This is a genomic window from Streptomyces sp. NPDC043685 (assembly GCF_056436585.1).
Window position 1 is genome coordinate 521,153 of record NZ_JBWKCH010000004.1, and the last position, 114,607, is coordinate 635,759.

The 114,607-nt window shown below is 71.1% G+C and carries 98 protein-coding genes and 4 tRNA genes (2 of these 102 cut by a window edge); 53 read left to right on the plus strand and 49 right to left on the minus strand.

Annotated elements, in window-relative coordinates:
- Both AC0665_RS15885 and AC0665_RS15890 read left to right on the plus strand, forming a co-directional pair.
- On the plus strand, window positions 1-628 hold the end of the coding sequence (locus AC0665_RS15885; protein ID WP_478705190.1) for a transglycosylase domain-containing protein. The gene continues 2,030 nt to the left of window position 1, outside the view; the window shows 628 of its 2,658 coding nt (coding positions 2,031-2,658); its start codon lies off the left edge, out of view; the stop codon is at window positions 626-628.
- Window positions 629-753: 125 nt separating this feature from the next.
- Entirely contained in the window at window positions 754-2,265 is a 1,512-nt protein-coding gene (locus AC0665_RS15890) for a glycosyltransferase family 87 protein (RefSeq protein ID WP_478705255.1), read from the plus strand.
- A gap of 99 nt (window positions 2,266-2,364) precedes the next feature.
- Here AC0665_RS15890 and AC0665_RS15895 read toward each other — a convergent pair whose 3' ends face one another.
- The 3 genes from AC0665_RS15895 to AC0665_RS15905 form a co-directional block, all read right to left on the minus strand.
- On the minus strand, window positions 2,365-3,396 hold the full coding sequence (locus tag AC0665_RS15895; RefSeq protein WP_468408007.1) for an alanine racemase: 1,032 nt from the start codon (window positions 3,394-3,396) through the stop codon (window positions 2,365-2,367).
- 82 nt (window positions 3,397-3,478) lie between these two features.
- On the minus strand, window positions 3,479-4,600 hold the full coding sequence (gene femX, locus AC0665_RS15900) for a peptidoglycan bridge formation glycyltransferase FemX (protein ID WP_031137685.1): 1,122 nt from the start codon (window positions 4,598-4,600) through the stop codon (window positions 3,479-3,481).
- A gap of 167 nt (window positions 4,601-4,767) precedes the next feature.
- The gene (locus AC0665_RS15905) at window positions 4,768-5,073 is read right to left on the minus strand and encodes a hypothetical protein (RefSeq protein WP_361871411.1); all 306 of its coding nucleotides are present in this window, start codon (window positions 5,071-5,073) and stop codon (window positions 4,768-4,770) included.
- Between the two features lie 263 nt (window positions 5,074-5,336).
- Here AC0665_RS15905 and rpsF point away from each other — a divergent pair, with 263 nt between their 5' ends.
- The 4 genes from rpsF to rplI all read left to right on the plus strand — a co-directional run bounded on the left by rpsF (window position 5,337) and on the right by rplI (window position 7,034).
- A complete protein-coding gene (rpsF, locus tag AC0665_RS15910; RefSeq protein ID WP_104779105.1) occupies window positions 5,337-5,627 on the plus strand; it encodes a 30S ribosomal protein S6 in 291 nt (96 codons plus the stop codon).
- 69 nt (window positions 5,628-5,696) lie between these two features.
- Window positions 5,697-6,287 (plus strand): single-stranded DNA-binding protein, encoded by a 591-nt coding sequence (locus AC0665_RS15915; protein ID WP_363121461.1) that lies wholly within the window; start codon window positions 5,697-5,699, stop codon window positions 6,285-6,287.
- A gap of 45 nt (window positions 6,288-6,332) precedes the next feature.
- Window positions 6,333-6,569, plus strand: coding sequence for a 30S ribosomal protein S18 (gene rpsR / locus AC0665_RS15920; protein ID WP_003949403.1), 237 nt, complete (start codon window positions 6,333-6,335; stop codon window positions 6,567-6,569).
- 18 nt (window positions 6,570-6,587) lie between these two features.
- Complete coding sequence (rplI, locus tag AC0665_RS15925; protein ID WP_389963205.1) at window positions 6,588-7,034, plus strand: 50S ribosomal protein L9; 447 nt, start codon at window positions 6,588-6,590, stop codon at window positions 7,032-7,034.
- 201 nt (window positions 7,035-7,235) lie between these two features.
- Here the strand turns inward: rplI and AC0665_RS15930 are convergent, their stop codons facing one another.
- On the minus strand, window positions 7,236-8,573 hold the full coding sequence (locus AC0665_RS15930) for an MATE family efflux transporter (RefSeq protein ID WP_478705191.1): 1,338 nt from the start codon (window positions 8,571-8,573) through the stop codon (window positions 7,236-7,238).
- Between the two features lie 460 nt (window positions 8,574-9,033).
- Here AC0665_RS15930 and dnaB point away from each other — a divergent pair, with 460 nt between their 5' ends.
- Entirely contained in the window at window positions 9,034-10,515 is a 1,482-nt protein-coding gene (gene dnaB / locus AC0665_RS15935; protein WP_478603027.1) for a replicative DNA helicase, read from the plus strand.
- A 106-nt stretch (window positions 10,516-10,621) separates the two neighbouring features.
- Here dnaB and AC0665_RS15940 read toward each other — a convergent pair whose 3' ends face one another.
- Window positions 10,622-11,185 (minus strand): dihydrofolate reductase family protein, encoded by a 564-nt coding sequence (locus tag AC0665_RS15940; RefSeq protein ID WP_478603025.1) that lies wholly within the window; start codon window positions 11,183-11,185, stop codon window positions 10,622-10,624.
- A gap of 205 nt (window positions 11,186-11,390) precedes the next feature.
- Here AC0665_RS15940 and AC0665_RS15945 point away from each other — a divergent pair, with 205 nt between their 5' ends.
- Window positions 11,391-12,776, plus strand: coding sequence for a serine hydrolase domain-containing protein (locus tag AC0665_RS15945; protein ID WP_478603023.1), 1,386 nt, complete (start codon window positions 11,391-11,393; stop codon window positions 12,774-12,776).
- A 57-nt stretch (window positions 12,777-12,833) separates the two neighbouring features.
- On the opposite strand, the gene AC0665_RS15950 is transcribed toward AC0665_RS15945, so the two are convergent.
- Entirely contained in the window at window positions 12,834-13,286 is a 453-nt protein-coding gene (locus AC0665_RS15950) for a GNAT family N-acetyltransferase (RefSeq protein WP_468407995.1), read from the minus strand.
- A gap of 36 nt (window positions 13,287-13,322) precedes the next feature.
- A complete protein-coding gene (locus tag AC0665_RS15955; RefSeq protein ID WP_468634510.1) occupies window positions 13,323-13,787 on the minus strand; it encodes a MarR family winged helix-turn-helix transcriptional regulator in 465 nt (154 codons plus the stop codon).
- A gap of 142 nt (window positions 13,788-13,929) precedes the next feature.
- Between AC0665_RS15955 and AC0665_RS15960 the strand changes: the two genes are divergently transcribed.
- Together AC0665_RS15960 and AC0665_RS15965 are read left to right on the plus strand one after the other, a co-directional pair.
- Window positions 13,930-15,138, plus strand: coding sequence for an MFS transporter (locus AC0665_RS15960; RefSeq protein ID WP_478705192.1), 1,209 nt, complete (start codon window positions 13,930-13,932; stop codon window positions 15,136-15,138).
- Between the two features lie 118 nt (window positions 15,139-15,256).
- Window positions 15,257-15,679: a GlcG/HbpS family heme-binding protein gene (locus AC0665_RS15965; protein ID WP_478603018.1), complete on the plus strand. Its 423-nt coding sequence runs from the start codon at window positions 15,257-15,259 to the stop codon at window positions 15,677-15,679.
- Between the two features lie 71 nt (window positions 15,680-15,750).
- On the opposite strand, the gene AC0665_RS15970 is transcribed toward AC0665_RS15965, so the two are convergent.
- Window positions 15,751-16,614, minus strand: a complete 864-nt coding sequence (locus AC0665_RS15970; protein ID WP_478705193.1) for a GNAT family N-acetyltransferase — start codon at window positions 16,612-16,614, stop codon at window positions 15,751-15,753.
- 418 nt (window positions 16,615-17,032) lie between these two features.
- On the opposite strand from AC0665_RS15970, the gene AC0665_RS15975 reads away from it, so the two are divergent.
- Entirely contained in the window at window positions 17,033-18,559 is a 1,527-nt protein-coding gene (locus AC0665_RS15975) for a globin domain-containing protein (RefSeq protein ID WP_478705194.1), read from the plus strand.
- Window positions 18,560-18,568: 9 nt separating this feature from the next.
- On the opposite strand, the gene AC0665_RS15980 is transcribed toward AC0665_RS15975, so the two are convergent.
- The 5 genes from AC0665_RS15980 to AC0665_RS16000 form a co-directional block, all read right to left on the minus strand.
- A complete protein-coding gene (locus AC0665_RS15980) occupies window positions 18,569-19,051 on the minus strand; it encodes an NUDIX domain-containing protein (RefSeq protein WP_478603012.1) in 483 nt (160 codons plus the stop codon).
- A 177-nt stretch (window positions 19,052-19,228) separates the two neighbouring features.
- A complete protein-coding gene (locus AC0665_RS15985) occupies window positions 19,229-20,134 on the minus strand; it encodes a LysR family transcriptional regulator (RefSeq protein WP_478705195.1) in 906 nt (301 codons plus the stop codon).
- A gap of 196 nt (window positions 20,135-20,330) precedes the next feature.
- Window positions 20,331-21,737 carry a cystathionine gamma-lyase gene (locus AC0665_RS15990; RefSeq protein ID WP_478705196.1) on the minus strand — a complete coding sequence of 469 codons (1,407 nt, stop codon included), beginning with the start codon at window positions 21,735-21,737 and terminating at the stop codon, window positions 20,331-20,333.
- On the minus strand, window positions 21,734-22,225 hold the full coding sequence (locus AC0665_RS15995) for a low molecular weight protein-tyrosine-phosphatase (RefSeq protein ID WP_478705197.1): 492 nt from the start codon (window positions 22,223-22,225) through the stop codon (window positions 21,734-21,736). The genes AC0665_RS15990 and AC0665_RS15995 overlap by 4 nt, the downstream gene beginning before the upstream one ends.
- A gap of 6 nt (window positions 22,226-22,231) precedes the next feature.
- A complete protein-coding gene (locus AC0665_RS16000; RefSeq protein WP_468407975.1) occupies window positions 22,232-22,609 on the minus strand; it encodes a phage holin family protein in 378 nt (125 codons plus the stop codon).
- A 60-nt stretch (window positions 22,610-22,669) separates the two neighbouring features.
- Here AC0665_RS16000 and AC0665_RS16005 point away from each other — a divergent pair, with 60 nt between their 5' ends.
- The 4 genes from AC0665_RS16005 to AC0665_RS16020 all read left to right on the plus strand — a co-directional run bounded on the left by AC0665_RS16005 (window position 22,670) and on the right by AC0665_RS16020 (window position 24,953).
- Entirely contained in the window at window positions 22,670-22,987 is a 318-nt protein-coding gene (locus AC0665_RS16005; RefSeq protein WP_363121477.1) for a cupin domain-containing protein, read from the plus strand.
- 171 nt (window positions 22,988-23,158) lie between these two features.
- Window positions 23,159-23,371: a DUF5326 family protein gene (locus tag AC0665_RS16010; RefSeq protein WP_010032826.1), complete on the plus strand. Its 213-nt coding sequence runs from the start codon at window positions 23,159-23,161 to the stop codon at window positions 23,369-23,371.
- Between the two features lie 323 nt (window positions 23,372-23,694).
- The gene (locus AC0665_RS16015; protein ID WP_468634493.1) at window positions 23,695-24,420 is read left to right on the plus strand and encodes an IclR family transcriptional regulator; all 726 of its coding nucleotides are present in this window, start codon (window positions 23,695-23,697) and stop codon (window positions 24,418-24,420) included.
- Between the two features lie 98 nt (window positions 24,421-24,518).
- Window positions 24,519-24,953, plus strand: coding sequence for an SsgA family sporulation/cell division regulator (locus AC0665_RS16020; RefSeq protein ID WP_033309865.1), 435 nt, complete (start codon window positions 24,519-24,521; stop codon window positions 24,951-24,953).
- 370 nt (window positions 24,954-25,323) lie between these two features.
- Here AC0665_RS16020 and AC0665_RS16025 read toward each other — a convergent pair whose 3' ends face one another.
- A complete protein-coding gene (locus AC0665_RS16025; protein ID WP_478603005.1) occupies window positions 25,324-26,529 on the minus strand; it encodes a YibE/F family protein in 1,206 nt (401 codons plus the stop codon).
- A gap of 986 nt (window positions 26,530-27,515) precedes the next feature.
- On the opposite strand from AC0665_RS16025, the gene thiC reads away from it, so the two are divergent.
- On the plus strand, window positions 27,516-29,300 hold the full coding sequence (thiC, locus tag AC0665_RS16030) for a phosphomethylpyrimidine synthase ThiC (RefSeq protein WP_478603003.1): 1,785 nt from the start codon (window positions 27,516-27,518) through the stop codon (window positions 29,298-29,300).
- 89 nt (window positions 29,301-29,389) lie between these two features.
- Here the strand turns inward: thiC and AC0665_RS16035 are convergent, their stop codons facing one another.
- The 3 genes from AC0665_RS16035 to AC0665_RS16045 form a co-directional block, all read right to left on the minus strand.
- Window positions 29,390-30,250 carry a hypothetical protein gene (locus tag AC0665_RS16035; RefSeq protein WP_478603001.1) on the minus strand — a complete coding sequence of 287 codons (861 nt, stop codon included), beginning with the start codon at window positions 30,248-30,250 and terminating at the stop codon, window positions 29,390-29,392.
- 183 nt (window positions 30,251-30,433) lie between these two features.
- The gene (locus AC0665_RS16040; RefSeq protein WP_468407966.1) at window positions 30,434-31,525 is read right to left on the minus strand and encodes a metallophosphoesterase; all 1,092 of its coding nucleotides are present in this window, start codon (window positions 31,523-31,525) and stop codon (window positions 30,434-30,436) included.
- Between the two features lie 332 nt (window positions 31,526-31,857).
- Complete coding sequence (locus tag AC0665_RS16045) at window positions 31,858-32,970, minus strand: LacI family DNA-binding transcriptional regulator (protein WP_363121483.1); 1,113 nt, start codon at window positions 32,968-32,970, stop codon at window positions 31,858-31,860.
- 431 nt (window positions 32,971-33,401) lie between these two features.
- On the opposite strand from AC0665_RS16045, the gene hisC reads away from it, so the two are divergent.
- Window positions 33,402-34,481, plus strand: a complete 1,080-nt coding sequence (hisC, locus tag AC0665_RS16050; RefSeq protein WP_478508453.1) for a histidinol-phosphate transaminase — start codon at window positions 33,402-33,404, stop codon at window positions 34,479-34,481.
- 16 nt (window positions 34,482-34,497) lie between these two features.
- Here the strand turns inward: hisC and AC0665_RS16055 are convergent, their stop codons facing one another.
- Window positions 34,498-34,908 (minus strand): cyclophilin-like fold protein, encoded by a 411-nt coding sequence (locus tag AC0665_RS16055; protein WP_478602999.1) that lies wholly within the window; start codon window positions 34,906-34,908, stop codon window positions 34,498-34,500.
- A 149-nt stretch (window positions 34,909-35,057) separates the two neighbouring features.
- On the opposite strand from AC0665_RS16055, the gene AC0665_RS16060 reads away from it, so the two are divergent.
- The 4 genes from AC0665_RS16060 (at window position 35,058) to AC0665_RS16075 (ending at window position 42,287) form a co-directional block, all read left to right on the plus strand.
- Window positions 35,058-36,566, plus strand: a complete 1,509-nt coding sequence (locus AC0665_RS16060) for a cytochrome ubiquinol oxidase subunit I (RefSeq protein WP_478602997.1) — start codon at window positions 35,058-35,060, stop codon at window positions 36,564-36,566.
- Window positions 36,567-36,586: 20 nt separating this feature from the next.
- A complete protein-coding gene (gene cydB / locus AC0665_RS16065) occupies window positions 36,587-37,591 on the plus strand; it encodes a cytochrome d ubiquinol oxidase subunit II (RefSeq protein WP_468407960.1) in 1,005 nt (334 codons plus the stop codon).
- A gap of 41 nt (window positions 37,592-37,632) precedes the next feature.
- On the plus strand, window positions 37,633-41,118 hold the full coding sequence (cydD, locus tag AC0665_RS16070) for a thiol reductant ABC exporter subunit CydD (protein WP_478602995.1): 3,486 nt from the start codon (window positions 37,633-37,635) through the stop codon (window positions 41,116-41,118).
- A 101-nt stretch (window positions 41,119-41,219) separates the two neighbouring features.
- Window positions 41,220-42,287 (plus strand): M23 family metallopeptidase, encoded by a 1,068-nt coding sequence (locus AC0665_RS16075; RefSeq protein ID WP_478705198.1) that lies wholly within the window; start codon window positions 41,220-41,222, stop codon window positions 42,285-42,287.
- A gap of 28 nt (window positions 42,288-42,315) precedes the next feature.
- On the opposite strand, the gene AC0665_RS16080 is transcribed toward AC0665_RS16075, so the two are convergent.
- From AC0665_RS16080 to AC0665_RS16095, 4 genes are all read right to left on the minus strand, one after another.
- Window positions 42,316-43,185 carry a Cof-type HAD-IIB family hydrolase gene (locus AC0665_RS16080; RefSeq protein ID WP_363121490.1) on the minus strand — a complete coding sequence of 290 codons (870 nt, stop codon included), beginning with the start codon at window positions 43,183-43,185 and terminating at the stop codon, window positions 42,316-42,318.
- Between the two features lie 85 nt (window positions 43,186-43,270).
- On the minus strand, window positions 43,271-44,173 hold the full coding sequence (locus AC0665_RS16085; protein WP_478705199.1) for an LLM class flavin-dependent oxidoreductase: 903 nt from the start codon (window positions 44,171-44,173) through the stop codon (window positions 43,271-43,273).
- 107 nt (window positions 44,174-44,280) lie between these two features.
- Window positions 44,281-44,829: an RNA 2'-phosphotransferase gene (locus AC0665_RS16090; protein ID WP_468407952.1), complete on the minus strand. Its 549-nt coding sequence runs from the start codon at window positions 44,827-44,829 to the stop codon at window positions 44,281-44,283.
- A 144-nt stretch (window positions 44,830-44,973) separates the two neighbouring features.
- Complete coding sequence (locus AC0665_RS16095; RefSeq protein ID WP_478705200.1) at window positions 44,974-46,734, minus strand: SDR family oxidoreductase; 1,761 nt, start codon at window positions 46,732-46,734, stop codon at window positions 44,974-44,976.
- A gap of 168 nt (window positions 46,735-46,902) precedes the next feature.
- Between AC0665_RS16095 and AC0665_RS16100 the strand changes: the two genes are divergently transcribed.
- The 6 genes from AC0665_RS16100 (at window position 46,903) to AC0665_RS16125 (ending at window position 51,169) form a co-directional block, all read left to right on the plus strand.
- Window positions 46,903-47,871, plus strand: a complete 969-nt coding sequence (locus AC0665_RS16100; RefSeq protein ID WP_468408749.1) for an ABC transporter ATP-binding protein — start codon at window positions 46,903-46,905, stop codon at window positions 47,869-47,871.
- Window positions 47,861-48,778: an ABC transporter permease gene (locus AC0665_RS16105; protein ID WP_468407948.1), complete on the plus strand. Its 918-nt coding sequence runs from the start codon at window positions 47,861-47,863 to the stop codon at window positions 48,776-48,778. Before AC0665_RS16100 ends, AC0665_RS16105 begins: the two co-directional genes overlap by 11 nt.
- Window positions 48,775-49,686 carry an ABC transporter ATP-binding protein gene (locus AC0665_RS16110; protein ID WP_468634471.1) on the plus strand — a complete coding sequence of 304 codons (912 nt, stop codon included), beginning with the start codon at window positions 48,775-48,777 and terminating at the stop codon, window positions 49,684-49,686. Before AC0665_RS16105 ends, AC0665_RS16110 begins: the two co-directional genes overlap by 4 nt.
- Window positions 49,687-49,695: 9 nt before the next feature.
- Window positions 49,696-50,415 carry an ABC transporter permease gene (locus tag AC0665_RS16115; RefSeq protein ID WP_468407946.1) on the plus strand — a complete coding sequence of 240 codons (720 nt, stop codon included), beginning with the start codon at window positions 49,696-49,698 and terminating at the stop codon, window positions 50,413-50,415.
- Window positions 50,416-50,516: 101 nt separating this feature from the next.
- Window positions 50,517-50,798, plus strand: a complete 282-nt coding sequence (locus AC0665_RS16120) for an SGM_3592 family protein (RefSeq protein WP_478602988.1) — start codon at window positions 50,517-50,519, stop codon at window positions 50,796-50,798.
- 284 nt (window positions 50,799-51,082) lie between these two features.
- Window positions 51,083-51,169, plus strand: a tRNA-Ser gene (locus AC0665_RS16125).
- 37 nt (window positions 51,170-51,206) lie between these two features.
- Here AC0665_RS16125 and AC0665_RS16130 read toward each other — a convergent pair.
- From AC0665_RS16130 to AC0665_RS16170, 9 genes are all read right to left on the minus strand, one after another.
- A complete protein-coding gene (locus AC0665_RS16130; RefSeq protein ID WP_478705201.1) occupies window positions 51,207-52,025 on the minus strand; it encodes an HAD family hydrolase in 819 nt (272 codons plus the stop codon).
- Window positions 52,022-53,299, minus strand: a complete 1,278-nt coding sequence (gene serS / locus AC0665_RS16135) for a serine--tRNA ligase (RefSeq protein WP_468407940.1) — start codon at window positions 53,297-53,299, stop codon at window positions 52,022-52,024. The genes AC0665_RS16130 and serS overlap by 4 nt, the downstream gene beginning before the upstream one ends.
- 517 nt (window positions 53,300-53,816) lie before the next feature.
- Window positions 53,817-54,749 (minus strand): prephenate dehydratase, encoded by a 933-nt coding sequence (gene pheA, locus AC0665_RS16140; protein WP_363121348.1) that lies wholly within the window; start codon window positions 54,747-54,749, stop codon window positions 53,817-53,819.
- Window positions 54,750-54,811: 62 nt separating this feature from the next.
- Entirely contained in the window at window positions 54,812-56,104 is a 1,293-nt protein-coding gene (efeB, locus tag AC0665_RS16145; RefSeq protein ID WP_478705202.1) for an iron uptake transporter deferrochelatase/peroxidase subunit, read from the minus strand.
- Window positions 56,105-56,110: 6 nt separating this feature from the next.
- Window positions 56,111-58,144: a copper resistance CopC/CopD family protein gene (locus tag AC0665_RS16150; protein ID WP_478705203.1), complete on the minus strand. Its 2,034-nt coding sequence runs from the start codon at window positions 58,142-58,144 to the stop codon at window positions 56,111-56,113.
- Between the two features lie 13 nt (window positions 58,145-58,157).
- A complete protein-coding gene (locus tag AC0665_RS16155) occupies window positions 58,158-58,637 on the minus strand; it encodes a copper chaperone PCu(A)C (protein ID WP_478705204.1) in 480 nt (159 codons plus the stop codon).
- Window positions 58,634-59,287: an SCO family protein gene (locus AC0665_RS16160; RefSeq protein ID WP_468407931.1), complete on the minus strand. Its 654-nt coding sequence runs from the start codon at window positions 59,285-59,287 to the stop codon at window positions 58,634-58,636. Before AC0665_RS16160 ends, AC0665_RS16155 begins: the two co-directional genes overlap by 4 nt.
- Window positions 59,288-59,378: 91 nt before the next feature.
- Window positions 59,379-60,122 carry a YcnI family copper-binding membrane protein gene (locus AC0665_RS16165; protein WP_478602979.1) on the minus strand — a complete coding sequence of 248 codons (744 nt, stop codon included), beginning with the start codon at window positions 60,120-60,122 and terminating at the stop codon, window positions 59,379-59,381.
- Window positions 60,123-60,241: 119 nt separating this feature from the next.
- A complete protein-coding gene (locus AC0665_RS16170) occupies window positions 60,242-61,063 on the minus strand; it encodes a hypothetical protein (RefSeq protein ID WP_478705205.1) in 822 nt (273 codons plus the stop codon).
- A 244-nt stretch (window positions 61,064-61,307) separates the two neighbouring features.
- On the opposite strand from AC0665_RS16170, the gene AC0665_RS16175 reads away from it, so the two are divergent.
- Window positions 61,308-61,772: an ATP-binding protein gene (locus AC0665_RS16175; protein ID WP_478705206.1), complete on the plus strand. Its 465-nt coding sequence runs from the start codon at window positions 61,308-61,310 to the stop codon at window positions 61,770-61,772.
- Window positions 61,773-61,828: 56 nt separating this feature from the next.
- On the opposite strand, the gene AC0665_RS16180 is transcribed toward AC0665_RS16175, so the two are convergent.
- From AC0665_RS16180 to AC0665_RS16190, 3 genes are all read right to left on the minus strand, one after another.
- Complete coding sequence (locus AC0665_RS16180) at window positions 61,829-64,822, minus strand: glycine--tRNA ligase (protein WP_478705207.1); 2,994 nt, start codon at window positions 64,820-64,822, stop codon at window positions 61,829-61,831.
- A gap of 276 nt (window positions 64,823-65,098) precedes the next feature.
- Window positions 65,099-66,562 (minus strand): aminopeptidase P family protein, encoded by a 1,464-nt coding sequence (locus AC0665_RS16185; protein ID WP_468407922.1) that lies wholly within the window; start codon window positions 66,560-66,562, stop codon window positions 65,099-65,101.
- Between the two features lie 76 nt (window positions 66,563-66,638).
- Window positions 66,639-68,153 (minus strand): PP2C family protein-serine/threonine phosphatase, encoded by a 1,515-nt coding sequence (locus AC0665_RS16190; protein ID WP_468634453.1) that lies wholly within the window; start codon window positions 68,151-68,153, stop codon window positions 66,639-66,641.
- 502 nt (window positions 68,154-68,655) lie between these two features.
- On the opposite strand from AC0665_RS16190, the gene AC0665_RS16195 reads away from it, so the two are divergent.
- Window positions 68,656-69,321, plus strand: a complete 666-nt coding sequence (locus tag AC0665_RS16195) for a bifunctional DNA primase/polymerase (RefSeq protein WP_468634439.1) — start codon at window positions 68,656-68,658, stop codon at window positions 69,319-69,321.
- 211 nt (window positions 69,322-69,532) lie between these two features.
- Window positions 69,533-70,027 carry a hypothetical protein gene (locus AC0665_RS16200; protein WP_478705208.1) on the plus strand — a complete coding sequence of 165 codons (495 nt, stop codon included), beginning with the start codon at window positions 69,533-69,535 and terminating at the stop codon, window positions 70,025-70,027.
- Window positions 70,028-70,259: 232 nt separating this feature from the next.
- Here the strand turns inward: AC0665_RS16200 and AC0665_RS16205 are convergent, their stop codons facing one another.
- From AC0665_RS16205 to AC0665_RS16215, 3 genes are all read right to left on the minus strand, one after another.
- The gene (locus tag AC0665_RS16205) at window positions 70,260-71,249 is read right to left on the minus strand and encodes a DUF5926 family protein (RefSeq protein WP_468407914.1); all 990 of its coding nucleotides are present in this window, start codon (window positions 71,247-71,249) and stop codon (window positions 70,260-70,262) included.
- Between the two features lie 110 nt (window positions 71,250-71,359).
- Window positions 71,360-71,998: an ATP-binding protein gene (locus AC0665_RS16210; protein ID WP_468634435.1), complete on the minus strand. Its 639-nt coding sequence runs from the start codon at window positions 71,996-71,998 to the stop codon at window positions 71,360-71,362.
- A 167-nt stretch (window positions 71,999-72,165) separates the two neighbouring features.
- Window positions 72,166-72,993: a glycerophosphodiester phosphodiesterase gene (locus tag AC0665_RS16215; protein ID WP_478602967.1), complete on the minus strand. Its 828-nt coding sequence runs from the start codon at window positions 72,991-72,993 to the stop codon at window positions 72,166-72,168.
- A 288-nt stretch (window positions 72,994-73,281) separates the two neighbouring features.
- Here AC0665_RS16215 and AC0665_RS16220 point away from each other — a divergent pair, with 288 nt between their 5' ends.
- Both AC0665_RS16220 and AC0665_RS16225 read left to right on the plus strand, forming a co-directional pair.
- The gene (locus tag AC0665_RS16220; protein ID WP_478705209.1) at window positions 73,282-74,712 is read left to right on the plus strand and encodes a S1C family serine protease; all 1,431 of its coding nucleotides are present in this window, start codon (window positions 73,282-73,284) and stop codon (window positions 74,710-74,712) included.
- A 63-nt stretch (window positions 74,713-74,775) separates the two neighbouring features.
- Window positions 74,776-74,862 (plus strand) — tRNA-Ser (locus AC0665_RS16225).
- A 169-nt stretch (window positions 74,863-75,031) separates the two neighbouring features.
- On the opposite strand, the gene AC0665_RS16230 is transcribed toward AC0665_RS16225, so the two are convergent.
- The 3 genes from AC0665_RS16230 to AC0665_RS16240 all read right to left on the minus strand — a co-directional run bounded on the left by AC0665_RS16230 (window position 75,032) and on the right by AC0665_RS16240 (window position 78,300).
- Window positions 75,032-77,188, minus strand: a complete 2,157-nt coding sequence (locus AC0665_RS16230; protein ID WP_478602965.1) for a permease — start codon at window positions 77,186-77,188, stop codon at window positions 75,032-75,034.
- Entirely contained in the window at window positions 77,188-77,871 is a 684-nt protein-coding gene (locus AC0665_RS16235) for an ABC transporter ATP-binding protein (protein WP_478508472.1), read from the minus strand. Before AC0665_RS16235 ends, AC0665_RS16230 begins: the two co-directional genes overlap by 1 nt.
- Before the next feature lie 84 nt (window positions 77,872-77,955).
- A complete protein-coding gene (locus AC0665_RS16240) occupies window positions 77,956-78,300 on the minus strand; it encodes a hypothetical protein (RefSeq protein ID WP_478602963.1) in 345 nt (114 codons plus the stop codon).
- Window positions 78,301-79,175: 875 nt separating this feature from the next.
- Between AC0665_RS16240 and AC0665_RS16245 the strand changes: the two genes are divergently transcribed.
- Together AC0665_RS16245 and AC0665_RS16250 are read left to right on the plus strand one after the other, a co-directional pair.
- On the plus strand, window positions 79,176-79,559 hold the full coding sequence (locus tag AC0665_RS16245) for a hypothetical protein (protein ID WP_478705210.1): 384 nt from the start codon (window positions 79,176-79,178) through the stop codon (window positions 79,557-79,559).
- 40 nt (window positions 79,560-79,599) lie between these two features.
- Complete coding sequence (locus AC0665_RS16250) at window positions 79,600-80,370, plus strand: glycosyltransferase family 2 protein (RefSeq protein WP_468407898.1); 771 nt, start codon at window positions 79,600-79,602, stop codon at window positions 80,368-80,370.
- Window positions 80,371-80,575: 205 nt separating this feature from the next.
- Here AC0665_RS16250 and AC0665_RS16255 read toward each other — a convergent pair whose 3' ends face one another.
- Together AC0665_RS16255 and AC0665_RS16260 are read right to left on the minus strand one after the other, a co-directional pair.
- The gene (locus AC0665_RS16255) at window positions 80,576-80,788 is read right to left on the minus strand and encodes a ferredoxin (RefSeq protein WP_366049327.1); all 213 of its coding nucleotides are present in this window, start codon (window positions 80,786-80,788) and stop codon (window positions 80,576-80,578) included.
- 88 nt (window positions 80,789-80,876) lie between these two features.
- On the minus strand, window positions 80,877-81,344 hold the full coding sequence (locus AC0665_RS16260) for a hypothetical protein (RefSeq protein WP_478705211.1): 468 nt from the start codon (window positions 81,342-81,344) through the stop codon (window positions 80,877-80,879).
- Between the two features lie 366 nt (window positions 81,345-81,710).
- Between AC0665_RS16260 and AC0665_RS16265 the strand changes: the two genes are divergently transcribed.
- Window positions 81,711-85,952, plus strand: coding sequence for an nSTAND1 domain-containing NTPase (locus tag AC0665_RS16265; RefSeq protein WP_478705212.1), 4,242 nt, complete (start codon window positions 81,711-81,713; stop codon window positions 85,950-85,952).
- Window positions 85,953-86,119: 167 nt separating this feature from the next.
- Here the strand turns inward: AC0665_RS16265 and AC0665_RS16270 are convergent, their stop codons facing one another.
- From AC0665_RS16270 to AC0665_RS16280, 3 genes are all read right to left on the minus strand, one after another.
- A complete protein-coding gene (locus AC0665_RS16270) occupies window positions 86,120-86,692 on the minus strand; it encodes a GNAT family N-acetyltransferase (protein ID WP_468634424.1) in 573 nt (190 codons plus the stop codon).
- A 155-nt stretch (window positions 86,693-86,847) separates the two neighbouring features.
- Window positions 86,848-87,351 (minus strand): hypothetical protein, encoded by a 504-nt coding sequence (locus AC0665_RS16275; protein ID WP_478602955.1) that lies wholly within the window; start codon window positions 87,349-87,351, stop codon window positions 86,848-86,850.
- Between the two features lie 43 nt (window positions 87,352-87,394).
- A complete protein-coding gene (locus AC0665_RS16280; RefSeq protein WP_478705213.1) occupies window positions 87,395-88,264 on the minus strand; it encodes a bifunctional DNA primase/polymerase in 870 nt (289 codons plus the stop codon).
- A gap of 370 nt (window positions 88,265-88,634) precedes the next feature.
- On the opposite strand from AC0665_RS16280, the gene AC0665_RS16285 reads away from it, so the two are divergent.
- The 6 genes from AC0665_RS16285 to AC0665_RS16310 all read left to right on the plus strand — a co-directional run bounded on the left by AC0665_RS16285 (window position 88,635) and on the right by AC0665_RS16310 (window position 94,081).
- A complete protein-coding gene (locus AC0665_RS16285) occupies window positions 88,635-88,961 on the plus strand; it encodes a hypothetical protein (protein ID WP_478602951.1) in 327 nt (108 codons plus the stop codon).
- 159 nt (window positions 88,962-89,120) lie between these two features.
- Window positions 89,121-90,035 (plus strand): bifunctional MaoC family dehydratase N-terminal/OB-fold nucleic acid binding domain-containing protein, encoded by a 915-nt coding sequence (locus AC0665_RS16290; protein WP_478705214.1) that lies wholly within the window; start codon window positions 89,121-89,123, stop codon window positions 90,033-90,035.
- Window positions 90,032-90,415 (plus strand): MaoC family dehydratase, encoded by a 384-nt coding sequence (locus tag AC0665_RS16295; protein WP_478602947.1) that lies wholly within the window; start codon window positions 90,032-90,034, stop codon window positions 90,413-90,415. The genes AC0665_RS16290 and AC0665_RS16295 overlap by 4 nt, the downstream gene beginning before the upstream one ends.
- Complete coding sequence (locus tag AC0665_RS16300; RefSeq protein ID WP_478602945.1) at window positions 90,412-91,584, plus strand: lipid-transfer protein; 1,173 nt, start codon at window positions 90,412-90,414, stop codon at window positions 91,582-91,584. The genes AC0665_RS16295 and AC0665_RS16300 overlap by 4 nt, the downstream gene beginning before the upstream one ends.
- 133 nt (window positions 91,585-91,717) lie before the next feature.
- Complete coding sequence (locus tag AC0665_RS16305; RefSeq protein WP_363121305.1) at window positions 91,718-92,278, plus strand: SigE family RNA polymerase sigma factor; 561 nt, start codon at window positions 91,718-91,720, stop codon at window positions 92,276-92,278.
- Between the two features lie 126 nt (window positions 92,279-92,404).
- Complete coding sequence (locus AC0665_RS16310; protein WP_468407880.1) at window positions 92,405-94,081, plus strand: long-chain fatty acid--CoA ligase; 1,677 nt, start codon at window positions 92,405-92,407, stop codon at window positions 94,079-94,081.
- A gap of 30 nt (window positions 94,082-94,111) precedes the next feature.
- Here AC0665_RS16310 and AC0665_RS16315 read toward each other — a convergent pair whose 3' ends face one another.
- Complete coding sequence (locus AC0665_RS16315; RefSeq protein WP_478602941.1) at window positions 94,112-95,320, minus strand: MFS transporter; 1,209 nt, start codon at window positions 95,318-95,320, stop codon at window positions 94,112-94,114.
- A gap of 130 nt (window positions 95,321-95,450) precedes the next feature.
- Here AC0665_RS16315 and AC0665_RS16320 point away from each other — a divergent pair, with 130 nt between their 5' ends.
- Entirely contained in the window at window positions 95,451-96,029 is a 579-nt protein-coding gene (locus tag AC0665_RS16320) for a TetR/AcrR family transcriptional regulator (protein ID WP_478508486.1), read from the plus strand.
- Window positions 96,030-96,032: 3 nt separating this feature from the next.
- On the opposite strand, the gene AC0665_RS16325 is transcribed toward AC0665_RS16320, so the two are convergent.
- Both AC0665_RS16325 and AC0665_RS16330 read right to left on the minus strand, forming a co-directional pair.
- Entirely contained in the window at window positions 96,033-100,874 is a 4,842-nt protein-coding gene (locus tag AC0665_RS16325; protein WP_478705215.1) for a PAS domain-containing protein, read from the minus strand.
- Window positions 100,875-101,209: 335 nt separating this feature from the next.
- Window positions 101,210-101,728, minus strand: a complete 519-nt coding sequence (locus AC0665_RS16330) for an SSI family serine proteinase inhibitor (protein ID WP_478705216.1) — start codon at window positions 101,726-101,728, stop codon at window positions 101,210-101,212.
- Window positions 101,729-101,913: 185 nt separating this feature from the next.
- Here AC0665_RS16330 and AC0665_RS16335 point away from each other — a divergent pair.
- From AC0665_RS16335 to AC0665_RS16355, 5 genes are all read left to right on the plus strand, one after another.
- Window positions 101,914-102,004 (plus strand) — tRNA-Ser (locus tag AC0665_RS16335).
- A 305-nt stretch (window positions 102,005-102,309) separates the two neighbouring features.
- A tRNA-Arg gene (locus tag AC0665_RS16340) sits at window positions 102,310-102,382 on the plus strand.
- A gap of 679 nt (window positions 102,383-103,061) precedes the next feature.
- Complete coding sequence (locus AC0665_RS16345; RefSeq protein ID WP_478602937.1) at window positions 103,062-104,378, plus strand: ice-binding family protein; 1,317 nt, start codon at window positions 103,062-103,064, stop codon at window positions 104,376-104,378.
- 111 nt (window positions 104,379-104,489) lie between these two features.
- Window positions 104,490-105,206: a DUF5819 family protein gene (locus tag AC0665_RS16350; RefSeq protein ID WP_478602935.1), complete on the plus strand. Its 717-nt coding sequence runs from the start codon at window positions 104,490-104,492 to the stop codon at window positions 105,204-105,206.
- Window positions 105,196-106,410 carry an HTTM domain-containing protein gene (locus AC0665_RS16355; protein ID WP_478602933.1) on the plus strand — a complete coding sequence of 405 codons (1,215 nt, stop codon included), beginning with the start codon at window positions 105,196-105,198 and terminating at the stop codon, window positions 106,408-106,410. Before AC0665_RS16350 ends, AC0665_RS16355 begins: the two co-directional genes overlap by 11 nt.
- A 300-nt stretch (window positions 106,411-106,710) precedes the next feature.
- Here AC0665_RS16355 and AC0665_RS16360 read toward each other — a convergent pair whose 3' ends face one another.
- Window positions 106,711-107,187 carry a MarR family winged helix-turn-helix transcriptional regulator gene (locus AC0665_RS16360; RefSeq protein ID WP_468407867.1) on the minus strand — a complete coding sequence of 159 codons (477 nt, stop codon included), beginning with the start codon at window positions 107,185-107,187 and terminating at the stop codon, window positions 106,711-106,713.
- A gap of 97 nt (window positions 107,188-107,284) precedes the next feature.
- On the opposite strand from AC0665_RS16360, the gene AC0665_RS16365 reads away from it, so the two are divergent.
- The 6 genes from AC0665_RS16365 to AC0665_RS16390 form a co-directional block, all read left to right on the plus strand.
- Window positions 107,285-107,686 carry an HGxxPAAW family protein gene (locus tag AC0665_RS16365; protein ID WP_478602931.1) on the plus strand — a complete coding sequence of 134 codons (402 nt, stop codon included), beginning with the start codon at window positions 107,285-107,287 and terminating at the stop codon, window positions 107,684-107,686.
- A gap of 57 nt (window positions 107,687-107,743) precedes the next feature.
- Window positions 107,744-108,616, plus strand: a complete 873-nt coding sequence (locus AC0665_RS16370) for a DUF2797 domain-containing protein (RefSeq protein ID WP_478602929.1) — start codon at window positions 107,744-107,746, stop codon at window positions 108,614-108,616.
- Between the two features lie 106 nt (window positions 108,617-108,722).
- On the plus strand, window positions 108,723-109,463 hold the full coding sequence (locus AC0665_RS16375; protein ID WP_478602927.1) for a response regulator transcription factor: 741 nt from the start codon (window positions 108,723-108,725) through the stop codon (window positions 109,461-109,463).
- Window positions 109,460-111,076 carry a sensor histidine kinase gene (locus AC0665_RS16380; protein ID WP_478705217.1) on the plus strand — a complete coding sequence of 539 codons (1,617 nt, stop codon included), beginning with the start codon at window positions 109,460-109,462 and terminating at the stop codon, window positions 111,074-111,076. Before AC0665_RS16375 ends, AC0665_RS16380 begins: the two co-directional genes overlap by 4 nt.
- Before the next feature lie 14 nt (window positions 111,077-111,090).
- Window positions 111,091-112,548, plus strand: coding sequence for a bifunctional glycosyltransferase family 2/GtrA family protein (locus AC0665_RS16385; RefSeq protein ID WP_478705218.1), 1,458 nt, complete (start codon window positions 111,091-111,093; stop codon window positions 112,546-112,548).
- Window positions 112,545-114,607 carry the 5' portion of a mannosyltransferase YkcB-related protein gene (locus AC0665_RS16390; RefSeq protein WP_478705219.1) on the plus strand. The gene runs 103 nt beyond the window's last position, so the window shows 2,063 of its 2,166 coding nt (coding positions 1-2,063); the start codon lies at window positions 112,545-112,547; the stop codon falls past the right edge of the window. The genes AC0665_RS16385 and AC0665_RS16390 overlap by 4 nt, the downstream gene beginning before the upstream one ends.

The window sequence follows — 114,607 nt, forward strand, 5'->3', positions numbered from 1 at the left end:
CGTCACGAACGTTCTGGAGAACGTCATCCAGAACGGTACGGGTACGAAAGCGCTCGCCCTCGGCCGTACGGCGGCCGGCAAGACCGGTACCACCGACGAGAACAAGTCGGCCTGGTTCGTCGGCTACACCCAGCAGCTGTCGACCTCGGTCGCGATGTTCCGTGAGGACCCCAAGAGCGCCAAGCTGCTCTCCATGAACGGCACGGCGGGTGAGAAGTCCATCCACGGTGGTGACGTTCCGACCCTGGTGTGGACCGAGTACATGAAGGCCGCGCTCAAGGGTCTGACCGACCTCGGCTTCCCGCAGGCCGAGAAGATCGGCCAGATCCAGGACGAGCTGGGTGCGCCGACGCCCACCCCCACGCCCACCGTGGAGCCCAGTGAGACGGTGACCGAGTCGCCGAGCGCCACGCCCAGCGAGACCCCGACCAGTCCGTCGCCCACTCCGAGCGAAACCTGTGGGTTCTTCGGGTGCCAGAACGACGGCGGCCAGGAGAACGGCGGCCAGGAGAACGGTGGGACGGACGGTGGAGTGAGCTCCCCGCCCGCACCGACCGACACAAGCGAGACCGGCGGCAATACCAGGGGCAATGGCAACGGAGGCATCTTCGGAGGACCAGAGGAATAGCCGCTGACAGATCGCCCGGCTTGGGTGTTTCACGTGAAACGCGAAGGTGTTTCACGTGAAACGAGGGCCGCCGTCCCCTCATGGGGACGGCGGCCCTCGGCGTTTTGCCAGACACGTACGGCAGGATGTGCGGCATGCCCAGTGCAGAATCGACGCAAGCGAGCGTCCACGAGCCGGACCCGGTGCGGCCGACCAAGGAGGACGAGGTCGCCGCAGCCGGCAGCGAGCTGATCGGCGGCCCGCTCGGGCGGCGTGCCCTGCTCGGGGCGTCCTGGTGGACTCCCGTGCGGGTGATCGCGCTGGTGGCGATCGGCATGTTCGCCCTCGGCCTGGTCCAGAAGGCGCCCTGCTACAACGGCGCGTGGTTCTTCGGCGCGAGTTCCCAGTACACGCACGCGTGCTACTCGGACATCCCGCACCTCTATCAGGGGCGCGGTTTCGCCGATGGGCTCGTGCCGTACTTCGACCGGCTGCCCGGCGACATGCAGTACCTGGAGTATCCGGTGCTCACCGGCGTCTTCATGGAGGTCGCCTCCTGGCTGACGCCCGGCAGCGGCACCATCCAGGACCAGGAGCAGTGGTACTGGATGGTCAATGCCGGGATGCTCATGGTGTGCGCGTCGGTCATCGCCGTCTGTGTGACCCGCACCCACGCACGGCGCCCCTGGGACGGCCTGCTGGTCGCCCTGGCGCCCGCCGCCGCGCTGACGGCGACCATCAACTGGGACCTGCTCGCGGTCGCTCTCACGGCCGCCGCGATGCTGATGTGGTCGCGCGGCCGATCGCTTGCCTTCGGTGTCCTGCTGGGGCTCGCCACAGCCGCCAAGCTCTACCCGTTCCTGCTGCTCGGGCCCCTGATGGTGCTGTGCTGGCGGGCGGGCAGGTGGCGTGCGTTCGGAACGGCTCTGGGCGGCGCGATCGTCGCCTGGATCGTCGTGAACGCGCCGGTGATGCTGTTCGCGTTCGACGGATGGTCGAAGTTCTACACGTTCAGCCAGGAACGGGGCGTCGACTTCGGCTCGTTCTGGCTGATCATGGCGCAGAACTCGGACGACCCGCTCAGCACCGACACCGTCAACACCCTGGCGACGCTGCTGATGCTGGTGTGCTGTGCGGCTGTCGCGGCGCTCGGACTGACCGCCCCGCGCCGCCCGCGGTTCGCCCAGCTCGCCTTTCTGATCGTGGCGGCGTTCATCCTCACCAACAAGGTCTACTCGCCGCAGTACGTCCTGTGGCTGGTACCGCTGGCCGTCCTGGCCCGGCCGAAGTGGCGGGACTTCCTGATCTGGCAGGCCTGCGAGGTGGCGTACTTCCTCGGGATCTGGCTCTACCTCGCGTACACGACCAGCGGAGACGCCCACAAGGGTCTGCCCACCGACGGCTACCACTGGGCCATCGCCCTGCACCTGCTGGGGACGCTCTACCTGTGCGTGATGGTCGTGCGTGACATCTTCCTGCCCGAGCGGGACCCGGTGCGGCGATCCGGTGACGACGACCCCTCGGGCGGAGTGCTCGACGGCGCCGAGGACGCTTTCGTGCTCGGCCCCGCTGCTCGCGGCGGACGGCAGAAGACCGCCCGGTTCGACGGGCCGTCGGTCGAGTGGGGCCGGCCCGACGCCACGGACGGTTCACTCTGAGCGAACGGCGCGAGACGGCGTAGCCGGGAACGACGAAGGCCGTACACGGGAACGTGTACGGCCTTCCTGCCGCGCGGGCAGAGATGCTGCGTCGCGTCGTCAGCGGTCCATGAGCCGGTCGAACTGCGTGGTGGTGTGGCGCAGATGGGCCACCAACTCGTCGCCGACCTTCGGTTCCGGTGCGTCCGCCGGCACGAACAGGATCGAGACCTGCATGTGCGGCGGCTCCGCGAACCAGCGCTGCTTGCCACCCCAGACGAACGGGGAGAGGTTCCGGTTCACGGTCGCGAGACCGGCCCGGGCGACGCCCTTGGCACGCGGCATGACGCCGTGGAGCGCCTTGGGAGCCTCCAGACCCACTCCGTGGGACGTTCCACCCGCCACGACCACCAGGAAGCCGTCTGAGGCCGCCTTCTGCTGCCGGTAGCCGAAGCGGTCGCCCTTGGCGACGCGCGTGACGTCCAGGACCGCACCGCGGTACTCGGTGGCGTCGTGGTCCCCCAGCCACAGCCGCGTGCCGATGCGGGCCCGGAACCGGGTCTGCGGGAACTGCTGCTGGAGCCGGGCGAGTTCGTCGGCCTTGAGGTGGCTGACGAACATGGTGTGCAGGGGCAGGCGGGCGGCGCGCAGCCGGTCCATCCAGCCGATGACCTCCTCGACGGCGTCCGAGCCGTCGGTGCGGTCCAGCGGCAGGTGGATGGCGAAGCCCTCCAGGCGGACGTTCTCGATGGCGGCGTGCAACTGGGCCAGGTCCTGCTCGCTGATGCCGTGCCGCTTCATCGAGGACATCACCTCGATGACCACGCGGGCACCGACCAGGCCGTACACCCCGTCTATCGACGAGACGGAGCGGATGACCCGGTCCGGGAGCGGCACCGGCTCCTCGCCGCGCCGGTAGGGCGTCAGCACCAGCAGGTCCCCGCTGAACCAGTCCTTGATCCGGGCGGCCTCGTACGTCGTGCCGACGGCGAGGATGTCCGAGCCGAGCCGCGTGGCCTCCTCCGCCAGGCGCTCGTGTCCAAAGCCGTAGCCGTTGCCCTTGCAGACCGGCACGAGGCCCGGGAACTGCTCCTGCACGTGCTTGTGGTGCGCACGCCAGCGCGCGGTGTCGACGTAGAGCGTGAGCGCCATGGCCGGACCTGGAACCTTTCTCGTGGTCGCCGTGAATCAGCGGTTGCCGTGTGTCAGGGGTATAGAAGCACTGAAATGGACATCAACGGCGCGACATGTAGATGTCGAGCGCCTTGTGCAGCAGCTTGTTCAGCGGGAAGTCCCACTCGCCGAGGTACTCGGCCGCCTGGCCGCCGGTACCCACCTTGAACTGGATCAGGCCGAAGAGGTGGTCGGTCTCGTCCAGCGAGTCGGAGATGCCGCGCAGGTCGTAGACCGTGGCGCCGAGGGCGTAGGCGTCACGCAGCATCCGCCACTGCATCGCGTTCGAGGGCCGGACCTCGCGGCCGATGTTGTCGGAGGCGCCGTAGGAGTACCAGACGTGCCCGCCCACGATCAGCATCGTCGCCGCCGACAGGTTCACGCCGTTGTGCCGGGCGAAGTACAGCCGCATGCGGTTGGGGTCCTCGGTGTTGAGGGCCGTCCACATGCGCTGGAAGTACGACAGCGGGCGCGGCCGGAAGTGGTCGCGCACGGCCGTGATCTCGTACAGCCGCTGCCATTCCTCGAGGTCCTGGTAACCGCCCTGGACGACCTCGACGCCGGCCTTCTCGGCCTTCTTGATGTTGCGGCGCCACAGCTGGTTGAAGTTCTTGTGGACCTCTTCCAGGGAGCGGTTCGCCAGCGGCACCTGGTACACGTAACGGGGCTGGACGTCGCCGAAGCCGGCGCCGCCGTCCTCGCCCTGCTGCCAGCCCATGCGGCGCAGCTTGTCGGCGACCTCGAAGGCACGCGGCTCGATGTGGTCGGCCTCGATGTCCCGCAGGCGCTTGACGTCCGGGTTCTGGATGCCCTGCTTGATGGAGGGCGCCTCCCAGCGCCGGATGATCACGGGCGGGCCCATCTTCACGGAGAAGGCGCCCTGCTGCTTCAGGTGCGCCAGCATCGGTTCCAGCCACTCCTGGAGATTCGGCGCGAACCAGTTGATGACCGGACCCTCGGGCAGGTAGGCGAGGTAGCGCTTGATCTTGGGAAGCTGCCGGTAGAGGACCAGCCCGGCACCGACCATCTCGCCGGTGCGGTCGTCGAACCATCCGAGGTTCTCGGAGCGCCACTCCGCCTTGACATCAGCCCAGGCCGGGACCTGCATGTGGCTCGCCGACGGCAGACTCTGGATGTAGGCCAGATGCTGCTCGCGACTGATGGTCCTCAGGGTCAGGCTCATTCGGGGCGCTCCTCGGGCTGGTGTGTCCCCATGGGTTCAGGGGCTCCGGCTCTCGCGCGAAGCCTACTGCGCCGTGGGAGCGCGCCGGTTGGGCGTACGGGCCCTACGCCCCGGCGCGAGGCCGGCCGGGGCGTGACCCGGTGTTCGGAAGAGGAGGTGTCCTGGCGTCAGCCGATGAGGCCGCCGTGTGCCATGCCCAGGAAGAACCCGACGCCGGACGCGCCCAGACCGAGGATCAGTCCGAAGCGCTCGCGGGTCGTCTCCGAGATCCACTGGCCGTACGCGCCCGTGAGGATGCCCACCAGACCGGCCCAGGAGCTGAGCAGGTGCAGATCCTCGTCGATGATCGCGGTGAGGAACGCGGTGAGGCCCAGCACCAGGGTCACCGCGAGCAGGGTGTCCTGGAGGGGATGGGGCTTGCCGTCCGTGGCGAAGAGGCCGCCGGCGGTGTTGGGTCGCAATGCCTGTGCCATAGGGCACCTCCTGCGAAAGTCGGCGCATCGTAGCGCCATACACACCCGATGTGTACAGATTGGCTGCCCTGGCGGCCGGATTTCAACCGCAAGCCGCTGTGCGGGTACTCTGTACCGTCCGCACCGGTGTCTGCCCATGTCATGGCAGGGGCTCCTCATCAGAACCCCCGACTGTCAGTGGTGGCCGATACCGTTGCTACGCATCACAACCCTCCTGCCACGGAACGACCGTGGCCGCTGAGTCCAAAGGAGGTGGGTTCCACATGCGTCACTACGAGGTGATGGTCATCCTCGACCCCGAGGTCGAGGAGCGCGCTGTCTCTCCGCTGATCGAGAACTTCCTTTCTGTCGTCCGTGACGGCGGCGGAAAGGTCGAGAAGGTCGACACCTGGGGCCGTCGTCGTCTCGCGTACGAGATCAAGAAGAAGCCCGAGGGCATCTACTCGGTCATCGACCTGCAGGCCGAGCCTGCGGTCGTCAAGGAGCTCGACCGCCAGATGAACCTGAACGAGTCGGTCCTCCGGACCAAGGTCCTCCGTCCCGAGATGCACTGAGCTTCGGCTCAGCTGATCCCGGGATTCGAGTAGCAAGCAGCCAGAGCAAACCCGCCGAGAGGTTCCCCCATGGCAGGCGAGACCGTCATCACGGTTGTCGGCAATCTTGTCGACGACCCCGAGCTGCGCTTCACCCCCTCCGGTGCGGCGGTCGCGAAGTTCCGTGTCGCGTCCACCCCCCGCACCTTCGACCGTCAGACGAACGAGTGGAAGGACGGCGAGAGCCTGTTCCTGACCTGCTCGGTCTGGCGTCAGGCGGCGGAGAACGTCGCGGAGTCGCTCCAGCGAGGCATGCGCGTCATCGTGCAGGGCCGGCTGAAGCAGCGGTCCTACGAGGACCGTGAGGGCGTCAAGCGCACGGTCTACGAGCTGGACGTCGAGGAAGTCGGCGCCAGCCTGCGCAACGCCACGGCCAAGGTCACCAAGACCAGCGGCCGGGGTGGCCAGGGCGGCCAGGGTGGCTTCAGCGGCGGTGGCGGCGGCCAGGGTGGCGGCGGCTGGGGCGGCGGCCCCGGCGGTGGCCAGCAGGGCGGCGGCGCTCCCGCTGACGACCCGTGGGCGACCGGCGCTCCCGCCGGTGGCAACCAGGGCGGTGGCGGCGGCTGGGGTGGAAACTCCGGCGGCAGCGGCGGCGGCTACTCGGACGAGCCTCCCTTCTAAGGGCGAGCTCGTACTCACACTTCTTGATCACACAGGAGAAACACCATGGCTAAGCCGCCTGTGCGCAAGCCGAAGAAGAAGGTCTGCGCATTCTGCAAGGACAAGGTCACGTACGTGGACTACAAGGACACGAACATGCTGCGGAAGTTCATTTCCGACCGCGGCAAGATCCGTGCCCGCCGCGTGACCGGCAACTGCACCCAGCACCAGCGTGACGTCGCCACGGCCGTGAAGAACAGCCGTGAGATGGCGCTGCTGCCCTACACCTCCACCGCGCGATAAGGGAAGGGTGACCGACTCATGAAGATCATCCTCACCCACGAGGTCTCCGGCCTCGGTGCCGCGGGCGACGTCGTCGACGTCAAGGACGGTTACGCTCGCAACTACCTGATCCCGCGGAAGTTCGCTATCCGCTGGACCAAGGGTGGCGAGAAGGACGTCGAGCAGATCCGTCGTGCTCGCAAGATCCACGAGATCCAGACCATCGAGCAGGCCAACGCTGTGAAGGCCCAGCTCGAGGGTGTCAAGGTCCGTCTGGCCGTCCGCTCCGGCGACGCCGGTCGTCTCTTCGGTTCCGTCACTCCGGCCGACATCGCTTCCGCGATCAAGGCTTCCGGTGGCCCCGAGGTCGACAAGCGCCGCATCGAGCTCGGCTCGCCGATCAAGACGCTGGGCGCTCACGAGACGTCCGTGCGTCTGCACCCCGAGGTTGCCGCCAAGGTCAACATCGAGGTCGTCTCGGCCTGAGTGCCGCGTCTGCTGAAGCAGTAAGCGTTGGGGCCGCACCCTGTGGGGTGCGGCCCCAATCGTGTCTGCGGTCAGCCGACCTGTGGGCGACGTCCCTGATCACGACGTCCCTGTGTCATGACGTCCCGTTTCACGTGAAACAGCGTGCTCTGGGAGTTCGTCGTGTTTCACGTGAAACAGGCAAGGTTTCACGTGAAACGGTCAGCGGGTCGCACCCGTCACCATCCAGCGGCCTGAGCGGGCGCGGAGCCATAGCGTCAGCATCCGCACGCTCATCATCAGCGTCATCGTGGCCCAGAGAGCGGTGAGCCCACCGCCCAGCACCGGGACCAGCAGGGCGACCGGTGTGAAGACCGCCAAGGTGAGCAACATGGCCCAGGCGAGGTACGGGCCGTCGCCGGCGCCCATCAGGACCCCATCCAGCACGAAGACAATGCCGGAGATCGGCTGGGAGAGGGCGACGATGACCAAGGCGGGCAGTGCCACGTCCTTGACCGCCGTATCGCTGGTGAACAGCGGCAGGAACGCCGGCCGGAGGATGATCACCAAGACGCCGAGTACAACACCGACGGCGATGCCCCACTCCACCATGCGGCGGAACGCCTCCCGGGCGCCCTGGGCGTCACCGGCCCCCAGATAGCGTCCGATGATGGCCTGCCCAGCGATGGCGATGGCGTCGAGGGCGAAGGCCAGCAGACTCCACAGGGAGAGAATGATCTGGTGGGCGGCGATGTCGGCGTCCCCGAGTCGGGCGGCGACGGCGGTGGCGATCATCAGGATCGCCCGGAGGGAGAGGGTGCGGACCAGCAGCGGTACGCCGGCTTGTGCGGAGGCCCTGATCCCGGCGGCATCCGGGCGCAGCGATGCACCGTGCTTGCGGGCTCCTCGCAGTACCACCACGAGGTAGGCCGCGGCCATGCCGCACTGGGCGATGACGGTGCCCCACGCGGAACCGGCGATCCCCAGATCGGCGCCGTAGACGAGCCCTGCGTTGAGGGCGCCGTTGACGACGAAGCCGGCGATGGCGACATAGAGCGGGGTCCGGGTGTCCTGCAGACCGCGCAGCACACCGGTCGCGGCCAGGACGACGAGCATGGCCGGTATGCCGAGGACGGAGATGCGCAAGTACGTGGTCGCGTAGGGAGTTGCCGCGTCCGAGGCGCCGAAGACGTCTACGAGTTGGGGTGCCGTCGGCAGGGCGACGGCGATGACGGCGGCGCCGAGCAGCAGTGCCAGCCAGATGCCGTCCATGCCTTGCCGGATGGCGGCCGGGAGATCGCCCGCTCCGACGCGGCGGGCAACCGCTGCTGTCGTGGCGTAGGCGAGGAAGACGAAGACGCTCACGGCGGTCATCAGCAGGGCCGAGGCGACGCCGAGTCCGGCGAGTTGGGCTGTGCCCAGATGGCCCACGATGGCGGTGTCGGCCATGAGGAAAAGGGGCTCGGCGACGAGGGCACCGAAGGCCGGCACGGCCAGGGCGACGATCTCGCGGTCGTGCTGTCTCCGGCCGGTTCGGCGGCGCGCGGGAGCCTGTGTCATGTGCACCAATCTAATCGTCCACAGGTAAGAGATGCAAAGCTTTTGCGACCCTTACTTTCCGTCTCCGGGTGCGCACTCCTGTGCACTGTTCGAGGCGATCTTGCGCCGCTTGGGAAAGTTTTTCTTCTGCACAGCCGGTGGACGGCAACGCCGCAGGTCAGAGAGGTCGCCCGGAGAGATCTGACTGCTTGTTCACAGGCCTGTCCACCGGCTCGTGCACAGGTTTCGGCGAGTTCTCCACAGCATCTGGGCCGTCGTCCACATGGCCTGTGGATAACCAGATTGGCTGACGGTGCCCGGGGGCCTACGGTGGTCCGGCGCCCGCTCCGTCCGCCGGTTTTCAAAACACCACAAAACCGGCGCGTGCCAACCGGAGTTGGGCCTCTTATTTGTCAGTGCCGTGCCGTACAAAAGAGGGGCACGGCTAGGTCCGCCTCGGCGGACGGGAGGAGGTGGCTCGGTGAGCATTTCCGAGCCCTTGGACGATCCGTGGGCCGACAGTGGTCCCAGTGATCGTCTGCCCGCCTCCCGTCGACGGGGTGACGGCGGCCGGGGCCGCGACGAACAGCATGAGCGCGGCAGGGACGGCGGGGGCTGGGACAGCGGATCGGCCCCGTCGTTCGAGCGGGTACCACCGCAGGACATCGATGCCGAGCAGTCCGTCCTCGGCGGCATGCTCCTGTCGAAGGACGCCATCGCAGACGTCGTCGAGATCCTCAAGGGCCACGACTTCTACAAACCGGCCCACGAGACGATCTACCAGGCCGTCCTCGACGTCTATGCCAAGGGCGAGCCGGCCGACCCCATCACGATCGCGGCCGAGCTCACCAAGCGCGGCGAGATCAACAAGGTCGGCGGGGCGTCCTATCTCCACACCCTCGTCCAGACGGTGCCCACGGCGGCCAACGCGGCCTATTACGCGGAGATCGTCCACGAGCGGGCTGTTCTGCGCCGCCTGGTCGAGGCCGGCACCCGTATCACGCAGATGGGATACGCGGCCGACGACGACGTCGACGAGATCGTCAACCGCGCCCAGGCAGAGGTCTACGCGGTCACCGAGCAGCGCACCAGTGAGGACTACCTCCCGCTCGGCGACATCATGGAGGGCGCGCTCGACGAGATCGAGGCGATCGGCTCGCGCAGCGGTGAGATGACCGGTGTGCCCACGGGGTTCACGGACTTCGACTCGCTCACCAACGGCCTGCACCCGGGCCAGATGATCGTCATCGCCGCGCGTCCGGCCATGGGTAAGTCCACGCTCGCGCTGGACTTCGCGCGGGCGTGCTCCATCAAGAACAACCTGCCGAGCGTGATCTTCTCGCTCGAAATGGGGCGCAACGAGATCGCGATGCGTCTGCTGTCCGCCGAGGCCCGGGTCGCCCTGCACCACATGCGGTCCGGCACGATGACGGACGAGGACTGGACGCGCCTCGCCCGGCGCATGCCGGACGTCTCTGCGGCGCCGCTCTATATCGACGACTCGCCGAACCTGTCGATGATGGAGATCCGTGCCAAGTGCCGTCGCCTCAAGCAGCGCAACGATCTCAGGCTGGTCGTCATCGACTACCTTCAGCTGATGCAGTCGGGTGGCTCCAAGCGGGCGGAGAGCCGTCAGCAGGAGGTCTCGGACATGTCCCGAAACCTCAAGCTGCTGGCCAAGGAGCTGGAGATCCCGGTCATCGCGCTCTCGCAGCTGAACCGTGGCCCCGAGCAGCGTACGGACAAGAAGCCGATGGTGTCCGACCTGCGTGAGTCCGGCTCCATCGAGCAGGACGCCGACATGGTCATCCTGCTGCACCGCGAGGACGCCTACGAGAAGGAGTCGCCGCGTGCGGGTGAGGCCGACCTGATCGTGGCCAAGCACCGAAACGGTCCGACGGCGACGATCACGGTCGCCTTCCAGGGGCACTACTCGCGGTTCGTGGACATGGCGCAGACCTGATCCCGACCGGTGTGGACTCGCGGTCCACAAGGTCGCGTGCACGGGACAACCGAGCCGGCTTCTCCGGGTGTCCCCCGCGGATGGCCCGTGCGTTCCGGACGGGCGCTCAGCGCCTCGTCTCGTACCTGGTCAGGATCACGCCGCAGGGGAACGCCCGCGTCTCCACCAGGTTCAGGTTCACCCAGCTGTCCAGCGCGGCGAAGAACGGTGTGCCGCTGCCCACCAGGACCGGCGCGGTGGCCAGCACATACTCGTCGATCAGCCCGGCCCGCATGGCCGCCCCGGCGAGCGTCGCGCCGCCGATGTCCATCGGGCCGCCGTCCTCGGCCTTGAGCCGGGTGATCTCGGCGACCGCGTCACCGGTGACCAGGCGGGTGTTCCAGTCGACCTCGTCGATCGTCGAGGAGAAGACCACCTTCGACATGTCCCGCCAGCGGCGCGCGAACTCGATCTCCGCCGGGGTGGCGTCGGGCTGCTGGTCGCCGGTCGGCCAGTAGGAGCTCATCGTCTGCCACAGCTTGCGCCCGTACAGCGACAGGCCGGTCGCCTGCAACTGGTCGGACCAGAACTGGAACAGCTCGTCGCTCGGCACGCTCCAGCCGATGTCGTCGCCGGGCGCGGCGATGTAGCCGTCCAGGGACAGGTTCATGCCGTAGATCAGTTTCCGCATGGCGTCAGCCTTCCGTGAGTCGGTCTCCCGCGTACAGACCGACGCGGCGGGGGGAACTCATCGGTGCACGATCTGAGCTCACGGATCGATGGGCTCGGTGGCGCAGCCGGCATGTCAGCGGCGGTGAAGCCCTGCACGACCAGGTCTCGGGGTCACTGATCCAAATGTGCTCGACGCAGGGCTGCCCGCGGGATGAACTGGGCCCATGACGACATCTCAGGAAGAGCTGCTTCCCGGCACCCGCCGCGCTCTGCTGCACCGGATCGCTGTCGCGCAGGCCGAAGGGCGGGTTCCGTCGCTCGTCGCGGCCGTCGTGCGAGACGGGGCCACGGTGTGGACGGGCGCACGGACGTCGGTGGAAGGCCATGCGCCGGACGAGAACGTGCAGTACCGGATCGGTTCGATCACCAAGACGTTCACCGCGGTTCTCGTGCTGCGGCTGCGGGACGAGGGTGGCCTGGATCTGGAGGATCCGCTGGAGAAGCATCTGCCGGGCACCGGTGTGGGGGAGGCGACCATCGCCGAACTCCTCGCGCACACGGGTGGGCTGGCGGCCGAGACGCCGGGGCCCTGGTGGGAGCGGAGTCCGGGGTCCCTGCGGCCCGAACTCGCCGATGTCCTCGGTGAGCGGCCTCTGCTGGCCCCGCCCGGCCGCCGCTTCCACTACTCGAACCCGGGTTACGCGCTGCTCGGCGCACTCATCGAGAAGCTCCGCGGGGCTCCATGGGAGGACGTCCTTCGGCGTGAAGTGCTCGAACCTCTGGGGCTGCACCGCACGAGCGTGCGGCCACAGGCGCCCCACGCGGGTGGCTGGGCCGTGCACCCCTGGGCGGACGTGTTGCTCCCCGAACCCACCGAGGATCTGGGGCGCATGGCACCGGCCGGGCAACTCTGGTCGACGACAGCCGACTTGGCGCGGTTCGCGGTCTTCCTGGTCAACGGCGACGATCGGGTGCTGAGCGCCGAGTCGCTGAGGGAGATGAGGACACCGGCCGCGCCGCATGAGGCCGCGGACGTGGCGAGCGGTTACGCCTACTGCCTGGGGATGGAGATCCGGCGACGGAACGGACGGTCCCTCGTCGGCCACACCGGTTCCCTGCCCGGCTTTCTCGCCTGTCTCATGATCAGCGTCGAGGACGACGTGGCGGCGATCGTCCTGGCCAATGCCACGTCCGGGCCGCTGCTGTTCACCGTCGCCGCCGACTTGGTCCGTATCGTCGCAGAAGCAGAGCCGCGCATCCCTGCCCCCTGGAAGCCGCTGAGCGAGGTCGACCCGTCACTGCTGGACCTGACGGGGCAGTGGTACTGGGGGACGCACGCCTTCGTTCTGCGGCTGACGGCAGACGGGCTCGTCTCCCTGGGGCCGTTGACCGGTGGCGGCCGTCGGTCCAGGTTTCGCCCGAACAGCGACGGCACATGGACAGGGCTGGACGGCTACTACGCCGGCGAGCTTCTGAAGGCCGTACGGCGGCCGGACGGGACCGTGAGCCACCTGGACCTCGGCTCGTTCCTGTTCACGCGCCAGCCGTACGACCAGACAGCTCCCGTGCCGGGTGGCGTCGATCCCGAGGGATGGCGCGGTATCGGCTAGGCGAAGGGGGCCCTGTTTCACGTGAAACAGGGCCCCCGCACGCGGGCACCGCCACTGTCACAGTTGCAGCTTGAACCCTGTGTGGGAGGCGGTGAAGCCGATCCGCTCATAGAAGCGGTGTGCGTCATGGCGGGTCTTGTCGGACGTCAGCTGGACCAAATGGCAGCCCTGGTCCCGGGACTCGTCGATCGCCCACTCGATGAGCTGGGTTCCGAGGCCGCTGCCGCGCTCGTCGGCATGGATACGTACCCCTTCGATGACCGATCGGGTCGCACCACGCCGCGACAGTCCGGGAATGATCGTGAGCTGGAGAGTGCCGACCACCCGGTCGTCCCGGACCGCCACGACCAGGTGCTGATTCGGGTCGGCACTGAGCCGCTCCAGGGCGATCAGGTACGGGCTGAGGTCGTCCGGTGATTCGCGCTGTGCGCCCAGCGGGTCGTCCGCGAGCATCGCGACGATCGCCGGGACGTCGTCCGCGACGGCGGCACGTATAGCAAGGTCTCCCATGGGCGCACCCTACGCGGGACGTCCAGGGGAGGTGTCCTAGGCGGGCACCGGGGCCTTCAGTGTCTCCACGACCCGCACCAGCGGGGCCAGCTCGGGGTTCTTCGCCGCCTCGTCGAGAGCCTCGCGCAGGGCCGCGTCGTTGGTGGGCCGCGCCGCTTTCAGCAGGGCGAGGCCTTCCTCGGTGACGTTCGTGTAGATGCCCCTGCGGTCGGTGGGGCAGAGGTAGCGCTCCAGAAGCCCGCGGTCTTCCAGCCGGGTGACCAGTCGCGTGGTGGCGCTCTGGCTGAGGACGACGGCGTCGGCGACCTGCTTCATCTGCAGATGTCCTCCGTCACCGTCGTGCTGCCGGCTGAGCACGTCCAGCAGGGAGTACTCACGTGCGCTGAGGTCGTGCCGCGCCTGCAGGGCGCGCTCGATGTGGGCCTCGATCCTTCCGTGGAGCAGAGAGAGGGCGCACCAGCTCTGGGCGAGAGCGGTGAGCGCGGGGTCCGTCGCTGTCATTGGCGTTTCCTCCGTCCCGGAGCGGCTGCCTCCCAGGATAGAGCAGGAGCGCAATAGACGGCGGTTGCAGATAGCCCGCGTCTGCAATTATTGTGGACGCACGCAAAGCGCTCCTGCAATCGTCTGGGAAGGTAACCCCTCCATGCCTCTCGCGCTTCTGGCCCTCGCGATCGGGGCCTTCGGGATCGGAACGACCGAATTCGTGATCATGGGCTTGCTGCCCGAGGTCGCGAGCGACTACGGGGTCTCCATCCCCACGGCCGGGTACCTGGTGACCGGCTACGCGCTCGGCGTCATGTTCGGCGCCCCGCTGATGACCGTCCTGGGCACCAAGATCTCGCGCAAGCGGATGCTGATGCTGCTGATGGGGCTGTTCATCGCGGGCAACCTGCTCTCGGCCCTCGCCCCGGCCTTCTCCGTCATGCTGATCGGCCGGATCGTCGCCTCCCTGGCGCACGGCGCCTTCTTCGGCATCGGCTCCGTCGTCGCGGCCGACCTCGTCGCCCCGGACAAGAAGGCCGGAGCCATCGCGATGATGTTCACCGGCCTGACCGTCGCCAACGTCGTCGGCGTTCCGCTGGGCACGCTCGTCGGGCAGTCCGTCGGCTGGCGGGTCACCTTCGGCATCGTCGCCGCCCTCGGCGTCATCGGCCTGCTCGGCATCGCCCGGCTCGTCCCCGACCTGCCGAAGGCGCAGGGCGTGCGCCTTCGGCACGAACTGGCCGCCTTCAAGAACGTGCAGGTGCTGCTCGCGATGGCCATGACGGTCCTCGGCTTCGGCGGTGTCTTCGCGGCGATCACGTACATCGCGCCGATGATGACCCACGTTGCCGGTTTCGCCGACGGCTCCGTCACCTGGCTGCTGGTCCTCTTCGGCCTCGGCATGGTCGGCGGCAACCTCGTCGGTGGCAAGTTCGCCGACCGTGCCCTGATGCCCATGCTGTACATCGCGCTGGGGGCCCTCGCCGTCGTCCTGGCGCTGTTCACCCTCACCGCTCACGACAAGGTGCTGTCGGCGATCACCATCGCGCTGATCGGTGCCCTCGGCTTCGCCACCGTGCCGCCGCTCCAGAAGAGGGTCCTCGACCAGGCGTCCGGCGCCCCGACCCTGGCTTCCGCCGTGAACATCGGCGCCTTCAACCTCGGCAACGCGCTGTCCGCCTGGCTGGGCGGCCTCGTGATCGCGGCGGGTCTCGGCTACACCGCCCCCAACTGGGTCGGTGCCGCGCTGGCCGCCGGAGCCCTGGTCCTGGCCGTCCTGTCGGCCGCCCTGGAACGCCGCGCCGGTGGTCCGAGCACCGTCGTCACGGGATCGGCGCCGGTCGAGCAGCGGGCCGCTGTCCACCACTGAGCGACCGGATCACCCCGCCCCACCGCATCACCCCGGCCGACCGAACCACCCGATCGCACATTCCTCCGGCCACCACCACGACCCAGTCTCACCAGCAAGCCTCCGGGAGAAGCCCCTCATGAGCACCACCACCGCCCTCGCCCCGCTGACCACCCAGGACGCCGACATCCTCGTCGCCGCGGCCCACCGTGCCGCTGAGGCCGCGGGCGTCACCGTCAGCGTCACCGTCCTGGACGCGGGCGGCCAGCTGCTCGCCTTCCGGCGGGACGACCGCGCCGTGCTGATCTCCGGTGAGACCAGCACCCGAAAGGCCTACACGGCGCTCCAGCTGAACACGCCCACCGCCGACCTCGTCGAGGCGGTGCAGCCCGGCGGGCTCTTCCACACACTGCCTACCGCGCTCGACCGGCCGCTGCTGTTCATCGCCGGCGGTGTCCCGGTGCACCGTGACGGCCGGCTGATCGGCGCGATCGGTGTCGGCGGGGGTGCTCCGGAGGAGGACCACGGCTTCGCCACGGCCGCCGTGGAGTCCCTCGCCTGACCGGACCCCTTCTGCGCCACGACGCCGGTTCCCCGATCTTCCGGGGGCCGGCGCCGTCGTGTGGAAGCTCTTCAGCCCGCCGCGACCGTGACGGGCGCGAACCGCCGGCTCCAGTCTCCGGGCAGGTCGGTGATGCCGTACACCATCACCGAGTTGAACGCGACGGACTCCAGACCTCGGTCCTTCACCCAGGCGAGGAGCTCTTCGTGCCGCACATCGATGTCGGTGCGCAGGGGTCGGTCGGTGTGGGCCGCGAGGGAGGTGATGAGCGCCTGGGCCACCGATGTGTCGCGTGCGATGAGGGGGCCGACGACGTGGGTGTCCATGTTGGGCCATGCGGCCGCATACCCGACAATCCGCCCGTCCTCCTCGGCCACGCGCAACTGGTCCGCGAAGGCGGGCAGTCGCGTCACGATGTGCGTACGGTCGGCGCCGAAGACCTGCTCGTCGAGCCGGAGAATGGCGGTGAGGTCCTCAGCGGTCGCGGCACGGGTGGCCACGGTCGGCTCCGGCCCGCCGGGAGAGAAGCGTCCGATGACCATTTCGGCCCGCCCGCTGACCTTGAAGCCGAGTTCCTCGTAGAGGGGGCGTCCGTACGGCGTCGCGTGCAGGGTGACAGGCGTGGTGCCCATCGTGGAGACGACGTGGCGCATCAGACGACGCCCCACTCCCTCGCGGGCGTGCCGTCCGGCGACGAGGACCATGCCGATCGCGGCGAGGGTGGGGTTCTGCGGCCCGTACTCGGTGACGACACAGGCACTCACGAGGCCCCCGTCGGGGTCATCGATGCCGTATCCCTTACCGGCCGTGAGGAGAAACCCCCACTTGTGCTCCTCCCGTAGCCACCCCCGATCCTCGGACAAGTCGGAACAGGCGGCTTGATCGCGGAGCGTCAGACGACGGATGGGCAATGAGGCAAGAGAAGGAGTCGGCACGCAGGTCAGGCTGTCCGACAAGACACCCCGGCGTCCACCTGTTTCGGCGGAGACACACGACCTTTTGGCCAGTTGTCGCCGCTCGGTCGGCGCGCGGACCGGAACTGGATGTTTCACGTGAAACACGTAAGAACATCGGGTGTCCGGACCGGGCCGTGAACGAGGCCGTGCAGTCTTGAGGTCGGGGCTCTGCGGGGCGCGCCTCGTGCCCTCATGCGTGACGAGGGAAGGAGAGGTGTGTGCACAGCGACGGCCGATAGGGTCGGCTCCGATGCGCGTCCGGAACGAGCCGACCCGTCCCGTGTGGGCCGAGCGCAGGGCGAAGGGGCCGCATAGGCCGCGCCAAGGAGGGAACGCAGACCGTCCGCGGGGAAAGCAGGCGACTTCCGGCCGGGGAAGTCCGCCGACCGACCGGAAGATGCTCGAGGCGAGACACACCATGGACGCTCCGACCAGCATGTCGGCCGACAACGGTGCTCCTGGCGACGGGGGCGGCTGGTTCACCCCTCGCAAGGACCCGACGACCGCGCCGGACAGCGACCCTGTGACGGAAGAAGAGCGTCGGCCGGCCGCGATACGCCCGATGGGCAGCGCCACCGGCCCGGGAGCTCCGGAGGACGGCGCCTCCGCATCGGGTGCTTCGATGTCCGCAAGCGGCAGCGCTGCCGCTGCCTTGTCTCCAGGCCCCGCACCCACGGCGCTCACCCCGGCGCCCTTCGCCTCCGCTCTGCCCTCGCCTCCGACAGCCATCCCCGATCCGGGTGTTCCCGTCCAGCGGTACGCATCGACGTCGTCCGCGGACCCGGCCGCGACGCCCCTGACGGCAGCCGCGTCCCCCGACGCCCTCCTGATCCGCCGTGCCTTGGCCGAGGTCGCTCCGGTCTCCGACGCGGTCACGTCGTACTTCTACGCCTTGCTCTTCGTCCGCCACCCCGACCTGCGCCCGCTGTTCCCGGTCGCGATGGACACCCAACGCGACCGGCTTCTCAGAGCGCTGGTCACGGCCGCCGAACACATCGACGACAGAGAGGTCCTCGTCGACTACCTGCAAGCCCTCGGCAGGGGGCACCGGAAGTACGGGACGCGCGCCGAGCACTACCCGGCCGTCGGCGAATGCTTCATCGGTGCGCTGAGCAAGTACGCCGCCGGGGTATGGAACCCGGAGATGGAGGCGGCCTGGATACGGGCCTACACCACGATCTCCCAGATCATGATCGACGCGGCGGCCGCTGACGAACTGCGCGCCCCGGCCTGGTGGCATGCCGAGATCGTCACGCACGAGCCGAGGACCCCGGACGTAGCCGTCCTGACCGTCCGCCCCGACCAGCCGTATCCCTTCCTCGCCGGGCAGTACACCAGCGTGGAGACGCCCTGGTGGCCACGGATCTGGCGGCACTACTCCTTCGCCTCGGCCCCCCGCTCCGACGGTCTGCTGTCGTTCCATGTGAAGGCCGTTCCGGCCGGCTGGGTCTCCAACGCGCTGGTCCACCGAGCCCGCCCCGGCGACATCATCCGGCTCGGCCCGCCCACGGGGGCCATGACCGTCGACCACACCACCGACAGCGGCCTGCTCTGCCTGGGCGGTGGCACCGGCATCGCGCCCATCAAGGCCCTGGTCGAGGATGTCGCCGAGCACGGGGAACGGCGGCCGGTCGAGGTCTTCTACGGTGCCCGCACCGACCACGACCTGTACGACATCGACACCATGCTCCGTCTCCAGCAGACCCACCCCTGGCTCTCGGTCCGCGCGATCACCGACCAGCAGGCGCACCGGACCTTGCCGGACGCGATCCGCGCCTACGGGCCGTGGAGTGAGTTCGACGCCTATCTCTCGGGCCCGCCCGGGATGATCCGCAGTGGTGTGGACGCCCTGAGGGACATCGGCATCCCGTCGGACCGCATACGGCACGACTCCGTGGAAGAGCTGGTCACAACCGGAAGCTGATCAGCCGCCTCAGCCCAGATCGGGCGCGTGCATGGCGAGGACGCCCTCGATGTTGGCGTCCAGGTAGTGCCGCAGCGACAGCGGCACGAGATGGACGGACGCGATCCCGACTCGGGTGAAGGGCACACGCACGATCTCGTACTCGCCGATGGGCTGTTCCACCTCAGGGCCGTGGCGCAGGGAAGGGTCCATGGAGCTCAGGCGGCAGACGAAGAAGTGCTGCACCTTCACACCGGTCGCGCCACCGTCCTCACCGATGTGCTCCATGGTGTCCACGAAGCAGGGCACCACATCGGTGATCTTCGCGCCGAGCTCCTCGTACACCTCACGGTGCAGGGCGTCGACGACAGTCGAGTCGCTGGGCTCGACCCCGCCACCGGGGGTGAGCCAGTAGGGATCCACACCCGGCTTGGTGCGCTTGATCAAGATCAGGTCGTCACCGTCCAGCAGAACGGCGCGGGCGGTGCGCTTGACCACGGGTCGGACGGTCATGAGTGAAATGTGGCCCGGCTGGTTCCACGTGAAACATCGCCGATCGTGACCGGTCAGGCCCTCAGAGTGAGGCGTGGTGCTGAGCGCCCCGGCACCCACGCCAGGGCGCCTTCGCTCCATGTCGGAGCGCCTTCGCACCCCCGCGCAAAAGGAGCGTCCTGCCACACACGCCAGGCCTCAGCACCAGTCGGCCGAGGACCGCAGCAACCAGTCGTGGGCTCGAGCGACATGGGGCATCGCGAGCGTCCCGGTGCGGACCACGAGGAAGTACGTCCGCAGCGGCGGCACCGCCGGCTCGTGCAGGGCGACGACATCGCCCCGCTCCAGCGCCCCCGCGCACAGATAGCGGGGCAGCACCGCCAGGCCCGCGCCCGCCACCACGCAGGCCAGGACCGCACGCAGGTCGGGGACGATCACGGTGCCCGGGGCGACCGCGGGTGAGTCGAAGACCGAGGCCCAGTAGCGGGAGACGAAGGGCAGCGACTCGTGCACCTCCACCACGGGCACCTGCTCCAGGGCCGGTACCGGCTTGTGGTCCGGCTGCCCGGCGCCGATCTGCCCGGCCCAGCGCGGGGCGGCGACCAGGACGTGCTCCTCGTCGCAGAGCGCAGTCGCCGTCAGCAGGGCGCCGCGCGGCTGGGCCGTGCTGATGACGAGATCATGGTGCCCGGCGGAAAGGCCTTCCAATGTCTCCTCGGCGGTCCCGAAGGAGGCGCGCAGGGAGAAGCCCTGACCGTCGTCGCCGGTCAGTTCCGTGAGGGCGGGCAGGGCTCGTTCGGCGGTGAACTCCGGCGGACCTGCGAGGTGCAGCGTCCGTAAGGAGGAATCGTCGTCCAGGCCGGTTTCGGTGATCTCCACCAGGGCGTCGAGATGGGGCGCGGCCTTGTGGGCGAGTTCGTCGCCGATGCTCGTCGGGGTCACGCCGCGGGCCTGCCGCAGGAACAGGGGGCGGCCCAGCTGCCGTTCCAATGTCCGTATCTGTGAGGTCACGGCCGGCTGGGAGAGGCCGAGCAGGGCGGCGGCGCGGGTGAAGGATCCGGCTCGGTGCACGGTCACGAAGGTCCGCAGCAAGGCCAGATCCACCGTGCGCACTCCCCTCTGCGGCCCCGCTCCCGGCCCCCCGGCCGCGCTCAACTATAAATAAGTCGATAGGTCTCTGTCGCTAGGGTGATTGGACACTGACAGAGAGTCAACTAGCCTGGGTCGCGCGGTTCTTGCGCGCGGAACCGGAGGACGGTCCGAGCCACGAGGGGGGAGGCTCGGACCGTCCGTGGGGACGTCAGTCGGCCGACACGTCCAAGGCGCGCAGTACATCCGCCACCAGGTCCTCGGGGTCCTCGGCACCCACCGACAGGCGGATGAAGCCCTCCGGCACCGCGTCCCCGCCCCAGCGTCCGCGCCGCTCGGCCGTGGACCGCACCCCGCCGAAGCTCGTCGCGTCGTCCACCAGCCGCAGCGCGTCGAGGAAACGGTCGGCACGCGCGCGCGTGGCCAGCGTGAACGACACCACGCACCCGAAGCGCCGCATCTGCCGCGCGGCGATCTCGTGCGAGGGGTCGTCGGGGAGCCCGGGGTAGCGCAACCCCGTCACCTCGGGCCGGTCGCGCAGCGCCTCGGCGACCGCGAGGGCCGTCGCGCTCTGCCGGTCGACCCGCATCTGGAGCGTCGCGATCGAACGGTGCGCGAGCCAGGCCTCCATGGGCCCGGGAATCGCACCGACGATCTTGCGCCAGCGGCGTACGGCGGCCATGGCGGCGGCGTCCCGGCCGACGACATAACCCAGGAGGACGTCGCCGTGACCGGTGAGCTGCTTGGTGCCGCTGGCCACCGCGAAGTCGGCGCCCAGCTCCAGCGGACGCTGTCCGAGCGGCGTAGCCAGGGTGTTGTCGACTGCCACCAGGGCGCCCCGCGCGTGGGCCGCCTCGGCGAGCCGTCTGATGTCACACACGTCGAGCCCGGGGTTCGACGGGGTTTCGATCCACAGCAGCTTCGCGCCGTCGAGGGCGTCGAGCTGGGCGTCGCCGCCGGTCGGCGCGGTGCGGACCTCGATGCCGTAGGCCTCCAGCTGAGCGCGGACCAGCGGCAGCGCCTGGTAGCCGTCGTCGGGCAGGACACACACGTCGCCGGTGCGCAGCTGGGAGAAGAGCACCGCCGAGATCGCGGCCATGCCCGAGGCGAAGACGAGCGTCTCGGCGCCGGCCTCACCGGGCGCCTCCAGCTCGCCGACCGCGCGCTCGAGCAGCGTCCAGGTCGGGTTCTCGTCGCGGCCGTAGGTGTAGGGGCCGGTCGGATCGCCCGGCAGGTGGAAGTGGGCGGCGAACACGGGACCGGGCAGGGTGGGCTCGTGCTTGACCGGCTCGGGCAGTCCCGCCCGCACCGCGCGCGTGCCGTCCCCGGCGCCCCGGCCTGCCGCGCCCGTCACGTTGTCCGGGACGCCGGTCGCCTCCTCCGCGACCCCGGCCCCCTCCTCCGCGACGCCCGTCACCTTCTCCACGGCGGCCGTCACGTCATCGACGGCGGCCGTCACCTCGTGGACGGCTCCCGTCGCCCGGCCCGCCGCCCCCGTCATCCGGCTCGCGGCATCCTCCACCTGGTGCGCATCGCCGGGCACCCGGTTCGTGTCACGGGCCCCCCGGCCCGCGTCATCCGCCGTCCGGCCCGCGTCATCCGTCCCGGAATCGCTCATGCCGCCTGTCCCTCCACGTCCTCGCGCACTGCGGCGAGCAGCCCGGTGCTCGCCGCCTCCACCATCACAAGGCACTCCTCGAAGCCGTCCATGCCCCCGTAATAGGGGTCCGGTACGTCGAGGTCGTCACCGGCGGCGGGGTCGTACGAGCGGAGCAGCCGCACCTTCTCCGCGTCCCGCTCCGTGGGTGCGAGGCGGCGCAGGGCCCCGAGGTGGCCGGCGTCGAGGGCGATCACCAGGTCGAGGCGGGAGAACCAGGACGACTGGAACTGCCGGGCCGTGTGATCGCCGGAGTAGCCGTTGTCCTCCAGGACGGCCACCGTGCGCGGGTCGGCTCCGTCGCCCTCGTGCCAACCACCCGTGCCGGCGCTGTCGACCTCCACCAGCTCGTCGAGACCCGCCTCCGCCACCCGCGCGCGAAAGACGATCTCGGCCATCGGGGAACGGCAGATGTTTCCCGTGCAGACGAAGCAGACCCGGTACGTCATGCCCGCTCAGTCCCCGTCGGGCAGCAGGACGTGCAGCGCCCAGGAGACCACCGAGATGATCAGGCCGCCCAGGACGGCCGTCCAGAAGCCCTCCACGTGGAAGCTCAGGTCCAGCTTGTCCGCGAGCCACGAGGTGAGCAGCAGCATCAGCGCGTTGACGACCAGCGTGAACAGACCGAGCGTCAGGATCAGCAGCGGCAGGCTGAGGAGCTTGACGACCGGCTTGACCAGGAAGTTCACCAAGCCGAAGATCAGCGCCACGATGATCAGGGTGCCGATCTCCTTCCCGGTGCTGTCACCGGTCAGGGTGATCTTGTCCAGCAGCCATACGGCGACCGCCAGGGCGCCCGCGTTGGCGATCGTCTTGACTACGAAATTCTTCATGTGTCTGATCGTGGCAGACCTGATCGGACATGGGCACAAGAGGCAGGGGCGGGCAAGGCGATGAAGGCATTTCGGCTGGATGAACTGGAGGCGGAGCGCGCCGCCAACGAGGGCGCCTACCTGCAGTTTCTGCGGGAGCGGAACATGTCGGTCGGCCTGTACGCCCTCGACGCGGGCGAGCAGGATCCACAGAAGCCGCACAATCAGGACGAGGTGTACTTCATTGTGAGCGGCCGTGCCGCGATCACCGTCGGCCTGGAGACGACCCAGGTGGCGCGCGGCAGCGTGGTCTACGTGCCGGCGGGAGTCGCCCACAAGTTCCACCACATCACCGAGGATCTGAGGGTGCTGGTGGTCTTCTCTCCGCCCGAGAAATGACGGACGGCCTCAGGGTTCCCTAGGGGACCGGTCAGGGGAGGACAAGGGGTGCGAGGCCCCCGTTCGCCCCTGCCCGCACCTAGCATCGAGTGCAGGACATCGGAGATCCGAGATCCGGAAGGACCGACACGACCCGGCACTCGAACGGGTGGAGAGGTAAGGACGAGGGCGATGCGAGAGATCTTCACGGGACTGCCGTGGTGGGTGAAGTGGATCGCGGTGCCGGTCATCGCCCTGGTCGTGTTCGGCGGGCTGATCGCCAGCGTGGTCGGCTTCGTCATCGGACTGCTCTTCAAGGTGCTGGTCTTCGTGGCACTGGTCGGCGGACTGATCTACGTCGTACGGAAGTTCACGGCGAGCTCCTCGTCGCGCAGCGACTGGTGAGACCGGTGGGAAACCGGTGGGGGTAGCGGGAAACGCCTGGAATCACCGGTTCCCTCGGGCGGGGGAAGTTTCCCGGCGGGGCGGTCTGCGCGCGGTGGCAGACGAATAGAGTCCGGAACTCGACGCGGGGACTTCCCCGCGAGCGGCCTTCACCCCCACCCGTGCTCCTCCGCACGGTCTGCCCCGCGCTTCGGGAGAGCCCCTTGGTCCCGGCTGACACCGCCCCCGTCCACCTCCACGCCGTCCCCGCACAACCCCGCTCGTCGGTACCCAGGGCGCCCGCCGCGCCGGCACCGGCCCCTCCGCCGACCCTCATCGGATCCGTGCAGCGCGCGATGCGCCTGCTGGAGACCGTCGCCGTGCACGAGTACGGCGCCCCGGCCAAGCAACTGGCCCGTGAGACGGGCCTGGCGCTGCCGACGACCTATCACCTGCTGCGCACACTCGTGCACGAGGGCTATCTGCGCCGGGACAAGGGCCTGTTCTTCCTCGGTGAGGCCGCCGAGCGGCTGAGCAGCAGCGGAGCGCGGCAGAAACGTCGCAGCACGATCGTCGACGCGCTCGCGCACTGGCGGGACGTCCTGGGTGTGCCCGTGTACTACGCGGTGTACCGCGAGGGCGAGATCGAGGTCATGTGCGTCTCCGACACCCCCGGCAACCCCGCCGTCGAGGAATGGGCCGACTTCCGGGAGACCGGGCACGCGCACGCCATCGGGCAGTGCCTGTTGTCCCAGCTGGACGAGGACGCACGTCGCGACCACCTCGACCGCTACCCGGTGCAGCCCCTCACGCCGTACACCGTGCGCGACAACCACAGTCTGCTCCGTCGTCTGGAGCGGATCCGGCGCATGGAGCCGGTGATCGAACGTCAGGAGTACGCGCTGGGGGCGGTCTGCGCCGCGATCCCGCTCACGCTCGGCACCACGGCAGCGACGATGGCCATCTCACTCCCCGCACACCAGGCCGATCGACTGCTGCCTGTGGCCGGGCAGTTGCAGGTGGAGATCGGGCGGTCGCTCGGCTCGCTGGCGCTCTCTATCAGTATGTGAAAACTCACTCCTTGTGATCTGCTGTGTACGTTCAGCAAGATTCCACCAAGTGTCAGAGGTTCGTTCCCGGCCAGTCACGGCGAATGACGGGGTTATCGATGCGCGAGTCCGTACAAGCAGAGGTCATGATGAGCTTTCTCGTGTCCGAGGAGCTCTCCTTCCGCATCCCGGTGGAGCTGCGCTATGAGTCCAGTGATCCCTATGCCGTCCGGCTGACGTTCCACTTGCCCGGTGACGCCCCGGTGACGTGGGCTTTCGGGCGGGAGTTGCTGATCGATGGTGTGGGCCGGCCGTGCGGGGAGGGCGATGTGCGGGTCACGCCCGTCGAACCCGATGCGCTGGGCGAGGTGTTGATTCGGCTTCAGGTGGGCAGTGACCAGGCGTTGTTCCGGTCTTCGACGGCGCCGCTCGTCGCTTTTCTCGACCGTACGGACAAGTTGGTGCCGCTGGGCCAGGAGGGCTCGCTCGCCGACTTCGACGCGCACTTGGACGAGGCCCTGGACCGCATCCTCGCCGAGCAGGGCGCTGGTTGAGACATGGGCTCGGCGGCACGGTGGAGGAACGCTTCACCGGATGCCGCCGAACTGTGCAGGAACGCTTCTTCCTGCGATCTTCCTATGACCGGGCGATCTTCTCGCGATGGTGCGCGGCGCGGCCGGGACGGCGGAGATGCGGGCAATGCCGGGCGAGGGGTCTGCCAGGTGCTTGCGAGGCCGCTGTTGTGCGGGACGCCGAGTGGCCCCGAGGTCCGGGACGGGGACTGAGGCGGCCCCGAGACCGAGGAACTCGGGGCATACCGCCCGCTGGGTGCCGTGGGTCGCACAGCGGAGCAGCCCGGCCACGGGGCCTCTTCCTCCGCCCCGCCCCACGCCCTGCACAGGTCTCTGCGACGACACCGACGCGTCAGCGCTTGCGGCGCCGGCCCTTCCCCCCGCGCGCCGGGACAGGGGAGGTCTCCGCGGCGGGCTGTGCCTGGGGGCGGTCGGCCGAGACGACCAGCGCCGCCAGAGCCGTGGTGACCGGCACCGAGGCGACCAGGCCGATCGAGCCGACCAGCGTGCGCACGATCTCCTCCGCCACCAGCTCGCTGTTGGCGACCGTCCCCACACTGCTCTGCGCGATCGAGAACAGCAGCAGCAACGGCAGCGCCGCACCCGCGTAGGCGAGGACGAGCGTGTTGACGACCGAGGCGATGTGGTCGCGGCCGATCCTGATGCCCGCGCGGTAGAGCCCGCGCCAGCCCATCGAGGGGTTGGCCTCGTGCAGCTCCCAGACCGCGGAGGTCTGTGTGACGGTCACGTCGTCGAGCACGCCCAGCGAGCCGATGATGATGCCGGCCAGCAGCAGACCGCTCATGTCGATCGTCGGGTAGAGGCCGTGGATCAGCCCGGTGTTGTCGTCGGTGTTGCCGGTGAGCGCGGCCCAGTCGATGAACACCGAGCCGAGAACGCCGATCAGCAACAGCGAGATGAGGGTGCCGAGCACCGCCACGGACGTTCTGGCGGACAGGCCGTGGCACAGGTACAGGGCGATGAGCATGATGGCGCTCGCGCCCACCACCGCCACGACCAGCGGGTTCGAGCCCTGGAGGATCGCGGGCAGGATGAAGAAGTTCAGCACCAGGAAGCTCATGGCCAGGGCCACCAGGGCCATGACACCGCGCAGCCGCCCGACGATCACGACGGCGACGGCGAAGATGCCGGCGAGTAGCCCCAGGGGCACACGGCGGTTGATGTCGGTGACCGAGTACTGCAGGTCCTTCGGGGCCGAGGGCTCGTAGGCGACCACGACCTCCTGGCCCTCGTACAACTGGCGGGACTGGTCCGGCTGGACGATCTCGGTGAACGTACGGCCCTTGTCGCCGCCAGTGTCGACCCGGATCGTCGCCCGCTTGCAGGTGCCCTTCTCCTCCTGCACCGCCGAGGAACCCTCCGCGGTGGAGGTGTCGCCGGTCGGCGGGACCCCCGAGGCGCCCGCTTCCTTGCAGCTCACCTCGACCACCTTGGTGACCGTGGCGTCCTGCGTCTGCCGGTCGAAGCCGACGCCGGTGCGCTCGTGCATCGGGGCGCCGCCCGGCCACAGCACGACGAGACCGACCAGCACCGCCACGCCGAAGGGGATCAGGACCGCCGCGATGACCTTGCGCAGATGCAGGGAGACGGGCGTGGCCGGGCCGTGATGATGCGAGTGGCCGTGTCCCCCGCCCGGTGCGGAGCCGTGCCCGTCGTGCCCGTCGTCACCGCCGTGCCCGTGCCCGTGCCCGTCGCCTCCGCCGGGTCCGGACCCGTGCCCGCCACCGGGGCCCTGCCCACCGGTGGGACCACCGTGCCCGCCACCGGACGGACCGGTACCGCCCTGGCCCCCACCGGAGTCCGGCCCGTACTCGCCGCCGGAACGGGAACCATACGCACCGCCGGAGCCGGAACCGTACGCACCCCCGGGAGGGCCTCCGTACTCGCGTCCCGGATCGGAGCCGTACCCATGGCCGGACTCCGAGCCACGCCGATCACCGGACTCCGAGCCGTACCCATGACCGGAACCCGAGCCGTACCCATTGCCGGAATCCGAGCGGTACTGCCTGCCGGACTCCGAGCCGTACCCGCCACCAGGACCCGATCCGTACCCACGGTCCGAGCCGGGACCACGCTCGCCGCCGTCCCCGGAGCCGGGAGTGCCGCCGCTGCCGTATCGAGGCCCGGGGCCCTGGGCCTGCCCCCGCGCCGGGCCTCGGCCGGAACCCGCGGTGACATCGTGGCCGTCACCACGGCCGTTGCCGTTTCCGGCGCCGGATCCGCGGGGCGGTTCGGGCGGTGGGAAGGGGGGACGCTGCGTCGTGGTCACCGACCGATCATCGCAAGAACGAGGGGGGCCCTCTGTTCACCGCGCCAGAATTGCCGCTAGCGTGGAGGCACCTTTTGTACACGCGGGAGCTCGGAGCACCGGGCTGAGAGGGCGCTGACCTCCGTCCCGGCGATGTTTCACATGAAACATCGCCGGAGTCGAGTGATGTTTCACACGAAACATCGTCGGACGGAAGCCGCTGCGTCGACCGCCGAACCTGTTACCGGGTAATGCCGGCGTAGGGAGTAGGTCTCATGACCAGCAAGGACACACGCACGCCTGCCTCCGTTCAGGACGAGACGTCCGAGGAGGCCGGGAAGTCCATCGGCTGGCACAAGGCGTACGTCGAGGGCACCCGCCCCGACCTGCGCGTGCCGGTCCGTCAGGTGCACCTCACCAACGGCCAGTCGGTCACGCTGTACGACACCTCGGGCCCGTACACCGACCCGCACGTCGACACCGACGTCCGCAGGGGACTGCCGCCGCTGCGCGAGAACTGGATCATCGCCCGCGGCGACACCGAGGAGTACGCGGGCCGTCCCGTCCGTCCCGAGGACGACGGCATCAAGCACACCTCGCCCCGCGGCGGCCTCCGCAACCTGGACGCAGTCTTCCCCGGGCGCCCGCGCCAACCCCGTCGTGGCCGGGAGGGGCAGGCGGTCACACAACTCGCGTACGCCCGCCGCGGTGAGATCACGCCCGAGATGGAGTACGTGGCCATCCGGGAGAACGTGGCGCCCGAGGTCGTGCGCGACGAGATCGCCGCAGGCCGGGCCGTGCTGCCGGCCAACGTCAACCACCCGGAGATCGAGCCGATGATCATCGGCAAGCGATTCCTGGTGAAGGTCAACGCCAACATCGGCAACTCGGCCGTCACCTCCTCCATCGAGGAGGAGGTCGAGAAGATGACCTGGGCGACCCGCTGGGGCGCCGACACGGTCATGGACCTCTCCACGGGCCGCAACATCCACACCACGCGCGAGTGGGTGCTGCGCAACTCCCCCGTCCCCATCGGCACCGTGCCGCTCTACCAGGCGCTGGAGAAGGTCGACGGCCGGGCCGAGGAGCTGACCTGGGATATCTACAAGGACACGGTCATCGAACAGGCTGAGCAGGGCGTGGACTACATGACGGTCCACGCGGGTGTGCGCCTGGCGTATGTGCCGCTGACGGCGAACCGCAAGACCGGCATCGTCTCCCGTGGCGGCTCGATCATGGCCGCCTGGTGCCTCGCGCACCACAAGGAGTCGTTCCTGTACGAGAACTTCGAGGAGCTCTGCGAAATCCTCGCCGCGTACGACGTCACCTACTCGCTCGGCGACGGCCTCAGGCCCGGCTCCATCGCCGACGCCAACGACGAGGCGCAGTTCGCGGAGCTGCGCACGCTCGGGGAACTCAACCGGATCGCGAAGCGTTTCAACGTACAGACCATGATCGAGGGCCCGGGCCACGTCCCGATGCACAAGATCAAGGAGAACATCGACCTTCAGCAGGAGATCTGCGATGAGGCTCCGTTCTATACGCTCGGCCCGCTGACCACGGACGTCGCCCCGGCGTACGACCACATCACCTCCGGCATCGGCGCCGCGATGATCGCCTGGTGGGGCACGGCGATGCTGTGCTACGTCACCCCCAAGGAACACCTGGGCCTGCCGAACCGCGACGACGTCAAGACCGGTGTGATCACCTACAAGATCGCCGCCCATGCGGCCGACCTCGCCAAGGGACACCCGGGCGCCCAGGAGTGGGACGACGCGCTGTCCGACGCCCGTTTCGAGTTCCGGTGGGAGGACCAGTTCAACCTGGCCCTCGACCCGGACACGGCACGGGAGTTCCACGACGAGACCCTGCCCGCCGAGCCGGCCAAGACGGCTCACTTCTGCTCGATGTGCGGTCCCAAGTTCTGCAGCATGAAGATCTCCCAGGACATCCGCCGTGAACACGGCGGTTCGCGGACCGAGATCGAGGAGGGCATGGCCCTGAAGTCGAAGGAGTTCGCGGCAAGCGGCAACCGCGTGTACCTGCCCATCGCGGACTGACCGGCCAGGCACAGCCCCGGCCGCGCACAGCCCCGGGGGCCCATGGCCCCCGGCCTGTGGGAGGCGCCTGCTCGGACGGGATCCGACGGCTACTCCGGCTGGTGCTCCGGTCCTCCGAAGTCCGGGCTCGTGTAGTCCGGGCTGCTGAAGCTGGGGCGTGAACCGCGGTCGCCGTCGTCCGGGCTGCTGAACCCCGGGCGGTCGTAGCCGAGGTGCGGCATGCGGCTGACCGGGGTCGGCGACGGAGCGGGGTGCAGCGCGGCGGTCGCGCCCGGGTCGACGAGCGCTTCTCGCAGGAACGGCAGGATGCCGCGTTCCAGCAGCGCCTCGCGCCAGGCCTCCTTGGCCTTGGCCACCTCTCTGCGCAGCTCGCCGTACGGCCCGCTCTCGGCCGTGGGCTTGTTGCGCAGGGCGGTGAGCAGCAGTCCCACCCCGGCGACGAGGATCGCGACCGCGGTCACGGCGCCGAACACCCAGCCCGTGGTGAGCATCGTCCGGGCGAACCCCTGCCCGGGGTCGAGCATCCGCAGGATGTAGCCGACGAGCAGGAAGATCGCCGCCGCGGTCCCGGCCAGCACGGGTGCGAGGACGGCGACGACGGCGACGGCGCCCGCACCGGAGGCCTCGGCGACCCCCATGGTGGCGGCGAAACCCGACGCGCCCGCGCCAGGCTCGGCGGAACCGGACTCGTGGACGGCCGGCGCGGCGGACGCCGGCTGCCGCAGTTCGTCACGGACCTTGACGTAGTACTGGTATTCGGTCGAGGCGGCCGCCGTGATGAGCGCGGTGGCGTTCAACGCCATGGTGCGCAGCTGTTCGGGGTTGAGCCGCTGACCGACAGCGGCCAGTTCGGGACGGTGTGGTGCGGAGCGCAGCGCCTCATCGAGGATCCGCTCGTATTCCTGGCGGTCCTCGTTCAGCAGGTGCTGCGGAACGCTGTTCATGTGCATCCCCCGATGCTCCGTAGGGCTTGGGGCTCGGCATGCTGACGAGCCGTCGGGCAGAAACGGAGGGGAGCCTGCTACGGATAAGCCGATGGTAGAGCGGTGACGGTGTGCGGTGACAGGGGGTTTACCGAAATTGGCCCCTCACCGGGCCCGTCCGCCGGCCGGGAGCACTGTCCCGGTGAACGTTCACGTCTCCAGCGGCAGTTGCTGGACCAGCAGCTTTCCGGCCATGGTCACGCCGCCGTCCATCGCGATGGCGAGTCCGTCGGCGTACACGTGCGGTCCCTCGATGACCGGGTCGCTGTTGTCCTCGTCCTCCTCGGCGCCGACTTCGCCCAGCAGATACGGAATCGGGCTGTGCCCGTGAACGATGCGGGTGCCCCCGTACGTATCGAGCAGGGTGCGCACGGCGTCCGCGCCGCCCTCGTCGCGGAAGGAGAACCGCTTGGTGAACTTGCGGAACAGGTCCCAGACCTCGTCCGCGTCATTGCGGGTGATCGTCTCGCGGACGGTGTCGTTGACCTCTTCGATGGAGCGGCCGTAGTCGAGGTAGGCGGTGGTGTCGGAGTGCACGAGCAGGTGGCCGTCGACCTCTTCCACGGCGTCCAGCCGGGACATCCACTGCAGGTGGTGGTCCTGGAGGCGGTCCATGTCGGTCTTCTGGCCGCCGTTGAGCAGCCAGGCCGCCTGGAAGGTGGCGGTGCCCGCGCCGGAGTTGACGGGGGTGTCGCCGAACCGCTTGGCGCCCAGCAGCAGCAGCTCGTGGTTGCCCATGAGCGCCTTGCAGTAGCCGCCGGCCGCTGCGGCCTCGGCGGACAGCCGCATCACCAGGTCGATGACGCCGATGCCATCCGGGCCGCGGTCGGTGAAGTCGCCCAGGAACCACAGCCGGGCCGTGCCCGCGCACCAGTTGCCGGCGGCGTCGAGCAGGCCCTTCTCCTGGAGGGCCGACACCAGCTGGTCGAGGTAGCCGTGCACGTCACCCACGACGTACAGCGGGCCCTGCCCGGTGCTGGGCTGCGGGGCGGCGGCGGTCTCGGGGTCCACGGTCACCTGGACAGTGTCACCCCGGTTGACGACGGGAAGGTCGCGCTGGGTCGGCGTGTATCCCTCGGGATAGGCCTCTTCGTGCGGCGGGGCGACCTCGCCGGGGTGAACGCTGTGGACGTACGGACCGGTCTCGTGGACGTATGCGGGCACCCGGAAGTCGCGCAACGTCGCCGTCCGCTCCACCTCGGGTCCCTGACCGGCCCCCTGAGTCATCGACCCCTCCACCATCGCGCCGCATTGCACCGCATCGGACTGCCTGGTCGTAGCGGCCCGCGGATGTCGTGGGCCCATCATAGGAATGCGGATCGCGCCATGTGATGACCCAGGGGTGGTGAATCAGAGCAAGAGTCCAGTTCACCGCGGCTTTCGCCCCGATTGCGCCGGGCTTTGACCACCGTGTGACCGTCCTCGCCCTTCTTCTCTTCGCGAGAACGATCCCTTCTCTCCGGCGGACCGGCCCCGTTTCTCCCCAGGAGGACGACCCTCCCTTTGCCCGCTGTGCGACATCCGCCGTGCGGCGCGCGCCGGGGGATGTCCGCCGCGGGAAGTCCGCCGGGGACCTACGTCTCCTCGGGTGATCGCGGAGGGCTGACCGTCGTGCGGGGGGAGCGCCGCTGGGACGACGTGCGCACGATCAGCTCCGTCGGTATCACCTGCTCCACCGGGTGGTCGGAGTCCACTCCCTCGATGGCGTCAATGAGGAGCTGCACCACCGCCGTGCCGATGCGGCGCGGTTTCAGGGACAGTGTGGTGATGGGCGGTTCGGTGTTGGCGTACACCGTGGACTCGCTGCAGCAGACCAGCAGCAGGTCGTCGGGGACGCGCAGGCCGTAGCGCCGGGCGGCGGCGAGCAGGTCGGTGCCGTTCGGGTCGAACAGCCCGTAGACCGCGTCGGGCCGGTCGGGACGGGCGAGGAGCCGGTCGGCGGCGACGGCGCCCGCGCACGGATCGTGCGCCGGGTAGGCCTCGTACACCGGGTCCTGGCCGACCCGCTCGCACCAGCGCAGGTAGGCGGTGGTCGACAGGTGGGTGTACGTGTCCGTCGTGGTGCCGGTCAGCAGGCCGATGCGGCGGGCACCGGCGTCGGCCAGGTGGTCGAGAATGCCGAGAACAGCGGCCTCGTGGTCGTTGTCGACCCATGCCGTGACCGGCAGCGAGCCGGCCGGACGACCGTCGGAGACGACCGGCAGACCCTGCCGGACGAGCTCGCTGACGACCGGGTCCTGGTCGGAGGGGTCGATGACGACGGTGCCGTCCAGGGCGACGTTCGACCACACGTCGTGGCGGGAGGTCGCGGGCAGGATGACGAGGGCGTAGCCGCGGGCGAGCGCGGCGGAGGTGGCGGCCCGCGCCATCTCGGCGAAGTACGCGAACTCGGTGAAGGTGAAAGGTTCATCCCCGTACGTGGTCACGGTCAGGCCGATGAGGCCCGACTTGCCGGTACGGAGGGTCCGGGCCGCGGCCGAGGGCCGGTACCCCAGCCGGTCGGCGACTTCCCGGACGTGGCGCCGGGTGGCGTCCGGGAGTCGACCCTTGCCGTTGAGGGCGTCGGAGACAGTCGTGATCGAGACCCCGGCGGCCGCGGCCACGTCTCTGATTCCGGCCCGACCCGGCCGACTGCCTCGCCGTGAGGTTTCCGCGCGGCTCACCTGGTGCTTCCCTGCTGCTGTCATGGCGAGCCGATAGTAGGGCTCATGCGGTGGGGTAGTGCGGACGCATATGCACGCGTTGACAGGCACGTTTCTGCATGATCATCAGGAACCAATTGCCTGCGATAGCAAGGGTGTTGAGCCCTTCCATGCCAATACGTGACGTGGTGGCGCACACGGGCCTGTCACGTGGTCGATGTTGCGAAGAGGTCTCAACTCACCTGCACGGGGGATGCGCGCCACGGCGTGCACCACCGGCGCATAGATATATGTACGGCGCGCCCCCGGATTCGTACGCCTTGGTGCGCCGATGCCCCTGATGCCGGTGTGACGGGCGGGGCCGGGGCCGACCGGTCGGTCGTGGCTATACGCAGCGGCGCCGAATCCTCATAAGGTGAGGAGTATTGGATGACGGCGGCGGTCATGGGCCGCCGGTCTTCACGAGGAGGACTGCGGTGAGCGAGACGAGCCCCAAGCTGCGCGCCGAGCTGGAGGGGATCCCCACCTACAAGCCGGGCAAGCCCGCCGCGGCCGGTGGGCCGGTGGCCTACAAGCTGTCCTCCAACGAGAACCCGTATCCGCCGCTGCCCGGCGTGATGGAGGCGGTGACGGCGGCGGCCGGCACCTTCAACCGCTACCCGGACATGGCCTGTACGGCGCTGATGAACGAGTTGTCCGAGCGATTCGGCGTGCCTCTCACCCACCTGGCCACCGGTACCGGTTCGGTCGGTGTCGCCCAGCAGCTGATCCAGGCCACCTCCGGCCCGGGCGACGAGGTGATCTACGCCTGGCGGTCCTTCGAGGCGTACCCGATCATCACGCAGATCAGCGGCGCGACCTCGGTGCAGGTGCCGCTGACGCCCGGTGATGTGCACGACCTCGACGCGATGGCCGACGCGATCACCGACCGGACGCGGCTGATCTTCGTCTGCAACCCCAACAACCCGACCGGCACGGTGGTGCGGCGGGCCGAGCTGGAGCGCTTCCTCGACCGGGTGCCCAGTGACGTGCTGGTGGTCCTCGACGAGGCCTACCGCGAGTTCATCCGCGACCCCGAGGTGCCGGACGGCGTCGAGCTCTACCGGGACCGGCCCAACGTCTGCGTCCTGCGGACCTTCTCCAAGGCCTACGGCCTCGCCGGCCTGCGCGTCGGGTTCGCCATCGCGCACGAGCCGGTGGCCGCTGCGCTGCGCAAGACGGCGGTGCCGTTCGGTGTGAGCCAGCTCGCGCAGGAGGCGGCGATCGCCTCACTGCGGGCCGAGGACGAACTGTTCGGCCGGGTCGGCTCGCTGGTGTGTGAGCGCACCCGCGTGGTCGACGGACTGCGCTCTCAGGGCTGGACGGTGCCCGAGACCCAGGCCAACTTCGTGTGGCTGCGGCTGGGGGAGCGCACGGTCCCGTTCGCGGAGGTGTGCGACCAGGCCGGCGTGGTCATCCGGCCGTTCCCAGGCGAGGGTGTGCGGGTGACGGTCGGGGAAGCCGAGGCGAACGACATCTTCCTGAAGGTGGCGGAAGGGTTCCGCAAGGAGCTGTAGAGCTTCGCGCGCCGGGTCAGACGTCCAGGAGTTCTCCGACGTCCAGGAGTTCCACGCGCACGGGGTCGCCGTCCCGCACGGTCGCGAGCAGCCCGGGGTCGCCGTCGAGGCGGCCCAGGACATTGCTCGGGCTTGCGAGGCGGCACTCGTCGCCCTGCGAGATGGGCGTGGGCCCGTAGGGGAGAGCGAGAGCGTCGCCATCGGTCCAGAAGGCGACCGTGCCGGGTTCGACGACCTCCCGGGCTCCCGTTTCACGTGAAACCGACACCCCGGTGTCGAAGTACACCTCCTCGCCCCACGTGCGGGCGGTGGAGACGAGAGGTAGCGCCTCGACGAGGGCCCGGCTGGTCGGGGTGTCGTCGAGCGTGGCGGTGAGATGCCCCGTCGGCCATGAGATCCGTATCTGTCGTGATGTCGGTGTCTGCATGCCGTTGATTCAACAATATGTTGAAGTTGCGGCCAAGAGGTCGACTGTGACGGGGGAGACAGGGGGTCCCCTCCAGCGCTCGAAAGCACGTGCTGCATAATGGCTTGTGAATGTGAACGCTTTCACAAGCGTAGGTAAGGAGCGGCGACGTGGACCTGGCTCTGGCGCCGGAGACCCTGGCGCGATGGCAGTTCGGCATCACCACCGTCTACCACTTTCTGTTCGTCCCCCTGACGATCTCGCTGGCCGCGCTCACGGCCGGTTTGCAGACGGCCTGGGTGCGGACGGAGAAGGAGAAGTACCTCCAGGCGACGAAGTTCTGGGGGAAGCTCTTCCTGATCAACATCGCGATGGGTGTGGTCACCGGCATCGTGCAGGAGTTCCAGTTCGGGATGAACTGGTCGGACTACTCACGCTTCGTCGGTGACGTCTTCGGTGCGCCGCTGGCCTTCGAGGCTCTGATCGCCTTCTTCTTCGAGTCGACCTTCATAGGCCTGTGGATCTTCGGCTGGGACAAGCTGCCCAAGAAGATCCACCTGGCCTGTATATGGATGGTCTCCATCGGCACGATCCTCTCGGCCTACTTCATCCTCGCGGCCAACTCCTGGATGCAGCACCCGGTCGGGTACCGGATCAACGGGGCGAAGGGCCGGGCCGAGCTCACCGACTTCTGGCTGGTGCTGACTCAGAACACCGCGCTCGCCCAGGTCTTCCACACGCTCACCGCGGCCTTCCTGACCGGCGGCGCCTTCATGGTGGGCATCGCCGCCTTCCACCTGGTCCGCAAGAGGCACGTCCCCGTGATGAAGACCTCGCTGCGGCTGGGCCTCGTCACCGTCGTCATCGGCGGTCTCCTCACCGCGATCAGCGGTGACGTGCTCGGCAAGATCATGTACCAGCAGCAGCCGATGAAGATGGCCGCTGCCGAGGCGCTGTGGGACGGCGAGAAGCCGGCGCCCTTCTCCGTCTTCGCCATCGGCGACGTCGACAAGGGCCACAACAAGGTCGCCATCGAGATCCCCGGCCTGCTGTCCTTCCTCGCGAAGGACGACTTCACCTCGTACGTGCCCGGCATCAACGACGTCAACAAGGCCGAACAGGAGAAGTACGGGCCCGGCGACTACCGCCCCAACATCCCTGTCGCCTACTGGGGCTTCCGGTGGATGATCGGCTTCGGTATGACGTCCTTCGCCATCGGCCTGGCCGGACTGTGGCTGACCCGCAAGAGGTTCATGCTGCCGCAGCATCTGAGGGTGGGCGACGACGAAGTGCCGCATCTCGTGCTGCTGCCGAAGAAGGCGCTCGGTCCGACCCTCACCAAGTGGTACTGGCGCATTGCCATCCTCACCCTGGGCTTCCCGCTGATCGCCAGCTCCTGGGGCTGGATCTTCACCGAGATGGGCCGCCAGCCGTGGGTCGTCTACGGCCTGTTCCAGACGCGTGACGCGGTCTCCCCCGGCGTCTCCCAGGCCGAGGTCATCACCTCGATGGTCGTCTTCACCACGCTGTACGCCATCCTCGCCGTCGTCGAGGTCAAGCTGCTGGTCAAGTACGTCAAGGCGGGCCCGCCGGAACTCACCGAGGCCGACCTCAACCCGCCCACGAAGATCGGCGGCGACTCCAGGGACGCCGACAAGCCGATGGCCTTCTCGTACTAGGCCGAGGGAGCTGCACCGTCATGGAACTGCACGACGTCTGGTTCGTCCTGATCGCCGTCCTGTGGACCGGCTACTTCTTTCTGGAGGGCTTCGACTTCGGGGTCGGCGTACTCACCAAGCTGCTCGCCCGCAATCGGCCCGAGAAGCGGGTGCTGATCAACACCATCGGCCCGGTCTGGGACGGCAACGAGGTGTGGCTGCTCTCGGCGGGCGGCGCGACCTTCGCCGCCTTCCCCGAGTGGTACGCCACGCTCTTCTCCGGCTTCTACCTGCCCCTGCTGCTCATCCTGGTCTGCCTGATCGTCCGGGGTGTGGCCTTCGAGTACCGCGTGAAGCGGCCCGAGGAGAACTGGCAGCGCAACTGGGAGACAGCGATCTTCTGGGCCTCGCTGCTGCCCGCCTTCCTCTGGGGCGTGGCCTTCGCCAACATCGTGCGGGGCGTGAAGATCGACCGGGACTTCAACTACGCCGGTGGCGTCCTGGACCTGCTCAACCCGTACGCGCTGCTGGGCGGCCTGGTGACGCTGGCGCTGTTCACCTTCCACGGCACGGTGTTCGTCGGGCTCAAGACCGTCGGGGAGATCCGCGAGCGGGCGCGGAGGCTGGCGCTGCGCGTCGGACTGGTGACCGCCTTGCTGGCGCTCGCCTTCCTGCTGTGGACGCAGGCCGACCGGGGTGACGGGTCGTCGCTCGTCGCGGCGGTCCTGGCCGTGGCGTCGCTTCTCGTGGCCCTGGTCGCGGCGCGGGCCGGGCGTGAGGGCTGGGCGTTCGCCCTGTCGGGGCTCACCATCGTGGCCACGGTCGCGATGCTCTTCCTGACGCTGTTCCCGAACGTCATGCCGTCGACGCTGAACCCGGACTGGAGCCTGACGGTCACCAACGCCTCGTCCAGCCCGTACACGCTGAAGATCATGACCTGGTGCGCCGGGATCGCCACCCCGGTCGTCCTGCTCTACCAGGGCTGGACGTACTGGGTGTTCCGCAAGCGGATCGGCACGCAGCACATCGCCGAGACCGTGCACTGAGCAGCACATCGCCGAGACCCGCGCACTGAGGTGTGTTTCACGTGAAACCGATCGATCCGCGTCTGCTTCGGTACGCCCGCGCCACCCGGGGCTTCCTGGTGGCGGTCGTCGCCCTGGGTGCGGTGGGCGCGGGCCTGGTCATCGCGCAGGCCATGCTGATCGCCGAGGTGGTGGTCGGCGCGTTCCAGCACCGCATGCGGGTGTCCGAACTCGCCACTCCCCTGCTGCTGTTGGCCGCCGTCGCGGTCGGCCGGGCGTTGATCGGCTGGCTGACCGAACTCGCCGCGCACCGGGCGAGCGCGGCGGTGAAGTCCGAGCTGCGGGGGCGGTTGCTGGAGCGTTCCGCCGAGCTCGGCCCGGGGTGGCTGAGCGGTCAGCGGACCGGTTCGCTGACCGCCCTGGCCACGCGGGGCGTCGACGCCCTCGACGACTACTTCGCGCGGTATCTGCCGCAGCTGGGTCTCGCGGTGGTCGTGCCGGTGGCGGTGCTGGCGCGCATCGTCACCGAGGACTGGGTCTCCGCGGCCATCACCGTCGGCACCCTGCCGCTCATCCCGGTCTTCATGGTGCTGATCGGCTGGGCCACCCAGTCCCGGATGGACCGTCAGTGGCGGCTGCTGTCGCGGCTGTCCGGGCACTTCCTGGACGTGGTGGCGGGGCTGCCCACGCTGAAGGTGTTCGGACGGGCCAAGGCACAGGCCGAGTCGATCCGGCGGATCACCGGTGAGTACCGGCAGGCGACCATGCGGACCCTGCGGATCGCCTTCATCTCCTCGTTCGCGCTGGAACTGCTCGCGACGATCTCGGTGGCCCTGGTCGCCGTGACGATCGGCATGCGGTTGGTGCACGGGGAGATGGACCTGTACATCGGCCTGGTCATCCTGATCCTCGCGCCCGAGGCGTATCTGCCGTTGCGGCAGGTCGGAGCGCAGTACCACGCGGCGGCGGAGGGACTCGCCGCCGCCGAGGAGATCTTCGCGGTCCTGGAGACGCCCGTCCCGGCATCCGGCTCCATGGCCGTGCCGGAAGGCACGCTGTCCTTCGAGGACGTGAGCGTGCGGTACCCGGGGCGGTCGGCGGACGCCGTCTCGAACGTGTCCTTCCGTGTCGAGCCCGGGGAGACGGTCGCGCTCGTCGGCCCCAGCGGCGCCGGCAAGTCGACGCTGCTGCACGTCCTGCTGGGGTTCGTGCGGCCCACCGGCGGACGGGTCCGGGTCGGGGAAACCGACCTCACCGACGCCGACCTGGACCAGTGGCGCTCCCGGATCGCGTGGGTGCCGCAGCGGCCTCACCTGTTCGCCGGGACGATCGCCGAGAACGTACGCCTGGCGCGGCCCGGCGCCGACGACGACGCCGTGAGGCAGGCGCTGGGGAACGCCGGAGCCCTGGAGTTCGTCGACGCGCTGCCCGAGGGCGTGGACACCGAACTCGGTGAGGACGGTGCCGGTCTGTCGGCGGGGCAGCGACAGCGGCTCGCCCTGGCCCGCGCGTTCCTGGCGGACCGGCCCGTGCTGCTGCTCGACGAGCCGACGGCGGCGCTGGACGGGGCCACCGAGGCCGAGGTAGTGGCGGCGGTGCGGCGCCTCGCGGCCGGCCGGACCGTGCTGCTGGTGGTGCACCGCCCGGCGCTGCTGGAGGTCGCGGACCGGGTGGTGCGGCTGGCGGAACCCGAGGCCACCGCCACCCGCGCGGTGGTGCCCGCCGCGGTCCGGGGGACCGAGGCGCGGTCCGTGGCCGAGCCGCCCACCCCGGGTGCGTACGTCGAACGGCCCGCTCAGGGCGGGGTTCTCACGGGGGTGCGCGCCATGTCCGGAGCCCGGCGCGGACGCCTGGGGCTCGCACTGCTGCTCGGGAGTCTCGCGCTGGGAAGCGCCGTGGGGCTCATGGCCACCTCCGGGTGGCTGATCTCGCGGGCTTCTCAGCAGCCTCCCGTGCTCTATCTGATGATGGCCGTCACGGCGACGCGGGCCTTCGGGATCGGACGGGCCGTCTTCCGGTACGCCGAGCGACTGGTGTCGCACGATGCCGTGCTGCGGATGCTGGCGGACACCCGGGTGGCGGTGTTCCGCCGGCTGGAGCGGCTGGCCCCGGCCGGGCTGCACCGGACCCGCCGCGGTGATCTGCTCTCCCGGCTGGTCGCGGACGTGGACGCGTTGCAGGACTACTGGCTGCGGTGGCTGCTGCCGGCCGGGGCGGCCGTCGTCGTCTCGGCGGCGTCGGTCGGCTTCACGGCGTGGCTGCTGCCCGAGGCCGGAGCGGTGCTCGCGGCCGGGCTGCTGGCGGCGGGGGTAGGGGTACCGCTGCTCACCGGCGCGGTGGCCCGGCGGGCGGAGCACAGGCTGGCGCCCGCGCGCGGGGCACTCGCGACACACGTGGCCGATCTGCTCACCGGCACCGCGGAGCTGACCGTCGCCGGTGCCCTGCCCGCGCGGACCGCCCGGGCCCGCGAGGCCGACCGGGTGCTCACCCGGATCGCCTCGCGCGCCGCCACCGCAACGGCCCTCGGTGACGGTCTCACCGCACTGGTCTCCGGCCTGACCGTCACCGCCGCCGCCCTGGCCGGAGCTCAGGCGGTCGCCGCCGGGCGGCTGGAAGGCGTGGCCCTGGCCGTCGTCGTCCTCACCCCTCTCGCCGCCTTCGAGGCCGTGCTCGGGCTGCCGCTCGCCGTGCAGTACCGGCAGCGCGTGCGCCGAAGCGCCGAGCGGGTGTACGAGGTGCTGGACGCTCCCGAGCCGGTGCGGGAGCCGGAGCGGCCCGGGCCGGCACCCGTGTCGCCGTTCCCGCTCGTCGTCACGGGGCTGACCGCCCGGCACGCCGGGCAGGACCGGCACGCGCTCGCCGGGCTCGACCTGACCCTCCGGGAAGGACGCCGGATCGCCGTGGTCGGGCCCTCCGGCTCGGGCAAGACGACCCTGGCACAGGTGCTGCTGCGGTTCCTCGACGCGGAGGCGGGCTCGTACACGCTGGCGGGCGTGGACGCGTACGGGCTGCACAGCGACGACGTCCGGGGGCTCGTCGGGCTCTGTGCGCAGGACGCGCACCTCTTCGACAGCTCGCTGCGCGAGAACCTGCTGCTCGCCAGGAAGGACGCGACCGAGGCGCAGTTGCGCGCCGTGCTCGGCCGCGCCCGGCTGCTGGAGTGGGCGGACAGCCTGCCCGACGGTCTCGACACCCTGGTCGGCGAGCACGGAGCACGGCTGTCCGGAGGCCAGCGGCAACGGCTGGCTCTGGCCCGGGCCCTCCTCGCCGACTTCCCCGTCCTGGTGCTCGACGAGCCCGCCGAGCACCTCGACCTGCCGACCGCCGACGCGCTCACCGCCGATCTGCTGACCGCCACCAAGGGCCGTACGACGCTGCTCATCACACACCGGCTGGCGGGCCTCGAAGCGGTCGACGAGGTGATCGTCCTCGACCGGGGACGGGTGGCGCAGCGCGGACCGTACGCGCAGCTGGTTACCGTGGACGGGCCGTTGCGGGAGATGGCGGAGCGGGAGGCGGCATCCGAGTCGCTGGTGGGAGCGCGCTGACGCGCGGGAACGGCCCGCACTGGGCCGTTCGGCGCAGCCGGTCCCCCAGCCGTACGAAGTGAACAGGACCGGGCGGGCGGGGTTGGGCGACGATCGCTGACATGCGCTCATATCGCCGCCATCGGCTGCTCGTTCCGGTCCTGCTGTGCGCGCTGGCGGCGCTCGCGGCCCGGCCGACGGCGGCGCACAAGGAACCCGGAAGCGGCACCGGGACCGGCCCTGCCACGGGCCTCAGCGCCGAGGTGGTGCGGCTGTACGAGGAGGCCGCCGTGGCCACGCAGCAGTACGAGGCAGGCCGCAAGGAGGCCGAGGAGCAGCGGGCGGAGGCCCGGCGTGCGGAGGAACTGCTGGACGCGCAGCGGCGGCACATCGCCGTCCTGCACGAGGACCTGGGCCGCATCGCGCGGGCCCAGTACCGCAGCAGCGGTGGCCTGCCGGTGGCGGCGCACATGATCCTCGCCGACAGCCCCGACGACCTGATGCGCGGTCAGCACGCCTTCTCCCAGACGCATCTCGCCGTGAACAACGCGATCTCCGAGAACCAGCGCGCCGAAGCACGGCTGGCGGCGGACGAGGCCAGAGCCGCGGCCCGGTGGCAGGCGCTGGAGAAGCGCAACGCCCAACTCGCGGCGTTGAAAGGGGCCATTCAGCAGAAGCTGGAGTCGGCGCGTTCGCAGCTCCAGGGGGAGGCGGACGCCGCGGTCGCCGCCGGGGCGTGCCGGGGCGCGGTCCGGCTCGACCAGCCGGAGACGGGGTTCATCGACGGTGACTGGGTCGCCCCGGTCGAGACGTACGAGCTGTCCGCGTCCTACGGCAGCGGTGGCGAGCGCTGGTCGAACCGGCACACCGGGCAGGACTTCGCGGTGCCGATCGGCACGCCGGTGCGGGCCGTGGGGGCGGGCCGGGTGGTGAAGGTGTCCTGCGGTGGCCCTTTCGGCATGGAGATCGTGATCGAGCACGCGGGCGGCTACTACACGCAGTACGCGCATCTCGCTGCCGTCGCGGTCGAGCAGGGGGAGCGCGTGGGCCCCGGCCGGTGGATCGGCCAGTCGGGCACCACGGGCAACTCCACCGGGCCCCACCTGCACTTCGAGGCCCGGGTCACACCGGAGTCGGGGTCGGCGGTGAACCCGGTGTCATGGCTGGCTGCGCGCGGGGTCTCCCTCTGAGACACCGCGGCCCGCACCCGGGCCCGGGCTACGGCAGTTCCGCCAGCAACCGCTCGATCACGACCGCCACCCCGTCCTCGTTGTTCGCGACCGTCCGGCCCGAGGCGGCGGCGATCACGTCCGGGTGGGCGTTGCCCATCGCGAAGGACCGGCCCGCCCAGGTGAGCATCTCCACGTCGTTCGGCATGTCACCGAAGGCGACGACCTGCTCGTGCGAGATGCCGCGCTCGGCGCAGCACAGGGCGAGGGTGCTGGCCTTCGACACCTCCGGGCCGCTGATCTCCAGCAGGGCGCTGGGGCTGGAGCGGGTGACGTTGGCGCGCTCACCGATGGCGAGCCGGGCCAGGGTCAAGAAGGCGTCCGGGTCGATCTCGGGGTGGTAGGCGAGGATCTTCAGCACCGGCTCCGCGGCGGCGGGGTGGTCCGGACCCAGCAGTTCCTCGGCCGGGGCGAGACTGTCCGGAATCTCCATGTGCAGCTTCGGGTACGCCGGCTCCTGGTAGAAGCCGTACGTCTGCTCCACCGCGTACACCGTGCCCGGCGCGGCGTCGCGCAGCAGCCGCACGGCGTCCAGGGCGTTCTCCCGTGCGAGCTCCCGCACCTTCACGAACCGGTGGGCGCCGGGGCCGCCGTGCAGGTCGACCACGGCGGCGCCGTTGCCGCAGATCGCCAGGCCGTGGCCGTGCACGTGGTCGCTGACGACGTCCATCCAGCGGGCCGGGCGGCCTGTGACGAAGAAGACCTCGATGCCCGCCTCCTCGGCGGCGGCCAGCGCGGCGACCGTTCGCGGGGACACCGATTTGTCGTCGCGCAGCAGGGTGCCGTCGAGGTCGGTGGCGATCAGCCGCGGCGGGAGGGTCTCGGCCGCGGTTTCGGGCTGTCGGGTCGCTGAAGTCACCCGGCCATTGTCCCGCACATGCCCGCACGGGTGTGCGGGGCTCCGCACAGGTGAGTGGATACCGTCCTCAGCCATCCGTGCACGCTCAGCGCACCTGCGCGGGCGCTTCCATCACGATCTGCTCGAAGACCTTCTCGTCCGCGGCGAACTGCGAGTCGGGAATCGGCCAGTGGATCACGATCTCCGTGAACCCCAGCTCCCTGTGCCGTCCGGCGAAGTCCACGAACGCGTCCACGGACTGGAGCGGGGCGCCGCGGTCCGGGGTGAATCCCGTGAGCAGGACGCGGTCGAGATCCGTCATGTCCCGGCCGACCTCGGCACAGATGTCGTCGAGCCTCTCCGCCTGCCCGCGAATGGCCTGAACCGACTGGTCGGGCGTGCCGTTCTCGAACAGCTTCGGGTCGCCGGTGGTCACCCACGCCTGGCCGAAACGGGCGGCGAGCCGCATCCCGCGCGGCCCGGTCGCGGCCACCGCGAACGGCAGCCGGGGGCGCTGCACACAGCCGGGGATGTTCCGCGCCTCGTGGGCCGAGTAGAAGTCGCCCTCGTACGACACGGCATCCTCGCTGAGCAGCCGGTCGAGCAGCGGGACGAACTCGGCGAGGCGGTCGGCGCGCTCGCGCGGGGTCCACGGCTCCTGGCCCAGTGCGGTGGCGTCGAAGCCGGAGCCGCCCGCGCCGATGCCCAGCGTGATCCGCCCTCCGGAGATGTCGTCGAGGGAGATCAGCTCCTTGGCGAGCGTCACCGGGTGCCGGAAGTTCGGGGAGGTCACCAGGGTGCCCAGTCGCAGCCGGTCGGTGACGCTCGCGGCGGCCGTGAGGGTCGGTACGGCACCGAACCACGGACCGTCCCGGAAGGTGCGCCAGGACAGGTGGTCGTAGGTGTACGCGGTGTGGAAGCCGAGCTGCTCGGCGCGCATCCAGGCCGCGCGGCCGCCTTCGTGCCAGCGGCGGTACGGCAGGATCACAGTGCTCAGACGCAGACTCATGGCATCGAGCCTAAGGGAGCCGCGACGGTCACCCGTGTTTCACGTGAAACAGTCACCGTGCGCGTCTGGATGGTCACGCTTCAGCGGCACCTATCGGACACGGGCGGTCAGCCCGGCTGGGGGAAGCGCAGATAGCGAGCGGGGACGGCTTCGGTGAGCCACACGCCGTTCGCGCTCAGGTGGAAGACATGGCCGTCCCGGTGCATGGCGCCCGCGTCCACGGCCAGGACGACCGGCCTGCCCCGGCGGGCGCCCACGCGGGTCGCCGTCTCCCGGTCGGACGACAGATGCACGGCATGCCGGTTCATCGGCCTGAGCCCCTCGGCCCGGATCGCGTCCAGGGTGCGGGCCACGGTGCCGTGGTAGAGGTACGCGGGCGGAGCGGTCGGCGCCAGTCCCAGGTCGACCTCCACGCTGTGCCCCTGACTGGCGCGGATCCGGCTGCCCTCGACGGCGAAGCGCCGCTTGTCGTTGGTGGCGACGACATGGTCCAGCTCGTCGCGGGTGAAGCGGAAGCCGTGCGCGGCGGCCGCGGCGATCAAGGTGTCGATGTCCACCCAGCCGGCCTCGTCGAGCGTCAGCCCGATGCGTTCCGGTTGGTGGCGCAGATGCTTCGACAGGTACTTCGACACCTTCACCGTGCGTCTTTCGTCCATCCCCTCAGGGTGCGGCAGAGACGCGCGTCACGCGATCGAGTTTCACTCCGGAGGTTTGATCCACAAGCAAGGGCGGTTATCCACAGCGAAATCGGCGGTTCTGTGGACAACTGGCGGCTCCGACACCGGCTTTGGCCCCCGGTCTCACACGGGAGGCTTCACCCGGGCGATCCTCCGCAGTGCTCCCGGTGCCCACCGGGAAAGCCAACGGGCACCCCGCGCCTCCGGCGTCACCGGCACCACCGCCTCGTCGCGCGCCACCGCACGCAGGACGGCGCGGGCGACCTTCTCCGGCGGATAGTTGCGCAGCCCGTACAGCCGGGCGGCGCGCTTCCGCAGCCGCTTCTCCTCCCGGGCGTCGACCCCGGCGAAGTGCGCCGTCGATGTGATCGCCGTGTTGACGAAGCCGGGGCAGATCGCCGTCACGCCGATCCCCTCCTCGGCGAGCTCCGCCCGCAGGCACTCGCTGAGCATCAGCACGGCCGCCTTGGAGGTGCTGTACGCGGGCAGGGCCCGGGACGGCTGGTACGCCGCGGCCGACGCCACATTGACGATGTGACCGCCCTGCCCGCGTTCGGCCATCCGGCGGCCGAAGAGCCGGCAGCCGTGGATGACGCCCCACAGGTTGACGTCGAGGACCTTCTTCCAGTCCTCCGGCGTGGTGTCGAAGAAGGATCCGGACAGCCCGATCCCGGCGTTGTTCACGAGGACGTCCACCACGCCGTGCTCGGCGGTGACCTTCTCGGCGAGCCTCTCCATGGCCTGCTCGTCACAGACGTCGACCGTCTCCGCCCAGGCCTCATGGGAGCCCAGCGCACGGCAGGACTCGGCGGTGCGGGCCGCGGCCTGCGTGTTCCGGTCGACGGCCACCACCCGCGCGCCGGCCTCGGCGAACGCGAGCGCCGTCGCCCGCCCGATGCCGCTGCCCGCCCCGGTGACCAGCACGAGCTGCCCGCCGAACCGCTCGGCGTGCTCACCGCTCGCCGGCGAAGGGGGGCGCCCGTTCTCGACGGACGTCACGAACGCGTCGATCCAGGTGGCCACCTGGTCCGGTCGGGTGCGCGGGATCCAGTGCCCGGCCCGGACCGTACGGCGGGTCAGCTCCGGTACCCAGTGCTCCAGGTCGTCGTCGAGCCGCTCCGACAGGAAGCGGTCCTCCAGAGGGGTGATGACCTGCACGGGTGCGTGGGCGTACGCGTCCGATCGGGGGCCGCGCATCCGTGGCCGGACGTTGTCCCGGTACAGCCAGGCCCCGTGGGCCGCGTCCGACGGCAGGGACGCGGTGGGGTAGCCGCCACCCCGGGGCACCTTCTCGACGCGCTCCAGGAGCCGGGGCCAGCGCTTGCCGAGCGGCCCGCGCCAGGCCAGTTCGGGCAGCACGGGCGTGTGCAGCAGGTACACGTACCAGGACCGGGCGCCCTGACCGAGGAGCTGGCCGACCCGGCGCGGGGTGGGCCTCTTCACTCGCCGGTCGATCCAGTGCCCGAAGTGGTCCAGCGACGGCCCGGACATCGATGTGAAGGAGGCGATGCGGCCTTCGGTGCGCCGGACGGTGGTGAACTCCCAGGCCTGCACCGAGCCCCAGTCGTGCCCCACCAGGTGCACCGGCTCGTCCGGGCTCACCGCGTCCGCCACGGCCAGGAAGTCGTCCGTCAGCTTCTCCAGCGTGAACCCGCCCCGCAGCGGCCGCGGCGCCGTCGACCGGCCGTGACCGCGCACGTCGTACGCCACCACGTGGAAGCGCCCGGCGAGCCGTTCGGCGACCAGGGACCACACCTCTTTGCTGTCGGGGTAGCCGTGCACCAGGATCACCGTCGGCCGTCCCGGATCACCCAGCTCGGCCACGCACAGCTCGACCTCGCCGGTCCGCACCCAGCGCTCCCGCGCTCCCGTCAGCAACGTCATCCGGCGAATCTGGCAGTTGTTAGAGAGTTCGTCAATAGCGGCTTCCCGTCCGTGGTAACTCCCGAGAACCAGCTCCCCTAGGGGCCCGTAATACTCAGGGCTGATCCCAAGACAGCTCTGCGGAGTGACGACCGCCACGCACCGGGGCCCTACCTTCGAGGGGTGACTGTGATCGCGACCGAAAGCCTGAGCAAGCGGTTCCCCCGGGTGACCGCGCTTGACCGGCTCTCCGTGGACGTCGGACCCGGTGTGACCGGACTCGTCGGAGCCAACGGAGCCGGCAAGTCCACACTGATCAAGATCCTGCTGGGTCTGTCCCCGGCCACCGAGGGCCGCGCCGAAGTGCTCGGCCTCGACGTCGCCACCAAGGGCGCCGACATCCGTGAACGGGTCGGCTACATGCCCGAGCACGACTGCCTGCCGCCCGACGTCTCGGCCACCGAGTTCGTCGTCCACATGGCGCGCATGTCCGGCCTGCCGCCCACCGCCGCGCGTGAGCGCACGGCCGACACCCTGCGCCACGTCGGCCTGTACGAGGAGCGCTACCGCCCCATCGGCGGCTACTCGACCGGCATGAAGCAGCGCGTCAAGCTCGCGCAGGCCCTCGTCCACGACCCGCAGCTGGTCTTCCTGGACGAGCCGACCAACGGCCTCGACCCGGTCGGCCGCGACGAGATGCTCGGCCTGATCCGCCGGATCCACACCGACTTCGGCATCTCGGTCCTGGTCACCTCCCACCTGCTGGGCGAGCTGGAGCGCACCTGTGACCACGTCGTGGTCGTCGACGGCGGCAAGCTCCTGCGCTCCAGCTCCACCACGGACTTCACCCAGATCACCACGACCCTGGCGATCGAGGTCACCGACACCGACGAGCACCCGGACGGCACCCGCGCGGTGCGCGAGGCGCTGCACGCGCGCGGGGTGAGCGTCGAGGACGGCAGCGGCCTGCCGGGCGCCGGCCATGTGCTGCTCCTCACCGCGCAGGGCGAGGAGACGTACGACCTGGTCCGGGACGTGATCGCCGACCTCGGACTCGGCCTGGTGCGCATGGAGCAGCGCCGGCACCACATCTCCGAGGTCTTCACCAGCAGCGACGAGCGCGAGCAGCGGAAGGAGGCGGTCGGCCATGGCGGTTGAGCACTCCACGGGGGCACCCGCCCCGGCACCGGGTGACCAGACCCGCATCCACAACATCGGCTACCGCAGCTACGACGGCCCGCGCCTCGGCCGCGCCTACGCCCGGCGCTCGCTGTACTCGCAGTCCCTGCGCGGCTCCTACGGCCTCGGCCGTTCGGTGAAGTCCAAGGTCCTGCCGATGCTGCTCTTCGTGGTGATGTGCGTGCCCGCGGCCATCATGGTCGCCGTCGCGGTCGCCACCAAGGCCAACGCCCTGCCCGTGGACTACACGCGCTACGCGATCATCATGCAGGCGGTCATCAGCCTGTACGTCGCCTCGCAGGCACCCCAGTCGGTCTCGCGCGACCTGCGCTTCAAGACCGTTCCGCTGTACTTCTCGCGGCCCATCGAGACCGCCGACTACGTCCGCGCCAAGTTCGCGGCGCTGGCGTCGGCGCTGTTCGTGCTCACGGCCGCTCCCCTGCTCGTGCTCTACGTGGGCGCGCTGCTGGCCAAGCTCGACTTCGCCGACCAGACCAAGGGATTCGCACAGGGACTGGTCTCCGTGGCACTGCTCTCACTGCTGTTCGCCGGTATCGGCCTGGTCATCGCGTCCTTCACCCCGCGCCGAGGCTTCGGCATCGCGGCCGTGATCGCCGTGCTGACCATCACCTACGGCGCGGTCTCCACCCTCCAGGCCATCGCCGACGCCCAGGGCAGCGGCGACGCCGTCCCGTGGATCGGACTGTTCTCGCCGATCACGATCGTCGACGGTGTGCAGTCCGCGTTCCTGGGCGCGACCTCCGCCTCCCCGAGCGGGGTGGGCCCGAGCACCGCCGAGGGCGTCGTCTACGTCGTCGTCGCCCTGGGTCTGATCGCGGCGAGCTACGGCCTGCTGATGCGCCGCTACAAGAAGGTGGGACTGTGACCACGCTCAACATCGACCATGTCTCCCGCTGGTTCGGCAACGTGGTCGCCGTCAACGACATCACCATGACCATCGGCCCCGGCGTCACGGGCCTGCTCGGCCCGAACGGCGCCGGCAAGTCCACCCTCATCAACATGATGGGCGGCTTCCTGGCACCCTCCACCGGCACGGTCACCCTCGACGGCCAGGCCGTGTGGCGCAACGAGCAGATCTACAAGCAGATCGGCGTCGTGCCCGAGCGGGAGGCCATGTACGACTTCCTCACCGGGAAGGAGTTCGTCCTGGCCAACGCCGAACTGCACGGTCTGGGCGCCAAGGCGGCCCAGAAGGCACTCGCCACGGTCGAGATGGAGTACGCCCAGGACCGCAAGATCCAGACGTACTCCAAGGGCATGCGCCAGCGCGTGAAGATGGCCTCCGCCCTGGTCCACGACCCCTCCCTGCTCCTGCTGGACGAGCCGTTCAACGGCATGGACCCGCGCCAGCGCATGCAGCTGATGGACCTGCTGCGCCGCATGGGCGACGAGGGCCGCACGGTGCTGTTCTCGTCCCACATCCTCGAAGAGGTCGAGCAACTCGCCTGGCACATCGAGGTGGTCGTCGCCGGCCGGCACGCCGCCAGTGGTGACTTCCGCAAGATCCGCCGTCTGATGACCGACCGGCCGCACCGCTACCTGGTGCGTTCCAGCGACGACCGCGCCCTCGCGGCCGCGCTGATCGCGGACCCGTCGACGGCCGGCATCGAGGTCGACCTCGCCGAGGGCGCGCTGCGCATCCAGGCCGTCGACTTCGGCCGCTTCACGGCCCTGCTGCCGCGGGTGGCCAAGGACCACGGCATCCGGCTGCTCACGGTCTCGCCGTCCGACGAGTCCCTCGAGTCCGTCTTCTCGTATCTCGTCGCGGCGTAGGAGGCCATGATGTACGACCCCACAGTCGCCCGGCTCACCTACCGGGCCCTGCTCGGCCGGCGCCGCGCCCTCATCCTCGGCGCCCTGCCGATGCTGCTGATCGTCATCGCCGTGGCGGTGCGTGCCCTGGCCGGAGCGGACGACCAGACGGCGTCCGACCTGCTGGGCGGACTCGCCCTCGCCACGATGGTGCCGATCATCGGCGTCATCGCCGGGACCGGCGCCATCGGGCCGGAGATCGACGACGGCTCGGTGGTGTACCTGCTGTCCAAGCCGATCAAGCGGCCCACCATCATCTTCACCAAGCTGATCGTCGCGGTCGCGGTGACCATGGTGTTCTCCGCGGTGCCGACGCTCATCGCGGGCTTCATCCTGAACGGCAACGGCCAGCAGGTCGCCGTCGCGTACACGGTGGCCGCGCTCGTCGCGTCCATCGCCTACGCGGCCCTTTTCCTGCTGCTCGGCACGGTCTCGCGGCACGCGGTGGTGTTCGGGCTCGTCTACGCCCTGGTCTGGGAGGCCCTGTTCGGCTCCCTGGTGCCGGGTGCGCGCACCCTGAGCGTTCAGCAGTGGTCGCTGGCGGTGGCTCAGAAGGTGTCCGGCGGGGACCTCGTCTCCTCCGACGTCGGTCTGACCACGGCGACGGTGCTGCTGGTGGCCGTCACGGTGCTGGCCACCTGGTTCGCCGGACAGAAACTGCGCTCCCTGACGCTCGCCGGCGAGGAGTGACGTGCCCTGTGCCTTGACGGGGGCTTCACCCCTGCCAGGGCACACTGGGCCGACGGGACGCAGGGAAACACAGCGGGAGTTGGACGGCTGGGAGGGCTGCGATGGCGGGCGAGAGGTCTCAGTACGACGACCGCGGGCCATCCGGTCCCGGTGACGGCGCCCGGGACGGCCTCGACAGGTCTGCCCGGGACGACCTCGACGGGATCGTGCTGGACGAGGCCTTCATACGCTCCGCCGACGCCTCCGAGCCGTCCGCCCGTGCCCGGATGCTCGCCGCCAGGTGGCGCCGCGAGGAACCGGAGCCGCAGCCCTGGCGGTCCGACGAGCCGCCGGCGGGCTGGTTCTTCAGCAAGGCCCGTCGTCGCCTGTGGCGCAGGCGTTAGCTGGGCCCGCGCGGGCCGTTCGGCCGCCGATTTATTCGGTGGCGTCCCATCCGTCCGGCGGGCAGAGTGGTTGTCGTCGCGGCTGGGCGTCGAGCCCGGTGCCACCGTCTGGGAGAGGAGCGGGACGATGTCCATGCACGGCAGTACGTCCAGCTCCCTTCAGGGCAGCCCGCGGCGGGATCCGGAGTAGTCACCACCCCTCCGTGGAACCCGCCGCACACGGGGAGCTGCCCGGGGCGGCCGCTTCGAGCACGCGAATCGCACCTCGCGTGGGCCGCCCACCCGGAGGATTGGCCGAGTGGTAAGGCACTGGCTTGCTAAGCCAAGGTCGGGTTGAAAAGCCCGCGCACGTTCGATTCGTGCATCCTCCGCCGAGAACGACCCGGCGACGGGCGACGAGCCCGGCGCTCAGCCCAGCAACCGCTCCAGCACCACCGCGATGCCGTCCTCGTCGTGGGAGGACGTCACCTCGTCGGCCACCGCCTTCAGTTCCTCGTGGGCGTCGGCCATGGCGACACCGTAGGAGGCCCAGGCGAACATCGGTATGTCGTTGGGCATGTCGCCGAAGGCGATCGTGTCGGCCGCCTTGAGACCGAGCCGGCGGGCCGCAAGGGACAGCCCCGTCGCCTTGGACAGGCCAAGGGGGAGGAGCTCGACGATCCCCGCGCCCGCCATCGTGACGGTGACGAATCCGCCGGCGGTGTGCGTGGCCACCTCGCAGAGTTCGTCGTCGCTCAGCGTCGGGTGCTGGATGTACAGCTTGTTCAGGGGCGCGGCCCACAGGTCCGACGCGTCCGTGAAGGGGGTCGCGGGCAGGCTGCCCGTGACCGCGTAGCCGGGGCCCACCAGCACCTCGCCGTCGAGGCCGTCGCGGCTCGCGGCCAGGTGCAGCGGGCCGACCTCCGCCTCGATCTTGGCGAGCGCCACCCCGGCCAGCTGCCGGTCCAGCGTCACCGACGTCAGCAGCCGGTGCGCGCCCGCGTCGTAGACCTGCGCGCCCTGACCGCAGACGGCCAGGCCCCGGTAGCCGAGGTCGTCGAGGATGTGCCGGGTCCAGGGGACCGCGCGGCCGGTGACGACGATGTGCGCGGCGCCCGCCGCCGTGGCAGCGGCGAGCGCGTCACGGGTGCGCTCAGACACCGTGTCGTCGGAACGCAGCAGCGTGCCGTCGAGATCGGTGGCGACGAGCCGGTAGGGAAAGCCGCCCGGGGAAGCCGTGTCGCTCACTTGGCCACCGGCTCCAGGACCTCCCGGCCGCCCAGGTACGGACGCAGCACCTCGGGCACGCGCACCGAGCCGTCGGCCTGCTGGTGGTTCTCCAGGATCGCCACGATCGTGCGCGGGACGGCGCACAGCGTGCCGTTGAGCGTGGCCAGCGGGCGGACCTGCTTGCCCTCACGGACCCGGATCGACAGGCGGCGGGACTGGAACTCGGTGCAGTCCGAGGTCGAGGTGAGCTCGCGGTACTTGCCCTGGGTCGGGATCCACGCCTCGCAGTCGAACTTGCGGGCGGCCGAGGCGCCCAGGTCGGCGCTCGCCACGTCGATCACGCGGTACGGCAGCTCCAGCGAGGTCAGCCACTGCTTCTCCCACTCCAGCAGGCGCTGGTGCTCCGCCTGTGAGTCCTCGGGAGCGACGTAGGAGAACATCTCGACCTTGTCGAACTGGTGCACGCGGAAGATGCCCCGGGTGTCCTTGCCGTGCGAGCCGGCCTCGCGGCGGAAGCAGGGCGAGAAGCCCGCGTAGCGCAGGGGGAGGCGGTCGGCGTCGAGGATCTCGTCCATGTGGTACGCCGCGAGCGGCACCTCGGACGTGCCGACCAGGTAGAGGTCGTCGTCGGCGAGGTGGTAGACGTCCTGGGCGGCCTGGCCGAGGAAGCCCGTGCCCGCCATGGACTGGGGGCGGACCAGCGCCGGGGTCAGCATCGGGGTGAAGCCGGCCGCGGTGGCCTGGGCCATCGCCGCGTTCACCAGGGCGAGCTCCAGGAGCGCGCCCACGCCGGTCAGGAAGTAGAAGCGCGAGCCGGAGACCTTGGCGCCCCGCTCGACGTCGATGGCGCCGAGGATCTGGCCGAGCGCCAGGTGGTCCTTGGGCTCGAAGCCCTCGGCGGCGAAGTCGCGGATCGTGCCGTGCGTCTCGAGCGTGACGAAGTCCTCCTCGCCGCCCACGGGCACGTCGGGGTGGACGAGGTTGCCGAGGCGCTGGAGCAGCTCCTGGGTCTCGGTCGCGGCCGCGTCACGGTCCGCGTCGGCCGCCTTGACGTCGGCGGCGAGCTGGCCCGCCTTCTTGAGCAGCTCGGCCTTCTCGTCGCCGGCCGCCTTGGGGATGAGCTTGCCGAGCGCCTTCTGCTCGGCGCGCAGCTCGTCGAAGCGGATGCCGGACGACCTGCGCCGCTCGTCGGCAGACAGGAGGGCGTCGACGAGGGCGACGTCCTCTCCACGGGCGCGCTGCGAGGCGCGCACACGGTCGGGGTCCTCACGGAGCAGGCGAAGGTCAATCACGCGTCCAAGGCTACCGGTGCGGGATGACCGTCCACGACTCACTATCGGGGGCGTGGCATACGTGCCGTTATGGGTGAATCACGTGTGGTGTCAATGAAACGGGCCGTATCCCCAGAGCGAGGCATCCGCATGGCGCCGCGTTGACGTGAATCCCTTGCGGGGAGCGGGACTTGGGCTTCTGTTGTCCACAGGGATCCACACTCCCCGAAAAGTTATCCACAGGCTGTGTGGAAGATCTGTGGACTTTGGAATTGATCACTCCGGAAGGTCGGGAACTCCCTCGGAATTCCCTGTGCAAACCCGCTCCATCCTCACTTTGGAGTGGAATGTGGTCACCCGGAAGAGTTATACAAAGGGAAACGGTGGACGAAGGGTGACCTGCGCCTGGATGGACCCATCAGGGGCCTGTAGGGCGATTTGTCGACTGAGTCATGCTTCGTTGTCGACTTGTCCCCAGGTCGAGAAGCGGACCTGTGGATAACTTCTGTGGATAACGACAACCAGTCGGTACGACCGGTCAGAAGCGGCCGTCCTGGCACCGCGCGACCCAGTCCGCCGCTCCCGCGAACTCCTCGTCGGAGGTCCCCAGCCGCGGCGGCTGCACCTGCTCCGGCCGCATGTCCGCGCGCGGGTAGGAGCCGAGGTAGCGCACCTGGAGGCAGATGCGCTTCAGGCCCATCAGGGCGTCGGCCATCCGGCGGTCGGAGATGTGGCCCTCGGCGTCGATGCAGAAGCAGTAGTTGCCGATGCCCTCGCCGGTGGGCCGGGACTGGAGCAGCATCAGGTTGATGCCGCGGGTGGCGAACTCGCCCAGCAGGTCGCGCAGACCGCCGGGGTGGTCGTCACGCTGCCACAGCACGATCGAGGTCTTGTCCGCTCCGGTCGGTGCCGCGGGCCGGGCGGGCCGGCCGACCAGCACGAACCGGGTCTGGGCGTTCTCCGCGTCGTGGATCCCGGTCTCCAGGGCCTCCAGGCCGTAGCGGGCGGCCGCGAACTCACCGGCGAAGGCGGCGTCGTACTGCCCCTCCTGGACCAGCCGGGCGGCGTCCGCGTTCGAGGCGGCCGACTCCCAGTGCGCGTCCGGGAGGTGCTTCTTCAGCCAGTTGCGCACCTGCGGCTGGGCGGCGGGGTGCGCGGAGACGGTCTTGATGTCCGACAGCGTCGTGCCCGGGCGGACCAGCAGGGCGAAGGTGATCGACAGCAGCACTTCGCGGTAGATCATCAGCGGCGTGCCGGCGACCAGTTCGTCGAGGGTGGTGGTGATGCCGCCCTCGACGGAGTTCTCGATCGGCACGAACGCGGCCTCGGCCTCGCCGGCGCGTACCGCGTCGAGTGCGGACTGGACGGACACGTACGGGATGAGCTCCCGGGTGGCGGCCTCGGGAAGCGTGCGCAGGGCGACTTCGGTGAAGGTGCCCTCAGGGCCGAGATACGCATAGCTCGCTGGCATGACCTCACCCTAATGGCCTCGCGGAAGCGCTATCCCCCACAAGCCCGCACACGGCTGAACTGTCACCCCTCCAGCAACCTCTGCCCCACGTACTCGCCCGGCCCGGCCCCGCCCGGCACGGCGAACAGCCCGCTCGACTCGTGCCGGATGAACTGTGACAGGGCGTCGCCGCGGTCGAGCTTGCGCTGCACCGGCACGAACCCGCGCAGTGGATCGGCCTGCCAGCAGACGAACAGCAGCCCCGCGTCGGGCACCCCGTCGCCGTCGATGCCGTCGTGGAAGGAGAACGGGCGGCGGAGCATCGCAGCGCCGCCGTTCTGATCGGGCCGGGTGATGCGCGCGTGGGCGTTGATCGGGACGACCAGGTTGCCCTTGGCGTCCGTCTTCTCCAGGTCCATCGCGGTCGTCTCGGTGCCCCCGGACAGTGCCGCCCCGTCGGACTTTCGGCGCCCGATCACGTCCTCCTGCGCCTTGAGGGAGAGCTGCTCCCAGTCGTCGAGGAGCATGCGGATCCGGCGGACGACGGCGTAGGAGCCGTTCGCCATCCAGGCCGGTTCGCCCGTCTCGGGCACGAAGACGCGCTGGTCGAAGTCGCTCTCGCCGGGCTTGGGGTTGCGGGTGCCGTCGATCTGGCCCATGAGGTTGCGGGCCGTCATGGGGTGGGAGGTGGCGCCGGGCGAGCGGTTGAAGCCGTTCATCTGCCAGCGGACCTTGGCCGCCCGGCCCGCGTCCTTCTGGATCGCGCGCAGGGCGTGGAAGGCGACCAGGGCGTCGTTGGCGCCGATCTGCACCCACAGGTCGCCGTTGCTGCGGCTCTTGTCCAGGCGGTCGGAGGAGAACTCGGGCAGCGGGTCGAGGGCGGTGGGCCGCTGCTTCTCCAGGCCTGTGCGGGCGAAGAAGCTGTGGCCGAAGCCGAAGGTGAGCGTCAGCGACGAGGGTCCGGCGTCGCGGGCCACGCCGGTGTCGCCGTGGCCGCTCGGCTCGCCGGCCATCAGCCGCCGGGCCGTCTCCGACCAGCGACGCAGCAGGGCGGCGGCTTCCTTGCGGCCGGCGCCCGCCGCCAGGTCGAAGGCGACGAGGTGGCCGCGGGCCTGGAGGCCGTCGGTGATGCCGGGCTGATGTTTCCCGTGAAACATCGCCCGGTCGGTGCCGAGCGAGGTGAGCGGAGCGGCGGCTACGGAGGGGGCGGCGCCGTACCCCGCCGCGGCACCCGCCGTGCCGAGGACGAGCCCGGTGGCACCGGCGGTGCCGAGCAGCCGCCGACGCGAGATGCCCTCGTGGACGGCGGTCGCCGCGGGCTCCCCGGTGGCGGCGGCCTCGGGGGTACGGGCCTGGGGGATGGACTGGTCAGGCATGGTCGTTCAGCCGATCTGAGCGTTCTTGGAGACGGTCACCTCGTCGATGTCGGAGGTCCGCACGGTCACGTCGACCTTCCAGTCGCCGGGCATGGGGATCTGCACTCCGTTCGCCGACCAGTGTCCGGTAGCGAGGTGGTCGGGGACGACGGGCAGGGGCCCGATATCCTTGGCTTTCAGGGTGAAGTCGACCTTCACCTCGGGGATGTCGAAGGCCCGGCCGTTGGGCCGCTCCACATAGACGTGCATTTCGTTGTCGCCGACGCGTGCGGGGTCGATGTCGATGGTGACGATGCCCTTGCCGTCCTCGCCGCCGGTGTCGAACGGCATGTTCAGGGTCAGCGCCCCCGACGCGCCCGTGTCCGGGGCCGAGGAGGCGGAGGCCGCGGTGGCCGCCTTGGCCTCCTGCTCGGTGCGTCCGGGCTCGGTCTGGGTCAGGACGGTGGTGACGGCCAGCAGCACGACCGCGATACCGGCCTCGGCCAGCACGGAGCGCCGGAGCCCGGAGCGGTTGGGGTCCGCGTCCCGCAGCCGCTTCTGCCGCGCGGCGTCCCGGGCCGCCTGCTGCCGGGCGAGCTGCGCGGCCCGCTCGGCGTCGGCGGGCTCGGAACCGGGCTGCTTGCCTGAGCCGGTGCCGGTGCCGGAGCCGGTGCCGGTGCCGGTGTCGGAGCTTTCGGCCCCGTGAGCAGAGGCGGTGTCGGTGTCCAGGGTGCTGTCCCCCTCGCCGGGGGACTCACCGCGCCCGGCGGCCTCCGCCCCCGCGCCGACCCGCTCCTTCGCCCGTACCGCCGATGCCTCCGCGGGCGCCGTCTCCGTCAGCCGGCCCGTCCACCGGCGCGAGATCCACGCGACGCCGACCAGGACGACCACGAGGGTGATCTTGGCGAGGAGGAGCTGGCCGTAGCGGGTGTCGGTGAAGGCGGACCAGGAGCCAAGCTGGCGCCAGGACTGGTACGTCCCGGTCGCGACCAGGGCGAGGACGCTGCCGAAGGCGAGACGGGAGAAGCGCTGCACGGCCGGTGCGTCGACGGGCGTGTCCGCGGGCGCGCGGTACAGGGCGACCAGCAGCGCGCCCAGTCCGCCGAGCCAGGCGGCGACGGCCAGCAGGTGGAGCACGTCGACCGGCATGGCCAGGCCCGCCTGGAGACCGACCGAGGCGTGCTCGGACATGGCCCAGCTCGCCGCGAGCCCGGCCGCCACGACGATGCCGCCGATCGAGAGCCCGAAGGTCAGGTCCCGCTTCTCCTGGGCGTCCTCACGCTTGTCGTACGCGCCGAACAGCACGGCGATGAACAGGGCCGCCGCGGCGAGCAGCAGCAGCCGGGACACCAGGGCCGCTCCGGACTTGGTCTGGAGCACCTGCCCGAGCAGGGACAGGTCGAAGATGTCGGAGACCTTCCCGGACCCGGTGAAGGAGCCGCGCAGGAGGAGCAGCGCGAGGGTCGCCGCGGTGAGGGCGACCCACCCCGAGACGACGAACCGCTGCACCGGCCGCACCCCGGAACCGCGCCGCCAGCAGGCGAGCACGAAGGCGGCGCCGCCGGCCATCACGATGAACCCGGCGTACGACACGTACCGCCCGAAGCCGTACAACCAGCCCACGACCCCGTCGTCGGCGGACTGCCCCGAGACCGACACGGACGTCTTGGAGGGGGCGCCGATGGAGAAGGTGTAGGCGCCGGCGACGGGATGGCTGTCCGCCGAGACGACCTGGTAGGCCACCGTGTAGGTGCCGTCGGGCAGGCCCGGGCGCAGCGGCACGGCGTAGGTCGTGCCGCTGACGTTGGCGGGCTTGGCCGTGTCGGCGCGCTTGCCCTGGGGGTCGAGTACGCGCAGCGAGTCGTCGGACAGCGCGACCTGCTCGGAGAAGGTGAGCGAGATCCGGGCCGGGGCCTTGTCGACCACCGCCCCCTGCGCGGGGTCGCTGCCGGTCACGGCGGCGTGCGCGGAGGCCGGGCCGGCTCCGGCCAGGAGTGCGCAGGCCGCGGCCAGGAGCAGCAGCACCAGTGTCCGGACGCGGGGGGCGATGGTCTGCGTCACAGGAGTCCCTCCCTCAGTGTCCGGTCGTGGGCGTGTAGGTCGCCGGTTTCACCGGCATCTCGACCTTCACGGGGCCGGAGTGGGCGAAGTGCAGCTCGACGGAGACGTTCTGGCCTTCCTTCGGCTTGCGCTTCAGATGCTCGAACATCAGGTGGTCGCCGCCGCTCCTCAGCTCCAGCCGGCCGCCCGCGGGGATCTTGAGGCTCTTGACCTCCCGCATGGCCCCGTCGACGGTCTCGTGCACGGTGACCTGCCCGGCGATGTCGCTGGTGACCGAGGTCAGCTCGTCGGCGGCACCGCCCTTGTTGGTGACGGTGAGGAATCCGGCCGCCATGTCGTCGGACACCGGCTGCGGCATGTAGGCGGAGCCGACGGACAGTTCCGCCTTCCCGGAGCCGTTGTCGCCGGAGCCGCCCGAGTCCGAGCCGCCGCAGCCGGCCAGGGCCAGGGCCCCGGCTATGGCGAGGGCCGCCGGGCCGATTCGCCGCCTCACGGGTTCTCCCCCTTGATGATCTTGGGGAGGTCCTTGGTGTAGTCGTCGACGTCGGCGTCCTCGCCGTAGAGCACGTAGCCGCCGTCGGTCTTCGGGGAGAACGCGATGACCTGGGTGCCGTGCTCGGAGATCAGCTTGCCGTTCTTGTCCTTGCGCGTCGGCTCGATGGAGATGCCGAGGGTGCGGGCGCCGGCCTGGATGGTCGCGAAGTCACCGGTCAGGCCGATGAACCGGCTGTCGATGCCCTTGAGCCACTTGCCGAGCTCAGCCGGGGTGTCGCGCTGGGGATCGGTGGTGACGAACACCACGCGCAGCTGGTCCTGCTCAGCCTTGGGCAGCTGCTTCTTGGCGACGGCGATGTTGTTCATCGTCAGCGGGCAGACGTCGGGGCAGTGGGTGTAGCCGAAGTAGATCAGCGTGGGCTTGCCCGCGGTCTCCTTGCGGAGGTCGTACTTCTTGCCCTGGGTGTCGGTGAGGACCAGGTCCGGCTTCTCGAACGGTTTGTCGAGGACCGTGGCGGCCTTGTCGGAACCGGCCTCCTCCGACACCACGGAGACGGGCTTGTCGCTGTCGTCGCCGCTGCCGCAGGCGGTCAGGGTGAGGGAGGCGGCGGCGAGCAGGGCGGCCGCGGCGAAGGTCTTGGTGCGCATAGAAAAATGTCCCAGATGTCGGTGGCCCGGCGCGCACCGGGTGCCCCGCGAGAAGCGGGGGGTCCGGTGCGCGCCGTCAACGGAAGCAGCCTCAGGCCTCGGACCGCCGGCGCCCGGCGAGGACGCCGTAGGCGACGCCCGCCGCGCCGACCACGATGCCGACGACGCCCAGGACGCGGGCGGTGGTGTCGGTGCCGTCGGAGGAGGCGGAGTCGGAGGCGGCGGTGTCGGTGGAGGCCTTCTCGGCGGACTCGTGGCCGGAGTCGTCGTCGGCCGCCGAACCGTGGTGGCCGTCCTCGGAGGCGGCGGACAGCTCCAGCACCGGGGCCGGGTTGTCAGGCTCTTCCTGGCCCTTCTGCGGCACCTCGATCCAGCGGACGACCTCCTTGTTGGAGTACGTCTGGAGGGCCTTGAAGACCAGCTGGTCGGTGTCCTCGGGCAGCTGGCCGACGGAGAGCGGGAACTTCTCGAAGTAGCCGGCCTCGATGCCCTTGCCCTCGGCGGTCCAGGTGACCTTGGTGACGGCCTCGGTGATCTTCTCGCCGTGCATCTCCAGCGGCTTGTCCAGCTTGGACTTGGTGACGACGATCTTCCAGCCCGGCATGGGCTCCGGCATGACGGAGGCCAGCGGGTGGTCGGTCGGGAAGTTGACCTCGAGCTTGGTGGTCGAGGCATCGTCGCGCTCGTTGGGGACCTTGAAGTCGATGACCGCGTAGCCGCCCTTGGCGGCCGTGCCCTCGGGCTGCACGGTGACGTGCGCGAAGGCGGGGGCGGACAGGGCGAGAACGGTGATACCGGCGGCGGCACCGGCCGCGACGATACGGGAAGCCTTCATGGAAGGGGCACTCCGCTGTGAGTCGGTCTGAAAGGTGAAGGAGGGATGCGCGCACACGCGCGTGCCGCACGACGGCGGCCCCTCCTCCGCGGGAGCGGAGTGGTGGTGGTCGCGTCGCGTCAGGCGGCGAGGGCGAGTGCGGCTGCGGAAGCCGGGACGGCCGGAGGGCCGCGCCGGATCACCGTGTGCTGGAGCGCCGTCGTTCGAGGCGTCAGAGGCGTGTGGCGCGCGGCGCGTACCGGGCGCGGGTGGGCCTTGGGGGCTCCCGGAAGCCCGGCGCGCAGGGCGCGCACCAGCGCAAGGGCGGCTCGCAGGGAGCGCACGAGCGCCCCCTCCGTGACACCCTGCGCCGACAGTTCGGTGAGCCGCAGCAGCGCCAGGTCGCCGTGGCGCAGCAGCCAGCCGGCGGCGAGCGCCGCGAGGGTGTGACCGAGCAGCATCGGCAGGGACGGCCACAGCGAGGCCGATGAGCCGGACACGGCGTCCGCGGCCAGGTCTGTGTGCGTTCCCGCGGGCGGCTGGATGCGCGCCTCGCTGAGGATCCGCTGGGCCTGGGCCGGGCTGATCGCCGCCGCCGTCGTGCCGCACACGAACCGCGCGGCCTGCTGCACCAGCGCGGTGTCGCTCGCGCCCGCCGGGAGCGAGGAGGTGACGGTGGCCGTACCGTGCTGGCCCAGGCCGAACAGCGTGTGCAGCACCGTCTGGCCGACCGCGAGCAGGGCCGTGATCCCCGCCAGCGAGCGCACGCGCCCGGCGAGCGGGACCGTCACCGCGACCACGCCGAGGAACCCGGCCCCCAGCGTCCACAGAGGAATGCCGTCGCAGGAGGCGAGCGCATGACCTGCCCCGGCCAGCACGACGCAGACCGCGGCGAACACCGCGGCCCGCAGGATCCGGAGCGTGTGTCCGGAGCGCGTCGCGCGCGCGTGGGGGGTAGTCATGGCGGGCTCATCATCGCACTGGCCCCGCGGGCCCCGTGCGGCAGGTCCACAAGATGCCGTACGACCGGAACGTCACGCTCTGGCCCGACGCGCCCCCGGATGCGCCGGTGTCCGCCTCCGCATACACCGATCAGGACCAGCGCGCATCCGCCGTATGGGCGGCCTCACGTCAACTTCACGCTTACACACCGGTACTCAGGGCAATACGTAACGGTATGTCGAGCCGCAGCCAGGAGGCTGGAGCATGAGCATTTGGTGGTCACTCCATCTGCGGCGCGAAGCTGCGAGCGTGCCGCTCGCCCGCCGCCTGCTGATCGGCACGATGGAGACCGCGGGCGTCGACCCGGACATCTCCTACGACCTCTCCGTGGCCCTCAGTGAGGCGTGTGCGAACGCCGTGGAACATGGTGGGGACACCGGGCGCGGGCCCGGCTCGGAGGCCTACCGGGTCACCGCCTACCTCGACGGTGAGAAGTGCCGGATCGAGGTCGCCGACGCGGGTCCCGGATTCCCCGCCGCGTCCGCGAGCCGCTCCCGTCCGGCGATCCGGCCCGCGCACACGGACGCGGAGAGCGGCAGGGGGCTGTGCCTCATCGAGGAGCTCGCCGACCATGTCCACATCGGCAACAAGTCGGGCCGGGGCGGAGCCGTGGTGAGCTTCGACAAGGTCCTCAAGTGGCGCAGCGACGCCCCGCTGATGGCGGTCTGACCGCCCGGGTGAGGCGGGCGGTGTTTCACGTGAAACACCGCCCCTGACGAACCGCCCTACAGCGCGCTCCAGTCGAGCGTCGTACGGGCCAGCCCCGCCACCTCCGTCAGCAGCGCCAGCCGTGCCGCCCGGAGCGCCGGGTCGGGGTCCATCACCAGCACCTCGTCGAAGAAGGCGCCGATCGCCTCGACCAGCGGGGCGGAGACCTCGATCAGCGCGCCGAGATCGTCCTCCCGCCCCCGCAGGGCCTCCCGTACGGCCTGCGCGCTCTCGATGAGGCGCAGTTCGGCGGGCGCGGTCAGCAGGGACACGTCCGCCCCTTCGACTCCGCCCTCGGGCAGGATGCGCACCACCCGCTGGAACGCGGCGGCGAGCGCCTCGAACGCCTCACTGCCGACGTGCCGCTCCAGCGTGGCCAGCGTGTGATCGCCATGGGCGGGACGGTCGGCCCAGCCCAGTACGGCCTGCACGAGCCGGTGCTCGTGTCCGGCGTCGGTGAGCTGCTGCTCATAGCGCCGGGTGATGAGCTCGGCCGCCTCGGCGACCCGCTCGGCGGGCACCTCGACGCCCTGCGCGGCGTACCGTACGGCCGCCGCGCGCAGTCCCTCGCTCACCCGCACCCCGGCCACGGCCGGCAGGCTGCGCAACACGTTGAGCAGGCCGATCGCGGCCCGGCGCACCCCGTAGGGGTCGGAGCTCCCGGTCGGTGCCGCGCCGATCAGGAACATGCCCGTCACCAGGTCGAACCGGTCGGCGAGCGACAGCACGGCACCGGCGTCCGTGGCCGGCAGGGCGCCACCGGCGGACCGGGGCAGCTCCATCTCGGCCAGCGCCCGGGCGACCTCCGGGGACTCACCGGCACGGCGGGCGTACTCCTCCGCCATGACCCCGGCCAGCCCGGAGAACTCGATCACCATCTGCGACGCCAGGTCGAACTTGGCCAGCGCGCCGGCCCGCCGCACGACCTCCACCGACTCCTCCGGCAGCCCGGCCCGCCCGGCCAGGTCCTGGGCGAGGGAGGCGAGCCGGACGGCGCGGTCGGCGACCGTGCCCAGCCGGTCCTCGAAGGTGAGCTTGTCCAGCCGACGGCGGAACTCCTCCGGTGCCACCTTCAGGTCCGCCCGCCAGAAGAACGAGGCGTCCTCGTACCGGGCCCGCAGGACCGCCTCGTTGCCGGCCCGCACGACGTCGTCGTCGCACAGGGCGTTGGCGAAGGTGACGAAGTGCGGCATGAGCCGCTCACCGTCCAGCACCGGCAAATAGCGCTGGTGCTTGCGCATCACGGTGGTCAGGACGCTCGCGGGCAGTTCGAGGTAGCGCTCGTCGAACGAGCCCCGCACGGCGTAGGGGAACTCCAGGATGTCGGTGATCTCGTCGATCAGCCCCGCCTGAGCCTCCACGTCGATGTGCCCGCCCACCTCGGCCGCCGCCTCCAGGGCCCCGCGCACGACCGCCCCGCGCCGGGCCTCCCGGTCGAGCAGGATGCCGTGCATGTGCAGGAAGTGCGGATAGCCCTCGGCGGAGGTCACCCGCACCTCCGGGTAGGGGGCCTGCCGCTGCACCCGTGTGGTGTCGCTCGCGGAGAGCGAGGAGACCACCACGGGCAGGGGGGTGCGGCCCAGCAGCGCGAGCAGCCAGCGCACGGGACGCGAGAAGGACAGCCCGGGATCGCTCCAGCGCATGTTGCGCCCGGCCCGCAGCCCGGAGACCACCTCGGCCAGCAGCTCGCTGAGCACCTCGACGGCCGGACGCCCCTCCTCATGGCGGGTGAGCGCCACGTACTCGACCCCGTTGACCTCGACGACCCGTACGTCCGACGCCTCGGCCCCCTGGCTGCGGGCGAAGCCGAGCAGCGCGGGAGTGGGGGCGCCGTCCTTGTAGGCGGCGGCGACCTTGGGGCCGCGCACGGTCCGCATGGTGTCCCGCTCGCGGGGCTGCACACCGTCGACCGTGATCACGATGCGGCGCGGCGTGGCCATGACGTTGATCGCGCCGTGCCCCAGCCGGGTCGCGGCGAGCTTGGCGGTGACCGACTCGCGCACCGCCTCGGTGGTGGCGGGGACGTCGGCGTAGGGCAGTTCCTCCACGCCGATCTCGAAGAGCAGCGTCTCGACGCCGGGCACCTTGGGCAGCATGCCCCGCTCGGCCGGAGCCGGTGCCTGAGCCAGCCCGAGCGGATGCTCCAGCGCGGCCCGCCGCCGCTCCCACAGCTTGGCCGTCTCGTGCGTCAGACCGCGCATCAGCGAGAACGCCTTGGCCCGCTCGGTGGTGCTGATCGCACCGCGCGCGTCGAGCACGTTGAAGGTGTGGCTGCACTTGAGCACATAGGTGTACGCCGGGACCGGCAGCTCCAGGTCCAGCAGGCGCCGCGCCTCGGCCGCGTACGACTCGAACAGCCGGTGATTGGTGTCGATGTCGGCGTCGTCGAGGTAGTAGCGGCTCATCTCGTACTCGTTCTGCCCGAACACCTCGCCGTAGGTGATGCCCGGCGCGTAGGCGATGTCCTTGAAGTGGGACACGCCCTGGAGGTTCATCAGGATGCGTTCGAGGCCGTACGTGATCTCCACCGACACCGGGTCCAGGGCGACACCGCCGACCTGCTGGAAGTAGGTGAACTGGGTGATCTCCATCCCGTCCAGCCAGACCTCCCAGCCCAGCCCCCATGCGCCGAGCGCGGGGGAGGCCCAGTTGTCCTCGACGAACCGCACGTCGTGCGCGTTCAGGTCGACGCCCAGGGCGCGCAGGCTGCCCAGGTACAGCTCCTGCGGGTTGCCCGGGTCGGGCTTGAGGATCACCTGGAACTGGGTGTGGGTCTGGAGCCGGTTGGGGTTCTCGCCGTACCGCGAGTCGTCCGGCCGTACGCTCGGCTCCACGTAGGCGACACTCCACGGCTCGGGACCGAGCACCCGCAGTGCCGTGGCCGGGTTGGCCGTACCGGCTCCGACCTCGGTGTTCAGCGGCTGCGTGATCATGCAGCCGTTGTCGCTCCAGTACTTCTGCAGGGTGAGGATGGCGTCCTGCATGGTCAGCGCCGTCTGAACGTTCTTCATGGTGATCGCGCCCGTTCCCAGAGTCGGCCCGGCAAGGTCGGCCATGATCTCACACGTCAACTATCGCTGACCTGCTGTTTCTTGACCGACCGGTCGGACGCCCGGCACCTTCACAGGAGGTGCACAGCCGGGCCTCGCTACGGCGCGGCCGGTGCGCGAGGAGAGGCCGGGGCCGGCTTCCCCCACGTCCGCCGGGCCCTGACCGGGGCGGGGCTGAGTCACCGTGCGGCTCCGCCGCGAGGACGCGACCAGCCCCCACCCACCCGTACCCGGAACTCAGCCCTTGAGGGAGGCCATCCACGCCTCGACCTCGTCGGAGCGCCGGGGCAGCGCGGCGCTCAGATTCCGGTTGCCGTCCTCGGTGACGAGGATGTCGTCCTCGATCCGCACGCCGATGCCCCGGTACTCCTCCGGCACCGTCAGGTCGTCCGCCTGGAAGTACAGGCCGGGCTCCACGGTCAGGCACATCCCGGGCTCGAGGACACCGTCGACATACGCCTCGACCCGCGCGGCAGCGCAGTCGTGGACGTCCATGCCGAGCATGTGACCGGTGCCGTGCAGCGTCCAGCGGCGCTGAAGGCCCAGCTCCAGCACCCGCTCCACGGGCCCCTCGACCAGGCCCCACTCGACGAGCCGCTCGGCCAGCACCCGCTGCGCGGCGTCGTGGAAGTCCCGGTACTTCGCGCCGGGCTTCACCGCCGCGATCCCGGCCTCCTGGGCGTCGTACACGGCGTCGTAGATCTTGCGCTGGATCTCGTCGAACCGGCCGTTGATCGGCAGCGTGCGCGTCACGTCGGCCGTGTAGTACGTGTGGGTCTCCACACCCGCGTCGAGCAGCAGCAGCTCGCCCGAGCGCACGGCCCCGTCGTTGCGCACCCAGTGCAGCGTGCAGGCGTGCGGCCCCGCCGCGGCGATCGTGCCGTAGCCGACGTCGTTGCCCTCCACGCGGGCGCGGAGGAAGAAGGTGCCCTCGATGTACCGCTCGGAGGTCGCCTCGGCCTTGTCGAGGACCTTCACCACGTCCTCGAAGCCGCGCACGGTCGAGTCGACCGCCTTCTGCAGCTCGCCGATCTCGAACTCGTCCTTGACCAGGCGGGCCTCGGAGAGGAAGACCCGCAGCTCCTCGTCGCGCTCGGCGGTGACCTTGTCGGTCAGGGCCGCCTCGATGCCGGCGTCGTAGCCGCGCACGACCCGCACCGGGCCGGTGGCCTCGCGCAGGGCGCCGGCCAGCTCGCGCACGTCGGAGGCGGGGATGCCGTACAGCTTCCCGGCCTCGGTGAGGGAGTGCCGGCGGCCGACCCACAGCTCGCCCTGGCCGTCCAGCCAGAACTCGCCGTTCTCGCGGTCGGAGCGCGGCAGGAGGTAGATCGTCGCCTCGTGACCCTCGTCCTTGGGCTCAAGGACCAGGACGCCGTCCTCGGTCTGGTTGCCGGTCAGGTAGGCGTACTCGACGGAGGCGCGGAAGGCGTACTCGGTGTCGTTGGAGCGGGTCTTCAGGTTGCCCGCGGGGATCACCAGACGCTCACCCGGGAAACGCGCGGACAGCGCGGCCCGGCGGGCGGCGGTCTCGGCGGCCTGGGGGATGGGCTCGAGGTCGCGCAGCTCGGTGTCGGCCCAGCCGCTCTTCATGTTCTCGGCCAGCTCGTCGGACACGCCGGGGTACAGTCCGTTCTTCCGCTGCTTGATCGGCTCTTCTTCGGCAGTCTCCGGGGTCTCCGCGAGATCCTCCGCCACGGTCATCCTCCTCGATACGGCACTGGACCAGCGTCCACTGTACGGCGGAGCGGAAGCGGCCTCAGGGCGATGACGAGGAGCCTTACTCGAAGCGCGCCGCCAGCAGCACGACATCCTCCGCTCCCTGCGCCGCGTCCAGGCCGTCCGGCAGGACGCTCCGCAGGACGTGGTCGGCGATCGCGCCGGGATCGCCGCGCAGGGCCCGGGGCACTCCGGCCGCCGCCGCGTGCAGCCGGGCGAAGGCGCGGTCGGTGGCCTCGCCGGTGCGGTGCAGCAGCCCGTCGGTGTAGAGCAGGACCGTCTCTCCGGGCTCGGCGAGGATCTCCACGCTGGGTGCCTCCCAGCAGGCGAGCATGCCCAGCGGGGCGGAGACGGACGTCTCGACGAATTCCGTGCGGCGCTGCCCGATCAGCAGGGGCGGACTGTGCCCGGCGCCGGCCAGCGTGATCTTGCGCGCGGCCGGTTCGCAGTAGCCGAACAGGGCGGTGGCCGAGCGGGCCGGTTCGGTCAGCCGCAGCAGCAGCTCCAGGTCGGACAGGACGGCGACCGGATCCTCCCCCTCCATCACGGCGTACGCGCGCAGCGATGCCCGCAGCCGTCCCATCGCGGCGACCGCGCTGGGACCCGACCCGGTGACGGATCCCACGGCGAGGCCGAGGGCTGCGTCGGGCAGCGGCAGCGCGTCGTACCAGTCGCCGCCGCCGCGCGGGCCGGTGCGGTGCCGGGCGGCGAGCTGGACACCGGCGACCCGGGGCAGCCGCGCGGGCAGCAGTTCGTCGGCCATGGTGGCCATGGACGTACGGGTGCGTTCCAGTTCGAGGAGCCGGGCCACGTGCTCGGCGGCGTACCGCGCGTAGAGGCCGGTGAGGTGGCGCTGCCGCTCGCCCGGCTCGGCGGGCTCGTCGTAGAGCCACACGGCGACGCCGAGACGGCCGGCGGTGTCGGTGGTCAGGGGGAGGGCGTAGCTGGCCGCGTAGCCGAGGCGGGCCGCGACCTCGCGGTGGCGCGGGTCGAGCCCCTCGGCGGCGAACAGGTCGGGCTCGGCGATGCCGTCCTCGCCGCCCGGCAGCCCTTCGAGGATCCGGCCGTAGGACAGGGCGCTGCGCGGCACGGTCTCGATGTGGCCGAGGTCGGCGCGGCCGAGGCCGAGGCCGCTGGTGGTGTCCGGGCCGAGTCCGTCACCGGGTTCCAGGACGACGAGGCCGCGCCGGGCTCCGATCAGGGCGGCACCGGCGCCCAGCAGTTCCTGGAGCGCCTCGTCGAGCGCGGTCGTGCGGGCCAGGCGTTCGGTGAGTTCGTGCAGGGTGGTGAGGTCGGAGACCCAGCCGGCCAGGCGGTCCTGGAGCACCGCGCCGGCGGGCGCCGGGGGATCTGCGGGGGCGGCCGGGGGCGAACCCGCGGCCACGGGCGCGACAGTGTGTGCGGGTGCCGGAACCGTTGGATCGATTCCAGCCACTTTCGGAGGGTGCGGAGCGTTCATGGCGTCCGGCCTTCCGACCGGTACGTACTGCTCAAAAGCATCGCAAACCCCCATGTCATTCTGCGTCGCTAGCAGTGTCTCCACATGTACACGCACTCGTGAGGAGATGTCCAGCATTGTCCTGCCGGTTTTCCTGGTGTCCGTGAGGTGCGAGGGAACAACTTCCCTTCCTCTTGCGGAAATGCAAAGTTGGCTTAAAACTGCCTCAGGGGACGGCTTATTGCGGTCGACTGGGCTTGCTCGACGGAGCGTCACAACGGTCGTGATGGGTACCTACTCGGTAAAGGCCAGGGGTGGTTGGGAACCACCCGGAACCTGGTGACGGAACCGGGCGTCCTATCCACCGACGACCGTGCCCCATCCTCCCGTGGCGGAGGCGGAGAGAAATACGCGCGACGGCAAACGCCATACTTCGCCACCCCTGCGCCACGCCCGTGCATTCGTCAGACGCAGTAAGGGCGGCGGCCGCGGAGGCAGCCCAAAGCTCTACCCATAGGGGTTCCCCTTGCTTCAGGCAGGGGTGTGATGCGCCAACAGGTACGCACAGTGAAGTGATCGACACATGACGTGATCTGGACCACGGTGTTGCCAGGCGTGCAACGGAAAGGAACGAGCGCTCATGCGCGAGATCCTCGGAAGGCGACGCAGGCTCCTGTCCCAGCGCAGCGACGGGAGTCCTGAGCTGATCGGCGCGGCCCTGACCTATGCGACGGGGTGGCAGTGGCCCGTGCTCCCGGGGGTGCCGGCGGACCCGCAGGGGCACTCCCGCTGCAGCTGCCCGGACCCCGAATGCACGGTGCCCGGAGCACACCCCTTCGACCCCGGCCTCCTCGCGGCCACCACCGACGGCCGCATGGTGCGCTGGTGGTGGGGCAACCGGCCGACGGCCCCGATCATCCTCGCCACCGGCGGCCACGCCCCGTGCGCGGTCTCGCTTCCGGCCCTGCCGGCGGCCCGCGCGCTCAAGGCGCTCGACCGGATGGGCATGCGGCTCGGCCCGGTCGTCGCCTCCCCCGCCCGCTGGGCGATCCTCGTCAAGCCGTACTCCATGGAGCAGCTCGGCGAGCTGCTCTACGCCAAGGACTTCGTGCCCGGCTCCCTCCGTTTCCACGGCGAGGGCGGCTATCTGGCCCTGCCTCCCTCCGAGACGGGCCAGGGCGAGATCCGCTGGGAGCGCGCTCCGCTGCCCGGCTCGGCCTCGCCGTGGGTGCCCGATGTCGAGGCCGTGGTGGACGCCGTGGTGGAGGCCCTCACTCGAACGGGTGTGAGCGCGCCCGAGTTGTAGGGCCGTCGGGCGCGCCGAGCCCGGTGCCCGCCCCGGGGCGTTAAGTTCCGGAACCATGCGGCGTCACGCCCGGGACCGTTCCCGGGACTCCCGGAAGACCAGACTGTTCGCCCTCGCGGGTGTGGTGGTGGCGTGCGCGGTCGCACTGCCGCTGGCGGTGGCGGCCGCGGGGTCCGTGGGACCCGCGAGGCCGGTGGGATCCGCGGGGTCTGTGGGGTCTGAGGGGGGCGCGGACTCGGCGGCTGCCGGCGCCCGCACGTCCGGGTCCGCAGCGGTACGCCCCTCCCCGCGTGCCGACGACAAGGCCCCCGGGGTGCCCACCGCCGAGCGCGGCCTCCCGGTGCTCACCCAGGGTCTGGCGACCGCCGTGCGCTGCGGCCCCGAACTCTCCTCCCCCGACGGCATCGAGGCGCAGACCTGTGTCGTGGCGCAGGGCGCGCAGACCTGGGCGCGGACCTACTACCGCAATGCCACCGGCGAGGCGCTGGACGCCGTGCTGAGTCTGATGGGCCCGCACGACCGGAGCGTACGGATGACCTGCTCCGTGGGAGCCGGGGACGAGCCGGGGACGTGTGAGACGCCCCGGGAGCCGGCCCGCGGGAACCTGCCGGAGTACACGGCCGTCACGGAGTTCGCCGAGCGGGGCGGCCGGGGGCCGCTGCTGCTGCGCTCCGGAAGCAACTCGCCTGTGCACACGGGCAGTTGACGAGCGGCTGCGCGCCGTGAGCCGACGCGGAGACGAAAAGACCCGGTTGCTGGCGACGGGGGATGCACCAGCAACCGGGCTACAGGAACGGTAACAAGAGATCGGCGGTTCGCAAATTCGAACTCGTCTTTCCGGTCACCGACTGGCTTGTCCCCACCGGGAGTTGTGATCGGTGCGGGGCACGCGGGCCCGGCCGGCCGGTGGACCGGACGGCCGGGCTTCGCGGAGCGTGTCAGCTGAGCGTGACCTGCCGGTTGGTGAGGCCGCCGCGGGCGCGGCGCTCGTCCGCGGTGAGCGGCGCGTCCGTCGCCAGTGCGGCGGCGAGGCGCTCGGCGAACTCCGCCGCCGGCTTCTCGACGTCCTCGGCGGTGACCTCGCTGGGCAGGTCCCACACCGGAACCGTGAGCCCGTGAGCGCGGAAGGATCCCACCAGGCGGGTGCCCTCGCCCAGGCTGGAGCGGCCCGCGGCGTGCAGTCGCGCGAGCGCGTCCAGAAGCCGCTCCTCGGCGTGCGGCATGACCCACCGCAGGTGGTTCTTCTCCGGGGTCTCGCACCAGTACGCGGCGTCCACGCCCTGGAGCTTGACGGTCGGGATGGCCGCGGCGTTGGCGCGCTCCAGGGAGGCGGCCACGTCGGGCGTGGCGTTCTCCGGGTCCGGGACCCAGAACTCGAAGCCGCTGTGCACTTCTGGCTCGAACGCACCCTCGGGGTCGAGCAGATCCTGCAGCCGCGGGCTGTCGGCCGGTGCGCGGCGGCCCTGAACGGGGGTGCCGGGCTGTGCCTCCAGGGCGCGCTGGAGGGTGTCGGCGAGGTCGCGGCTGATGTCGCCGGAGGAGGTGTCGTTCTGCAGGCCGAGCAGGACCGAACCGTCGTCGCGGCGCAGGGCGGGCCAGGCCATGGGCAGGACCGTGGCCAAGGTGACCGCGGGGACGCCCTCGGGCAGGCCGTCCTTGAGGGTCAGCTCGACCGTGGCCGCCGGCACCAGCTCGCGCAGGGCCACCCAGTCGCACTCGCCGGGCAGTCCCTCGAAGGGGCGGTGCACCAGCTCGGTCGCGGCGTGGGAGGCGGCGCGGCCGTGACACGCCTTGTAGCGGCGGCCGCTGCCGCAGGGGCAGGGTTCACGGGCACCGACGACCGGAACGTCTTCCCCGGCACCAGCGGTGCGGGCCCCGCCCGTGGTCTGCGGGCGCTTGGCCTTCGTCTGGGGTCGCTTCTTGGCCATCGATGGGTCTCCCGGTTACGGCTGGTCTCGTACGGTCGCGAGCCTAGCCGTTCGGGCCCCGGGTCACCCGGTCCTGTGGACAACGCCCGGTCGAGCGCGGCGTCCGGTGCTCAGTCCAGCTCGTCGAAGGCGTCCGCGAAGTCGAGCCCGGGTATGCGGGAGACCGCGGGGGCGGTGACGCGCGTGGCGAAGTCGTCACGGCGGTGGCCGGCGTCCGGGTCGTGCACGTCGTCGTGGACGACGACCCACACGGTGACCTCGCCGCGGATGTCGTCCCGCACGCCCCAGTCGTCGGCGAGCGCGCTGATGATGTTCAGCCCGCGTCCGCCGTGCGCCGTGACCGACGGGGTCGCGGGGGCGGGGCGGGTCGGGCCACCGCCGTCCGTGACCTCGACGATGAGCCGGCCGGCCGGGTCCACGCGCCACGCGGCGCGCACGTCACCGTCGCCGGAGAGCGCGTCGCCCAGAGGTCTGCCGTGCTTGCACGCGTTGCTCAAGAGTTCGGAAAGGATCAGAACGGCGTCGTCGATGACCGATTCCGCGACTCCGCCTCTACGCAGCTGCGCACGCATCCGGTGTCGCGCTTTCCCCACGCCCGCAGGGCCATGGGGAACGGCCATGCTCGACGACGTGGGCACTTCCTGTGCCACCACCAACGCCACCCCCGAGACCTCCTTCGCCCCACGCCACGGTGTGGATGCCCCATTGGCCTGTACCGGAAACCGGCCAATCCACCTCCGGTGACGCATTCACCAGAGCGAATACGGACCGAACGCGCCGGAGCACTCCGTGTAATCGCCTGGCTGGAAATCATCGGTGTGGCCGAGAAAGGAGGATCCCGTCCGCCGGGATCCGTAGTCAAGAGGTGTGCGTGGGTCTGGTGGGACTTGAGTGGTTGCGAGCCGGGGGCCGGTCGTCAGCGTCCGAGCTGGTCCAGCACCGCGCGCGGGCGGTTGGTGATGATGGCGTCGACGCCCAGTGCCACGCACTGCTCGACGTCCTCCGGCTCGTTCACGGTCCACACGTGAACCTGGTGTCCGGCCTGCTTCAGGCGCTCGATGTACGTGGGGTGGTTGCGCACGATCCGGATGGAGGGGCCCGCGATCCGCACGCCCGGGGGCAGCCGTCCGTCGCGCAGCCGAGGTGAGGGGAACTGCGTGAGGTGGACCGTCGGCAGCGTGGGCGAGGCGGCCCGCACGCGGTGCAGGGAGCGGGCCGAGAAGCTCATGACGCGCACCTGGGACTCCTCGGCGCAGGCCGGTGCGTCGAGGCCGAACCGCTTCAGCAGGACCAGCAGCCGGTCCTCGACCTGTCCCGCCCAGCGCGTGGGGTGCTTGGTCTCGACGGCCAGTTCGACGCGGCGCCCGGCGTCGGCGACGAGTTCCAGCAGTCGCTCCAGGGTGAGGACGGAGGTCGCCTCGCGGTCCTCGGGGCGGTGCTCCCAGTCGGGTTCCTCTTCACGTCCCCTCCAGGCCTCTCCCGTCTTCCAGGAGCCGAAGTCCAGGGCGGCGAGGTCGGCGAGCTCCAGTGCGGAGACCGCGCCGCGGCCGTTGGACGTACGGTTGATCCGGCGGTCGTGCACGCACACCAGGTGGCCGTCCGCGGTGAGGCGCACATCGCACTCGAGGGCGTCCGCGCCGTCCTCGATCGCCTTGGTGTACGCGGCCAGGGTGTGTTCCGGGGCGTCCTCGGAGGCTCCGCGGTGGGCGACGACTTGAATCACGTGCTGTCGTGCGTGGGTCACCGCGTCATGGTGCCACCGAGTGCGGGTATGCGTCCGGTCGGACGGACCCGTCGGAAGCGCAGGTCCGGACGGCGGCATTAAGATTGCATCCTTTTCGCCAGTAATGACCTATATAAAGAATGGCCTCGGACGCACAGCCACCGCTTATGGTGCTCTGACGGCCCGTGGGAAAAGCTGACGGCATACAAAGGGACAAGCACAGCTGTATCGCGCCGGACCCGTCGAGCGGCGGGAAAAGGCGAGACCGCGTGCGACCCGGAAAACGGCCGTGGATCTAGGAGAGAAGCTGTGAGCACCGAGAACGAGGGCACCGCGGTACCCCCCGCCCCGTCCGCACCCCCCGTGCCGGTGGACGCTCCCGCTGCTCCGGCGCCCCAGGGACAGGCCCTGCGCGGGCCGTACGGGCAGGACACGCCGGGGCAGCCCCCTCAGGGGCAGGGCGCCTCCGGTGACGCCGGCCACCACCCCGGCACCTCCTCGTCCGCCCCCGACCCCTCCTGGCCCCCGCCCCCGCCGCCGACCGCCCCGTACGGCGACGGCGGTTCCGGGGCCGGCCCGGGCGGCTGGGGTTCGTCGTACCAGCAGCCGGCGCCGAAGTCCGGCCGCGGACGCGGCGGCCTGGTCGCCGCCATCCTGGTGGCCGCGCTGGTCGCGGGCGGTATGGGCGGCGGGCTCGGCTACGTGCTGGCGAAGAACAACGACGAGAGCACCGGCTCCACGACGGTCTCGGCCTCCGCGAGCGGCGGCGACGTCAAGCGCGACCCGGGCACGACCGCGGGCGTCGCCGCCAAGGCGCTGCCGAGCACGGTGACGATCGAGGCCGAGAGCACCAGCGGCGAGGGCGGCACCGGCACCGGCTTCGTCTTCGACAAGCAGGGCCACATCGTCACCAACAACCACGTGGTGGCGGACGCGGTGGACGGCGGCAAGCTCACGGCGACGTTCCCGAGCGGCAAGAAGTACAACGCCGAGGTGGTCGGTCACGCGCAGGGCTACGACGTGGCGGTCATCAAGCTCAAGGACGCCCCCTCCGACCTGAAGCCGCTCACCCTGGGCGACTCGGACAAGGTGGCCGTCGGCGACGCGACCATCGCGATCGGCGCCCCGTTCGGCCTGTCCGACACGGTGACGACGGGCATCATCAGCGCCAAGAACCGCCCGGTCGCCTCCAGCGACGGCAGTGGCAGCCAGGCGTCGTACATGAGCGCCCTGCAGACCGACGCCTCGATCAACCCGGGCAACTCCGGCGGTCCGCTGCTGGACGCGCAGGGCAATGTCATCGGCATCAACTCCGCGATCCAGTCCACCGGCAACGGCGGCTTCGGCACCGGCCAGTCGGGCTCGATCGGACTGGGCTTCGCCATCCCGATCAACCAGGCCAAGTACGTGGCCCAGGAGCTGATCAAGAACGGCAAGCCGGTGTACGCGAAGATCGGCGCCTCCGTCTCGCTGGACGACAACTCCGACGGCGCGCAGATCACCGACCAGGGCGCGGGCGGCTCGGCGCCGGTCGAGCCGGGCGGCCCCGCCGCCAAGGCGGGCCTCAAGCCGGGCGACGTCATCACCAAGCTCGACGACCATGTGATCGACTCCGGCCCCACGCTGATCGGCGAGATCTGGACCCACCAGCCCGGCGACAAGGTCACGATCACCTACGAGCGCGGCGGCAAGGAGCACACGGCCGAGGTCACGCTCGGCTCCCGCGTCGGCGACAACTGACCCCCACCCGCCCGCACCGACCCGTTACCCTTGTCCCCGCGCCGCCGATCACGGCCGGCGCGGGGAGGCGTGCCCGAGCGGCCGAAGGGAACGGTCTTGAAAACCGTCGTGGCAGCGATGTCACCGTGGGTTCAAATCCCACCGCCTCCGCGCAGGTCATAGATGTTGCGGGTCAGAAGGGGTGCCTCTCGTCAGAGGCACCCCTTCTGCATGGGTCCTGTCTCACCTTGATCCGGCTCTGTCGCGTTGTGGATCACTGCGTGTGGACCGGGCGTGGAGCAGGGACCGGTGGACGCAGGCCACCGGTACACCCCCTTGCTCAGTCGGCTGCGGGCCTCCACTGGTCGGCCTCTCGCGCGGCTGCACGAGCGCCGAGAAACCCGACGGCGAGAGAAACCAGAGCGCAGGTCGTGATGCCGGCGGCCAGGACGGTCCAGGACACGGAGCCCTCCTGTACCAGGGCGATGAAGAACACCGAGTGCCATGCCGTTACAGCGCCCGTCACGACCGTGGCAATCAGCAGGGGGACGGTCAGGTGCCAGGAGCTCACGGACCGGAACACCTGGCGGCGGCCGGTCAGGACGGACAGCGGGGCGAGCGCGTGGCGGATCCGGACGAATTCCGCCGCAGCGCTCACGGCGCCGGCGACCAGGAGGAAGAGAAGTCCGGTGACGCCGAACAGTTGGATCCAGTTCGGCAGGCGGGTCCGTGAGGAGCCCAGCCAGGTTCCGCCCAGTTCGGTGACTTGCACCGAAGGGTTGGGAAGTGTGTACGCGGCCTTCTTCACGGCGGCGAGGTGTCCTGGCGCGGGAGTCACGACAAGGAGAGACTGCGTGCCGTCCGGCCTCACCGTGATCCGGGAGGCCGGGGTGAACTTGATGTCGCCGTACCAGCGGCGCAGCTCTCCCACCTGGGCGCTCGTTGCCGCCGGGCGCGTGTCTCCGGTGCAGGTCACATGCAGGCTGCGAAGGTCTTGGCAGGAGCCCTCGATCGACACCCATGGATCTCTGGGCGGTCCAGGGTCGTGCATGGTGCGGGTCAGCAGAAGCGACCCGGACGGCAGTGAGGAGCGGAATCGTTCGGTCTGTGCCGAGGTCATGCCACTGGTGGTCAGTTCGATCACCGTGTCTTTGATGCGCTCATGGGTGGCGAGAGCCGCTTTGGAGTGCTCGCCGAGGCGGCTGGTCCATACCTGCATCTGGGCGACGATCCCGATGCCGATCACCATGGCCAGTGCGAGGCGCACGATGACTCCAGGATGAGCGTGCGTCCACCGACCGCCGATCAGGCGGCCCGCATGGCCCCGGCGCCTGCCGCTTTCTGCGAGCCGGGCCCCCAGATGGCGGGTGGCGAGCGCCACGACGGAGGACAGGAATGCCCACATCACGACCGTACCGCTGGTGAACACGATGAGCTGCGCTTTGCGGGGCACGTACTGGCTGGACAGGACCAGCGCGACGCCGATTCCGCAGGCCAGCAGCCGCCATGCCGGAACACGGGATGTGAACGAGGTCGGGCGGGTGGATCTGCCGTCTCGGTGGACGCGGTGTGTGGCCACGACGATGGCCACCACGGCCAGCAGGGAGATGACTCCCGCCCCCGCGGCCGTGAGCCAGGCGTCCCATACGTCGCGGTGGTCGAGGATGTATCCGGTAGGGCCAAGGCGGATGTCGCGCAGGGAGGCGACGGTGTACGGGACGAACGCGGCGAGGGTTCCCAATGCCACGGGGAACGCAGCTTCGCCGATGTTGACCAGCATCCGGTGCCGTGATGTCCCGCCGAGTGCTTGCAGCAGGCTGCTGCGTCTGTCGCGGGAGCGGGAGCCGACCCGCGCGCTGATCACAGCAAGGGCGAGAGCGGGCAGGCCCGCCAGTGCCCACATCGCCGTGAGCGGAGACGTCACCGGAGCTTGATCGACCATTTCTCCTGTCGCTCCCCCGCTGCCCCCGAACGCGGCCACGGGCAGCCACCGGTGGTCGCTCGCCGGCGGCGTATCGGCCACCCGGACGTAGGCGATCCGCTCGGAAGGGGTGACCAGGCCGTCGGCGGAGATGGTTCCGGCGAACGAGCCGTACCGGCTGCGGATCCCCTCCGAGTCTCCGGTGCGCAGGAGTTCGGGAGACAGCAGTACCCCGCCGGGCTCGGGCCAGCGCGTGACGCCGGCCGGGACCGGGGCCTTGGAGGTGAGGGGATGGACGAACACGACGGATACGGGCCGCGCGCCGATGGAGTCGGCACCCTCCCGGTACAGCAGAGCGGCGTGTTTGCTGTCGGTGATCACTGGCCCTCGGGCGTCCGCCCGGCTCTCGCGGCCGTCATAGGTGGCGAGCGTGGCCACGGTCGCCAGGACGACGAGGGCGACGGCGAGGGAGGCGCCGAACAGGCCCCAGCGGCGTAACCGGTCACCGGGGCTGGAGCGGCCCGCGGCGAGGCCGATTCTGATCAGTGTGCCCGCGGTGCGCATGGGCGTACGCATCAGAGCGCTCCTGCTTCGGTCAGGATCCCGCCGTGGAGTTCATGACGCCGGTCGGCCCGCTCGGCGACCGAGGGATCGTGCGTGACCAGGAGCAGCGCGCAGTTCCGGTCGCGGGCGGTGGTGAAGAGGAGGCGGGCGACTCCCTCTTTGGCCTCGGGATCGAGGGCGCCGGTGGGTTCGTCAGCCAGGAGGACGGCAGGCTCGGTGATCAGAGCCCGGGCGACGGCGGTGCGCTGGCGCTCGCCTCCGGAGAGCATTCCTGTGGGGGTGGAACCGGTGGGGACGCCGAGTTCGCCGAGGAGTTCTTCCGCGCGCCGGTAGGCGTCCTGGTGGCGACCCCCGTCGAGCAGCACCGGCAGGGCGACGTTCTCCACCGGGCTGAGTTCGGGGAGAAGTTCGCCGAACTGGAACACCATGCCGAGAATGTCTCGCCGCGCCTGCGCGAGCCGTGCGGACCCGAGCCCGGTGATCTCCTGGCCTCCGGCGGTGATGGTGCCTGCTTGCGGCTTGATCAGGCCGAGGATGCACATGAGCAGTGTCGACTTGCCGGACCCGCTGGGGCCGGTCACCGCGACCGACTCGCCGGGAGCAACGGATAATTCCACACCGTCGAGGAGGGCACGGCCGTCGACCTGATAGCACAGGCCACTCACCTGAAGCCCGGACGAATCGAGTGGTTTCACAGAATCTGGCCTTTTGTCAGAAAAAATGGGAACGCCGCACCAGCCCCTTCGGGCTGGTGCGGCGAGGTGTCCGTGGCGTCCGTTTTACGGGATGACCCACCCGGAGCAGTCGTCCGGGTCGCCGTAGTTCTCGTCGCACGCCTTGAACTTGTAGATCCGGGAACCGTCGCCGGAAGTGGCGGTGGTGCCCGGGCCGCTGTGGTTCCACAGGGTCCGCTTCGTGTCAGGGCTTTCCGTCCGGTAGTACTCGGCCTTGACCGGGTCCCCGTCACGGCTGTTGTCCTTGACGGATATCTTCCCGCTGTCGCCGCCGGCGGGCGACCAGGCGTGAGCACCGCCACCGTAGGCGTCAGCGGCGACGGCCGTGGCCGTGGGCACCGCGAGCGCGGCGGTGAGCAGCGTGGCGGCGACGAACTTGGCTCTCTTCATTCCGTTCCCCTCCTTGGTCATCTTCCTGGTGGTCAGGCGGCTCTGCCATGACAGGGCGCCATGCCATGGCCCCGCCGTCGTCCCAGTAGCCACAACGATCACATAGGAGACGCGCAGGAGACGGGAGTTTTCGAGGGGTGACTGATTACCGACCCGAGCTACTGGCCGGACCGGATCGGATTGTTGCAGGGAGCCTCTGGAGAAAGCGGAATGAATCGTCAACGGTGCTTCACCTTCGCGGAATTGACGTGTTGAACCGAAATGGACCGGGGGGCGAGGGCCACGTGCGCCGATGCGGTGACAGGTATCCGCCATCAGATGGAGACTGCTGGTTGGCGCGAATCGATCGGCTGTACGAGTTGATGGCCCCTCGTAGCAGTGACCTTGGCGTTCTCGCTGCTCGCCGTCGCTGGTCACCGGGCAACTCGCGCTCCACCGCGTATCGGAGACAGCTACTGAAGACCGTCCGCTTGCGACTAACGTGATCTTGGCTGGCGGAAAAGTGAGATCTGGGATGGCTGGGTTGGCTGTCCTGTAGACCACTTTGATCATGGAAGCTGAAATGAGTGAGGGCGTTGGATTCATGCCTCTGGCGGTTTTTCGCACCCCGCTGGTTGTGGTGGATTTCCTTGGCGTAGAAGCGGTAAAGGACCGCGATGCTGTGGCCCGCCCGCCCGCCCGCCCGCCCGCGTGGCGCCGGCACCTCAGCCAGCGGCGAGGCTGCCTCGGACGGGAGATCGGCTGCCTCCCCAGGGCGATTGACTCGCGCAGTCCGTAAGGGGCGTCCCTCGTCGAGGGGCGTCCCTTACGCGTGGGGCAACGGGTGGCTGTTCTGTCTCGTCTTTCGTCGTGAGACATCACGACGCAGGAGTGGCATGACGAATACCAAGGCGCGCACGGCCGCGATGATCACGCCCGTCGGGCAGGACGCCCAGGACGAGGCGAGGGTGCTGGCGCGGGACGGGCGTACGGGTAAGGCCGTGCGGCGGTTGCGCAGGGGCTCCTGGCTCAAGCGGGGCCCGGCCCGGGAGGCCGTGGAACTGCTGGTCGCCGGGCACGCGTTGCCCACGACCAGCGGCCAGGCGCTCGACGCGCTGCGCGAGCTCGACGCCGGACTGGTCGCGGAGCTGGTCGCCTTGCTCGACGGCGGGCAGCAGATCGCCGCGGTCAAGCTGCTCCGGGAGCGGACCGGCGTCGATCTGGCCGGTGGCTACCACCTCGTCCTGGAACTGGAAGGCACGCAGCCGGGTACGCGGTGAGCATTACGATCATCGAGGCGTGCCGGTCGGAGAAGGGTGGGTGAGCGTCGCCGTGAGTCGGCGCATCGTCGTCGTCACCGCTGTGCACGGCCCGCACGCCCGGTTCCTGCCCGAGGCCTACGCGTCGTTGCGCGCGCAGCGGCTTCCCGCGGGCTGGGAGTGGCACTGGGTCATACAGGAGGACGGCGAGAGCGAGCGCGTCAGGCCGTATGTGCCGGCCGACCACCGGGTGACGTTCCGGCAGGGCCGGGCCGGGGGGCCCGGGGTCGCGCGGACCATGGCGCTGGCGCACGGCGACGGGGCGTACGTGAAGGTCCTGGACGCCGACGACCGGCTGACCCCGGGGGCGCTCGCGCGGGATCTGGCCGCGCTGGAAGGGGACCCGGGCCTCGGGTGGGCCACGTCGCGGGTGCTCGACCTTCTGCCCGACGGGTCGACCGTCGGCTTCCCGGGCGATCCGGACCAGGGGCCGATAGAGCGCGGTGCCGTGCTCGAGCACTGGAGGGCGAACGGCTTTCTCGCCCAGGTGCATCCCGCGTCGCTGTTCGTGCGACGGGAGTTGCTGCTCGCCCTGGGCGGCTGGATGGCACTGCCCGCCTCGGAGGACACCGGCCTGCTGCTGGCGCTGAACGCGGTGAGCCGGGGCTGGTTCTCGGGAGAGGTGGGCCTGCTGTACCGCAAGTGGGACGGCCAGGTGACCGGACAGGCGGCCCACACCGACCAGTCCGAGCGGGAGACGCGCATGGCGGTCGTCGAAGCGAGAGCCCTGGCCCTGTCCCGCCTCCGCTGGGACGCCCCGGCGGCTTCGTGAGAGCGGCTAGGTGACCAAGTCCTGCGGGGGCGCTCCGGCCTCCGGGTAGAGGCGTTCCAGGCCGGCGGCGTGTGCCGCGAGGGCAGTCACGCGGTGGGTGTGCACCCCTGGGCCACCGGTCGGCCACCGCCTCGTCCAGCGGGACGTCACACCAGCGCGGAGTGGGCGAAGATCGCGAGCAGCGGCGTGGGCGGCATGTTCCTCGCTACGGCCCGTCCGGTGGGGGTGTCGCCCGGGTGAGGGTGATCGCCTGGCTCGGGCACTTCTCGGTCGCCTCCAGGATCTCCGGGGCGTCGCCCACGTGCTCACGGCCCGGGCGGACGACCCCGAAGCCGTCGACGAAGTCGAAGACCTCCGGGGCCCGGTGGGCGCACTCGGCGGAGCCGTAGCAGAGATCGCGGTCTATGGAGACCTTCATGCCTTTTGTCCCCCTCCTGGGCGGCCACGGGAGTTCGCGGCCGTCGGGGAGTTGACTGCCCAGCGCGCCCCCGGCTGAACCGGCCGGGTTAGCGGGCGCTCCCTGCGGTCGCCAGCCAGTGGGCGACCCGGCGTACGGCGGCCTCGTCGAGCCGTTCGACCAGCGCCTTGACGGTCGTGTCGTCCTCGGGGGACAGGTCGTAGAGGCCCGCCTTGGTCAGGCCGGCGAGCAGGACCTGGTGGCGGCGGCCGGTCATCCTGTCCGTCAGGGTGGCCGGTTCGCCGGGGGCGGGTTCAGGATTCGGCTGAAATGCGACGCTCTGCTGCCGCGGGGCGTCGAAGCGGTGCCACGCGCCGTCCTTCGGTCCCCACAGGGCGACGGTGACCTCATCGCCCCGTGCGCGCAGGGTCCGGGTCATCTCGCCGAGGGCGTACAGCACCGGTGCGCGGTGGGGCGACTCGGCGGCCGTCCGCCAGGCACCCGCCGCCGGACGGTAGTACAGCGCGACCCAGCGCGGGGCACCCTGCGGACGTGGGATCTCGGGACGTGACTCCACTGCGCTCACCCCTGTACATCGCTGCGGAAGCGGTACGGCAGGGGGACCATAGCTGACGGGTCGTCAGTTATCCAGGGGTGTCGGAGGCAATCCGCAGGGGGCGGCGCACGGTCCTCCGGGAGTGGCGACCACGTCGTCCGGCACCGGTCCCTCCCCTCGTGGGGACCGGTACCGAACGGTGGAGCTACCGTCGTCCGGTTCGGACGGAAGCAGTCCGGATGCGTGTGCCACTGCGTTCGGATCCTGCCATTTCCGGCCGTGGAGGAGGAGGTTCCGGCCTTCAGCGGACGGTATTGCCGCAGGTCAGCGATATAGAGTGAGTTTTCCGGTCCGGACGTCCAGGCGTGGAAGTGAGGAGCTGAGACCTTGAGTTCCGACTCGGGGGCACGCACCGCCTTCGCGGAACGCCTCGCGCTGCTGTACAAGGAAGCCGGGAACCCCCCTCTCAAGCGGGTGTCCGAGGCGGTCGTCCGTCTCCAGCGGGTCGACGAACGGGGGCGGCCGGTACGGGTGTCCGCCCAGCGCATCAGCGACTGGCGCCGGGCCCGGAACGTGCCCGCGCAGTTCCCCGCGCTCGCGGCGGTGCTGCACGTGCTGATCCCCGAGGCGCGGCGTGAGCGGCCCACGCCGGTCTCCCCGGGGCTGTACGACCTCGGCCAGTGGCAGCGGCTGTGGGAACGCGCGGTGGCCGACCCGGTCGCCGAGCGCCCCGCGGCGTCGGCGGCCGAGGAACGGCCCGCGGACGAGGCCGTGTCCGCGCCCGGCGGGGTGTGCCCGTACAGGGGTCTCGCCTCCTACCGCCGGGAGGACGCCCGCTGGTTCTTCGGCCGGGAGCGGAGCACGGACGCGCTCGTCACCCAGCTCGGGGCCGTCGCGGGATCGGGTGGCCTGGTCATGCTGGTGGGCGCCTCGGGGGCGGGCAAGTCCTCGCTGCTGAACGCCGGTCTGGTGCCCGCCCTGCGGGACGGCGCGCTGAGTGACGACGGCGACCGTGGCGACCGTGGCGGGGGTGGCAGGGGTGGTGGGGCTGACGGTGGTGGCAGCGGTGACGGCGGTGACGCCCATGGTCGTGGCGGTGCCCGAGCGCGGGAGGTCGTACAGCTCGTTCCGGGCGGTGATCCGCTGGCGGAGCTGATCCGGTGCATACCCGAGCTGGCGCCCGTCGTCTCGGCCCGGACCCCGCCACGCTCTTCCGTAGCCGGCTCCGGCCTCTCTGCACCTGGCCCGGGCCCTTCCGTGAATGGCCCGGGCCTCTCCGCACCCGACTCCGCCCCCTCCGCCCCCGCCCCCAACCCCTCCGCACCCGACTCCGCCCCCTCCACCCCTGCCCCCCACCCCGCCGCACCAGCCCCCGGCACCCCCTCCTTCACCCGTGCCGTCCGCGCCGCCGTCGGCGCCTGGGCCCGGCGCGAAGCGCCCTCCGGGGTCCGCCCGGTCGTCATCGTGGACCAGTTCGAGGAGACCTTCACCCTCTGCCCCGACGAGGCGGACCGGCGCGCTTTCATCGCGGCCCTGCACGCCGCCTGCTCCCCCGCCGGCCCGGGCGAACCGGCCCCGGCGATCGTGGTGCTGGGCATCCGCGCCGACTTCTACGACCGCTGCCTGAGGTACCCCGAGCTGGCCGACGCGCTCCAGCACCGGCACATGGTGCTCGGGCCGCTGACCAGCGCGGAGCTGCGCGAGGCGGTGACCGGTCCGGCCAAGGCCGTCGGCCTGGAGCTGGAACCGGGCCTGGCGGAGCTGATCATCCGGGAGGTCAGTGCCGACGGCCCGCGCGGGGCGCACGACGCCGGTGTGCTGCCGCTCCTCTCGCACGCCTTGCTCGCCACCTGGCAGCGCAGGAAGGCGGGGCGGCTCACCCTGGCCGGCTACCGCGCGGCCGGCGGCATCCAGGGCGCGGTCGCGGCCACCGCCGAGCGTGCCTGGACCGGCCTCGACCCGGCCGCGCGCACGGCGGCCAGGCTGCTGCTGCTCCGCCTGGTCCGGCTGGGCGAGGACACCCAGGCCACGCGCCGGCGCGGCACCCGGCGGCAGCTGGAGCAGGAGTCGGCCGACCCCTGCAAGACGGAGGAGTCCCTCGAAGCGCTGGTCCGCGCCCGGCTGGTGACGCTCGACGCGGAGACCGTGGAGATCACCCACGAGGCGCTGCTGCACGCCTGGCCGCGGCTGCGCGACTGGATCGACGAGGACCGGCAGGGCAACCTGCTGCGCCAGCGCCTGGAGGAGGACGGCCGGGCCTGGGAGGAGTCCGGACGGGACACCTCGCTGCTGTACCGGGGTTCCCGGCTGGAACAGGCGGACGGCTGGGCGCGGTCCGCCGGGGACACGTTCCTGACCCGCAGCGCGGTGGAGTTCCTGGCCGCCTCGGTCCGGCTGCGCCGGCGGATCACCTGGATCAGCCGGGGCGCGGTGGCGACCCTGGTGGTGCTGGCGTTGCTGGCCGTCGGGTCGGCCGTGGTCGCCTGGAAGCAGCGGGACGAGGCCGTCTTCGAGCAGGTGCTCGCCCAGTCCGACCGGCTGCAGGACACGGATCCGTCGCTGTCCGCGCAGCTCGACCTGGTGGCGCACCGGCTGCGGCCGGACGACAAGGGCGCGACCAGCCGGCTGATCTCCATCGTGAACGCCCCGCTGTCCACGCCCCTGACCGGTCATTCGGGCGCCGTCTACCTCACCACCTTCAGCCCGGACGGGCAGGTCCTGGCCACCGCCAGCTACGACCGGACCGTACGGCTGTGGGACGTCTCCGACCCCGAGCGGCCGAAGCCCCTGGGCAAGCCCCTCACGGGTCATACGAGCTGGGTGAGCAGCGCGGTCTTCAGCCCGGACGGCCGTACCCTCGCCAGTGCCTCCGACGACGGCACCGTGCGGCTCTGGGACGTGACCGACCCCGCGCACCCGAAGTCGCTGGGCGCGCCCCTGACCGGCCACGACGGCACGATCTACCTGATCGCCTTCAGCCCGGACGGACGCACCCTGGCCTCCGCGGGCGACGATCACACCGTGCGGCTGTGGGACGTGGCCGACCCGCGCCGGCCGCGGGCGCTGGGCGATCCGCTGACCGGTCACCGCAGCGCCGTGCGGTCGGTGGCGTTCAGCCCGGACGGCCGGACGCTGGCAGCGGGCGGCGACGACGGCACGATCCGGATGTGGGACGTGTCCGAGCCCGGCCGTCCGGAGCCCGCCGGGGCACCGCTGACCGGCCACACCACCACCGTGCACTCCGTGGCCTTCAGCCCCGACGGCCGCACCCTGGCCAGCGGCAGCGCGGACGGCACCGTACGGCTGTGGAACACGGCGAGCCCGGGCCGCCCGACCGCGATCGGCGCGCCGCTGACCGGCCACACCGGGCCGGTCTGGTCCGTGTCCTTCAGCCCCGACGGGAACATGCTCGCCGCGGCCAGCGCGGACAGTACGGCGAGCCTGTGGAAGGTCAGTGATCCGCAGTACCCGTCGCAGGTGGGCGGGCCCCTCGCGGGCAGCAGCGGCGAGATGTACGCGCTCGGCTTCAGCCCGGACGGGCGCACCCTCGCGACAGGGGCGGGCGACAACAAGGTCCGCCTGTGGTCGCTGCCGATGTCGGACATGGTCGGCCGGACCGGAGTGTTCCGGCCGGACGGGCAGGTGCTCGCGACGGCGGCCCGGGACGGGCGGATCCGGCTGTGGGACGTGCGGGCGCCCGGCCGGCCGGTCCGGATGGGAGAACCGTTTCGCCCGCGGAAGGGCGCCGTGCGCTCACTGGAGTTCGCCCCGGACGGGCGCACGCTGGCGGTCGTGACGGAGGGCCGGGCCGTGGAACTGTGGAACGTCGCCGACCCCGCACGCCCCGTCCCGTACGGCTCTCCCTCCCCGCTGCGGATCCGGTACGCCGACCCGCTGGCGTTCAGCCCGGACGGGCGGGTCCTGGCCACGGCCTACGACGACCGCACCATCCAGCTGTGGAACGTCGCCGACCCGTCCCGTCCGCGCCCGTTCGGCACGCCTCTCACCGGTCACAAGGGCTACGTCAACCACCTCGTCTTCAGCCCGGACGGCCGCACCCTGGCCAGCGGCAGCGCGGACGGCACCATCCGGCTGTGGGACGTGTCCGACCCCGGCCGGGTGACCCTGATCGGGGCGCCGCTGCGGGGCCACCTCGGAGCGGTCAACGCCCTCGCCTACAGCCGGGACGGGCGCACGCTGGCCAGCGCGGGCGACGACAACTCGGTCCGCCTCTGGGACCTCACCGACCTCGACGAGGTCTCCGAGGAGGCGCGGCTCACCGGTCACACGGAGGCGGTCGTGTCGCTGACGTTCAGCCGGGACGGGCGCACCCTGGCCAGCGGCGGCAACGACAGCACCGTGCGGCTGTGGGACGTCTCGGACCCCGCGCACGCCACGGCGATCGGCCCGTCGATGAGCCCCGACGCCACGACCGGCAACTTCCTGGCGTTCAGCCCGAACAGCCACATGCTCGGGGTGTCGAGCGGCGCGGACACCGTCCGGCTGTGGAACCTCGACGTCGACGCGGCGGCCCGCCGTGTCTGCTCGATGACCCGGGGTGTGCTGACGCCGGACACCTGGCGGGAGTACCTGCCCCGGCTCTCCTACGATCCGCCGTGCGACGACTGACCGCTGTCCGGCTCAACACCGGGAGTAATAAAGGGAGTTGAGTGAGACGAGTCACAACCGGGCCTTTCCTGACGGTCAGTCGGCTCGGGGTGGGCAAGCGCTTGTTACCCTTGGCCATAGCCCGACCGCTGGTGCATCCCCCGTCGCCAGCGGTCGGGCCTTGCTTTTCAGCGCAGGTCCAGGCGCATCAGAATGCGGGGGTGGCCGGCCAGGACCGAGGTCGTGTCGGCCGCGTGGGTGAAGCCGGCGCGTTCGAAGTTCTTCCGCAGTCCGGCGTAGGCCATCGTCAGGTCGACCCTGGCGTCCCCGTTGTCCAGGGGGTACGCCTCGATCGCCGGGGCGCCCCGGTCCCGGGCGAACGCGACGGCGCCGGCGATGAGGGCGTGCGAGATGCCCTGCTTGCGGTGGCCGGGGCGGACCCGGACGCACCAAAGCGACCAGACGGGCAGGTCGTCGAGGTGCGGGATCTTGCGGTTGCGGGCGAAGGAGGTCTCCGCGCGCGGGGCGACGGCGGCCCAGCCGACCGGTTCGTCACCGTCGTAGGCGAGCACACCCGGGGGCGGCTCCGCGCGGCACAGCCGCTCGACGTACTCCCCGCGGGCGGGTCCGCGCAGTTCGTTGTTGAGCCGGGAGGGGATCCGGTAGCTCAGGCACCAGCAGACGTTCGCCCGGGCCGACTTCGGCCCGATCACGGCCCGGACGTCCTCGAAGACCGTGGCCGGACGAACATCGATGCTCATGCCCCCACGATGCCACGCCCCCGACACCCACGCCCCGAGGACGGGGTCATGGCCCGGGGACGGACCACCCGGGCCGCCCGGCGCCCACCGGGACGCTCCCGGGACTCACGCGGCCGCCGCTCGCAGCAGGCGCAGCCGCAGATGGCCGATCTCCGTCACGCTCCGGGCGACGCCGCACTCGTCGGACGAGCCTGCGCGAGCACCGGGGCGTCGTCCCGGGCCAGTGCCGCCCAGTCGAGGTCCCGCAGCCCGGGCTCCGCGTCGCAGCCCGCGGGCAGGCGGGGCGTGGACTGGAACCAGACGACCGTCAGTCGCGAGCGGCAGGAGACCGGGTCGCCGGCCGGGTCCAGGGCCGTCGAGCGGAACGTGCCGAGGCAGGCCACCGCGGGCAGCACCTCGACCGGCCCGAGGCCGCCCGCGTACTGGTCGGGGTACTCGCGCCGCGGCGCGACGAGGTGCACCGGCGTGCCCGGGCGGAGGCGCTCGGCGGCGTGCAGGAGGCCCCGGATCCGCAGGTCGTTCAGCGGCTTGCAGGGATAGCCCTCCAGCATGTCGCCGTACGTCGACGAGAACCGCAGGTCGGCGAGGTCCACCGAGCGGCCGGAGGCCAGGACGAGGCGGGCGAGCGCCAGGGCCGGTGGGATGGCGTGCTGTCGCATGGGGGTCTTCCGGTGCTCAGGGACGGGGCCGTGCGGGTCGTGCTCACGGCCGGTGCCCGGTCATCCGTGCCGCCGAGGCGATCGTGGTCCGGGCCTCCCGCTCGGTCAGGCCGGTGTGCAGGGCCGCGTCGACCAGGGGGGTCACCAGCGCCGGGCCGATGCCGCCCTCGTAGGCCCGGCAGGCCGCCCAGAACAGGCGGGTGTTGCGCTGGCCCTCGTGCGCGGCCAGGACGAACTGGACCAGGCCCTGGCCGTGCCCGTCGGCCGGGGACGGTGCCGGGTGGTGGGCGGCGCGGGGCGGCGGGAGCAGCAGCCGCAGGAGCGAGCGGGGGCAGGGGGCCGGGGGCAGGTGCGCGGTGCCCGGGGCGGCGGCGTAGACGCCCTGGGCCGTGCGGGAGCCGGGTCCGACGAGGTAGCCGCCGGCGCCCCGGATGTCGATGCCGGGGGCGAGCCGGCCCGCCGAGTTGGGCACGACCACCTCGGGCGGGCCGCTCAGCCACAGATGACGCCCGCCGGACGGGGTCACGACGACCACTGTCGGCGGGATGGTGAACAGGTGCCGCAGGGCCAGCTCGCGCAGGGCGGCCGAGGAGTCCGTGCCGGTCTTCACGTCCAGGTCGAGGCCGATGAGGTGGTGCGGGGGCAGCCCGCAGGCGATGCCGTAACCGGTCGCCCAGGGGGCGGCGGCGAACAGCTCGCGGATGCGCTCCGGGTCGCTGGAGGCGTCGTGGACCCCGTGCCCGAGGCGGCCGCACTCGCCGTGGCAGGGGGAGGGGTCGGGGTCGTCGCGGTGGGGGGAGCGCAGGGCGGGGAGCTTGGTGCGGGACAGGGGCAGGACGGCCAGTCCGCGTTCGGCGGCTGACAGGGCGTGTGCGAGGGCCAGCGTCGTGGCCTGCCGGTCGGTGGTGGCCATGGCTCTAGTTTCGTACGTACGTTCGAAAAAGGAAAGAGGGAACGGGTGCGACGCGCCGAGGGCCCTGGGGTCGGTCGAAAACTGCGGGAACGCTTCATCCCTTGCGGCACCCGGGTTCGAACGCCCCCTTACGCCCCCATCCGGTACGGAAGTGACGCATAGGGGTTTATCGACTTGTCCTCACGCTTGCGTGCGAATAGCCGCTTCCGGTGTGGTTCGCCGGGGATTCGGTGGGCAACTCTGGACTCGCGACGTCGAGCACCGCACCGGGGCGGCCGGCCAACTTCCCCGGTGACAGCAGTGGTTCACGCACGACTCGGCCCTGAGCCGGCGCGTGCTCGGTTCGACAGGTCCTGGAGGGACAACAACCATGGCAAGCATCCGTACCGCCCGCGTCATCGCGGCCGTCTCCGCCCTTCCGCTCGCAGCCGCCCTCTTCGCCGGTGTCGCGGCGGCGGACAACGGCGCCTTCGCGGACGACGGATCCATCGCGTCCGTCACCGAGGCCGAGCAGGGCATCCTCGGCAGCGGCGTGGGCGGTGACAACTTCGGCAACGCGGCCACCACCCAGCAACAGGCCGTCGGGGAGGGCGCCTCGAACCAGAGCAACACCGCCCAGGTCAACGGCTCGGAGTTCACGGCCGTCAACCAGGGCAACGCCAACACGGCCATCAGCTTCGCCCCGCTGTGGTGGTGAGCTGACCGGGCCGGTGCGGGGCATCGGCCCGGGTGTTCGTGGGGGGTGTGTCGTGGGGTGACAAGCGTCTGAGCGGCGGTGCTCCGGTACCGCCGCTCAGACGTTTTCGCGCCCTGAAGCCCTTGACGGAGGCCCGTATCTGACGGACAGTCAGAAACCGTGAGCGGTGAGCCGGAGGTCCACGAGGGGTTCGAGGCGCGCCTGAAGGCCTACGAGGGCCTCCCGGCGGCCGCCACCGGCGTGGGCCGGGACCCCGTCAACGAGCCGATGATCAGGCACTGGTGCGAGGCCATGGGCGACACGAACCCCGCGTACACGGGCCCGGACGCCATCGCCCCGCCCACCATGCTCCAGGCCTGGACCATGGCCGGACTCACCCGCCGCCCCGAACGCACGGCCGCCTACGACGAACTCCTCGCCCTGCTCGACGAGTCGGGCCACGACGCCGTCGTCGCCACCGACTGCGAGCAGGAGTACCTGCGCCCGCTGCGCCCCGGCGACGAGATCACCTTCGACGCGGTGATCGAGTCGGTGTCCGGCCGCAAGTCCACGAAACTGGGGGCGGGTTACTTCGTCACGACCCGTACGGACGTCCGCGCGGGCGGAGAACTCGCCGGGACCTACCGCTTCCGCATCCTCAAGTACGCCCCCGCACAGCGGCCTTCGCGACCGGCCGAGCGCCGCCCCCGGCCCGTCGTCAACCGCGACAACGCCGGCTTCTGGGAGGGCGTGGCCCGCCACGAACTGCTCATTCAGCGCTGCGCCGCCTGCGCCACCCTGCGTTTCCCCTGGCTGCCGGGCTGCAACGGCTGCGGCTCGCCCGACTGGGACACCGTCGGGGCGAGCGGCGAGGGCACGGTCTACTCCTACGTGGTGCTGCACCACCCGCCCTTCCCGGCCTTCGAACCGCCCTACGCGGTCGGGCTGATCGAGCTGGCGGAGGGCGTGCGGATCGTCAGCAACGTCATCGGGGTGCCGTACGACGAGGTGCGGATCGGCCTGCCGGTGCGGCTGGAGTTCCGGCGGTACGACGACGAGCTGGTGCTGCCCGTCTTCCGGGCGGTGACGCCGTGAAGGCCGGTGACCGCCTGCCGCCCCTGGAGATCGCCGTCACCCGGACCCTGATCGTCGCCGGGGCCATCGCCTCGCGCGACTACCAGGACGTCCACCACGACCCGGACCTCGCCCGGCGGAAGGGCTCCCCCGACATCTTCATGAACATCCTGACGACCAACGGCCTGGTCGGGCGCTACATCACCGACCACTTCGGCCCCCGGGCCGTGCTGCGCCGGGTGGCCATCCGGCTCGGTGCGCCCAACCACCCCGGCGACACCCTGGTGCTGACCGGCACGGTCGAGGAGGTCGACGGCGACACGGCGACGGTCCGGATCGTCGGCGCGAACGGCCTCGGCACACACGTCACGGGCACGGTGACGGTGAGGGTCCCGGCATGAGCCTTCGAAGACGGGACGGTCTCGGCGGGCGCGCGGCCGTCGTCGGGGTGGGGGCCACCGAGTTCTCCAAGGACTCGGGGCGCAGCGAACTGCGCCTGGCCGTCGAGGCGGTGCACGCGGCTCTCGCGGACGCGGGGCTGAGCCCGTCCGACGTCGACGGGATGGTCACCTTCACCATGGACACCAGTCCCGAGATCACCGTCGCCCAGGCGGCCGGCATCGGGGAGCTGTCCTTCTTCTCCCGGATCCACTACGGCGGCGGCGCGGCCTGCGCCACCGTCCAGCAGGCCGCCCTGGCCGTCACGGCGGGCGTGGCCGACGTGGTCGTCTGCTACCGCGCGTTCAACGAGCGCTCGGGCCGCCGCTTCGGCTCCGGGGTGCGGCACCGGGAACCGTCGGCGGAGGGGGCGGCCCTCGGCTGGTCGCTGCCGTTCGGCCTGCTCACCCCGGCCTCCTGGGCGGCGATGGCGGCCCGGCGCTACCTCCACGCCTACGGGCTCAGCCCGGAGGCGTTCGGGCACGTGGCCGTCGCCGGCCGCAAGCACGCGGCGACCAACCCGGCGGCCTGGTTCCACGGCCGGCCGATCACCCTCGCCGACCACGCCGCCTCGCGCTGGATCGTCGAACCGCTGCGGCTGCTCGACTGCTGCCAGGAGACCGACGGCGGGCAGGCCCTGGTCGTCACCTCCGCCGAACGGGCCCGCGACCTGCCCCACCCGCCCGCCGTGATCGCCGCGGCCGCCCAGGGCTCCGGCCGCGCCCAGGAGCAGATGACCAGCTTCTACCGCGACGACCTGACCGGCCTGCCCGAGACGGCGGTCGTCGCCCGGCAGCTGTGGCGGACCTCGGGGCTCGCGCCCGCGGACATCGACGTGGGGATCCTCTACGACCACTTCACGCCGTTCGTGCTGACGCAGCTGGAGGAGTTCGGCTTCTGCGGCCCGGGCGAGGCGGCGGACTTCGTGGCCGAGGAGCGCCTGCCCCTCAACACGCACGGCGGGCAGCTCGGGGAGGCGTACCTGCACGGCATGAACGGCATCGCGGAGGCCGTCCGGCAGATCAGGGGCACGGCCGCGAACCCGGTACCGGGTGCGGAGCGGGTCCTGGTGACGGCCGGGACGGGTGTGCCCACGTCCGGACTGGTCCTGACCGCCGACCCTCAGGGGTGAACCCGCAGTACCACGGGCCCTGCGCTCCACCTGGAGGAGGTGCGGTGAGCCCTACCCGTACAACCTGAGGGGGACCCTGCTTCGGGACCTGCGGGCGATCCGCCGGCCATGCCGTCGCTCATAGCGTGGAGCCATGACCACACTCGTCTGCACGAGCGCTTCGAAGGCGGCCGGACCAGCGGCGCAGACCCTTCCGTACCCGTCGTTCTCGTCGTACGTCAGGGCCCGCCAGCCGGTGCTGCTGCGTACCGCCCGCTCGCTCACCGGCAACCCGAGCGACGCGGAGGACCTGCTGCAGACCGCCCTCACCAAGACGTACGTCGCCTGGGAGCGCATCGAGGACCACCGCGCCCTCGACGGTTACGTCCGCCGGGCGCTGCTGAACACCCGGACCTCGCAGTGGCGCAAGCGCAAGGTGGACGAGTTCGCCTGCGACGAGCTGCCCGAGCCGGACCCGGTCCCGGCCGGTGACGACCCCGCCGAGCAGCAGGCGCTGCGCGACGCGATGTGGCGCGCGGTCATGCGGCTGCCCGCCCGGCAGCGGGCGATGGTGGTCCTCAGGTACTACGAGGACCTCAGCGAGGTCCAGACGGCCGAGCTGCTCGGCGTCTCGGTGGGCACGGTGAAGTCGGCCGTCTCCCGGGCGCTCGGCAAGCTCCGCGAGGACGCTGAGCTGGGGCTTGTCCGCCAGTGAGGCGACGATCCACCCGGCTGTGAGCTGCCCTACCGGCATGGCGTGATCTGATCGATCGCCCGTCCCTAGTGACATACCGCGCGGTATGTGCGCAGAATCAGCGCAACTCTTACCACCGCGCAGGCAATGTCGCCCCGGGAGGACGCCGTGCTGAGCACCATGCAGGACGTACCGCTGCTGATCTCGAGGATCCTGACCCACGGGTCGACGGTCCACGGGACATCGCAGGTGACCACCTGGACCGGTGAGGACGAGCCGCACCGCCGCTCCTTCGCCGAGATCGGCGCCCGCGCGGCCCAGCTGGCCCACGCCCTGCGGGACGACCTCGGCGTCACCGGCGACGAGCGCGTCGCGACCCTCGCCTGGAACAACGCGGAGCATGTCGAGGCCTACTTCGCCATCCCGTCCATGGGCGCGGTCCTGCACACCCTGAACCTCCGCCTCCCGCCCGAGCAGCTGGCCTGGATCGTCAACCACGCCGCCGACCGCGTGATCATCGCCAACGGTTCGCTGCTCCCCCTGCTCGCGCCGCTGCTGCCGCACCTGAAGCCGGTCGAGCACGTGGTCGTCACCGGCCCCGGAGACCGTTCCCTCCTCGCCGGCGCGTCCGTCCGCGTCCACGAGTACGAGGACCTGATCGCCGGCAAGCCGACCGCGTACGACTGGCCCGAGCTGGACGAACGCCAGGCCGCCGCCATGTGCTACACCTCCGGCACCACCGGCGACCCCAAGGGCGTGGTCTACAGCCACCGCTCCATCTACCTGCACTCCATGCAGGTCAACATGGCCCAGTCGATGGGCCTCACCGACCAGGACACCTCCCTGGTCGTCGTCCCCCAGTTCCACGTGAACGCCTGGGGCCTGCCGCACGCGACCTTCATGACCGGTGTGAACCTGCTGATGCCGGACCGCTTCCTCCAGCCGGGCCCGCTCGCCGCGATGATCGAGAGCGAGAAGCCGACCCACGCCGCCGCCGTGCCCACCATCTGGCAGGGCCTGCTCGCCGAGCTGACGGCGAACCCCCGCGACGTCGCCTCCCTCGGCCAGGTCACCATCGGCGGCTCGGCCTGCCCGCCCTCGCTGATGGAGGCCTTCGACAAGCTCGGCATGCGCGTCTGTCACGCCTGGGGCATGACCGAGACGTCCCCGCTGGGCACGGTGGCCCGTCCGCCGGCCGCCGCGGTCGGCACCGACGAGGAGTTCGCCTACCGCCTCACCCAGGGCCGTTTCCCGGCCGGTGTCGAGGCCCGGCTGACCGGCCCCGGCGGCGAACGCCTGCCCTGGGACGGCGAGTCCGCCGGTGAGCTGGAGGTGCGCGGCCCCTGGATCGCGGGCGCCTACTACAACGGCCCCGACGCCGAGCCGCTGCGCCCCGCCGACAAGTTCAGCGAGGACGGCTGGCTCAAGACGGGCGACGTCGGCACCATCTCCGCCGACGGCTACCTCACCCTCACCGACCGCGCCAAGGACGTCATCAAGTCCGGTGGCGAGTGGATCTCGTCGGTGGAGCTGGAGAACGCGCTGATGTCCCACCCGGACGTCGCCGAGGCGGCCGTCGTCGCCGTGCCGGACGACAAGTGGGGCGAGCGCCCCCTGGCCACGGTCGTGCTCAAGGAGGGCGCCTCCGTCGGCTTCGAGTCGCTGCGCGGCTTCCTCGCCGACGAGGGCAAGATCGCCAAGTGGCAGCTGCCGGAGCGCTGGACGATCATCGAGTCGGTCCCGAAGACGAGCGTCGGCAAGTTCGACAAGAAGGTGCTGCGCAGGCAGTACGCCCAGGGGGAGCTGGACATCACCCGGCTCTGACGGGCCGGGGGACCGCCGTACGGCAGTGTTTCACCGTCGTACGGCGGTCACGCTCCAGCCCAGCAGCAGCCACAGCCCCGCCACCGCGCACACCCCGTCCCAGCCGAAGTGGCCGTAGGCGGCGCCCGCGAGGGCCGAGGCGGTGGCGCCGCCCGCGAAACCGGCGACCACATAGGCGGTGTTGGCGGTGGCCGGGGTGGCGGTCGCGGTCAGGGCCAGGGTCTGGTTGGCGACGTGGGAGGCCACCAGCGCCGCGTGGATCGCGACCGCGGCGGCGAACAGGGCGCCCAGCACCTGCCCGCCCAGCCAGAACAGCGGCACCGACACGGCCGCGACCAGATACGCCGACCGCACCACCCGGGTCGCGCCGAACCGGTCCACGAACCCGCCGGCCAGCGGCGCCACCGCACTCGCGGTCAGCCCGAACAGCCCGAACAACCCGGCGGTCGCGGTGGACAGACCGTAGGCGGGCCCGGTCAGCAGCACGGCGAGCGACGTCCACAGCGCGCTCCACGCCCCGAACATCCCGGCCTGGCGCACACACGCCCGCCACAGCTCCGGCGAGCCCCGCAGCACCGACGGCAGGGCGGCCAGCCCCGAGAACAGCGAGCCCTCCCTGCTGCGCCGCGACGGCAGGACGGCCGCCGTCGCGAGCCCCAGGGCCAGTGTCAGCACGGCGGCACCCGCGAACACCCAGCGCCAGCCGAAGGCCTGCCCGGCCAGCCCGCCCAGCACCCGGGCCCCGACGATGCCGGTGAACAGGCCCGCGATGACCGCGGCGACATGACGGGCGCGCCGCTCGGCCGGGGCCCGTTCGGCGACCAGCGGCACGAGCAGCTGCGGGACGACCGTCGCCGCCGAGGCGACGAACACGGCGGCCGCGAGGATCCCGGCTCCCGGGGCGAGGGCGCTGGCCGCCAGCGCCAGGGCGGTCACCATGGTGAGTCCGGCGACCAGCCGGCGGCGGTTGACGCTGTCGCCGAGCGGGGCGAAGAACAGCAGGCCGACCGCGTAGCCGAGCTGCGCGACGGAGGCGATCCAGGCGAGGGCCGAGGGCGTCGAACCGAAGTCGCGGGCCATCAGGGACAGCAGTGGCGCGGCCAGGTAGATGTTGGCGGCGGTGACCGCGCTGCACACCGCGAGCAGGGTGAGGAAGAGACCGGGGGAGGGCGTGCGCGGCGGTCGCGCCGGGGCCCGGCCGGTCCGGGGGGAGGTGATCGTGGTGGTCGCTGACGGCATGAGGGAGGGCTCCCTGGAGTCGGCTCTAACAACTAACTGGTTGGTTGGATAACCGGGCAACAGTCTGGGCCGCCCCTCCATTCCCTGTCAACCAAACGGTTGGTTACCCGGGCGCGCTACCCTCTCCCCCATGGCAGCAAGGGACCCCGAGGCCACCAAGGCCCGGATCTTCGAGGCGGCGGTCGCCGAGTTCGCACGGCACGGCATCGCCGGCGCCCGCATCGACCGCATCGCAGCCGAGGCGAAGGCCAACAAGCAGCTGATCTACGCCTACTTCGGCAACAAGGCCGAGCTCTTCGCGATCGTCCTCGAACGCAAGATGCTCCACCTCGCCGAGGCCGTCCCCGTCGACCCCGACGACATCGAGGGCTGGATCGACCGGCTGATGGACTACCACGCCGCCCACCCCGAGCTGCTGCGCCTGCTCTTCTGGGAGGGCCTGGAGTACGGCAGCGCCGAGCTGCCCCACGAGTCCGACCGCCAGGAGCACTACGCCCGCAAGGTCGCCGCCCTGCGCGACGGCCAGGAGCGGGGCGTCGTCACCGACGCGATCCCGCCCGCCGACCTGCTGTTCCTGCTGACCGCCCTGGCCAACTGGACGGCCGTCGTCCCGCAGATGCGGCGCATCCTGGTCGGCGGCGGCGAGCCCGACCGGGAGCGGCTGCGCGCCTCGGTGAAGGAGGCGGCGCGCCGCCTGACGGCCCGCTGAGCCCTAGTTGGTGCCGATCCGGCTGAGCAGTTCGACGATCCGGGACTGCACCTCGCCGCTGGTCGACCGCTCCGCGAGGAACAGCACCGTCTCGCCGGACGCCAGCCGCGGCAGGTCCGCCTGGTCGACGGCGGCGGTGTAGACGACGAGCGGGGTGCGGTTGAGCTGCCCGTTCGCCCGCAGCCAGTCCACGATCCCGGCCTGCCGCCGGTGCACCTGGAGCAGATCCATCACGACCAGGTTCGGCCGGAACTGCCCCGCCAGCATCACCGCGTCCGCGTCGCTCGCGGCCCGCGCGACCTGCATCCCGCGCCGCTCCAGGGTCGCCGTCAGCGCCAGCGCGATCTCCGCGTGCTCCTCGATCAGCAGCACGCGCGGCGGGTGCTGCTCGCTGTCGCGCGGCGCCAGCGCCTTCAACAGCACGGCCGGATCGGCCCCGTACGCCGCGTCCCGCGAGGCCTGCCCGAGCCCGGCCGTGACCAGCACGGGCACCTCGGCCGCCACCGCGGCCTGCCGCAGCGACTGGAGCGCCGTCCGCGTGATCGGCCCGGTCAGCGGGTCGACGAACAGCGCGGCCGGGAACGCCGCGATCTGCGCGTCGACCTCCTCGCGCGAGTTCACGATCACCGGCCGGTAGCCACGGTCGCTCAGCGCCTGCTGCGTACTGACGTCCGGCGCGGGCCACACCAGCAGCCGCCGCGGATTGTCCAGCGGCTCGGGCGGCAGCTCGTCGTCCATCGGCTGCGGCCGGGGCGGATCGGCCACCTCGACGGCCCCGCCGGGACCGTCCAGCGGCTCGGGCCCTTCGGCGGCGTTCTCGTCCGGCGCGCCTATGGCGTACGAACGTCCGCCGCCCTCGGTCATCGGCGCGAGCCGCGACTGACCGGCGAGGGACGGCTGCGCCGGCATCGGAGCGCCGGCCGGGGCGGGCACCTGCGCGGAGAGCGGTGGCGGCGTGTGCTCGGCGGCCGGATGCGACCGCGCGGCCTGCTCCGGGCGGGGTCCCCGCTCCGCCGGACGCGGCTGCCCCTGCTCAGGGCGGGCCGCCTGGTCCGCGCGCGTCGCCGGGTCGGGCGGCGTGCCGAGCTTGCGGCGCCGCCCCGATCCGCCCGGCTGGTGCGGGGGAGGCGTCGCCGACGGCTGCTGGACCTGGGCCGCCTGCCGGGTGAAGGGCACGCCCTGGCCGAGCGTACGCACGCTGATCGCCCGCCCCTGGGTCGAGTTGGGGTCCACGGGCGCGGCGGCCTCGGCGGGCAACGGCTGGGCCGCCCGCTGCACACCCTCGGGCGGCAGCGGGGTGCCCGGCGCGGGGGTGTGCTGCTGCGGGGCCCTGGACGGCGTGCCGTTCGGGGGCGCGGGGTGCACGGCACCGGCTGCCGTGTCGTCGGCGGCGGGCCAGGGCGGGGAGGCCGGGGCACCGGCCTGCGGCGGAGTGCCGTGGGCGTTCGTGCCGTGGGCCGGAGTGCCGTGGGCGTTCGTGCCCTGGGCGGGTGTGCCCGGCTGGGGGGCGCCTTGGTTCGGGGTGCCTTGGTTCGGGGTGCCCTGGCTCGGGGCGCCCTGAGCCGCTGCGCCCTGTCCGGGAGCGGACTCCGCGGGGAGCGGCAGAGCGGCGGACGCGTGCTGGCCGGGTGCGGCGACGCCTTGCGGCGGCAGCGGCTGCGCCGGGGCCGGAGGCTGCAGGGCATGCCCGGGGAGCGCGGCCTGCACGCTGTGTCCGAGACCGCCCTGCGCCGGGACGGACACCGCCTGCGGGGCTGCGGCGAGACCCCCGGGCGGGACGGCGGCACCTTGCGGGTGGGTGCCCTGCGGGGCGGCCCCTTGAGGGACGTTCCCGTGCGGAACACCGCCCTGCGGAGGTACGGCGTCGCCCTGCGGGTGAGCGGGGACCCCCGGCACCGGGACCGGAACGCCCTGCGGCGGAACGGCCGTGCCCGGGGGGACCGGGGCAGCGGCGGCCCCGGCCTGGACGGGCGCACCCTGGCCCGGCCCGGCCTGCGCCACCGGGACCTGCCCGGTGGTGTCCTGCTGCGCGGGACCTGCCTGCGCGGGACCTGCCGAGGCACCCGCGGGCACGGGCGTGCCAGGCACGGGCGCGACAGGTACGGCACCCGCCGGTCCCGTACCACCCGTCTGCTCACTGCTTCCCGGCGTCGGTGCCGCGGCCCCCTCGGCCGGCTGCGGCGTCGCGACCGCCCGTCGCCGGCGGCCGGTCGGCGCACTGGTGGGATGCGGCTGCGGCGGAGTGTGATCGGCGGACTGGTCGTGCGGCACGGCGTCGTGCCGCCCCTCCTCGACGCCCCCGTCACCGGCGCCGGCCGTACCGGGAGCCGCCCCGGCTGCCACCTGCGCTTGGCCCTGCACCTGTACCTGCGCCTGCGCCGGAACCTGCCCCTGGGCGGGCACACCACCCGGCGCACCCGCGGGCCGGTCCGCGACCGGCTGCCCCGGCCCGGACCGCGCCGCATCGGGAGCCGGTGCGGGGGCGGAAGCCGGGGACTGGTCGGCCTCGGCCGGCGGCAGCGCGAACACCGGGCGCGGCCCGGCGGCCTCCTGCGCGGCGGCCCGCTCGTTGGCGGCGGCCAGCGCACGCCGCCGGCGCCCGGTCGGCTGCTGAACCTGATCCTGGGCCGCGTCGGCAGCCGCCTCCGCAGACCCGGCGGCCTCACCGCCGCTCGACGCGGCGGGCAGGGCCGGCGGCAGCGCCGCCTGCTCCCCGGGCTCACGCCGGGCCCGCCGTCCGGACGGCGCGGGCACGCCCTGCGGCGGCACGGTCCCGCCCAGCCCCAAGTTGGAGGCGGCGGTCCCCGCCGCGTGCTCGGCGGCCGTCACCACGGCCCCCTCGGCGACTCCCTGGACGGCACTGCCGACGGCACCCGCCGCGGCGTCCTCGGCCGCGCGGCGCCGCCGCCCGGTACCGCCGGACGCGGCACCCTCACCGGACGCCTGCGCCGGAAGGGCGGCCGGTTCCCCGGCGGCCCGGCGCCTGCGCCGCCCGGTGGGAACGGCCCCGTCGGCTGCGGGAGCCTCGGCCCCGTCACCCTCACCGGTCGGAACGTCCCCGTCCAGGAAGGCGTCGGTGCTGGACCGCCGTGCCCGGCGCCGCCCCCCGGCGGAGCTCTGCTCGGCGGGGTCCACGAGGGCGACCGCGGCCGACTCGTTCACCGGCTGGGCGGCGACGGCCCCGGCCCCGCCCCCGATCGGCACCTCGAGGACGTACGCGCTGCCGCTCATCCCCGGCACGTCGTGCGTCTGCAGGACACCGCCGTGGGCCCGGACGATCCCGCGGACGATGGGCTCGTGCACGGTGTCGCCGCCGGCGTACGGCCCGCGCACCTCGATGCGGACGACCTCGCCGCGCTGCGCCGCCGCCACGACGACCGTGTTGTCCAGGTAACCGCCCGCCGACACGGGCGTGTTGCCGGTCGCGTCCACGCCCGCCACGTCCGCGACGAGATGCGCGAGGGCCGTGGCGAGCAGCCGGGGATCGACCTCGGCCTCGATGGGCGGGGCGTGCACGGCGAACTGCACCCGCCCGGGCCCGATGAGCTCGACGGCCCCGTCCACCCCGGCCGCGACGACGGCGTCCAGCATCACCTTCGTACGGGAGATGCCCTCGCTGCCCGCGTCGAGCCGCTGGTACCCGAGGACGTTGTCGATCAGCGTGGTGATGCGGGCGTAGCCGGCCGAGAGGTGGTGCAGCACCTGGTTGGCCTCGGGCCACAGCTGCCCCGCGTCGTCGGCGGCCAGCGCGGCCAGCTCGCGGCGCAGCTCCTCCAGCGGGCCGCGCAGCGACCGCCCGAGCAGGGTCAGCAACTGCTCGTGCCGTGCGGCGAGCGCCTCGAACCGGTCCTTCTCCCGCTCCCCGAGCGCGGCGTACCGCTCCTCGTTGGCGGCGAGTTCCTCGGCGTGCCGCTCGGTCAGCTCCTCGAGCTCGGTGACGTGCTGCTGGCGCAGCGCGGTCAGCTCGGAGGCGTGTTCCTCGGCGATCCGCTCCAGCTCCTCGGCGTGCCGCTTCTCCGCCTCTTCCTTCTCCTTGACGACGGCGTCGTACGGCCGCCGGTCGGTGAAGGTCATCACGGCGCCGACGAGCTGGTCGCCGTCGCGCACGGGCGCGGTCGTCAGGTCGACCGGCACCTTGCCGCCGTCCTTGGCGTACAGCACCTGGCCGCGCACCCGGTGCTTGCGCCCGGAGCGCAGGGTGTCGGCGAGCGGCGAGTCCTCGTAGGGGAAGGGCGAGCCGTCGGCGCGCGAGTGCAGCACGAGGTTGTGCAGTTCGCGCCCGCCGAGGTCGCTGGCGCGGAATCCCAGTATCTGGGCGGCGGCCGGATTGACCAGCACGATCCGCCCGTCGGTGTCGGTGCCGACGACGCCCTCGGCCGCGGCCCGCAGGATCATCTCGGTCTGCCGCTGCGAGCGGGCGAGCTCGGCCTCCGTGTCCACGGTCCCGGACAGGTCGCGCACGACGAGCATGAGCAGCTCGTCGCCGGTGTAGCCGTAACCGTCGTAGGCCTGCTGGCCGTTCTCCAGATTCGCACTGGTGACCTCGACGGGGAACTGGGTCCCGTCGGTCCTGCGCGCGATCATCCGGGTGGGCTTGGTCCGGGCGTGCGGATCGAGGTGTTCCGGGCGCCGCATGGAGCCGGGGATGAGCTTGGAGTCGAACTGGGGCAGCAGATCGAGCAGCCCGCGACCCACCAGAGCGGTCCCCGGGGTCTCGAAGGCCTCCAGGGCGATGGTGTTGGCGTTGACGACCGTGCCGTTGGCGTTGACCAGCACCAACGCGTCGGGAAGGGCGTCCAGTATGGCTGCGAGGCGAGCAGCGCCTCGGGATGGCCTGCTGCTCACGAGACGCTTCCTCCCTGTTACCGCACCTTGCCGACCGCTCGGGCCATCTTGCCAACCGTCCCGCGGCGTGTCACGCGAGGGAGTCTAAGGGCTGCGGTTGCGCTCGCGACGCCGGATGAGAGCGAGGTCGCACGAGGAAGTGACCCCGAACTGACGACCGAGTAACCGTGAAACACCCGCCTCCCTGCGACGACGTCGCGGGACCTTCGCGGGACCTTTACGAGGACGGTGTTTCTGTACCTTTGGGCCGGACTGGCCTGATGAGTGCGGTCCGTGGCGCGGATGGCGCCGATGTGCGGGGCGCGGGCGAACGGTTCCACGCCCCCGCGGACGGCTCAGGACCTGGCGCCCGCCTCGCCCCCCACACCCGGCAGCAGCGGCACGAGCCGGTCCCAGCGGGAGATCTGGCAGCCGTCGCGGCGGTCGTACCTGGCGTCGACGGGGCGTCCGGCCCAGGTGCCGGTGACGTGCGCGGTGGCGGGCCCTCCGTACTGCATGGTGCAGAAGCCGCCTTCCGGCGCGGGCGCGAAGACGTCCTGCCCCCACCGCGTGTCCCGCTCCAGGGCGGCGCAGGCGCCGCTCGGGTCCGGGTGTGTGCCGCCGTCGGGGCCGCAGTACAGCTCGAACGTTCCGTCGGCACCGCCGCCGGCGTTGCGCACGGTGACGGTGAGGTGATCGCGGTCCGGCCCGCCGCCCGGCCGGGTCGGGGACGGCAGGCCGATGCCGCCGGCCTCGGCATACGCGACGGGGGACACCGCGGTCAGCGACCCGGCGGCGGCGACGGAGGCGGCGGCGCTGATGAGGAGGCGACGCAGGGCGGGGCGGGCGGTGGCCCGGGCAGTGGCACGCAACATGCCCTGCCTAACGCGGTAGCACCCCGGATGTTGCGCGCGGCCACGCGTGCGGCGGTCCGCACGGGCCTGACAAGGCCTTTGCCCCGCGCCCTTCCCGCCTAGTACCGTGGGGGTCGATTGGTGACAGCACGCTCGACTGTGTCATCATCGGCACGCACCGCTCGCGCTCGCGCGGGAGTGATGCTGGAGGCGTCGCCTAGTCCGGTCTATGGCGCCGCACTGCTAATGCGGTTTGGGCCTTAAAGCCCATCGAGGGTTCAAATCCCTCCGCCTCCGCCCTCAGCTCAGGGAGTCCGGCACGACGTGCCGGACTCCCTGAGCTTTTTCCGTGGGGTTTCGGGACCGTGCTGTCTGAAGCCCGCCCGGCGAGCGCAGAGACCGGCCCTGGACGGCGGCTGCCCGCGCACACCCTTCCCGGCCCGGACCGTCAACCGTCCGGGCCCGAACGCCCCGTGGGGCGGTTTCAGCAGGTCACAAGGGGTGCGGCTAACGGATTTCACATGGCGGCGGCAGTCATGTAATGTTCTTCCTGTCGCCGCGAGCGAGCCGGAAGGCCCGAGAGCGGCGAAAAAACAGAACAAGCACTCGTAGCTTAACGGATAGAGCATCTGACTACGGATCAGAAGGTTGCAGGTTCGAATCCTGCCGAGTGCACAGCAGACCAGAGGCCCTGTGGAGTAATCCACAGGGCCTCTGGCTTTTTGCGTTGACGGCAGCGTGTGACGGCAACCGCCTCAGGGGGCGGGTGGGGGAGCCGGGTGTGGTCTTCCCGGAGCTGATCATCCTCGTGGTGATCTTCGGGCTCTGGTTCCTGTCGGGGTCGACTTCGACCCGGTGAAGAGCGGCTCGGCGGACTCATTGTGGAACTACTTCTTGCGGGCGTCGGCGCTTCGTTCGTGAAGCAGTGAGGCGCACCTGTGGCGGAGGTCGTGGAAGCGGACCGTGTGACGCGCTGGGGAGTGCGGTCAGCCGGAGCCTGGATGCGCACGAATCGGATGCCTCGCTTGGGCACCCCCTCACGCGTCGAGGTTCGATACGCATGTGGTGAGCACGGCGTACCGGCGCGGCGTGGTGTCACTCCGCAGGCGGGGAACTTCGCGGACAGACACCCGAAGCGCCGGTAGGGAAAATGCTGCATCCGGCTCCACCTGCTCGAATTCAAGCTATTTTCTTAGCGCTGTGCGCCGTTTGAATGAGCAGAGATTCTTCTGTCTTGTTCAAGTCAGTTACAACGATAGTTCTGCGTAATATGCCGCTGCGTAAAAGAAGCACGGCTTCCCGGGTGGCAGGTAGGGCCCGGTACGCCATGGTCCTCACAGGATTGGCCTTTCAGATGAAGCTGAAGATCCCGCAAGCGACTGAGCGGCGTTCTCTGTCCGGCGTACTCGCGTCGGTCCTCGCGGCGACGGTCGCCGCCGTCATGGTCGCCGTGACGCCGACGCCTGCGCTGGCCATCGCCACGGCCCCGGGGCTGGGCACGGCGGCCAGCTATTCCGTCCTGGCGGGTCAGGGAGTGACCAACACCGGCCCGACCGTGCTCTACAACGACCTCGGGACCTCCCCGAACCCGGCTGTGACCGGATTCCCGCCCGGTGAGGTGCGCGGTGCGGTGCACCGCGGGGACGCCCAGGCCCTTCAGGCCAAGGCGGACCTCGTCACGGCCTACAACAACGCGGCCGGCCAGGCACAGGACTTCGCGCTCGGTTCGGTGATCGGTGCGGGCCAGACGCTGGACCCCGGTGTCTACACCCGTGAATCCGGCGGTGTTCAGATCAACGGCACCCTGACGCTGGACGCCCACGGAGACCCCAACGCCGTCTGGGTCTTCCAGATCCCTTCGACCTTGATCACGGCATCGTCCAGCCAGATCCTCCTCACGAACGGCGCTTCGGCGTGCAACGTGTTCTGGCAGGTCGGCAGTTCGGCCACCCTCGGTACCAACTCCGTGTTCGTGGGAACGATCATGGCGCTGACCTCGATCAGCGTGACGACGGGGGCGAACATCGAGGGCCGGGCGCTGGCCCGTAACGGCGCCGTGTCGCTCGACAACAACCGGATCTTCCTCGGCGGATGCGCCGGCGCCACCACGGGTGGAACGACGACGGGAACCACCACCGGCACGACGACCGGAACCACGACCGGCACGACGACCGGAACCACCGCGGGCACGACCACCGGCGGAGGGCTCCTCGGCGGCGGTCTCGTCAGCGGCGGCCTTGTCACCGGCGGTCTCCTGGGCGGACCCATCGCCTCGCCCGGCAGCACCGCGGGCAACGTCGCCGGCAGCACGGCGGGGAACACCGCGGGCAACACGTCGGGGAACACCGCGGGCAACACAGCCGGCAACACCACCGGCGGGAACGGCGGCGGTCACGATCAGGGACCGGGCGGGCCGGGCCATGACGACAAGCCCGGAAGGCCGGGGCACGACGACAAGCCCGGAAGGCCGGGCGACAACGGCGGGCACGGACACGGCAAGCCGGGACACGGCGACGACTCCGACGACAAGCGGCCCCACGAGGACTACGGCTACGGCGAGCAGCCTCACGAGAAGTACGGCTACGGCGACCAGCCCCACCGGAACTGGGGCCTCGACGGGACGCCCAAGGGGCACGTGGGCGACGACCACTCCAAGCGCCACGACGGCTAGGCAACGCACTACGGTCGGCCTGCTCACCCGATGACGGCGCGCGGCGGAATCTCTCCGAATCCGCCGCGCGCCGCCCGGCATGGGCAGGCGATGTGAGAGAGGCGGTAGGCGATGGCAAGCGGAATCGATGCGGCGGGCGTGAAGGATATCCAGCATTCCGGACCCGGTCCGGATGGGCAGGATTTCCATGACGTCACGGCCGCTCCGCCCACGTTGCCGAGAGGTGCGCGTTTCCTCCGAGCAGGTTTGTGTGCCGTGGTGATCCTGTGCATGATGGCGAGTGTCGTCCACGTGCTTCTGGTGTTTCTTCACGTGGCACCGGCCAACACCATCTCGAAGAGATACAGCTCGCAGATCAATGCATGGGTGTTCCCCTTTTTCGAACAGAATTGGCGGCTTTTCGCCCCGGATCCGGAATCCGTGAACCGGCAGATCCTGGCGAGAACCGCCCGCACTGACTCCGATGGATCGTTCGAGGTGAGCCCCTGGCTCGATCTCACCGCCAGGGACGGCTCCGCGGTCGAACATCATGTGTTTCCGAGCCACACGGCTCAGAACATGTTGCGTCGGGCGTGGTCCGGCTACGTCGACTCGCACGGAGGAGACGACAGCGCGCGCACGGAACGCGCCGTGATGATGCGGAAGTACCTGACCAACATCGCCGCGGATCGCCTCGCCGCCCAGCAGGGCGGCACTTTCGACTTCGTTCAGCTCCGCGTTGTCACTCTCCCTGTTGCCGCGCCCGGATCATCGGCCGGTGGCCGCCCGAAGAAGCCGGCCGAGAACCGGCTCCTGCCCTGGTGGAAGGTGCCCCGCCATGCTGAATGAGGCGCATGTGGCCAAGGACGGGAACGAGACGCGGAGGGCGCCGCTCCACGTCGTGGACCGCTGGCTCGCCGACCGTGTCGCCGCGGGGTGGGACCTCCTGACCGGGCGCCCGGTGTCCCTGTATGCCGCGTCGGTGCTGCGCATCGGGTACGGGCTGCTCTACCTGGTCTTTCTGTTGCGTGAGTTCCCGCACCGGGACGAGATCTGGGGCCCCGGATCTCCGTGGACGCCCGCCCTGGTCGGCGAGCTCTTCGAGCAGACGGGTTGGGTCAGCGTTCTGGCCCTGTCCGACAGCCGGGCCTACTTCGAGTTCTGTTACGTGCTGGCCCTCGTCACGTCCGCGCTCTTCACGCTGGGTTGGCGGACCCGCGCCATGTCCGTCCTCTTCGCCGTGATGGTGACCTCGTTCCATGCGCGCGCGATCTTCATGACGGACGGGGGTGACAACCTGATTCTGCTCATGGCCCTCTACCTCGTCCTCACCGCTTGCGGCCGGCGCTTGTCTCTGGACGCGCGCAGGAACAGGCGGAAGTCCGCTTCTGCCGACAGCGAGCCACGAGCGCTGGGAAGCCCCCTCGCACGGCACTTCCGCGACAGCCGAGCAGCCCTGGTCACGACGGTGCACAACTGCGGCATGTTCCTCATCGCGGCGCAGGTCTGTCTGCTGTACGGATCAGCCGGTCTGTACAAGGTCCAGGGGAGTACCTGGGGCAACGGCACCGCTCTCCACTACGCCCTGAACCTGGAGCTCTTCCGGCCCTGGCCCGCGCTCTCGAACTTCGTGGACGAGCACACGCTCGTGATCGCCATCGCCGGCTACCTGACCGTGCTTCTTCAGGTGGCCTTCCCGTTCGTGCTCTTCGGCAGGCTCAAGTACCCGGTTCTCACCATGCTGCTGGGCATGCACATCGGCATCGCCGTGCTCATGGGCCTGCCCCTCTTCTCCGGGGCGATGATCGTCGCGGACGCGGTGTTCCTCCCCGACCGCTTCTACCTCCGTCTGGCACATCTCCGCCGACGCCTGGCGCGGCGGACGAGCGACCCGGTGCCGGTACGGGTGGCGGGCGTCAACGCCGTCCCCGCACAAGCCGGGCCCGGCGACGCACTACGGCTCGAAGCGTCGAGCCGTACTTCCCCGCCGAGCGGAAAGACACCCATGACGGGAGCGGAGCGAGCCGCCTTCGAGGAGCAGAGAGGGCTGTAACACCGCCGAGTGCGCACAGATCAGAGGCCCCCGGAGATGATCCGGGGGCCTTTTCCCGGTTCCCGGGAACGAAGTCCGTCGACGGCCAGGCATGTAGGTGCGGACGTTCTCCCACCCGGCGAGTGGCTCCGGTGACGGTTACGTCGTTCGCCTGACGGTGATGACGAGGTGGAGTACCCACAGGGACACGGCGTTCATGGGGGTCTCACCTTTTCGGAGCGGTCACGGCGCTCCGCAAGTTACCGCCCCGCCGGCCCCGGGCCCAACCGGTTTTCCCGGGGCGCGGGACGCCGGGCGCGCTCAGTCGGGGCGGCAGTGTTCCTCCAGGTAGGTCGCCGCCAGTGTGCTCGCGCGGGTGAACCAGTCGTGCAGGACCGCGATCTCGTCCGGGGAGTAGTCCGCGAACAGGCGCGTGAGGCGGGCGTAGTACGGCTCGTAGACCTCGCGGATGCGGGCGACCGCGTCGGGCCGGGCCGCCACGCGGATGCGGCGGCGGTCCGTGGGGTCGGGGCGGCGGGTGACGTAGCCGGCGCGCTCCAGACGGTTGAGGATGCCCGTGACCGCGCCGGTGGTGACATGGACGCGGGCCGCCAGGTCGCCTGCCGTGGGGAGGTTCTCCCCGGCCTCGATGACGTAGGCGAAGCAGGTGAGGTCAGTCACGTTCAAGCCCACCTGTTGGGCGATCTCGTGCTGTCCGACCAGGTGGGTCGCGATGAGCTGGTCCATCGCCGACAGAGCCTGCTCCGGCGTGGCGGCCGGACGAGGCTTGGCATCCATTCCCATATCCCTTAGTTCGTGAGATGTTTGGGTTGTAAAAGTCTTAGCAGGTGAGGGGTTCGACGGGTCGGAGTCCTCGGGTGCGAGGGAGTGACACGTGAGTGCACATCAATATGACCACGGGCACACGGTCGCCGGGTGGGTCGGATTCGGCATCGCCACGGTCGGGGCGGGTGTGGCGGGCCTGGGCGTCTGCACCGTCTCCGGTGTGCTGATCGCCGGCGGGGTGGCCATCGGGGCCGTGAGTCTGCTCGTGACCTGGGCCCTGCACCTCTCCGGGTGGGGGAAGGGGCCGGGCGTGCGGCCCAGGGCGGAGTGGGACTGGCGGGTGCGGGACTCGGCGGCGCCGAGCGGGCACGCGGAGTGCCTCGGCTGCCGGCTGGCCGGGCGGGGGCGGCGGGCGGAGCGTGCCGGGCGTGCGGTCGCTCCGGCCATGCCGGTTCAGCGGGAAGGGGAGCCGGAGACCGTCGCCGCCGGTGCCGCCGACCCCGTGCGGTGAGCCGTTCCGCGACGGCCCGTGTCCCGTTGTCAGTGGTGCCCCCTACGCTCGGTGGAGATGGCACAGGCATGGAAGTGCTCGGGGCTGCGGTGGTCGGCCGACGGTCCCGTGCTGCTGTGGGACGGCGGACGGCGCAGCGCGCTGACCTGGGGGAAACGCGTGTCCTTCGGTGTCGCGGCGGGGAGTGTGCGCACCTGCGTGGGGGCGCGTGGGCACGCGTGTCCACGCGGTGCGGTCGTGCCGGAGCGGAGCACGGGTGCGCGGTGCGAGGAGTGCGCGCGGCTGGACCGGGCGCACTCCGTGGCGGCGGACACCCTCGCCGACGATCCCCGGCCCTACCGCGTCTATCTGGCGTGGTTCGGACCCGGCATGGTCAAGGTGGGGATCACGGCACGGCAGCGAGGCTCCGCCCGGCTGCTCGAACAGGGGGCCGTCTGTTTCAGCTGGCTCGGTGTCGGACCGCTCATGGCCGCGCGGCGTACGGAGGAGCTGCTCCGGGCCGCCCTGCGGGTGCCCGACCGGATCCCGTACGCCGAGAAGCGGGCGGTGCGGGCCGCGTTGCCCGAGGCCGCCGCGGACCGGGCGGGTGAGGTCGCCGAGCTCTACGAGCGGGCGGTCACGCTCCCCGCGTGGCCGGAGTCGCTCGTGCGGGAGCCGCTGCGGGTCGTCGACCATGTCGCGGTCTTCGGGCTCGCGGACGTGCCCGTCGCCGTCGGGAGCGTCGGTGAACTGGCCGCGGGGGGCGCGGTCGGCGGGGAGCTGGTCGCGGCCGCCGGCCCAGATCTGCATCTGGCCACCGCGAGCGGTGTCGTGGTGCTGGACACGCGGCTGATGACCGGATGGGAGCTGGTGCCCGCGGAGGGGGCCGAAGTGACGGTTCCGGTCCGGCCGTTCAAGGACGCGGCGAGCGTGCAGGACGGCCTGTTCTGACGCGCCCGGCGTTCCCAGGCGTTCCCTGAGAAGTGCCTGTGTGTTTCTCAGGGAAAACACAGGTTGCGGCAAGCGGGCTCTCAGAGGCCGCCGACATCGTGTTCACATGACCACGACCTCGCCCCAGGGGCGCACCGAACTGCTGAGGCCGGACGGGAGCCCCGTCCGCGTGCTGGTGGTGGACGACGAGCTGTCGATCACCGAGCTGCTCTCCATGGCCCTGCGCTACGAGGGATGGCAGATCCGCAGTGCCGGCGACGGCACCGGCGCGATCCGGACCGCCCGCGACTTCCGGCCCGACGCCGTCGTCCTGGACATGATGCTGCCCGACATGGACGGGCTGTCCGTGCTCGGGCGGCTGCGGCGCGAACTGCCGGACGTGCCGGTGCTGTTCCTGACCGCCAAGGACGCCGTCGAGGACCGGATCGCCGGGCTCACGGCGGGCGGCGACGACTACGTCACCAAGCCGTTCAGCCTGGAGGAGGTCGTCGCCCGGCTGCGCGGCTTGATACGGCGTTCCGGCGCCGCCGACCGCCGTGCGGAGTCCCTGCTGGTCGTCGGCGACCTCACCCTCGACGAGGACAGTCACGAGGTGACCCGGGCCGGGGACGACATCCATCTGACCGCGACCGAGTTCGAGCTGCTGCGGTTCCTGATGCGCAATCCGCGCCGGGTGCTCAGCAAGGCGCAGATCCTCGACCGGGTGTGGTCGTACGACTTCGGCGGCCAGGCCAATGTCGTCGAGCTGTACATCTCCTATCTGCGGCGGAAGATCGACGCCGGGCGCGAGCCGATGATCCACACGCGGCGTGGCGCCGGGTATCTGATCAAGCCCGCGGTGTCATGAGCGGACGACGACGGCAGTGGACGCAGCGGCAGACGGGCGGGCGGCGAACAGCCAAGCCGCGCACGCTGCGGACGCGGCTCGTCGTCGCGTCCGTGGTGCTGATCGCCGTGGTGTGCGCGGTGATCGGAACGGTGACGACGCTGGCGCTCAGGTCCCACCTGTACGAGCAGCTGGACGGGCAACTCGACGGGGCCGCGGCCCGGGCCGCGCTCAGCCCGCCCCGGGAGCCCGGCGGCGACCGGGCCGGCGGGTCCGGCGGGCCCGCGAAGAACAAGGTGGAGAGTCTCACCGACTTCGTCACCAGGGGGCCGCAGCCGGGCGGTACGGTCGCCGCCAAGATCGAGGGCGGCCGGATCACCGAGTCCGCGTACGGCGTCTCCGAGGGCAATTACCAGATGACCTCGCGGTCGCTGAACTCCGCGCAGAGAGCCGCCCTCGCCTCCGTGCCCCGGGTCGATGGGACGCGGCGGACCGTCGACCTCCCCGGCCTCGGTGAGTACCGGGTCGCGTACAAGAGCGGTGACAAGGGCAGCTACTACGTGGCCATCCCGACCACGGACGTCACCAACACCGTCAACACCCTCGTCCTGGTCGAGATCAGCGTCACCGGCGCCGGTCTCGCCGCCGCCGGTCTGGCCGGTTCCGTCCTGGTCGGCGTCGCCACCCGCCCCCTGCGCCGGGTCGCCGCCACCGCCACCCGGGTCTCCGAACTGCCCCTGCACACCGGTGAGGTGCGGCTCAGCGAGCGGGTCCCCGACTCCGAGACCGACCCGCACACCGAGGTCGGCCAGGTCGGGGCCGCGCTCAACCGGATGCTGGACCACGTCCACGGGGCGCTGCACGCACGGCAGCAGAGCGAGACGCGCGTGCGGCAGTTCGTCGCCGACGCCAGTCACGAGCTGCGCACCCCCCTCGCCTCCATCCGCGGGTACGCCGAACTCACCCGGCGGGGACGCGAACAGGTCGGCCCCGACACCCGGCACGCCCTGGGCCGGATCGAGTCCGAGGCCGGGCGCATGACCCTCCTCGTCGAGGACCTGCTGCTGCTCGCCCGGCTGGATGCCGGACGGCCGCTCCGGTTCGAGCGGACCGACCTCGTCCCGCTCGTCGTGGACACCATCAGCGACGCCCGGGCGGCCGGCCAGGACCACACCTGGCGGCTCGACCTGCCCGACGAACCCGCGCTCGTCTCGGCGGACGCGGCCCGGCTGCAACAGGTGCTCGTCAATCTGCTCGGCAACGCGCGCACCCACACCCCGCCCGGCACCACCGTCACCGCACGCGTGCAGCGGCGCCACCGGTGGCTGTGCGTGGAGGTCGAGGACAACGGGCCGGGCATTCCCGCCGAGTTGCTCCCGCACGTCTTCGAGCGGTTCGCGCGGGGCGACTCCGCGCGCTCGCGCTCCACCGGCTCGACCGGGCTCGGCCTCGCCATCGTGCAGGCCGTGGCGACCGCCCACGGCGGTGCCGTGACCGTCGACAGCGTGCCCGGGCGGACCATGTTCACGGTGCACCTGCCCGCGCTGCCGCCCGAGCCGGAGCCGGACATGAGCCGGCAGGGGCAGTCACAGGCACGCCACAGCGTCACCACACGGGCACGACAGGGCGCCTGACGACAGTCGGTTCCATGCGAACCGACTCTTCTCCCGGCACCCTGCCGGCGCGGGAGCACCTCCCGGCCGCACCAGCCGGTACGCCTGTCCTGGACGTAGTGATCCCCGTCTACAACGAGGAGAAGGACCTCCAGCCATGCGTGCGCAGGCTGCACGAGCACCTGACCCGCACGTTCCCCTACCCGTTCCGCATCACGATCGCGGACAACGCCTCCACGGACACCACCCGGCAGGTGGCCGGGCTGCTGGCGGCGGAGATTCCCGAGGTCACCACCTTCCGGCTGGAGCAGAAGGGCCGCGGCCGGGCCCTGCGGGCCGTCTGGTCGGCCTCGGACGCCCCGGTCCTCGCCTACATGGACGTGGACCTGTCCACCGACCTCAACGCCCTGCTCCCGCTGGTGGCCCCGCTGATCTCCGGCCATTCGGACCTCGCCATCGGCTCCCGGCTGGCCCGCAGTTCACGGGTGGTGCGCGGCCCCAAGCGGGAGTTCATCAGCCGCGCCTACAACCTCATCCTGCGCGGCTCGCTCCAGGCGCGGTTCTCCGACGCCCAGTGCGGCTTCAAGGCGATCCGCCGGGACGTGGCGCAGGTGCTGCTGCCCCTGGTCGAGGACACCGGCTGGTTCTTCGACACCGAGATGCTGGTGCTCGCCGAGCGCGCCGGGCTCAGGATCCACGAGGTGCCGGTCGACTGGGTCGACGACCCCGACTCGACCGTCCACATCGTCAGGACCGCCACCGACGACCTCAAGGGCGTGTGGCGGATCGGCAGGGCGCTGGCCACCGGCTCGCTGCCGCTGGACCGGCTCGCCCGGCCGTTCGGCGACGACCCCCGCGACCGTGACATCACGGACGTGCCGAAGGGACTGGCCCGCCAACTCGTCGGGTTCTGTGTGGTCGGCGCCCTGTCCACCCTCTTCTACCTGCTGCTCTACAGCGGCTTCCGGGTCTTCAGCGGTTCCCAGGCCGCCAACGCCCTCGCCCTGCTGGTCTCGGCGGTCGCCAACACCGCGGCCAACCGGAGACTCACCTTCGGGGTACGCGGGCGCGGCGGAGCCGTACGGCACCAAGCGCAGGGCCTGGTGGTCTTCGGCATCGGACTCGCCCTGACCAGCGGCTCGCTCGCGGCACTGAACGCGGCGACCTCCGAGCCCGCGCACTCCACCGAACTGGCCGTCCTCATCGCGGCCAACCTGGCGGCGACCGTGCTGCGCTTCCTGCTCTTCCGGGCCTGGGTGTTCCCGGACCGGCGCGAGGACGGCATACCGACGGCAGTCCCGTACGGCACCCCGTACGGCACCACCCCGTACGGCACCACTCCGTACGGCACCACTCAGGGCGACGCCACGGTGGCCGCCCCCTGTGACACCCCTTCGTTCCGCGCCGGTGACGCCGCGGACTCCTGGCGGGACCGCACCGGGCAGCTGCTGCCGGTGCGTCCGCACGACACCGATGCGAGGAACGCGCGATGACCGTCCACTTCGACCAGCGGACCGGCGGCACCGCCGCGCGCCCCGGGACCCGGACGCGCCCGTCCGCACCGCCGCCCTCCCCGCAGGCCGGTGAGCCCGTGCGGCCCCTGGCGCGGCGCCTGTGGCACGGCCGGCCCGAGGACCCCCGCTGGGCCCGCCCGGCCCTCCTCGCCCTGCTGCTGGCGACGGCCGTGCTCTACCTCTACGACCTGAGCGCCTCCGGCTACGCCAACTCCTTCTACTCGGCGGCCGTACAGGCGGGCAGCCAGTCCTGGAAGGCGTTCTTCTTCGGCTCGCTCGACGCGGCGAACGCCATCACCGTCGACAAACCCCCGGCCGCCCTGTGGCCCATGGCCCTGTCCGTACGGCTCTTCGGCCTCAACTCCTGGGCGATACTGGCGCCCGAGGCCCTCATGGGCGTCGGCACGGTGGCCGTCGTCTACGCCGCCGTGCGCCGCCGGTTCAGCCCCGCGGCCGGTCTGATCGCGGGCGCCGTGCTCGCGCTCACCCCCGTCGCGGCGCTGATGTTCCGCTTCGACAACCCCGACGCGCTGCTGGCCCTGCTGATGGCGGTGGCCTGCTGGGCCGTCATCCGGGCGCTGGAGGACGGCCGCACGAAGTGGCTGCTGTGGGCCGGTGCCGCGATCGGCTTCGCCTTCCTCGCCAAGACGCTCCAGGCCTTCCTGATCCTGCCGCCGCTCGCCCTCGTGTACGGCTTCTGCGCCCCGGTGCCGGTGAGGAAGCGGATCGGGCAACTCGCCGTGGGTCTCGCCGCGATCGTCGTCTCCGGCGGCTGGTGGGTCGCGATCGTCGAACTCTGGCCCGCGTCCTCCCGCCCGTACATCGGCGGCTCGCAGAACAACAGCTTCCTGAACCTGACCTTCGGCTACAACGGCCTGGGCCGCCTCAACGGCGACGAGTCCGGCAGCGTCGGCGGTGGCGGCGGCAACGGCGGCGGAGCCTGGGGCGAGACCGGCTGGGACCGGCTGTTCGGCTCCTCCCTCGGCGGGCAGATCTCCTGGCTGATCCCGGCCGCGCTGATCCTGCTCGTCGCGGGCCTGGTGGCCATGGGCAAGGCCCGCCGGGCCTCGGCGACCCGGGGCGCGTTCCTGGTGTGGGGCGGCGCGCTGCTCACCACCATGCTGGTCTTCAGCTACATGCAGGGCATCTTCCACGAGTACTACACGGTCGCCCTCGCCCCCTACCTCGCCCCGCTGATCGGCATGGGCGCGACGCTGCTCTGGGAGAGGCGCGACAAGGTGTGGGCCTCGCTGACCCTGGCGGCCGCCATGACGGCGACCGCCGCCTGGGGATACGTCCTGCTCAACCGCTCCTCCGACTACCTGCCCTGGCTCAAGTGGCTCGTCCTGGCCGGCGGTCTGACGGCGGCCCTGGGGCTGGTCTTCGCCGGGCGGCTGGGGCGCCGGCCGGCCCTCGCAGCGGCCGGTCTCGGCCTCGTCGCCGCGCTGGCCGGTCCGGCGGCGTACACCCTCACCACCGTGAGCGAGGGGCACACCGGCTCGATCGTCACGGCGGGCCCGTCGGTCGCGGGCGGCCGCGGCGGACCGGGCGGTGGCGGCGCTCCCGGCGGTGGCGGCTTCCCCGGCGGCGGCCCGAACCAGCAGGACGGCAACGGCCGTACCCAGGGTCAGCAGGGCAACGGCCTTCCCGGCGGAGGCGGCTTCCCGGGCGGCGGCCGGAACCCGCAGGGCCAGGGCCAGGGCCAGCAGAACGGCGACGGCGGCCGCACGGGCGGGATGGGCGGCATGGGCGGCGGTGGCGTCGGTGGCCTCCTCAACGGCGCGAGCGTCGGCTCCGAGGCCAAGAAGCTCCTGGAGACCGACGCCGACCGGTACACCTGGGCCGCTGCGGCCATCGGCGCCCAGAACGCGGCGAGTTACCAGCTGTCCACCGGCGAACCGGTGATGGCCGTCGGCGGCTTCAACGGGACCGACCCGTCCCCGACCCTCGCCCAGTTCAAGAAGTACGTGGCGGACGGAAAGATCCACTACTTCATAGCCTCGGGCGGCATGGGCGGCGGCATGGGCGGTGGCAGCGA

Bases quoted from the DNA above. Each gene is read 5' to 3' on its own strand.
- AC0665_RS16020 (WP_033309865.1), top strand. From the start codon at position 24,519: ATGCGCGAGTCCGTACAAGCAGAGGTCATGATGAGCTTTCTCGTGTCC.
- AC0665_RS16085 (WP_478705199.1), bottom strand. From the start codon at position 44,173: ATGAGTCTGCGTCTGAGCACTGTGATCCTGCCGTACCGCCGCTGGCAC.
- AC0665_RS16300 (WP_478602945.1), top strand. From the start codon at position 90,412: ATGAGCCTTCGAAGACGGGACGGTCTCGGCGGGCGCGCGGCCGTCGTC.
- AC0665_RS16035 (WP_478603001.1), bottom strand. From the start codon at position 30,250: ATGCACATGAACAGCGTTCCGCAGCACCTGCTGAACGAGGACCGCCAG.
- AC0665_RS16315 (WP_478602941.1), bottom strand. From the start codon at position 95,320: ATGCCGTCAGCGACCACCACGATCACCTCCCCCCGGACCGGCCGGGCC.
- AC0665_RS16350 (WP_478602935.1), top strand. From the start codon at position 104,490: ATGGCAAGCGGAATCGATGCGGCGGGCGTGAAGGATATCCAGCATTCC.
- AC0665_RS16040 (WP_468407966.1), bottom strand. From the start codon at position 31,525: ATGGTGGAGGGGTCGATGACTCAGGGGGCCGGTCAGGGACCCGAGGTG.
- rpsF (WP_104779105.1), top strand. From the start codon at position 5,337: ATGCGTCACTACGAGGTGATGGTCATCCTCGACCCCGAGGTCGAGGAG.
- AC0665_RS16075 (WP_478705198.1), top strand. From the start codon at position 41,220: ATGCGCTCATATCGCCGCCATCGGCTGCTCGTTCCGGTCCTGCTGTGC.
- femX (WP_031137685.1), bottom strand. From the start codon at position 4,600: ATGAGCCTGACCCTGAGGACCATCAGTCGCGAGCAGCATCTGGCCTAC.
- AC0665_RS16305 (WP_363121305.1), top strand. From the start codon at position 91,718: ATGACCACACTCGTCTGCACGAGCGCTTCGAAGGCGGCCGGACCAGCG.
- AC0665_RS15995 (WP_478705197.1), bottom strand. From the start codon at position 22,225: ATGACGTACCGGGTCTGCTTCGTCTGCACGGGAAACATCTGCCGTTCC.
- AC0665_RS16360 (WP_468407867.1), bottom strand. From the start codon at position 107,187: ATGGATGCCAAGCCTCGTCCGGCCGCCACGCCGGAGCAGGCTCTGTCG.
- AC0665_RS16285 (WP_478602951.1), top strand. From the start codon at position 88,635: ATGGCAAGCATCCGTACCGCCCGCGTCATCGCGGCCGTCTCCGCCCTT.
- AC0665_RS16165 (WP_478602979.1), bottom strand. From the start codon at position 60,122: ATGAAGGCTTCCCGTATCGTCGCGGCCGGTGCCGCCGCCGGTATCACC.
- AC0665_RS16090 (WP_468407952.1), bottom strand. From the start codon at position 44,829: ATGGACGAAAGACGCACGGTGAAGGTGTCGAAGTACCTGTCGAAGCAT.
- AC0665_RS16320 (WP_478508486.1), top strand. From the start codon at position 95,451: ATGGCAGCAAGGGACCCCGAGGCCACCAAGGCCCGGATCTTCGAGGCG.
- AC0665_RS16370 (WP_478602929.1), top strand. From the start codon at position 107,744: ATGGCACAGGCATGGAAGTGCTCGGGGCTGCGGTGGTCGGCCGACGGT.
- AC0665_RS16255 (WP_366049327.1), bottom strand. From the start codon at position 80,788: ATGAAGGTCTCCATAGACCGCGATCTCTGCTACGGCTCCGCCGAGTGC.
- AC0665_RS16355 (WP_478602933.1), top strand. From the start codon at position 105,196: ATGCTGAATGAGGCGCATGTGGCCAAGGACGGGAACGAGACGCGGAGG.
- AC0665_RS16310 (WP_468407880.1), top strand. From the start codon at position 92,405: ATGTCGCCCCGGGAGGACGCCGTGCTGAGCACCATGCAGGACGTACCG.
- AC0665_RS15975 (WP_478705194.1), top strand. From the start codon at position 17,033: ATGCTCGAGGCGAGACACACCATGGACGCTCCGACCAGCATGTCGGCC.
- rplI (WP_389963205.1), top strand. From the start codon at position 6,588: ATGAAGATCATCCTCACCCACGAGGTCTCCGGCCTCGGTGCCGCGGGC.
- AC0665_RS16240 (WP_478602963.1), bottom strand. From the start codon at position 78,300: ATGAAGAGAGCCAAGTTCGTCGCCGCCACGCTGCTCACCGCCGCGCTC.
- AC0665_RS15960 (WP_478705192.1), top strand. From the start codon at position 13,930: ATGCCTCTCGCGCTTCTGGCCCTCGCGATCGGGGCCTTCGGGATCGGA.
- efeB (WP_478705202.1), bottom strand. From the start codon at position 56,104: ATGCCTGACCAGTCCATCCCCCAGGCCCGTACCCCCGAGGCCGCCGCC.
- AC0665_RS16385 (WP_478705218.1), top strand. From the start codon at position 111,091: ATGCGAACCGACTCTTCTCCCGGCACCCTGCCGGCGCGGGAGCACCTC.
- AC0665_RS16270 (WP_468634424.1), bottom strand. From the start codon at position 86,692: ATGAGCATCGATGTTCGTCCGGCCACGGTCTTCGAGGACGTCCGGGCC.
- AC0665_RS16330 (WP_478705216.1), bottom strand. From the start codon at position 101,728: ATGTTGCGTGCCACTGCCCGGGCCACCGCCCGCCCCGCCCTGCGTCGC.
- AC0665_RS16000 (WP_468407975.1), bottom strand. From the start codon at position 22,609: ATGAAGAATTTCGTAGTCAAGACGATCGCCAACGCGGGCGCCCTGGCG.
- AC0665_RS16380 (WP_478705217.1), top strand. From the start codon at position 109,460: ATGAGCGGACGACGACGGCAGTGGACGCAGCGGCAGACGGGCGGGCGG.
- thiC (WP_478603003.1), top strand. From the start codon at position 27,516: ATGACCAGCAAGGACACACGCACGCCTGCCTCCGTTCAGGACGAGACG.
- AC0665_RS16190 (WP_468634453.1), bottom strand. From the start codon at position 68,153: ATGCTGGACATCTCCTCACGAGTGCGTGTACATGTGGAGACACTGCTA.
- AC0665_RS16280 (WP_478705213.1), bottom strand. From the start codon at position 88,264: ATGGCCACCACCGACCGGCAGGCCACGACGCTGGCCCTCGCACACGCC.
- AC0665_RS15905 (WP_361871411.1), bottom strand. From the start codon at position 5,073: ATGGCACAGGCATTGCGACCCAACACCGCCGGCGGCCTCTTCGCCACG.
- AC0665_RS16010 (WP_010032826.1), top strand. From the start codon at position 23,159: ATGCGAGAGATCTTCACGGGACTGCCGTGGTGGGTGAAGTGGATCGCG.
- rpsR (WP_003949403.1), top strand. From the start codon at position 6,333: ATGGCTAAGCCGCCTGTGCGCAAGCCGAAGAAGAAGGTCTGCGCATTC.
- AC0665_RS16105 (WP_468407948.1), top strand. From the start codon at position 47,861: ATGGCGGTTGAGCACTCCACGGGGGCACCCGCCCCGGCACCGGGTGAC.
- pheA (WP_363121348.1), bottom strand. From the start codon at position 54,749: ATGCCAGCGAGCTATGCGTATCTCGGCCCTGAGGGCACCTTCACCGAA.
- AC0665_RS15915 (WP_363121461.1), top strand. From the start codon at position 5,697: ATGGCAGGCGAGACCGTCATCACGGTTGTCGGCAATCTTGTCGACGAC.
- cydB (WP_468407960.1), top strand. From the start codon at position 36,587: ATGGAACTGCACGACGTCTGGTTCGTCCTGATCGCCGTCCTGTGGACC.
- AC0665_RS15940 (WP_478603025.1), bottom strand. From the start codon at position 11,185: ATGCGGAAACTGATCTACGGCATGAACCTGTCCCTGGACGGCTACATC.
- AC0665_RS15955 (WP_468634510.1), bottom strand. From the start codon at position 13,787: ATGACAGCGACGGACCCCGCGCTCACCGCTCTCGCCCAGAGCTGGTGC.
- AC0665_RS15990 (WP_478705196.1), bottom strand. From the start codon at position 21,737: ATGAGCGATTCCGGGACGGATGACGCGGGCCGGACGGCGGATGACGCG.
- AC0665_RS16045 (WP_363121483.1), bottom strand. From the start codon at position 32,970: ATGACAGCAGCAGGGAAGCACCAGGTGAGCCGCGCGGAAACCTCACGG.
- AC0665_RS16055 (WP_478602999.1), bottom strand. From the start codon at position 34,908: ATGCAGACACCGACATCACGACAGATACGGATCTCATGGCCGACGGGG.
- AC0665_RS15980 (WP_478603012.1), bottom strand. From the start codon at position 19,051: ATGACCGTCCGACCCGTGGTCAAGCGCACCGCCCGCGCCGTTCTGCTG.
- AC0665_RS16115 (WP_468407946.1), top strand. From the start codon at position 49,696: ATGTACGACCCCACAGTCGCCCGGCTCACCTACCGGGCCCTGCTCGGC.
- AC0665_RS15890 (WP_478705255.1), top strand. From the start codon at position 754: ATGTGCGGCATGCCCAGTGCAGAATCGACGCAAGCGAGCGTCCACGAG.
- AC0665_RS16275 (WP_478602955.1), bottom strand. From the start codon at position 87,351: ATGCGACAGCACGCCATCCCACCGGCCCTGGCGCTCGCCCGCCTCGTC.
- AC0665_RS16185 (WP_468407922.1), bottom strand. From the start codon at position 66,562: ATGACCGTGGCGGAGGATCTCGCGGAGACCCCGGAGACTGCCGAAGAA.
- AC0665_RS16195 (WP_468634439.1), top strand. From the start codon at position 68,656: ATGCGCGAGATCCTCGGAAGGCGACGCAGGCTCCTGTCCCAGCGCAGC.
- AC0665_RS16005 (WP_363121477.1), top strand. From the start codon at position 22,670: ATGAAGGCATTTCGGCTGGATGAACTGGAGGCGGAGCGCGCCGCCAAC.
- AC0665_RS16205 (WP_468407914.1), bottom strand. From the start codon at position 71,249: ATGGCCAAGAAGCGACCCCAGACGAAGGCCAAGCGCCCGCAGACCACG.
- AC0665_RS16175 (WP_478705206.1), top strand. From the start codon at position 61,308: ATGAGCATTTGGTGGTCACTCCATCTGCGGCGCGAAGCTGCGAGCGTG.
- AC0665_RS16230 (WP_478602965.1), bottom strand. From the start codon at position 77,188: ATGCGTACGCCCATGCGCACCGCGGGCACACTGATCAGAATCGGCCTC.
- AC0665_RS16345 (WP_478602937.1), top strand. From the start codon at position 103,062: ATGAAGCTGAAGATCCCGCAAGCGACTGAGCGGCGTTCTCTGTCCGGC.
- AC0665_RS16160 (WP_468407931.1), bottom strand. From the start codon at position 59,287: ATGCGCACCAAGACCTTCGCCGCGGCCGCCCTGCTCGCCGCCGCCTCC.
- AC0665_RS16170 (WP_478705205.1), bottom strand. From the start codon at position 61,063: ATGACTACCCCCCACGCGCGCGCGACGCGCTCCGGACACACGCTCCGG.
- AC0665_RS15895 (WP_468408007.1), bottom strand. From the start codon at position 3,396: ATGGCGCTCACGCTCTACGTCGACACCGCGCGCTGGCGTGCGCACCAC.
- AC0665_RS15965 (WP_478603018.1), top strand. From the start codon at position 15,257: ATGAGCACCACCACCGCCCTCGCCCCGCTGACCACCCAGGACGCCGAC.
- AC0665_RS16120 (WP_478602988.1), top strand. From the start codon at position 50,517: ATGGCGGGCGAGAGGTCTCAGTACGACGACCGCGGGCCATCCGGTCCC.
- AC0665_RS16095 (WP_478705200.1), bottom strand. From the start codon at position 46,734: ATGACGTTGCTGACGGGAGCGCGGGAGCGCTGGGTGCGGACCGGCGAG.
- AC0665_RS15930 (WP_478705191.1), bottom strand. From the start codon at position 8,573: ATGACACAGGCTCCCGCGCGCCGCCGAACCGGCCGGAGACAGCACGAC.
- AC0665_RS16210 (WP_468634435.1), bottom strand. From the start codon at position 71,998: ATGCGTCACCGGAGGTGGATTGGCCGGTTTCCGGTACAGGCCAATGGG.
- AC0665_RS16180 (WP_478705207.1), bottom strand. From the start codon at position 64,822: ATGAAGAACGTTCAGACGGCGCTGACCATGCAGGACGCCATCCTCACC.
- AC0665_RS15945 (WP_478603023.1), top strand. From the start codon at position 11,391: ATGACGACATCTCAGGAAGAGCTGCTTCCCGGCACCCGCCGCGCTCTG.
- AC0665_RS16375 (WP_478602927.1), top strand. From the start codon at position 108,723: ATGACCACGACCTCGCCCCAGGGGCGCACCGAACTGCTGAGGCCGGAC.
- AC0665_RS15950 (WP_468407995.1), bottom strand. From the start codon at position 13,286: ATGGGAGACCTTGCTATACGTGCCGCCGTCGCGGACGACGTCCCGGCG.
- AC0665_RS16245 (WP_478705210.1), top strand. From the start codon at position 79,176: ATGACGAATACCAAGGCGCGCACGGCCGCGATGATCACGCCCGTCGGG.